Source organism: Enterobacter cloacae complex sp. Mu1197 (assembly GCF_040059225.1).
In the GTDB taxonomy this organism is placed as follows: domain Bacteria; phylum Pseudomonadota; class Gammaproteobacteria; order Enterobacterales; family Enterobacteriaceae; genus Enterobacter; species Enterobacter quasiroggenkampii.
On sequence record NZ_CP157375.1, the window covers coordinates 2,168,986 to 2,284,328 of the forward strand.

Annotated in this window: 99 protein-coding genes and 2 pseudogenes (2 of these 101 only partly in view); 55 read left to right on the forward strand and 46 right to left on the reverse strand. The window is 57.2% G+C overall.

Annotated features, from left to right (window positions below; translation table 11 throughout):
* On the forward strand, window positions 1-77 hold the 3' portion of the coding sequence (locus ABFV38_RS10320) for an aldehyde dehydrogenase family protein (RefSeq protein ID WP_048030651.1). The gene continues 1,423 nt to the left of window position 1, outside the view; only the last 77 of its 1,500 coding nucleotides appear in the window; its start codon lies beyond the left edge, outside the window; the stop codon is at window positions 75-77.
* Window positions 78-154: 77 nt separating this feature from the next.
* Here the strand turns inward: ABFV38_RS10320 and ABFV38_RS10325 are convergent, their stop codons facing one another.
* The 4 genes from ABFV38_RS10325 to paaZ form a co-directional block, all read right to left on the reverse strand.
* Window positions 155-1,261: a GGDEF domain-containing protein gene (locus tag ABFV38_RS10325; RefSeq protein WP_262805551.1), complete on the reverse strand. Its 1,107-nt coding sequence runs from the start codon at window positions 1,259-1,261 to the stop codon at window positions 155-157.
* A gap of 73 nt (window positions 1,262-1,334) precedes the next feature.
* A complete protein-coding gene (locus ABFV38_RS10330; RefSeq protein WP_348959322.1) occupies window positions 1,335-3,308 on the reverse strand; it encodes an alkyl sulfatase dimerization domain-containing protein in 1,974 nt (657 codons plus the stop codon).
* 168 nt (window positions 3,309-3,476) lie between these two features.
* On the reverse strand, window positions 3,477-5,753 hold the full coding sequence (gene tynA / locus ABFV38_RS10335) for a primary-amine oxidase (protein WP_348959323.1): 2,277 nt from the start codon (window positions 5,751-5,753) through the stop codon (window positions 3,477-3,479).
* A gap of 205 nt (window positions 5,754-5,958) precedes the next feature.
* Window positions 5,959-7,998, reverse strand: coding sequence for a phenylacetic acid degradation bifunctional protein PaaZ (gene paaZ, locus ABFV38_RS10340; protein WP_348959324.1), 2,040 nt, complete (start codon window positions 7,996-7,998; stop codon window positions 5,959-5,961).
* Between the two features lie 284 nt (window positions 7,999-8,282).
* Between paaZ and paaA the strand changes: the two genes are divergently transcribed.
* The 15 genes from paaA (at window position 8,283) to ABFV38_RS10415 (ending at window position 20,900) form a co-directional block, all read left to right on the forward strand.
* Entirely contained in the window at window positions 8,283-9,212 is a 930-nt protein-coding gene (paaA, locus tag ABFV38_RS10345; RefSeq protein WP_025911363.1) for a 1,2-phenylacetyl-CoA epoxidase subunit PaaA, read from the forward strand.
* 11 nt (window positions 9,213-9,223) lie between these two features.
* The gene (gene paaB, locus ABFV38_RS10350; RefSeq protein WP_008502380.1) at window positions 9,224-9,511 is read left to right on the forward strand and encodes a 1,2-phenylacetyl-CoA epoxidase subunit PaaB; all 288 of its coding nucleotides are present in this window, start codon (window positions 9,224-9,226) and stop codon (window positions 9,509-9,511) included.
* 8 nt (window positions 9,512-9,519) lie between these two features.
* Entirely contained in the window at window positions 9,520-10,266 is a 747-nt protein-coding gene (paaC, locus tag ABFV38_RS10355) for a 1,2-phenylacetyl-CoA epoxidase subunit PaaC (RefSeq protein WP_348959325.1), read from the forward strand.
* A gap of 11 nt (window positions 10,267-10,277) precedes the next feature.
* Entirely contained in the window at window positions 10,278-10,775 is a 498-nt protein-coding gene (paaD, locus tag ABFV38_RS10360; protein WP_348959326.1) for a 1,2-phenylacetyl-CoA epoxidase subunit PaaD, read from the forward strand.
* A gap of 7 nt (window positions 10,776-10,782) precedes the next feature.
* Window positions 10,783-11,853, forward strand: a complete 1,071-nt coding sequence (gene paaE / locus ABFV38_RS10365; protein WP_167213109.1) for a 1,2-phenylacetyl-CoA epoxidase subunit PaaE — start codon at window positions 10,783-10,785, stop codon at window positions 11,851-11,853.
* Window positions 11,850-12,617: a 2,3-dehydroadipyl-CoA hydratase PaaF gene (paaF, locus tag ABFV38_RS10370; protein WP_348959327.1), complete on the forward strand. Its 768-nt coding sequence runs from the start codon at window positions 11,850-11,852 to the stop codon at window positions 12,615-12,617. Before paaE ends, paaF begins: the two co-directional genes overlap by 4 nt.
* Complete coding sequence (gene paaG / locus ABFV38_RS10375) at window positions 12,617-13,405, forward strand: 2-(1,2-epoxy-1,2-dihydrophenyl)acetyl-CoA isomerase PaaG (RefSeq protein ID WP_348959413.1); 789 nt, start codon at window positions 12,617-12,619, stop codon at window positions 13,403-13,405. The genes paaF and paaG overlap by 1 nt, the downstream gene beginning before the upstream one ends.
* A 1-nt stretch (window position 13,406) precedes the next feature.
* Window positions 13,407-14,831: a 3-hydroxyacyl-CoA dehydrogenase PaaH gene (gene paaH / locus ABFV38_RS10380; protein WP_348959328.1), complete on the forward strand. Its 1,425-nt coding sequence runs from the start codon at window positions 13,407-13,409 to the stop codon at window positions 14,829-14,831.
* On the forward strand, window positions 14,821-15,243 hold the full coding sequence (paaI, locus tag ABFV38_RS10385; RefSeq protein WP_023327372.1) for a hydroxyphenylacetyl-CoA thioesterase PaaI: 423 nt from the start codon (window positions 14,821-14,823) through the stop codon (window positions 15,241-15,243). The genes paaH and paaI overlap by 11 nt, the downstream gene beginning before the upstream one ends.
* Window positions 15,243-16,448 (forward strand): 3-oxoadipyl-CoA thiolase, encoded by a 1,206-nt coding sequence (gene pcaF / locus ABFV38_RS10390; RefSeq protein ID WP_348959329.1) that lies wholly within the window; start codon window positions 15,243-15,245, stop codon window positions 16,446-16,448. Before paaI ends, pcaF begins: the two co-directional genes overlap by 1 nt.
* 27 nt (window positions 16,449-16,475) lie before the next feature.
* Complete coding sequence (gene paaK / locus ABFV38_RS10395; protein ID WP_048030638.1) at window positions 16,476-17,792, forward strand: phenylacetate--CoA ligase PaaK; 1,317 nt, start codon at window positions 16,476-16,478, stop codon at window positions 17,790-17,792.
* 185 nt (window positions 17,793-17,977) lie between these two features.
* On the forward strand, window positions 17,978-18,913 hold the full coding sequence (gene paaX, locus ABFV38_RS10400) for a phenylacetic acid degradation operon negative regulatory protein PaaX (RefSeq protein WP_028016008.1): 936 nt from the start codon (window positions 17,978-17,980) through the stop codon (window positions 18,911-18,913).
* Window positions 18,914-18,922: 9 nt separating this feature from the next.
* Window positions 18,923-19,519: a phenylacetic acid degradation protein PaaY gene (gene paaY, locus ABFV38_RS10405; RefSeq protein ID WP_039025627.1), complete on the forward strand. Its 597-nt coding sequence runs from the start codon at window positions 18,923-18,925 to the stop codon at window positions 19,517-19,519.
* Between the two features lie 102 nt (window positions 19,520-19,621).
* Complete coding sequence (locus ABFV38_RS10410; RefSeq protein WP_235403017.1) at window positions 19,622-20,365, forward strand: SDR family oxidoreductase; 744 nt, start codon at window positions 19,622-19,624, stop codon at window positions 20,363-20,365.
* Window positions 20,366-20,417: 52 nt separating this feature from the next.
* Window positions 20,418-20,900 carry a glutathione peroxidase gene (locus ABFV38_RS10415; RefSeq protein ID WP_235403019.1) on the forward strand — a complete coding sequence of 161 codons (483 nt, stop codon included), beginning with the start codon at window positions 20,418-20,420 and terminating at the stop codon, window positions 20,898-20,900.
* Window positions 20,901-20,989: 89 nt separating this feature from the next.
* Here the strand turns inward: ABFV38_RS10415 and ABFV38_RS10420 are convergent, their stop codons facing one another.
* The gene (locus ABFV38_RS10420) at window positions 20,990-21,889 is read right to left on the reverse strand and encodes a LysR family transcriptional regulator (RefSeq protein ID WP_235403029.1); all 900 of its coding nucleotides are present in this window, start codon (window positions 21,887-21,889) and stop codon (window positions 20,990-20,992) included.
* Between the two features lie 128 nt (window positions 21,890-22,017).
* Between ABFV38_RS10420 and ABFV38_RS10425 the strand changes: the two genes are divergently transcribed.
* Complete coding sequence (locus ABFV38_RS10425; protein WP_021241342.1) at window positions 22,018-22,590, forward strand: flavin reductase; 573 nt, start codon at window positions 22,018-22,020, stop codon at window positions 22,588-22,590.
* A gap of 240 nt (window positions 22,591-22,830) precedes the next feature.
* On the opposite strand, the gene ABFV38_RS10430 is transcribed toward ABFV38_RS10425, so the two are convergent.
* Together ABFV38_RS10430 and ABFV38_RS10435 are read right to left on the reverse strand one after the other, a co-directional pair.
* Window positions 22,831-23,292 (reverse strand): GNAT family N-acetyltransferase, encoded by a 462-nt coding sequence (locus tag ABFV38_RS10430; RefSeq protein WP_008502363.1) that lies wholly within the window; start codon window positions 23,290-23,292, stop codon window positions 22,831-22,833.
* Window positions 23,293-23,355: 63 nt separating this feature from the next.
* The gene (locus ABFV38_RS10435; protein WP_235403966.1) at window positions 23,356-23,958 is read right to left on the reverse strand and encodes an XRE family transcriptional regulator; all 603 of its coding nucleotides are present in this window, start codon (window positions 23,956-23,958) and stop codon (window positions 23,356-23,358) included.
* A gap of 43 nt (window positions 23,959-24,001) precedes the next feature.
* Between ABFV38_RS10435 and ABFV38_RS10440 the strand changes: the two genes are divergently transcribed.
* Window positions 24,002-24,697 carry a B3/4 domain-containing protein gene (locus tag ABFV38_RS10440; protein WP_348959330.1) on the forward strand — a complete coding sequence of 232 codons (696 nt, stop codon included), beginning with the start codon at window positions 24,002-24,004 and terminating at the stop codon, window positions 24,695-24,697.
* Window positions 24,698-24,718: 21 nt separating this feature from the next.
* Entirely contained in the window at window positions 24,719-25,612 is an 894-nt protein-coding gene (locus ABFV38_RS10445; RefSeq protein WP_235403962.1) for a dihydrodipicolinate synthase family protein, read from the forward strand.
* Between the two features lie 127 nt (window positions 25,613-25,739).
* On the opposite strand, the gene ABFV38_RS10450 is transcribed toward ABFV38_RS10445, so the two are convergent.
* The 3 genes and pseudogenes from ABFV38_RS10450 to ABFV38_RS10460 form a co-directional block, all read right to left on the reverse strand.
* The gene (locus ABFV38_RS10450) at window positions 25,740-26,105 is read right to left on the reverse strand and encodes a VOC family protein (protein ID WP_348959331.1); all 366 of its coding nucleotides are present in this window, start codon (window positions 26,103-26,105) and stop codon (window positions 25,740-25,742) included.
* 13 nt (window positions 26,106-26,118) lie between these two features.
* Window positions 26,119-26,556: pseudogene (locus ABFV38_RS10455) on the reverse strand (glyoxalase).
* A gap of 79 nt (window positions 26,557-26,635) precedes the next feature.
* Window positions 26,636-27,796, reverse strand: a complete 1,161-nt coding sequence (locus tag ABFV38_RS10460; protein WP_348959332.1) for an MFS transporter — start codon at window positions 27,794-27,796, stop codon at window positions 26,636-26,638.
* 130 nt (window positions 27,797-27,926) lie between these two features.
* Here ABFV38_RS10460 and ABFV38_RS10465 point away from each other — a divergent pair, with 130 nt between their 5' ends.
* On the forward strand, window positions 27,927-28,463 hold the full coding sequence (locus ABFV38_RS10465; protein WP_069719293.1) for a MarR family transcriptional regulator: 537 nt from the start codon (window positions 27,927-27,929) through the stop codon (window positions 28,461-28,463).
* Window positions 28,464-28,487: 24 nt separating this feature from the next.
* Entirely contained in the window at window positions 28,488-29,411 is a 924-nt protein-coding gene (locus ABFV38_RS10470) for a LysR substrate-binding domain-containing protein (RefSeq protein WP_348959333.1), read from the forward strand.
* Between the two features lie 47 nt (window positions 29,412-29,458).
* On the opposite strand, the gene ABFV38_RS10475 is transcribed toward ABFV38_RS10470, so the two are convergent.
* The gene (locus ABFV38_RS10475; RefSeq protein WP_348959334.1) at window positions 29,459-29,929 is read right to left on the reverse strand and encodes a hypothetical protein; all 471 of its coding nucleotides are present in this window, start codon (window positions 29,927-29,929) and stop codon (window positions 29,459-29,461) included.
* 250 nt (window positions 29,930-30,179) lie between these two features.
* On the opposite strand from ABFV38_RS10475, the gene ABFV38_RS10480 reads away from it, so the two are divergent.
* A complete protein-coding gene (locus ABFV38_RS10480; protein ID WP_059354829.1) occupies window positions 30,180-30,857 on the forward strand; it encodes a DUF1963 domain-containing protein in 678 nt (225 codons plus the stop codon).
* Window positions 30,858-30,997: 140 nt separating this feature from the next.
* Complete coding sequence (locus tag ABFV38_RS10485) at window positions 30,998-31,474, forward strand: WbuC family cupin fold metalloprotein (RefSeq protein ID WP_008502351.1); 477 nt, start codon at window positions 30,998-31,000, stop codon at window positions 31,472-31,474.
* A gap of 65 nt (window positions 31,475-31,539) precedes the next feature.
* On the opposite strand, the gene ABFV38_RS10490 is transcribed toward ABFV38_RS10485, so the two are convergent.
* The 8 genes from ABFV38_RS10490 to ABFV38_RS10525 all read right to left on the reverse strand — a co-directional run bounded on the left by ABFV38_RS10490 (window position 31,540) and on the right by ABFV38_RS10525 (window position 40,171).
* Window positions 31,540-32,082, reverse strand: a complete 543-nt coding sequence (locus tag ABFV38_RS10490) for a cysteine hydrolase family protein (RefSeq protein WP_348959335.1) — start codon at window positions 32,080-32,082, stop codon at window positions 31,540-31,542.
* A 284-nt stretch (window positions 32,083-32,366) separates the two neighbouring features.
* Entirely contained in the window at window positions 32,367-32,966 is a 600-nt protein-coding gene (locus tag ABFV38_RS10495) for an NAD(P)H-dependent oxidoreductase (RefSeq protein ID WP_348959336.1), read from the reverse strand.
* 74 nt (window positions 32,967-33,040) lie between these two features.
* Window positions 33,041-33,634 carry a TetR/AcrR family transcriptional regulator gene (locus ABFV38_RS10500; protein ID WP_348959337.1) on the reverse strand — a complete coding sequence of 198 codons (594 nt, stop codon included), beginning with the start codon at window positions 33,632-33,634 and terminating at the stop codon, window positions 33,041-33,043.
* Window positions 33,635-33,668: 34 nt separating this feature from the next.
* The gene (locus ABFV38_RS10505) at window positions 33,669-36,758 is read right to left on the reverse strand and encodes an efflux RND transporter permease subunit (RefSeq protein WP_348959338.1); all 3,090 of its coding nucleotides are present in this window, start codon (window positions 36,756-36,758) and stop codon (window positions 33,669-33,671) included.
* Window positions 36,755-37,864 (reverse strand): efflux RND transporter periplasmic adaptor subunit, encoded by a 1,110-nt coding sequence (locus ABFV38_RS10510; protein WP_235403105.1) that lies wholly within the window; start codon window positions 37,862-37,864, stop codon window positions 36,755-36,757. Before ABFV38_RS10510 ends, ABFV38_RS10505 begins: the two co-directional genes overlap by 4 nt.
* Window positions 37,865-37,938: 74 nt before the next feature.
* Complete coding sequence (locus ABFV38_RS10515; protein ID WP_045910456.1) at window positions 37,939-38,553, reverse strand: TetR/AcrR family transcriptional regulator; 615 nt, start codon at window positions 38,551-38,553, stop codon at window positions 37,939-37,941.
* 308 nt (window positions 38,554-38,861) lie between these two features.
* A complete protein-coding gene (locus ABFV38_RS10520; protein ID WP_045910457.1) occupies window positions 38,862-39,176 on the reverse strand; it encodes a PTS cellobiose transporter subunit IIB in 315 nt (104 codons plus the stop codon).
* Between the two features lie 83 nt (window positions 39,177-39,259).
* The gene (locus tag ABFV38_RS10525; RefSeq protein ID WP_348959339.1) at window positions 39,260-40,171 is read right to left on the reverse strand and encodes a LysR family transcriptional regulator; all 912 of its coding nucleotides are present in this window, start codon (window positions 40,169-40,171) and stop codon (window positions 39,260-39,262) included.
* 99 nt (window positions 40,172-40,270) lie between these two features.
* Between ABFV38_RS10525 and ABFV38_RS10530 the strand changes: the two genes are divergently transcribed.
* Window positions 40,271-40,837, forward strand: a complete 567-nt coding sequence (locus ABFV38_RS10530; RefSeq protein ID WP_348959340.1) for an ester cyclase — start codon at window positions 40,271-40,273, stop codon at window positions 40,835-40,837.
* Window positions 40,838-40,876: 39 nt separating this feature from the next.
* Here the strand turns inward: ABFV38_RS10530 and ABFV38_RS10535 are convergent, their stop codons facing one another.
* The gene (locus ABFV38_RS10535; RefSeq protein WP_021241363.1) at window positions 40,877-41,344 is read right to left on the reverse strand and encodes a nuclear transport factor 2 family protein; all 468 of its coding nucleotides are present in this window, start codon (window positions 41,342-41,344) and stop codon (window positions 40,877-40,879) included.
* 104 nt (window positions 41,345-41,448) lie between these two features.
* Between ABFV38_RS10535 and ABFV38_RS10540 the strand changes: the two genes are divergently transcribed.
* From ABFV38_RS10540 to ABFV38_RS10550, 3 genes are all read left to right on the forward strand, one after another.
* On the forward strand, window positions 41,449-42,033 hold the full coding sequence (locus tag ABFV38_RS10540) for a TetR/AcrR family transcriptional regulator (RefSeq protein WP_348959341.1): 585 nt from the start codon (window positions 41,449-41,451) through the stop codon (window positions 42,031-42,033).
* Between the two features lie 81 nt (window positions 42,034-42,114).
* Complete coding sequence (locus ABFV38_RS10545; RefSeq protein ID WP_348959342.1) at window positions 42,115-43,122, forward strand: AraC family transcriptional regulator ligand-binding domain-containing protein; 1,008 nt, start codon at window positions 42,115-42,117, stop codon at window positions 43,120-43,122.
* Between the two features lie 116 nt (window positions 43,123-43,238).
* A complete protein-coding gene (locus ABFV38_RS10550; protein WP_348959343.1) occupies window positions 43,239-44,069 on the forward strand; it encodes an oxidoreductase in 831 nt (276 codons plus the stop codon).
* A 45-nt stretch (window positions 44,070-44,114) separates the two neighbouring features.
* Here ABFV38_RS10550 and ABFV38_RS10555 read toward each other — a convergent pair whose 3' ends face one another.
* Window positions 44,115-44,672: a histidine phosphatase family protein gene (locus ABFV38_RS10555; protein WP_348959344.1), complete on the reverse strand. Its 558-nt coding sequence runs from the start codon at window positions 44,670-44,672 to the stop codon at window positions 44,115-44,117.
* Between the two features lie 193 nt (window positions 44,673-44,865).
* On the opposite strand from ABFV38_RS10555, the gene ABFV38_RS10560 reads away from it, so the two are divergent.
* The gene (locus ABFV38_RS10560) at window positions 44,866-45,270 is read left to right on the forward strand and encodes a VOC family protein (RefSeq protein WP_028015889.1); all 405 of its coding nucleotides are present in this window, start codon (window positions 44,866-44,868) and stop codon (window positions 45,268-45,270) included.
* Between the two features lie 18 nt (window positions 45,271-45,288).
* The gene (locus ABFV38_RS10565) at window positions 45,289-45,801 is read left to right on the forward strand and encodes a GNAT family N-acetyltransferase (RefSeq protein WP_348959345.1); all 513 of its coding nucleotides are present in this window, start codon (window positions 45,289-45,291) and stop codon (window positions 45,799-45,801) included.
* On the opposite strand, the gene ABFV38_RS10570 is transcribed toward ABFV38_RS10565, so the two are convergent.
* Together ABFV38_RS10570 and ABFV38_RS10575 are read right to left on the reverse strand one after the other, a co-directional pair.
* Window positions 45,782-46,570, reverse strand: coding sequence for a hypothetical protein (locus ABFV38_RS10570; RefSeq protein ID WP_045910465.1), 789 nt, complete (start codon window positions 46,568-46,570; stop codon window positions 45,782-45,784). The two genes, ABFV38_RS10565 and ABFV38_RS10570, sit on opposite strands and share 20 nt — an antisense overlap.
* Before the next feature lies 1 nt (window position 46,571).
* A complete protein-coding gene (locus ABFV38_RS10575) occupies window positions 46,572-46,769 on the reverse strand; it encodes a hypothetical protein (protein WP_008502331.1) in 198 nt (65 codons plus the stop codon).
* A gap of 261 nt (window positions 46,770-47,030) precedes the next feature.
* Between ABFV38_RS10575 and ABFV38_RS10580 the strand changes: the two genes are divergently transcribed.
* The 9 genes from ABFV38_RS10580 to ABFV38_RS10620 all read left to right on the forward strand — a co-directional run bounded on the left by ABFV38_RS10580 (window position 47,031) and on the right by ABFV38_RS10620 (window position 54,456).
* A complete protein-coding gene (locus ABFV38_RS10580) occupies window positions 47,031-47,465 on the forward strand; it encodes a nuclear transport factor 2 family protein (protein ID WP_235403071.1) in 435 nt (144 codons plus the stop codon).
* On the forward strand, window positions 47,462-48,181 hold the full coding sequence (locus ABFV38_RS10585) for an SDR family NAD(P)-dependent oxidoreductase (protein WP_348959346.1): 720 nt from the start codon (window positions 47,462-47,464) through the stop codon (window positions 48,179-48,181). The genes ABFV38_RS10580 and ABFV38_RS10585 overlap by 4 nt, the downstream gene beginning before the upstream one ends.
* Window positions 48,178-49,437, forward strand: a complete 1,260-nt coding sequence (locus tag ABFV38_RS10590) for an FAD-dependent oxidoreductase (protein WP_348959347.1) — start codon at window positions 48,178-48,180, stop codon at window positions 49,435-49,437. Before ABFV38_RS10585 ends, ABFV38_RS10590 begins: the two co-directional genes overlap by 4 nt.
* A 1-nt stretch (window position 49,438) precedes the next feature.
* Window positions 49,439-50,161, forward strand: coding sequence for a DUF1365 domain-containing protein (locus tag ABFV38_RS10595; protein WP_229225823.1), 723 nt, complete (start codon window positions 49,439-49,441; stop codon window positions 50,159-50,161).
* Complete coding sequence (locus ABFV38_RS10600; protein WP_348959348.1) at window positions 50,158-51,378, forward strand: cyclopropane-fatty-acyl-phospholipid synthase family protein; 1,221 nt, start codon at window positions 50,158-50,160, stop codon at window positions 51,376-51,378. The genes ABFV38_RS10595 and ABFV38_RS10600 overlap by 4 nt, the downstream gene beginning before the upstream one ends.
* The gene (locus ABFV38_RS10605; protein WP_069719274.1) at window positions 51,375-51,860 is read left to right on the forward strand and encodes a DUF2878 domain-containing protein; all 486 of its coding nucleotides are present in this window, start codon (window positions 51,375-51,377) and stop codon (window positions 51,858-51,860) included. Before ABFV38_RS10600 ends, ABFV38_RS10605 begins: the two co-directional genes overlap by 4 nt.
* Window positions 51,857-52,378, forward strand: coding sequence for a hypothetical protein (locus tag ABFV38_RS10610; RefSeq protein ID WP_048030580.1), 522 nt, complete (start codon window positions 51,857-51,859; stop codon window positions 52,376-52,378). Before ABFV38_RS10605 ends, ABFV38_RS10610 begins: the two co-directional genes overlap by 4 nt.
* Window positions 52,375-52,902, forward strand: coding sequence for a DUF3833 domain-containing protein (locus tag ABFV38_RS10615; RefSeq protein ID WP_045910473.1), 528 nt, complete (start codon window positions 52,375-52,377; stop codon window positions 52,900-52,902). Before ABFV38_RS10610 ends, ABFV38_RS10615 begins: the two co-directional genes overlap by 4 nt.
* A 199-nt stretch (window positions 52,903-53,101) precedes the next feature.
* Window positions 53,102-54,456 (forward strand): IS3 family transposase gene (locus tag ABFV38_RS10620; protein WP_348957715.1). Its coding sequence is split into 2 segments (ribosomal slippage): window positions 53,102-53,552 and window positions 53,552-54,456, totalling 1,356 coding nucleotides; the frame shifts between segments, so codons are not numbered across the junction.
* 311 nt (window positions 54,457-54,767) lie between these two features.
* On the opposite strand, the gene ABFV38_RS10625 is transcribed toward ABFV38_RS10620, so the two are convergent.
* Window positions 54,768-55,226: a DMT family transporter gene (locus ABFV38_RS10625; protein ID WP_348959349.1), complete on the reverse strand. Its 459-nt coding sequence runs from the start codon at window positions 55,224-55,226 to the stop codon at window positions 54,768-54,770.
* Window positions 55,227-55,229: 3 nt separating this feature from the next.
* On the reverse strand, window positions 55,230-55,664 hold the full coding sequence (locus ABFV38_RS10630) for a DMT family transporter (RefSeq protein ID WP_348959350.1): 435 nt from the start codon (window positions 55,662-55,664) through the stop codon (window positions 55,230-55,232).
* A gap of 95 nt (window positions 55,665-55,759) precedes the next feature.
* Between ABFV38_RS10630 and ABFV38_RS10635 the strand changes: the two are divergent.
* Window positions 55,760-56,610, forward strand: a pseudogene (locus ABFV38_RS10635) (LysR family transcriptional regulator).
* A 5-nt stretch (window positions 56,611-56,615) separates the two neighbouring features.
* Here ABFV38_RS10635 and ABFV38_RS10640 read toward each other — a convergent pair.
* Together ABFV38_RS10640 and ABFV38_RS10645 are read right to left on the reverse strand one after the other, a co-directional pair.
* A complete protein-coding gene (locus ABFV38_RS10640) occupies window positions 56,616-57,644 on the reverse strand; it encodes a methionine synthase (RefSeq protein ID WP_048030571.1) in 1,029 nt (342 codons plus the stop codon).
* Window positions 57,645-57,667: 23 nt separating this feature from the next.
* Window positions 57,668-58,642: a DUF1852 domain-containing protein gene (locus ABFV38_RS10645; RefSeq protein WP_348959351.1), complete on the reverse strand. Its 975-nt coding sequence runs from the start codon at window positions 58,640-58,642 to the stop codon at window positions 57,668-57,670.
* A 444-nt stretch (window positions 58,643-59,086) separates the two neighbouring features.
* Here ABFV38_RS10645 and ABFV38_RS10650 point away from each other — a divergent pair, with 444 nt between their 5' ends.
* From ABFV38_RS10650 to ABFV38_RS10665, 4 genes are all read left to right on the forward strand, one after another.
* Window positions 59,087-59,650 (forward strand): type IV secretion protein Rhs, encoded by a 564-nt coding sequence (locus tag ABFV38_RS10650; protein WP_348959414.1) that lies wholly within the window; start codon window positions 59,087-59,089, stop codon window positions 59,648-59,650.
* Between the two features lie 14 nt (window positions 59,651-59,664).
* Window positions 59,665-60,003 carry a lipoprotein gene (locus tag ABFV38_RS10655; protein ID WP_348959415.1) on the forward strand — a complete coding sequence of 113 codons (339 nt, stop codon included), beginning with the start codon at window positions 59,665-59,667 and terminating at the stop codon, window positions 60,001-60,003.
* Window position 60,004: 1 nt separating this feature from the next.
* Window positions 60,005-60,496, forward strand: coding sequence for a type VI secretion system tube protein Hcp (locus tag ABFV38_RS10660; RefSeq protein ID WP_348959352.1), 492 nt, complete (start codon window positions 60,005-60,007; stop codon window positions 60,494-60,496).
* A gap of 154 nt (window positions 60,497-60,650) precedes the next feature.
* Complete coding sequence (locus ABFV38_RS10665; protein ID WP_008502315.1) at window positions 60,651-61,190, forward strand: DUF2058 domain-containing protein; 540 nt, start codon at window positions 60,651-60,653, stop codon at window positions 61,188-61,190.
* 7 nt (window positions 61,191-61,197) lie between these two features.
* On the opposite strand, the gene ABFV38_RS10670 is transcribed toward ABFV38_RS10665, so the two are convergent.
* On the reverse strand, window positions 61,198-61,884 hold the full coding sequence (locus tag ABFV38_RS10670) for an RluA family pseudouridine synthase (RefSeq protein ID WP_348959353.1): 687 nt from the start codon (window positions 61,882-61,884) through the stop codon (window positions 61,198-61,200).
* A 90-nt stretch (window positions 61,885-61,974) separates the two neighbouring features.
* Entirely contained in the window at window positions 61,975-62,580 is a 606-nt protein-coding gene (gene azoR / locus ABFV38_RS10675) for an FMN-dependent NADH-azoreductase (RefSeq protein ID WP_008502313.1), read from the reverse strand.
* Window positions 62,581-62,785: 205 nt separating this feature from the next.
* On the opposite strand from azoR, the gene hrpA reads away from it, so the two are divergent.
* Entirely contained in the window at window positions 62,786-66,688 is a 3,903-nt protein-coding gene (gene hrpA / locus ABFV38_RS10680) for an ATP-dependent RNA helicase HrpA (protein ID WP_348959354.1), read from the forward strand.
* An 81-nt stretch (window positions 66,689-66,769) separates the two neighbouring features.
* Here the strand turns inward: hrpA and ABFV38_RS10685 are convergent, their stop codons facing one another.
* The 5 genes from ABFV38_RS10685 to ABFV38_RS10705 all read right to left on the reverse strand — a co-directional run bounded on the left by ABFV38_RS10685 (window position 66,770) and on the right by ABFV38_RS10705 (window position 73,142).
* The gene (locus ABFV38_RS10685; RefSeq protein ID WP_348959355.1) at window positions 66,770-67,429 is read right to left on the reverse strand and encodes an O-methyltransferase; all 660 of its coding nucleotides are present in this window, start codon (window positions 67,427-67,429) and stop codon (window positions 66,770-66,772) included.
* Between the two features lie 101 nt (window positions 67,430-67,530).
* Complete coding sequence (locus ABFV38_RS10690; protein WP_348959356.1) at window positions 67,531-68,910, reverse strand: efflux transporter outer membrane subunit; 1,380 nt, start codon at window positions 68,908-68,910, stop codon at window positions 67,531-67,533.
* Window positions 68,910-69,989 carry an HlyD family secretion protein gene (locus ABFV38_RS10695; RefSeq protein ID WP_348959357.1) on the reverse strand — a complete coding sequence of 360 codons (1,080 nt, stop codon included), beginning with the start codon at window positions 69,987-69,989 and terminating at the stop codon, window positions 68,910-68,912. Before ABFV38_RS10695 ends, ABFV38_RS10690 begins: the two co-directional genes overlap by 1 nt.
* Window positions 69,990-70,011: 22 nt before the next feature.
* Window positions 70,012-71,664, reverse strand: a complete 1,653-nt coding sequence (locus ABFV38_RS10700; RefSeq protein ID WP_235401455.1) for an MFS transporter — start codon at window positions 71,662-71,664, stop codon at window positions 70,012-70,014.
* Between the two features lie 158 nt (window positions 71,665-71,822).
* Window positions 71,823-73,142, reverse strand: coding sequence for an MFS transporter (locus tag ABFV38_RS10705; protein WP_235401452.1), 1,320 nt, complete (start codon window positions 73,140-73,142; stop codon window positions 71,823-71,825).
* A 327-nt stretch (window positions 73,143-73,469) separates the two neighbouring features.
* On the opposite strand from ABFV38_RS10705, the gene ABFV38_RS10710 reads away from it, so the two are divergent.
* Window positions 73,470-74,264 carry a YdcF family protein gene (locus ABFV38_RS10710; RefSeq protein ID WP_348959358.1) on the forward strand — a complete coding sequence of 265 codons (795 nt, stop codon included), beginning with the start codon at window positions 73,470-73,472 and terminating at the stop codon, window positions 74,262-74,264.
* Between the two features lie 62 nt (window positions 74,265-74,326).
* On the opposite strand, the gene gap is transcribed toward ABFV38_RS10710, so the two are convergent.
* A complete protein-coding gene (gap, locus tag ABFV38_RS10715; RefSeq protein WP_348959359.1) occupies window positions 74,327-75,328 on the reverse strand; it encodes a type I glyceraldehyde-3-phosphate dehydrogenase in 1,002 nt (333 codons plus the stop codon).
* Window positions 75,329-75,517: 189 nt separating this feature from the next.
* On the opposite strand from gap, the gene cybB reads away from it, so the two are divergent.
* Complete coding sequence (cybB, locus tag ABFV38_RS10720; RefSeq protein WP_045910487.1) at window positions 75,518-76,048, forward strand: cytochrome b561; 531 nt, start codon at window positions 75,518-75,520, stop codon at window positions 76,046-76,048.
* Between the two features lie 89 nt (window positions 76,049-76,137).
* Here cybB and ABFV38_RS10725 read toward each other — a convergent pair whose 3' ends face one another.
* Window positions 76,138-77,205 carry an oxidoreductase gene (locus ABFV38_RS10725; protein WP_048223117.1) on the reverse strand — a complete coding sequence of 356 codons (1,068 nt, stop codon included), beginning with the start codon at window positions 77,203-77,205 and terminating at the stop codon, window positions 76,138-76,140.
* Window positions 77,206-77,218: 13 nt separating this feature from the next.
* Window positions 77,219-77,962 (reverse strand): DeoR/GlpR family DNA-binding transcription regulator, encoded by a 744-nt coding sequence (locus ABFV38_RS10730; protein WP_348959360.1) that lies wholly within the window; start codon window positions 77,960-77,962, stop codon window positions 77,219-77,221.
* Between the two features lie 740 nt (window positions 77,963-78,702).
* On the opposite strand from ABFV38_RS10730, the gene ABFV38_RS10735 reads away from it, so the two are divergent.
* The 4 genes from ABFV38_RS10735 to ABFV38_RS10750 all read left to right on the forward strand — a co-directional run bounded on the left by ABFV38_RS10735 (window position 78,703) and on the right by ABFV38_RS10750 (window position 101,592).
* Window positions 78,703-80,040 carry a TolC family outer membrane protein gene (locus ABFV38_RS10735; RefSeq protein WP_045910489.1) on the forward strand — a complete coding sequence of 446 codons (1,338 nt, stop codon included), beginning with the start codon at window positions 78,703-78,705 and terminating at the stop codon, window positions 80,038-80,040.
* Between the two features lie 121 nt (window positions 80,041-80,161).
* Window positions 80,162-98,167 carry an Ig-like domain-containing protein gene (locus tag ABFV38_RS10740; RefSeq protein ID WP_348959361.1) on the forward strand — a complete coding sequence of 6,002 codons (18,006 nt, stop codon included), beginning with the start codon at window positions 80,162-80,164 and terminating at the stop codon, window positions 98,165-98,167.
* Window positions 98,168-98,239: 72 nt separating this feature from the next.
* Window positions 98,240-100,420 (forward strand): type I secretion system permease/ATPase, encoded by a 2,181-nt coding sequence (locus tag ABFV38_RS10745; RefSeq protein ID WP_348959362.1) that lies wholly within the window; start codon window positions 98,240-98,242, stop codon window positions 100,418-100,420.
* Entirely contained in the window at window positions 100,417-101,592 is a 1,176-nt protein-coding gene (locus ABFV38_RS10750; protein ID WP_348959363.1) for an HlyD family type I secretion periplasmic adaptor subunit, read from the forward strand. Before ABFV38_RS10745 ends, ABFV38_RS10750 begins: the two co-directional genes overlap by 4 nt.
* 35 nt (window positions 101,593-101,627) lie before the next feature.
* On the opposite strand, the gene ABFV38_RS10755 is transcribed toward ABFV38_RS10750, so the two are convergent.
* Window positions 101,628-102,512, reverse strand: coding sequence for a hypothetical protein (locus ABFV38_RS10755; RefSeq protein WP_048223123.1), 885 nt, complete (start codon window positions 102,510-102,512; stop codon window positions 101,628-101,630).
* 277 nt (window positions 102,513-102,789) lie between these two features.
* Between ABFV38_RS10755 and ABFV38_RS10760 the strand changes: the two genes are divergently transcribed.
* Complete coding sequence (locus tag ABFV38_RS10760; RefSeq protein WP_048030546.1) at window positions 102,790-104,253, forward strand: EAL domain-containing protein; 1,464 nt, start codon at window positions 102,790-102,792, stop codon at window positions 104,251-104,253.
* Window positions 104,254-104,284: 31 nt separating this feature from the next.
* Here ABFV38_RS10760 and ABFV38_RS10765 read toward each other — a convergent pair whose 3' ends face one another.
* From ABFV38_RS10765 to ABFV38_RS10775, 3 genes are all read right to left on the reverse strand, one after another.
* Entirely contained in the window at window positions 104,285-104,557 is a 273-nt protein-coding gene (locus ABFV38_RS10765; protein ID WP_045910495.1) for a CsbD family protein, read from the reverse strand.
* Between the two features lie 119 nt (window positions 104,558-104,676).
* A complete protein-coding gene (locus tag ABFV38_RS10770; protein ID WP_348959364.1) occupies window positions 104,677-105,345 on the reverse strand; it encodes an epoxyqueuosine reductase QueH in 669 nt (222 codons plus the stop codon).
* 123 nt (window positions 105,346-105,468) lie between these two features.
* Window positions 105,469-105,945, reverse strand: coding sequence for a GNAT family N-acetyltransferase (locus tag ABFV38_RS10775; protein WP_235404768.1), 477 nt, complete (start codon window positions 105,943-105,945; stop codon window positions 105,469-105,471).
* A gap of 90 nt (window positions 105,946-106,035) precedes the next feature.
* Here ABFV38_RS10775 and ABFV38_RS10780 point away from each other — a divergent pair, with 90 nt between their 5' ends.
* Window positions 106,036-106,965 carry a LysR family transcriptional regulator gene (locus ABFV38_RS10780; RefSeq protein ID WP_348959365.1) on the forward strand — a complete coding sequence of 310 codons (930 nt, stop codon included), beginning with the start codon at window positions 106,036-106,038 and terminating at the stop codon, window positions 106,963-106,965.
* Between the two features lie 51 nt (window positions 106,966-107,016).
* Here ABFV38_RS10780 and ABFV38_RS10785 read toward each other — a convergent pair whose 3' ends face one another.
* From ABFV38_RS10785 to ABFV38_RS10795, 3 genes are all read right to left on the reverse strand, one after another.
* Window positions 107,017-107,883: an AraC family transcriptional regulator gene (locus ABFV38_RS10785; protein WP_348959366.1), complete on the reverse strand. Its 867-nt coding sequence runs from the start codon at window positions 107,881-107,883 to the stop codon at window positions 107,017-107,019.
* Window positions 107,884-107,946: 63 nt separating this feature from the next.
* Window positions 107,947-108,450, reverse strand: a complete 504-nt coding sequence (locus tag ABFV38_RS10790; protein ID WP_032639342.1) for a YbjP/YqhG family protein — start codon at window positions 108,448-108,450, stop codon at window positions 107,947-107,949.
* Entirely contained in the window at window positions 108,450-108,818 is a 369-nt protein-coding gene (locus ABFV38_RS10795; RefSeq protein WP_196346307.1) for an NlpC/P60 family protein, read from the reverse strand. The genes ABFV38_RS10790 and ABFV38_RS10795 overlap by 1 nt, the downstream gene beginning before the upstream one ends.
* A gap of 230 nt (window positions 108,819-109,048) precedes the next feature.
* Between ABFV38_RS10795 and ABFV38_RS10800 the strand changes: the two genes are divergently transcribed.
* The 3 genes from ABFV38_RS10800 to ABFV38_RS10810 all read left to right on the forward strand — a co-directional run bounded on the left by ABFV38_RS10800 (window position 109,049) and on the right by ABFV38_RS10810 (window position 112,326).
* Window positions 109,049-109,324 carry a metal/formaldehyde-sensitive transcriptional repressor gene (locus tag ABFV38_RS10800; protein ID WP_008502288.1) on the forward strand — a complete coding sequence of 92 codons (276 nt, stop codon included), beginning with the start codon at window positions 109,049-109,051 and terminating at the stop codon, window positions 109,322-109,324.
* A gap of 31 nt (window positions 109,325-109,355) precedes the next feature.
* Entirely contained in the window at window positions 109,356-110,474 is a 1,119-nt protein-coding gene (locus ABFV38_RS10805) for an S-(hydroxymethyl)glutathione dehydrogenase/class III alcohol dehydrogenase (protein WP_021242543.1), read from the forward strand.
* A gap of 160 nt (window positions 110,475-110,634) precedes the next feature.
* Window positions 110,635-112,326: a methyl-accepting chemotaxis protein gene (locus tag ABFV38_RS10810; RefSeq protein ID WP_348959367.1), complete on the forward strand. Its 1,692-nt coding sequence runs from the start codon at window positions 110,635-110,637 to the stop codon at window positions 112,324-112,326.
* Window positions 112,327-112,415: 89 nt separating this feature from the next.
* On the opposite strand, the gene ABFV38_RS10815 is transcribed toward ABFV38_RS10810, so the two are convergent.
* Together ABFV38_RS10815 and ABFV38_RS10820 are read right to left on the reverse strand one after the other, a co-directional pair.
* On the reverse strand, window positions 112,416-114,797 hold the full coding sequence (locus ABFV38_RS10815; RefSeq protein ID WP_126533904.1) for a glucose/quinate/shikimate family membrane-bound PQQ-dependent dehydrogenase: 2,382 nt from the start codon (window positions 114,795-114,797) through the stop codon (window positions 112,416-112,418).
* A gap of 255 nt (window positions 114,798-115,052) precedes the next feature.
* Window positions 115,053-115,343, reverse strand: the end of a protein-coding gene (locus ABFV38_RS10820) for a LysR substrate-binding domain-containing protein (protein ID WP_045910501.1). The gene runs 633 nt beyond the window's last position; the window shows 291 of its 924 coding nt (coding positions 634-924); the start codon falls outside the window, past its right edge — the gene reads right to left on this strand; its stop codon occupies window positions 115,053-115,055.

The following is a 115,343-nucleotide window of genomic DNA, read 5'->3' on the forward strand; positions in this document are numbered from 1 at the left end:
CCGGGACAGGGCGCGACTTTGGTCCGGACTGGCTGGACGGCTGGTGTGAAACCAAGTCGGTTTGCGTGCGGTATTAAAAAGCAAGCCGGGTGGCGGCTACGCCTTACCCGGCCTACAACGACTCGAACCGTAGGCCGGGTCACCCGGCTTTTATTTAGAGCGACCACCGATCCCGCCCGGCCTCTTTCGCACGATAAAGCGCCGCATCGGCGCGAGCGATGATCTCGGTGCCGGCCAGCCCCTCTGCCATGCTCGCAATCCCCATGCTTACGGTGACATGGTTGCTGACCGTGGAGGCGTCGTGCGGTATGGCTTCCGTACGCAGGCCGTCCTGAATACGCAGGGCAACCTTTTCCGCGATGTTTGCCGGGCAATTGAAGAGGATGACCACGAACTCCTCACCCCCATAGCGTGACACCACATCATCAGGTGTGCGCACCGACTGCTTCAGCACGCGCGCCACGCGGGTCAGACAGTCGTCGCCTGCCTGGTGCCCGTAGGTATCGTTGTAGCGCTTGAAGTAGTCGATATCCAGCATGATCACCGAGAAGGTTTTTTTCTGCTCAACCGCGTTCTCCAGCACTACCTCCATTTTCCGGCGATTGGCGGTCTTGGTTAACGGGTCCTGGTGCGCCAGCGCGTCCAGCCGTGATATCAGCAGCTGATTTTGCTGGTTACGTCGCCAGGCTTCGTCAAACCAGCTCAGCAGAATGAAACGCCCGCAGACCAGGATCAGCGTAAACACGCTCCAGATGATGATGAAGTGCAGGTTTAGGCCATCATTGCGTACCCAGCTTGCGACCGGCAGGGTGATCCAGAGCGGGAGCACGAAGGCGAGCAGCCCCTCAGGGTAAAAATAGAGCGCCGTTAACCCGGCGAGTAACAGAATGACGCACAGCGGCCAGACGTGGGGCAGCAGCAATTGCGTGATGAACCAGAAACAGGAGACCGACCAGATGGCGCTACAGATAAACAACACCACGCTGATTCCGGCGATACGCCGCCAGGCCATCAGGATCAGCGCAGCAGAGAGAATAATAATGCCGAGCATGGAGGCATCGACCATTCTCGTCAGCTGCGGCGAGTGGGGATAAAGGGGATCGCTGGCCTTAAGCAGGATGTGTCGCAGCAGGATCATCACCGCGAAACTGACGTTGACGAAAGCGAGCCACGGCAGGTTCATCGCCAGCCCATGCATGACCATGGCATGGCGCGTGGACCAGGTTGCCCGTTCCAGCGTCGGTTGTTTTCTTTTTTCCATTGACGTTTTCCACCCTGTCCTGGCCACACGTGAAGCAGGAAAGGGCGGCTAAACCGCCCTTATGCACACACCGTTACGGTGTCACAATGTTAAACCAGAAATCAAACTTGTCCATATAGCTAAGCATGGCATCAAGTTTAGCGCTGTCACCACTGATTTTAATATTTCCGCTGTCCTGAGCCTGTTTTAGCGTCATCTCCTTGAGGATTATTTTATTCAGGGTGTCGCGGTTCAGCGTCAGCGTCGCGTCAGCATCTTTCGCTTCAGCGTTCGCCGTGTGGTTCAGCACGCCGTTTTCCAGCTCGAGTTTGTACTTCCCGCCATCGCTGCCCAAATCAATGTTAAACACTGATTTAGCCTCACCGGCTTTCTGACCATTAATATGGACAGCCAGATAGTCGAAGAACATCTCAGGCGTCATTGCCCGTACCGTGTCCGGGCTGGCGGTATTCGGGGTTGGACCTTTCACCACGCCGTTACGCAACTCCTGCGCACCGGTCAGGTAGAAGTTACGCCACGGGCCGGATTCAGCCTGATAGCCAAGCTGTTCCAGCGCATCCGCCTCCAGGTTACGTGCCGCCTGGTTGTTTGGATCGGCAAAGACCACTTTACTCACCACCTGCGCCACCCAGCGGTAATTCCCCTGGTCGAAGTCAGTTTTCGCCTTGCTCAGAATGGCATCCGCGCCGCCCATATACTCCACGAATTTCTTCGCGCCTTCTTCCGGCGGCAGCTCATCCAGCGTCGCCGGGTTGCCGTCAAACCAGCCCAGATACAGCACGTAGGTGGCTTTTACGTCATGGCTCACCGAGCCGTAATAGCCGCGGTTAGCCCAGGTATGGGCCAGTGAGTCCGGGAGCGAGAAGTTAGCGGCGATTTCGTCGCGCGTCAGCCCTTCGTTAGCCATACGCAGCGTCTGGTCGTTGATGTAACGATAGAGGTCACGCTGGCTTTTCAGCAGCTTGACCACGTTTTCGTTGCCCCAGGTCGGCCAGTGGTGCTGTGCCATGATGATTTCGGCCTTATCACCCCAGCGCACAATCGCCTGGTTGATGTATTTTGACCACGGTAGCGGTTCCCGAATTTTGGCCCCGCGCAGCGAGTAAGTGTTATGCAGGGTGTGGGTAACGTCCTCTGCGGATTCAATGACTTTTTTCTCTTCGATATACCAGAGCATTTCCGATGGCGCTTCGGAGCCAGGCGCAAGCATAAAGTCGTAGGTCAGGCCGTCGATAACCTCTTTCTGCCCATCTTTCTCGATAATATTGGTCGGGGCTATCAGCGTCACCGTCCCGGCGGAGGTGGTCGTACCCAGGCCCGCGCCCACCTGACCTTTGGCATCTGGCTTCAGCAGGTTGCCATACATATAGCTGGCGCGGCGGCTCATCACGTTACCCGCCATGATATTCTCGGCAACGGCCGCTTCCATAAATCCGGCGGGGGCATAGACCTTCACTTTACCGGACTTCACGTCGGCTTCATCCACCACGCCGCGCACGCCGCCATAGTGGTCAACGTGGCTGTGGGTATAAATGATGGCGACGACCGGTTTTTTGCCGCGATTTTTAAAATAGAGATCCATCCCGACCTTCGCCGTTTCTGCCGACACCAGCGGATCAACCACGGTAATACCTTCTTTCCCTTCGATGATGGTCATATTCGACAGGTCAAGATTTCGAATTTGATAAATACCGTCGGTCACTTCAAACAGACCGCTGATATTAATCAGCTGAGATTGACGCCATAAACTTGGATTAACGGAATCCGGGGCTTTATCGCCTTCTTTAATAAAGGAATACTGTTGCGGGTTCCAGATGATATTGCCTTGTTCCCCTTTGATAATGTCCTGAGGAATCGGCGCAATAAAGCCTTTATGGGCGTCTGTGAAATCGGTGTTATCGGAGAAGGGAAGCTGATTAAACAGGGCGTTATTGGCCTGTTGCGTTGCGGCGGTGGCGTCCTTTTGGGCTTCTGCGGCATACGCGGAACTGACGGAAATAACAAGTCCTGCCAGAGCAAGACTCCTGACGATCAAATTGAATTTCATCCTAAACCTCTCAGTGGTGTATTACGTCGCTTGTGGAAACTTCGTGTCCTGGCTGAAAGTGGTTCAAGAAATGCAATGGGAATAAACGAGGTAGAAATAACTATAAGCGGGGAGAGATATTCAGCAAGTAAATAGATGAAAAACCGGGCATTGCGCCCGGTACGTTATTTATTTCGTTTCGTCTTTTTTCTTCCCGAGCGTTGGCGTCTCGTCGAAGAAGTTCCACGGTTTAAGCAGGGTATGCACCCATTCCGTTGGCATGATCGGCCACTCTTCCGCACGTGCCACGTGGGTGGTGCCGGTGGTCATCCAGACCACGTCATCCTGATCGTTGAGCGACTCGTTATCCTTGCTGTACTGCCCCAGGCCGGTGTCGTGCACGGAGCGGTTAGGGAATTTTCCTTCCGGGTAGAGCTCATCAGGATGGTAGCGGGTCACCCACAGCTGTTTGTCCATAAAGCTCAGGCGATGGTAAATCCACTCGTCAGGCGCAAATTTCGCGCCGGTTGCCACCGGGTGCGTGCCGCCCGCGTAAGGGATGATCTGGTACGAAACCGGGTTGCCCATGCGGTTCTCTTTACGGGTGTTGCTCAGCAGGCGAATCGTGCCCGGGTCGAACTTCTGCGCTGCCTGCTGCTCGGTATCAATATCATACTGATTGATCTGCATGGTGCTGGTGCGCGGGCCACCAGCGGTATTCGGCTTCACTTCCGGATCCATGGCCACCAGCTTGTTGTTGATACCATCCACGTCCATATCAAGACGGAAGTTGTAGATGTGCTGGTGCGTGGTGCCCACGATGTTGTGGTCGATCAGCGTACCGTATTTTGTATCGTCTTTGGCGGTGGCATCGTGCATGGTTTTCGCCTGCACGCCTTTCACCGCTTCGATACCCGTCGCACCGGCGTCAATGCCGATGGTGCCATTTTCATGGAACACCCAGTCGAAGATGTAATCGTAATTGCCCACGGTACTCACCCAGCGCACCACCAGTTCGCGGCGCTCGGTGCTGACGTTAGGCTGGCCCATCTCCTGATGCTTATATTCCGGGCCTGCGTAGCGTTCGAAAATGGCGATTGCGCGCGGGATCTCCATCGGCGCACCGGTGTAGTCCGGGATGGTTTCATTGAGCATCACCGCGTTGGACGGCACGTCTTTACCGCGCACCAGCGGCGAGGTCAGGGTGCCCATGCCGTAGTCGCCGGAATCAAGATAGGCCTTAAAGTACCAGCCCACATCTGGATCGCCGTAGGGGACGATCATGCCGCCGAGCGACCCCTGATACATAATCTGGCGTTTTTTGCCGTTGTCATTATAGGTGACGGTTGAAATCATCGGGCCGACGCGGGAGTCCAGGCTCAGGTGGAAGTCCCAGTTCTGCCAGTGCACCATATCGCCGGTAATGGTGTAGTTCTTGCCTTCCGGCTCAATGATGTCGAGCGGTTTTTTCGGCGTCTCTATACGGTCGCGGCCATCGTAGGGGCGCGGCGTCATCGGAACCGGAACAACGGCACCTTCCTCAATCTTCTGGATTTTCTTCTGCTCAAGATCGACCACGGCCACCAGGTTTTCAATCGGGTGCGCCCAGTAGTTGCCGTCGCCGACATCCAGATAGCTCACCACTTTCAGCAGGCGATCTTCCTGCTTCAGGCCATCTTTACCGTCGAAATAGCCGACGGTCAGCGGCGTGGTAATCACTTTTTTCGGGTCGGTGATGCCGTGTTTTTTAAGCACCTCGGCAAACTCCGTGCTGTCGTTGATGATCTGCTGTACCGCGGTGAAATCATCCAGCAGCACCATGCCGTGCGCATCTTTCACAGGCTCCCAGCGCAGGATTTTTTTATCCTTCAGATCCACCAGGCTTTCGATAACGTGCTTCCCATCGAGCATCACAATCTTTGCCTGACGCGGGGCATCCACAGCCGTACCGTTAAGCACAAAGTCCCACACTTTGGCTTTCTCTGGCTCAGCAAGGGCAATCTGGGTAAAGCGGGTATTCGGTTTAAAATCCGCTGAGGCTTTGACAATCTCAACGGCTTGCTTAATTTCGTCTGCCGTCAGCGCGTTTAGCGGGTGAGGGCGTTTTTCAACCTGGAAAGTCTGGTCAAGACCGGACTGGAAAACATCGTTGATGAAGCTGTCAGAGATAAAGGCTTTTTTGCCTTTCATCACCACCGGCACCTCGAGCTTGAGGGTTTTCCCGTTGACGATGGCGGTTTTAGCGCCCGGTTTGACCTTCACAAAGGCGCCGTCTTTCGCAATGGTGAACATCTGTGCGTAATCATCCCACTGAACGTCGGCGCCAAAGTCCTGCAGCGTTTTGTCCATCGGGACCATATGCGCCTCACTGCCGTGGGCGAAAACAGGGGATTGCCAGGCGCAACACAGCGCAACGGCCATAGCCAGCGCCGTTCTACGGGCAGAAAAAGAAGAATTGCTTCCCATCGTAGACCTCATCTTGTTGTGTTTATTGTGTTGTGACAGCCTTATCCTGACAGGCACCTGAGAAAAGCGTTTGCCTGCATCTGCCAGATTATTTGTCAGTCTTGCCAGGTTAAAAAAAGAGCGGGGCGATGTCACACCCCGGCTGGTCGTCGTAGGCCGGGTAAGCATCGCGCCACCCGGCAGGAAAGGCGGTGAAGGGAAGGTGTCAGAAATCCCCCTGCTGGCGCGCCACCAGCGTCAGGATGGAGTAGAGCGCCACGGCCTGCTGGTGCTGGTTGAAGATCTCAACCGCCCATTCCACCACGCCGGTTGGTTTTTCCTCGCCGGTACGCTGTTTCTTCAGCGTTTTACGCTTGCAGGTCAGACGCACCTGAATGGTATCGCCCGGTTTAACCGGCTCGATAAAGCGCAGGTTTTCCATGCCGTAGTTGGCGATCACCGGCCCGACGCCCGCATCAACAAACAGCCCTGCTGCGGCGGAAATCAGGAAGTAGCCGTGCACTACGCGCTCGCCAAAGATCGACTCTGCCGCGCCGATCTTGTCCATATGGGCGTAGAAGTGGTCGCCGCTCAGGCAGGCAAAGTTCACGATGTCCGCTTCCGTCAGGGTGCGGCGCGGCGTCAGCAGGCTGTCGCCCGGCTGCAGCTCCTCAAAGTATTTGCGGAACGGATGCACGCGATCTTCCTGCACCGTTGCGCCACGCACCCACTGTTTGCCGATGGCGGCCAGCATCGTCGGACTGCCCTGAATGGCGGTGCGCTGCAGGTAGTGCTTCACCGCACGCAGGCCGCCCAGCTCTTCGCCGCCGCCCGCGCGGCCCGGGCCGCCGTGCACCAGCTGTGGCAGCGGGGAACCGTGGCCGGTGGACTCTTTCGAGGCTTCCTCGTTGAGGATCTGAATACGCCCGTGGGCGCGCGCCGCGCCGAGAATAAACTGGCGGGCAATGTCCGGGTCTGCGGTAACCAGCGTGCCCGCCAGGCTGCCGCCGCCCGCGCGGGCAAGCTGCATTGCGTGGCGCGCGTTGCGATACGGCATCAGCGTCGCGACCGGGCCAAAAGCTTCGGTTGAGTGCACTGCCGGAGTTTCATCCGGCTGCGGGCAGAACAGCAGGGTCGGCGGGTAGAACGCGCCCGCGGCCTGCAAATCCGCTTTGCCACCCAGGCGGACCTGGCAGCCTGCGGCGATCAGTTGCTCCACTTTCTCCTGCACGTCCGCACGCTGTTCGGCGTTGACCAGCGCGCCCATCTTTACCCCTTCCTGAGCCGGGTCGCCCACCACTACCTTTTCCAGCCGGGCAACCAGCGCCTGGCTCACGGCGTCAATCTGGCTCTGCGGGACGATAATGCGGCGAATGGCCGTACATTTCTGCCCGGCTTTGGCGGTCATCTCGCGCACCACTTCCCGAATGAACAGGGCAAATTCCGGCTGCTCCGGCGTGACGTCTTCCCCCAGCACGCAGCAGTTCAGGGAGTCGGCTTCCATCGTGAACGGAATGGCATTCGCCACAATATTCGGGTGCACGCGCAGGCTTTGCCCGGTGCTGGCGGAGCCGGTAAAGGTCACCACGTCCTGACTGTCGAGCTGGTCGAGCAGATCCCCCGCGCCGCCGCAGATCAGACTGATGGCGCCGTCCGGCACCAGCCCGCTGTCGACGATGGATTTCACCATCGCCTGCGTCACCTGTGCGGTGGCGGTGGCGGGTTTGATGATGGCGGGCATGCCGGCAAGCCAGGTCGGGGCCAGTTTTTCCAGCATTCCCCAGCAGGGGAAGTTAAAGGCGTTGATGTGCACCGCCACCCCGGATTTGGAGGTCAGGACGTGACGCGCGGCAAAGCCGCCTTCTTTTGACAGCGGGATCAGCTCGTCTTCCGGCCACACGGTGTCATCCGGCAGCTCGCGGCTGCCCAGGCTTGCGTAAGTGAAGAGGGTGCCGATCCCGCCTTCGATATCGACCCAGCTGTCTGATTTTGTCGCCCCGGTCTGGGCGGACAGGGCATAAAACGTCTCTTTCTCGCTAAGCAGGTGCTTTGCCACCGCCTTCAGCATGGCCGCGCGTTCGATAAAGGTCATCTCGTGAAGCGCTTCGCCGCCGCGCTCAATCGCATAGCGACGGGCGGCCGCCATGTCCAGCCCTTCGCTGGTCACGCTCCACAGTGCTTCGCCACTGATGGCGTGATGAATAGTGCGTTCGCGGCCCCGGCCAGACTGCCAGGTACCGGATAAGAAGCTGGCTAACTGCTGCATCGCTTATCTCCAAATGTTACGTAATTTACCCATTAATAGTTTGATCATGAATCATAAAAATCAAGCTGAGTTTTAATGAATTGTTAACATTGTGATCCGCTCTGATGAAACGCGGCGCGCCAGGACGCTCTTTAGCGGGCCTGTAGTAAAAGCCTTGCGAGCATCGTCACATAATCAGGAAACAATTCTTGGGGTTATATTTAACCTTTGTGTAACTTTTAAAAAACAAAGTGATTCAACATTACGCTTTAATTTGCAAACTAACGAATCATAAAGGTGATGACGTGACGCAAGAACAACGGTTTGAGCAGCGCATAGCGCAGGAGACGGCGATTGAGCCTCAGGACTGGATGCCTGACGCCTACCGTAAGACGTTGATCCGCCAGATTGGCCAGCATGCGCACTCCGAAATTGTCGGCATGCTGCCGGAAGGGAACTGGATCACCCGCGCCCCGACGCTGCGCCGAAAAGCGATCCTGCTGGCGAAGGTGCAGGACGAAGCCGGACACGGGCTTTACCTCTACAGCGCGGCGGAAACGCTGGGCTGCGCGCGGGAAGACATCTACCAGAAGATGCTCGACGGCAAGATGAAATACTCCTCCATCTTCAACTATCCGACCCTGAGCTGGGCCGATATCGGCGTAATCGGCTGGCTGGTGGACGGTGCGGCCATCGTCAACCAGGTGGCGCTGTGCCGAACCTCCTACGGTCCGTATGCCCGCGCGATGGTGAAAATCTGTAAAGAAGAGAGCTTCCATCAGCGTCAGGGCTTTGAAGCCTGCATGGCGCTGGCGCAGGGCAGTGAAGCCCAGCGCCAGATGCTGCAGGACGCCATCAACCGCTTCTGGTGGCCCGCGCTGATGATGTTCGGGCCGAACGACGACAATTCGCCGAACAGCGCCCGCAGCCTGGCGTGGAAAATCAAACGCTTCGGCAACGACGAGCTGCGCCAGCGCTTTGTCGACAACACGGTGCCGCAGGTGGAGATGCTGGGCATGACGGTGCCCGATCCCGATCTGCGTTTTGATGAAGAGAGCGGTCATTATCGCTTCGGCGAGATCGACTGGCACGAGTTTGACGAGGTCATTAACGGGCGCGGCATCTGCAACCACGAACGCCTGGCCGCCAAACGTAAAGCCTGGGAAGAGGGGGCGTGGGTGCGGGAAGCCGCACTGGCGCACGCCGAAAAACAACACGCCCGCAAAGTGGCTTAAGAGGAATCACGATGAGCAATGTCTACTGGCCGCTGTACGAAGTGTTCGTACGCAGCAAACAAGGGTTATCCCACCGTCACGTGGGCAGTCTGCATGCCGCCGACGATCGCATGGCGCTGGAAAATGCGCGTGATGCCTACACCCGCCGCAGCGAAGGCTGTTCTATCTGGGTGGTTAAGGCGAGCGAGATTGTCGCCTCCCAGCCGGAAGAGCGCGGCGAATTCTTCGACCCGGCGGAAAGCAAGGTTTACCGCCATCCGACGTTCTACACCATTCCTGACGGCATCGAGCATATGTGAGGCAAAGAATGAATTCAGTGACTGCCTATGCCCTGCGTCTGGGCGACAACGGTCTGGTGCTTTCTCAGCGTCTCGGCGCCTGGTGCGGCCACGCGCCGGAGCTGGAGATCGATCTCGCGCTCGCCAATATCGGTCTCGACCTGCTGGGACAGGCGCGCAATTTTCTGACCTATGCCGCGGAATTAGAAGGCCAGGGCGATGAAGACACGCTGGCGTTTGGCCGCGACGAGCGCCAGTTCCGTAATGTGCTGCTGGTGGAGCTGCCGAACGGCAGCTTCGCCGACACGATTGCCCGCCAGTACCTGATGGATGCCTGGAACGTGGCGCTGTATGAACGCCTGACCCAAAGCCGCGACGGCCAGCTTGCCGCCATTGCCGCCAAAGCGATTAAAGAGGCGCGCTACCACCTGCGCTTCAGCCGCGGCTGGCTGGTGCGTCTGGGCGACGGGACCGAAACGTCCGCGCAAAAAATGCAGCAGGCCATCGACAACCTGTGGCGTTTTACGGCCGAGCTGTTTGAAGCCGATGACGTCGAACGGGAGTTGATTGAGTCCGGCGTGGCGGTTGACCCGCGCCTTCTGCGCCAGCCGTGGGAAAGCGAAGTGTATGCCGGTCTGAATGAAGCCTGCCTGCAGGTGCCCGCCGAGGTGGCGTACCGCACCGGGGGCAAGCAGGGGCTGCATACCGAACATCTGGGCCCGATGCTGGCGGAAATGCAGTATCTCCAGCGCGCGTATCCCGGTCAGCAGTGGTAAAGGAGAACGCTATGCAACGCCTCGTCGACATCGCGCCCGCGCAAATCCCGCAGATCTGGGCGCTGCTCAGCCAGATCCCGGACCCGGAAGTGCCGGTGTTAACCATCACCGATTTAGGCATGGTGCGCAGCGTGAAGGCGCAGGGGGAAGGCTGGGTCATTGGCTTTACGCCGACCTACTCGGGTTGTCCGGCGACGGAACACCTGTTGGGGGCGATCCGCGAGGCGATGACCACGCACGGCTTTACTCCGGTGCACATTGTGCTCCAGCTTGAACCCGCTTGGACCACCGACTGGATGACCCCCGACGCGCGTGAGCGCCTGCGGGCGTACGGCATCAGTCCGCCGGTGGGGCATAGCTGTCACGCGCACACGCCGGTGGAGGTGAGCTGTCCGCGCTGCGCCAGCACCGACACCTCGCTTATCAGTGAATTTGGCTCGACGGCCTGCAAAGCGCTCTACCGCTGCAATTCCTGCCGTGAGCCCTTCGACTATTTCAAATGTATTTGAGGCTGCCATGACAACGTTTCATTCATTAACAGTGGCAAAAGTGGAACCCGAAACCCGCGACGCGGTGACCATTACCTTTGCGGTGCCGCAGGCGCTGCAGGAGGCTTACCGCTTTCGTCCCGGCCAGCACCTGACGTTAAAAACGACGCTTGGCGGAGACGAGCTGCGCCGCTGCTACTCCATCTGCCGGAGTACCGCTCCGGGCGAAATCAGCGTGGCAGTCAAAGCCATCGACGGCGGGCGCTTCTCCCGCTATGCCCGGGATGAGATCAAAGCGGGCATGGCGCTGGAGGTGATGGTTCCTCAGGGGCAGTTTGGCTACCAGCCACAGGCCGAACGCGAAGGCCACTACCTGGCGATTGCGGCAGGCTCCGGGATCACCCCGATGCTGGCGATTATCTCCGCGACGCTTGCGACCGAACCCAACAGCCATTTCACCCTGATCTACGGCAACCGCAGCAGCCAGAGCATGATGTTCCGCCAGGCGCTGGCGGACCTGAAAGACAAATACCCGCAGCGGCTGCAGCTGGTCTCCATCTTCAGCCAGGAGCGGCTGGACAGCGATCTGCTCTATGGCCGCATCGACGGGGAAAAACTGCAGGCACTGGCGAAAACCCTGATCAACTTTCGCCAGTATGACGAGGCCTTTATCTGCGGCCCGTCGGCGATGATGGATGACGCGGAAGCCACGCTGAAGGCGCTGGGGATGCCGGACAAATCCATTCACCTTGAGCGCTTTAACACCTCCGGAATCACCGTTAAGCGCGCGGCGCACGTGCAGGCGGGCGGACAGAAAGTGACCGTTCGCCAGGACGGGCGCGACCGTGAAATTACCCTGACGGCGGACGACGAAAGCATTCTTGATGCCGCCCTGCGTCAGGGGGCAGATCTGCCGTATGCCTGCAAGGGCGGCGTCTGCGCCACCTGCAAATGCAAAGTGCTGCGCGGGAAGGTGGACATGGCGACCAACTACAGCCTGGAGCCGGACGAGCTGGCCGCCGGGTATGTGCTGAGCTGCCAGTCATTACCGTTAACCGCCGACGTGATCGTCGACTTCGACGCGAAGGGGATGGCATGAGCGAGCTGACTGTTACCCGTCATGGCCGCGTGCTGCAGCTGACGCTAAACCGTCCGGCGGCGCGCAACGCCCTCAACAACGCGCTGTTGACCCAGCTTGCGGAACAGCTTGAGGCCGCCGCTGTGGATGCCGACATCACCGTCTGCGTGATTTACGGCAACGAGCGCTGTTTTGCCGCCGGGGCCGATCTCAATGAGATGGCGGAGAAAGACCTGCCTGCCACCCTGAACGATATTCGCCCGCAGCTGTGGGCGCGTATCAACGCTTTTCCTAAACCGCTGATCGCCGCCGTGAACGGCTTCGCGCTGGGCGCGGGCTGCGAGCTGGCGCTGCTGTGCGACGTGGTGATTGCCGGTGACAACGCCCGTTTCGGCCTGCCGGAAATCACGCTCGGCATCATGCCCGGCGCGGGCGGCACCCAGCGTCTCATCCGCTGCGTCGGGAAATCGCTCGCCAGCAAAATGGTGCTGACCGGCGAGAGCATTTCCGCCGAGCAGGCGCTGAACGCCGGGCTGGTGAGCGATGTTTTCCCGGCGGCGCTGACGCTGGAGTATGCCCTGAAGCAGGCGGCCCTGATGGCGCGCCACTCGCCGCTGGCGCTGCAGGCGGCCAAACAGGCGCTGAGGCAGTCACAGGAGGTGCCGCTCCAGGCCGGTCTGGCTCAGGAGCGCCAGCTGTTTACGCTGCTTTCCGCCACTGAAGACCGCCGGGAAGGCATCGACGCCTTCTTACAAAAACGCACCCCCGACTTTAAAGGACGCTAATTGTGGAATTTATTCTCAGTCATGTAGAACAGGGCGTGATGACCATTACGCTGAACCGTCCGGAGCGTCTGAACAGCTTTAACGACGTGATGCACCAGCAGCTGGCTGAGTGCCTGAAACAGGCCGAGCGCGATGACACTATCCGCTGCCTGCTGATCACCGGGGCTGGACGCGGCTTCTGTGCCGGTCAGGACCTGAATGACCGCAACGTCGACCCCAACGGCCCGGCGCCGGATCTGGGCATGTCCGTTGAAACCTTCTACAACCCGCTGGTGCGCCGCCTGGCAAAGCTGCCGAAGCCGGTCATCTGTGCCGTTAACGGCGTGGCGGCGGGCGCGGGCGCCACGCTGGCGCTCGGGTGCGACATGGTGATTGCGGCGCGCTCCGCCAGCTTTGTGATGGCCTTCAGCAAGCTCGGCCTGGTGCCGGACTGCGGTGGCACCTGGCTGCTGCCGCGCGTGGCCGGGCGCGCCCGCGCCATGGGGCTGGCGCTGCTCGGGGACAAACTCAGCGCCGAACAGGCGCAGGCGTGGGGCATGATCTGGCAGGTGGTCGATGACGAGCAGCTCTCCACCACGGCACAGCAGATGGCCCTGCATTTTGCGTCTCAGCCGACCTTCGGCCTGGGGCTGATCAAGCAGGCGATCAACGCTGCGGAAACCAATACTCTGGACGCTCAGCTCGATCTCGAGCGCGACTTTCAGCGCCTGGCCGGGCGCAGCGACGATTACCGCGAGGGCGTCAGCGCCTTCCTGGCGAAGCGCGCGCCGAACTTTACGGGGAAATAAGATGCTGAATATACGGACTGTCGCCGTGATCGGCAGCGGCACGATGGGCGCAGGGATTGCCGAAGTCGCCGCCAGCCACGGTCATCAGGTGCTGATCTACGACATCTCCAGCGATGCGATATCGCGCGCCATCGACGGGATCCGCCAGCGTCTGGCCTCCCGGGTAACGCGCGGGAAACTCTCCGCCGATGCCGGGAGCCAGATCCTGGCCCGGCTGGTTCCCGTCACGGATATCGACGCGCTCTGTGCGGCCGATCTGGTCATAGAAGCGGCCTCAGAGCGTCTGGAGGTGAAAAAGGCGCTGTTTGCTCAACTGGCTGAGATCTGCCCGCCGCAGACGGTGCTGACCAGCAATACCTCTTCCATCTCCGTCACGGCGATTGCGGCGGACGTCCACCACCCGGAACGCGTCGCAGGCCTGCATTTCTTTAACCCGGCGCCGGTCATGAAGCTGGTGGAGGTGGTCAGCGGGCTGGCGACCTCCCCGGAAGTGGCCGACGCGCTGTGCGAGCTGGCGCTGAACTGGGGCAAACAGCCCGTTCGCTGCCAGTCAACGCCGGGGTTCATCGTCAACCGCGTCGCGCGTCCGTTCTATTCCGAAGCCTGGCGCGCGCTGGAAGAACAGGTCGCTCCGCCGGAGGTGATTGACGCCGCCCTGCGTGAAGGCGGCGGCTTCCCGATGGGGCCGCTGGAGCTGACCGACATGATTGGTCAGGACGTCAACTTTGCGGTGACCTGCTCGGTATTTAACGCCTTCTGGCAGGAGCGTCGTTTTCTGCCTTCGCTGGTTCAGCAGGAACTGGTGCTGGCAGGAAGGCTGGGCAAAAAGAGTGGGAAGGGCGTGTACGACTGGCAGGGTGAAAAACCTGACGTGCAGTGGGTTGAGTCGGTGAACGACCGCTATAGCCCGATGCGCGTGGAAAAAAGACGTGACGGCGTCACGGAAATAGATGATGTCTATCTGGTTGAAACGCAGGGCGAGACCGCGCAGGCGCTGGCGCTGCGGCTCAACGGCCCGGTGGTGGTGGTTGACCGCATTGAGCGCGACGTGGCGGTCATTGCCGCTGCCGCCAGCAACCCGCATACCGCGACGCAAAAAGCCATCCGCTACCTGCAGCAGCAGGGGCATCGGGTGGTGCAAATTGCCGATTATCCCGGCCTGCTGATCTGGCGGACGCTGGCGATGATTGCCAACGAGGCGCTGGATGCCCTGCAAAAAGGGGTCGCCAGCGAGAAGGACATCGACACGGCCATGCGCCTAGGCGTGAACTACCCGAGCGGGCCGATCGCCTGGGGCGAGCGCCTGGGCTGGCAGCGCCTGCTGACGCTGCTGGAGAACCTGCAGCGTCATTACGGCGAAGAGCGCTATCGCCCCTGTTCACTGCTGCGCCAGCGCGCGCTTCTGGAGAGTAGCTATGAGTCATAACGCCTGGCATAACGCCCGCGCCATGTACGAACGGGACGCCTGCGCGCAGGCGATGGGAATGGACATTGTCGAGATGGACGAGGGCTACGCGGTGGTGACCATGACCATCACCCCGCAGATGCTGAACGGCCACAAAACCTGCCACGGCGGCCAGCTGTTTTCGCTGGCGGACACCGCCTTTGCCTACGCCTGCAACAGCCAGGGGCTGGCGGCGGTAGCCTCCGGCTGCTCGATTGACTTTCTGCGTCCGGGCTTCGCCGGGGACACACTCACTGCCACCGCGCGGGTGAAGCATCAGGGCAAGCTGACCGGCGTGTATGACATTGAAATCCAGAACCAACAACAGAAAACCGTCGCCCTTTTTCGCGGAAAATCTCACCGCATCGGCGGCAGCGTGACAGGAGAGGCCTGATGCGTGACGCATTTATTTGTGATGGCGTTCGAACCCCGGTGGGCCGTTACGGCGGCGCGCTTTCCGCTGTTCGAACTGACGATCTCGGTGCTGTGCCGCTGCGCGCGCTGCTGACCCGCTACCCGCAGCTCGACCTGGAGCGGATTGACGACGTGATTTTCGGCTGCGCCAACCAGGCGGGGGAAGATAACCGCAACGTGGCGCGCATGTCGTCGCTGCTGGCCGGTGTGCCGCAGACGGTCTCCGGCACGACGATCAACCGCCTGTGCGGTTCCGGGCTGGACGCGATTGGTTTTGCCGCGCGCACCATTAAGGCGGGCGACGGCGACCTGCTGATCGCGGGCGGCGTGGAGTCGATGTCCCGCGCGCCGTTTGTGATGGGCAAAGCCACCGCGGCGTTTCAGCGACAGGCGGAGATCTTCGATACCACCATCGGCTGGCGATTTGTGAATTCGCTCATGCATCAGCAATTCGGAACTGACAGTATGCCGGAAACGGCAGAGAATGTAGCTGAATTGTTAAATATCAGCCGTGCCGATCAGGACGCCTTCGCGCTGCGCAGCCAGCAGCGTACCGCGCAGGCGCAGCAGAACGGCGTTCTGGCGCAGGAGATCGTCCCGGTGCCGGTGCCGGGTAAAAAAGGGGCGATCACTGAGTTCAGCGTGGATGAACATCCGCGCGCGGACACCACGCTCGAACAGCTTGCCGGGCTGAAAACGCCGTTCCGTAAGAACGGGGTGGTCACGGCCGGAAATGCCTCCGGGGTTAACGACGGCGCGGCGGCGCTGATTGTCGCCAGCGAGAAGATGGCGCTGGCGCAGGGGTTAGTTCCTCGCACGCGGATCGTGGCGATGGCGACGGCGGGCGTGGAGCCACGTCTGATGGGGCTCGGCCCGGTGCCGGCCACCCGCAGGGTGCTGGAGCGCGCCGGACTCAGTATTCACGATATGGACGTCATTGAGCTTAACGAAGCCTTCGCCGCGCAGGCGTTGGGCGTGCTGCGTCAGCTGGGCCTGCCGGATGATGCCGCGCACGTCAACCCGAACGGTGGCGCGATTGCGCTGGGCCACCCGCTGGGCATGAGCGGCGCCAGGCTGGCGCTGGCCGCGAGTAACGAACTGCACCGACGCGGCGGGCGCTACGCGCTGTGTACGATGTGCATCGGTGTGGGTCAGGGCATTGCCATGATCCTTGAGCGTGTTTGAGCATAAAAACAATGTGAGTACCCTACAATGACAAATACAACAAAGCTTGATCCGATTGAAACGGCCTCCCTTGACGAGTTACAGGCGCTACAAACCGCGCGTCTGAAATGGACGCTGCATCATGCCTATAACAACGTGCCGATGTACAAACGCAAGTTTGATGCTGCGGGCGTTCATCCTGACGATTTCAAAGAGCTGGCGGATATCCGTAAGTTCCCGTGCACCACCAAGCAGGACCTGCGGGATAACTATCCGTTCGATACCTTCGCCGTGCCGATGGAGCAGGTGGTGCGCATTCACGCGTCATCCGGCACCACCGGCAAACCGACGGTTGTCGGCTACACCCAGAGCGACATCGACAACTGGGCCAACCTGGTGGCGCGCTCCCTTCGCGCCGCGGGCGGCAGCGCGAAGGACAAAATTCACGTGGCGTATGGCTATGGCCTGTTTACCGGCGGGCTGGGGGCGCACTACGGCGCCGAGCGTTTAGGCGCGACGGTGATCCCGATGTCCGGCGGCCAGACGGAGAAACAGGCGCAGCTGATCCGTGACTTCCAGCCGGACATGATCATGGTGACGCCGTCCTACTGCCTCAACCTGATTGAAGAGCTGGAGCGCCAGATGGGCGGCGATGCCAGCACCTGTTCCCTGCGAGTGGGCGTCTTCGGCGCCGAGCCGTGGACGCAGGCCATGCGCCGTGAAATTGAAAAACGCTTAGGGATTACGGCCCTGGACATCTATGGCCTCTCCGAAGTGATGGGGCCGGGCGTGGCGATGGAGTGTATCGAAACCGTCGACGGCCCGACCATCTGGGAAGATCACTTCTACCCGGAGATCGTCAACCCGAACGACGGCACGCCGCTGGATGACGGTCAGCAGGGCGAACTGCTGTTCACCACGCTGACCAAAGAGGCGCTGCCGGTGATCCGCTACCGCACCCGCGACCTGACGCGTCTGCTCCCGGCAACCGCGCGCAGCATGCGTCGTATGGATCGGATCAGCGGCCGCAGCGACGATATGCTGATCATTCGCGGCGTCAATGTCTTCCCGTCACAGCTGGAAGAGGAAATAGTGAAGTTCGAACACCTTTCTCCGCATTACCAGCTTGAGGTGAATCGTCGCGGACATCTTGATTCACTTTCCGTGAAGGTGGAGCTGAAAGAGAGCAGCCTGACGCTGACGCACGAGCAGCGTTGCCAGGTGTGCCACCAGCTGCGCCACCGTATTAAGTCGATGGTGGGGATTTCCACCGACGTGACGATCGTGAACTGCGGCAGCATCCCGCGCTCGGAGGGCAAAGCCTGCCGGGTATTTGACCTGCGTAAAGTTGCGGCCAACGGTTAAAACAACACCCCCCTCATCCTGGCCTTCTCCCCGAAGGGGAGAAGGGACGGTACGGTGCGGTCTTTTGCCTCCTCAGAAAGGGCGAAGGGACTGCTCGGTGTGGCATTTTCCCCTCTCCCCTCTGGGGATAGGGTCAGGGTGAGGGTCCTATGCTATGATTCATCCAGGACAAAAATAACAACAGAATGAATCACATGAATAAACTCGACGCCTTTATCCAGCACGCGGTCAGCTCCGTTCCCGTCAGCGGGACCTCGCTTATCTCCTCGTTATACGGTGACGCGCTTTCCCATCGCGGCGGTGAGATTTGGCTCGGCAGCCTGGCTGCCTTACTGGAAGGCATGGGGTTTGGCGAACGGTTCGTGCGTACCGCGCTGTTTCGCCTCAACAAAGAGGGCTGGCTGGACGTCTCGCGCATCGGGCGACGCAGCTTTTACCGCCTGAGCGATAAGGGGCTGCGTCTGACGCGTCGCGCGGAGAATAAGATCTACCGCGCGGAACTGCCCGCCTGGGACGGTAAATGGTTATTGCTGCTCTCCGAGGGGCTGGATAAAACCACCCTGGCCGACGTTAAAAAGCAGCTGATCTGGCAGGGGTTTGGCACGCTGGCGCCGAGCCTGATGGCCTCGCCGTCACAGCATCTGGCGGACGTGCAGTCCCTGCTTCACGATGCCGGCGTGGCGGAAAACGTGATTTTCTTTGAAGCCCACTCGCCGCTGGCGCTCTCCCGCGCCGCGCTGCGTTCGCGGGTGGAGGAGTGCTGGCAGTTAACCGAGCAAAACGCGATGTACGAGTCGTTTATCAGCTCGTTCCGGCCGCTGCTGCCGCTGCTGAAAGAGGCCGCGCCGGAGGAGCTGACGCCGGAACGCTGCTTCCAGATCCAGCTGCTGCTGATTCACTTTTATCGTCGCGTGGTGCTGAAAGACCCGCTGCTGCCGGAAGAGTTACTGCCTGCGCACTGGGCGGGACAAAGCGCCCGACAGCTCTGCATTAATATCTATCAGCGTGTCGCGCCGGGGGCGCTGGCGTTTGTCAGCGAGAAGGGCGAAACCTCTGTCGGCGAACTGCCCGTGCCCGGCACGCTCTACTATCAACGCTTTGGTGGTCTTACAAGCGCATAAGGAGGGAAGATGCCTGTTTATCAAATTGATGGCCTGACGCCGGTCGTGCCGGACGAGAGCTACGTTCATCCCACAGCGGTACTCATTGGCGACGTGATTCTGGGCAAAGGCGTGTATGTCGGTCCCAATGCCAGCCTGCGCGGTGATTTTGGCCGTATCGTGGTGAAAGACGGGGCGAACATTCAGGATAACTGCGTGATGCACGGTTTCCCGGAGCAGGACACGGTGGTGGAAGAGGACGGGCACATCGGCCACAGCGCCATTCTTCACGGCTGCGTGATCCGCCGCAATGCGCTGGTGGGCATGAACGCGGTGGTGATGGACGGGGCGGTCATTGGTGAAAACAGCATCGTCGGCGCGGCGGCGTTCGTGAAGGCCAAAGCGGAGATGCCCGCCAACCATTTGATCATCGGCAGCCCGGCCAGGGCGATCCGTGAGCTGAGCGAGCAGGAACTGGCCTGGAAGCAGCAGGGCACGCGGGAATATCAGGTACTGGTGGAGCGCTGCAAGCTGACGATGCATCAGGTAGAGCCACTGCGCGAGGTTGAGCCTGAACGCAAGCGGCTGACGTTTGATGAGAATTTACGGCCGAAGTCGGCGGTGTAGGACGGGAAGTTCGCGCCACGGCACTAACGGGAAGATGTAACCCTGCCTCACCATGCTATAAATCCTCCGACACAGACTCATCACGATAAAGGACGCAGAGTTATGCTGAGAGGAAAACGCGCTGTTATCACGGGTGGCGGCGGGGGATTTGGTCAGGCGCTGTGCGTCTGGCTGGCGCGAGAGGGCGTTGACGTGGATTTTAGTGCCCGTCGGGTCGAGGATATAGAAAAAACCTGCGCCCTCATCGCGGCTGAAGGGGGTGTGGCAAGAGGGTATCTCTGCGATTTAGCCCAGCCGGAATCCGTTTCTCAGTTCTCTTCGCAGGTCTTACATGCAGACAGGCCAATCGATATTTTACTACTGAATGCTGCTCAGTGGCTGTCAGGGACAATAGACGAACAATCGAGCGCAGAAATCGTCAATACCGTCAGTTCAGGCCTGACAGGTTCAATCCTGCTCACCCAGGCGTTGCTTTCAGGATTGCGACGTTCAGACGACGCAGACATCATTGCGATTATATCCGCATGCGGTATTCCGAACTTTACAGATTCCATTGCCCATCCCGCTTTTTTTGCCAGCAAACATGGAATGAGCGGCTTTATCACCAAACTGTCAAAACAATTGTCCCGGGAAAATATAAGGGTGACCGGCTTGTATCCACCCGATTTTGAACTTACCGGGTTAGACGCGCTTGTCGACGATCGCTCACGAATGGGGGAGCGTTTAATGAATGGACGATCTGTCTGGGAAACGGTGCGTTTTGTGCTCACTCAGCCCCGTAGCTGCCACATTGGTACCGTCTACTTTCAGGGCCCCACTCGCGAAGATCTGGAATGTCAGTCCTGAACCTCGTATTTTTGTATCCACCTCTCGATTTAGCAGAACAGGGACCACACAGATGACGCGCTTTTACGAGTTTACCGCTACCAGCCTTGATGGCCGACCGATCTCTATGGCCGACTATGCGGGTAGGGTGGTTCTGGTTGTTAATACGGCCAGCCAGTGCGGCTTTACGCCCCAGTATGCGGGTCTTGAAGCGCTGTACAAAAAATACGCCGATCAAGGGCTGGTGGTGCTTGGCTTCCCCTGCAACCAGTTCGGTAAGCAGGAGCCTGGCGGAGCCGACGACATCTCAAAGACCTGTTACATTAACTATGGCGTCAGCTTTCCCATGTTCGAGAAAGTCGAGGTCAACGGCGCCGCAGCACATCCGATTTTTCGTTATCTGAAAGACGAATTGCCCGGCGTGCTGGGTGGGCGGATCAAGTGGAACTTTACCAAGTTCCTGGTCGGAAGAGACGGTAAACCCCTCAAGCGCTTTGCACCGGTGACCACGCCCGAGAAAATGGAGGAGGCAATTGTTGCGGCACTGGGAAGGTGAGTGTTTTTGTCGCTAGAGCCATCTGTTTGTCGGGGATAGCCGATGTTCTGATGTCCGCTCTGTGCCAGATGCGGACGTGGAGGAGAATGTTATTTTGATGCGAAATATTTGCGTAATATTTTTTCTAATAGCGAGAAAACGACCGTCACCCTTTTTGGAGTAATCAGCTGGTAAGGCCGATATAAATAAAATTGCCATTTCTCCTGTCGCAGTTCTGGCAATGGGGGAACAAGTTGGCCGCTTGCTAAGTACTCCCTACAGATAAAGTCGCTGGACTGTACAACCGTTCTCCCGGCCAATGCAGCCTGAATTTCGGCATATGGATCTGTAGTATAAAACTCAATATGACGAGGGACAAAAGTATTTACTGCGTCACTCATAAATTCAAATGATTTTCCCGTCTCAGGATTAATTAAACCACTAAATGGATAACGCTGTCGAAGATCTTCTAAATCAGTAGGTGCTCCCAGGCGCTCAATAAGTTCAGGGGATGCAACCAAAATATGTTCAACTTGTCCGATATTTTTAATGATAAAGTTTGGGTTAGGTTCTCTCCCTACGCGTATACCTATATCGATACGATGCTCAATAGTATCAAGTTTCATCATATCTAAACGCCAGTCGATAAATAACTCAGGATAGGGACGTAGTGCAGTCAATAGTTCATACAAGATTTGTTCATGATTTGGAAATCGAAGTAATGTGATACGAACAATACCCTTCATTTCATTATCATCTTTCGCTGTCTGAAATAGTTTTTCAGAATCTTCAAGCAGTCGCTTCGCTTGGGGTAAAAATAGTTCGCCGAAACTAGTGAGAAAGATCGAACGCGTATTGCGTTTGAATAAAGGTTCACCAAGTTGTTTCTCCAGCTCAGCGACTGTTCGGGTTACTACTGATGGTGAAACCGACAGCTTGATGGCTGCTTCGCGGAAGTTCAAGGTCTCAGAGGCGATGATAAAAGATTTTAGAGCGTCAAGTTTGTCCATGATTATTGTGAAATTTGCAATAATGTATTTTGATAATAGCAATTAATTTGCAACTATTCCAGCCATATAATAGAACAATCAAATAAGTAACCTGTCTTACTTTTTATCAGAACTCAAAAGAGTAAACTATGTCAATTCAACCAGTAGAGTTAAACAAAGCCTATCGTTTATTACAGGTCGGGCCAACGACGATGATATCGGCTAAAAATGATGGCATTGAAAATGTCATGGCAGCTGCCTGGGTGGGATTAGTAGGCAATAACAAAGTGATGGCTTTTATAGGTCCACAGGCATTTACTCGCGGGCTTGTAGAAAAAAGCGGATATTACGTTGTACAGATCCCAGTAGTAAATCAGATGGAAATGGTTTTATATGCTGGAGGTCACAGTTATTCCGACACACCCGATAAAAATAGTAAAATCCCACTATTTTATCAGAAAGAGTTTGATCTGCCTTTAGTGGAAGGTTGCGCTGGCTGGTTAGTATGTAAGGTCATACCCAATGAAGAAAATGAAAAGCAGCACAACTTGTTCATGGGGGAAATTGTCGGAGCATGGAGTGATGACCGCGTTTTCAAAAATGGGCACTGGATTTTTGATGATGCACCAGATGAATTACGTACTGTCCATTACGTTGCTGGCGGACAGTTTTACGCCATTGGCAAAGGGACAAAATTTAATTATGGGCCGGGAAAAGACTAATCCTTACTTCTGCATAAATGTAGCCATATAACATGGCTACATAGAGGTAGTAGCATAAAAGAACAACCTACTTAAGATGTTTGCTTCTCACTCACAGCGGACCTTTAGCTCAGTTAGCATATCCGCTCAGTGCCAGAAGCGGATGTCGTAAGATTCGTTCGGCTAAAAGAGCAAATTCTTCTGCATCAGAGTGACAGGCCCTGCGGATTCACATTTATCATTACTCTCTGAAAAGTACTTTTATTTTTGCCCGGGGTTACGATAAATATCGGGTCGATTGATTTGCCAGACAAAATCTGGTCGGTTCAATGGGTTATACCCCAGCTTCTGGTATAACCATGGCGCGCTGTCGGTTACCAGCATTATCCGTCGCAGACGTGACAACAATGGATGGGCATGACAGCATTCAATCAGCCAACGTCCAAGACCACTTTTCTGATAATCGTTCAGCACGTAGACGTCACACAAATAACCAAAAGTGGCATAGTCTGTGACCAGACGGGCGAAGCCGATTTGTCTTGTTCCATCCAGGAGCGCGAAACAAAGGCTGTTCTGGATTGATATCCTGACCGTTTCAGCATCAATACCAGGAGCCCAGGACGATTGCGAGAGGTAATCGTGAATGGCTTCCAGCTGAAAAAAGCTGGGATCGGTTGTGACAATAAATTTGTCTTTGGTAAAACGCAGATGCTGATTATTCACCGAACTCCTCCTTTTGGGCTACTTGTGATGAGGCACAGGGCTGTCCTCTATGCCGGGGAATGCTCAGGATGCTTTTTCATGTACTGTCATGATAAATACCAGCGGGTTCTCCCCCTGGTTTTCATAGAAATGAGGAACGTCCGTTCTGGCGGTTGCCGAACAGCCAGTATTTACCCGATACACGTGTTCCTGTACGCCGAGTGTGAGCGTGCCCGACTGCACATAAAACAGTTCAAGCGTTCCTTCCGTGTGGCCGGGGGACGCAAACTTTTCCCCCGGCTGCATTTCCCACATCCAGAGCTCGGTCATATCAGGGCCACCTGACCCTGCGAGCAATCTTGCTCTCCCGCCTTTTTCACCTTCCCACAATTCAGGGATCTCATCTTCAGCGATGAGATGCACGGTCGGTTTTGAACTGACATCCACAAAATCAGCCACTGAAACCCCCATTGCGGCAGCCAGGCGGCATAGCAGGGCAATGCTGGGATTCGCCCGGCATCCCTCTATCTCAACCAGCGCTCCCTTGCTGACGCCTGCCCGACGCGAGAGTTCATCAAGGGAGATTTTCTTTTGCTTACGATACAGTTTTATTCGCTGCGATACGGCTTCATTCACGGAACTGGCGATCGAATTTGCATCGGTCATTAAATTGACTTTTCTGGTCATTGGTCATTATCATGGAATAAATTGGTCATTACAGGATTATCACGTGCTAACAGTATCGCCGTCAATTGCCCCTGAAATTTATCGTATTGCTCCCGGTTTTCGGGCACTCAGCATCTGCGTAAAAGCTGCGCCAGTGCTTAATCCCGACAATGGAGAAATGGCGCTGCGTGAAGCCTGTGAAGCCGTTCTGGCCGGTGAACCAGAGTGGGCGGACTCTCATCTGGCGGCATGGGCCGACGTTTTTCAAAAGTTTGGTGCTAAACCTAAACGCACTCCTTGCTCAGCGGATGCGTTACGCAAGCGCGTGTTACGTGACGGAACGATGCCAGCGCTCGATCCTATCGTTGATCTTTATAATGCCGTTAGTCTCCGCTATGCCGTTCCGGTTGGTGGAGAGAATCTCTCTGCCTATCAGGGGGCGCCGCGTCTGACTGTGGCAAAAGGAACAGAGCCTTTTGATACCGTCAAAGAGGGAGAGGCAGCCGTTGAGTATCCTTCACAAGGCGAGGTTATCTGGTGTGATGATATCGGCGTGACCTGCCGTCGCTGGAACTGGCGACAGGGGATCAGAACCCGCTTAGGCGTGGAAGCTCAGGAAATGTGGTTCATTCTGGAGAGTCTCCCGCAGATGCCGCTGGATAGACTTCACGAAGCCGGGAAGATGCTGACCGACGGCCTGGAAAAAATGATGCCCGGTCTGTGGTTTGAAGTTGCTCTCATCGAAGAACAACAGCAGTAATACCCTTCAGGAGAAACAGTTATGTTTACCGGTTTGTCGGCGTTTCCATTAACCCCAGTCACTGCCAGCGGCGTGGATGAAAAGGGTTTCAGCCATCTTCTTTCCCGTCTTACAGACGCTCAGGTTGATTCTATGGGCATCCTGGGGTCAACCGGAAGCTACGCCTATCTGACCCGGGAGCAGCGCAAGCGCGTAGCAACGCTGGCAAAACAGCATGCAGGGAACATCCCCGTTATGGTGTGTGTGGGAGCGGTCAGTACCGATGCCATTCTGCATCTGGCAGATGATGCACAGGCAGCTGGTGCGAATGCGCTGTTACTCCCGGCGGTCAGTTACCAGCCACTCCGTGACGAAGAAGTCTTCTCACTCTTTGAGACCGTTACCCGGCACGTTTCTGTACCGGTGTGTATCTATGATAATCCGGGCACTACGCATTTTACCTTTACGGATGAACTCCACGGTCGTCTCTCCTCACTTGAGGGGGTTCGCTCGGTCAAGATCCCTGGCGTCCCGGATAGCCCCGCTGCAGCGATTGAGCGGGTGAATGCGTTACGTCAACATTTGCGCCCTGGCGTAACAATCGGTATTAGTGGCGACGCTTATGCGGGGCTGGGATTAAACGCCGGTTGTGAAGTGTGGTATTCCGTGTGTGGCGGTCTGTTCCCTGAGATGGCGAAACAAATCACCGAAGCTGCGGCGGCAAACGATCATCAACGCGTTACAGCCCTGACAACCCGCCTCGAGCCGTTGTGGTCGCTCTTCCGGAAACATGGGGGAAGTATTCGCGTTATTGCCGCTGCTGCTGGTGTGCTTGGGCTTACCGACATGGATTGCCTGCCTCGACCTCTGCAACCATTGTCAGCTGGTGATATCGCGGATATTGCCCATGTGATAAGCATGCTGGAGCTGAAGTGATCTCTCCGCAGGAGACGGGGTGTCTACCGGTCCTTTTGAAACCTGGTGGGGGATCAATCGTCAGATGTTTGACACAAGTTCTTTAGGTCCGCTCTTCGCTAAAAGCGGACCATACTTTAAAACTTTATTAGTGACGTGACTCTTCCTCTCCTGAGAGCGTATCCGCATCAGGTGAATAATTCCGGTAAACGCATGCCAGTTTATGCCCGTCAGGATCGCGCAGATAGGCAACATAAAAATCGGGGCCGTAGGCGGTTCGTGTACCGGGCACGCCTTCATCCTTTCCTCCTGCACGGAGGCCCGCTGCATGGAAACGTCTGACAATTTCCGCGTTATCGGCTCTGAATGCGAACATTGTCCCGTTTCCCGCCGTCGCGGGTTGCTGGTCAAAAGGAGGACAAATGCAGAAGCTAAATTCGTCATCCGGATGATTTTCGTTTCCCCACATTGCCCAGCTATCAGTCCAGGCGGGCAGACGTGAATAGCCCAGCACCTTATAACATGCTCTATCCACGCAGCCACGGCGTAATCGTCAGACCGGTCAGCAAACCTTCCGGGCTGAGCAGGCGAGTGACGGTCTGCCCCCACGGTTCCGTGCGGTTGGCGACCAATAACCGATAGCCTTTTTCACTCAGAACACGGGTAGCGGAATCGAGATCCTGCACCTCGTATTCAATTCATCCCTGCGGTATCGGATGCTCCACGGGCCACTGCGCTTCACCAAAACAGGACGTTGCCGCCTGTGACAGCGGCCAGACGGCAAAATGCTTCACGCCCGGTAAGCGTCCCTCTTCAGTGAGCAGATAATCGGCATTGCCCTCCATCGGCTTCAGCGGCAGTGCAAGAGTCTGGATATAAAACGCGGTGCTGGACGCTGTATCCTGTGAAATGGGCCCGAACCCGGCGACGAACATGACATCAATTCCCGGTAACGTCTGCGACATATCCACTCCTTAATAGCCTGAAATGATGGAATTTAGCGTAGAGCCGTCTTAAATACGACTCTCAATTATGGTATCGCATTCACCGCGCCTGCACGTTCACGGTGGGTTTGAAAGTGAACGCGATAACGATCAACAGCACGACTCCTGCACTCATCACCAGCCAGGCGCTGGTCAGCGAGACCGAACTGTCGCGAACGATCCCGGCAACCAGCGGCATGAGCGCGGCGATCATATATCCTCCTCCCTGAACTTTAGACAGTAACTTCCCGGCCTGCGCGGGCGTTCGCGCATGATCGAACGTGACGATAAGCGACAGCGGGAAGAGGGCGCCGATACCGATGCCAAGCAGCAAGGTTGATAAGACCGGCGTGGTGCCCGGCGCAAAGACCAGACACAGTAATCCCGCAAGCAGCAGTAACAGTACTGTTATCAGCGGAACACGGCGGTCGGGGAATTTACCGATCAGCGCGGAGACGGCAAACCCGGCGGCCACCTCGGTTAAGGTCAGCCAGGCCAGCATATAGCCGCTGCTGCGTGCGGACCATCCTGCCTGAATATAGAGCGGGGGCAGCCAGGCTAAGACCAGCGTGTAGGCCCCCGTCCCCACGCCAAAAAAGAGCAGAAGGAGTCCAGTCCGGGAGGAAGAGAGCGTAACGGATTCATGTGCTGTTTGTTCCCCTTGAGGCTGTTTAACCAGGGGTAACCACAGCATCAGCGCCAGCAGCGCGAGCACGCCTGCCATAGCCAGCGCGGGCTTGAGCGAGAGCCATGAAAACAGCGGCTCGGCGCTGGCGGCGGCGACTGCTGCACCGGCCATAATGCCTGTGCTGAATAGCGACATGATCGTGCTGGCCGTTTGCGTATACGCCTTTTTTATCAGGGCAGGCATTAACGCCTGGATCGTGCCGATGCTGGCCCCGCCCAGTAACGCGGTGCCCATCAAACCCGTCAGCGAGGTGCTAAAACCACGTAATGAACAGGCTACCAGCAGGATGAACAGCCCGAGCATAATTCCCCTGACGGCACCGACCCTGGCTAAAAGCCAGGGGCCACACAGGGCAGCCAGTCCCATCATCGCCACCGGCAGGGTGGTCAGCAGGCTGAATTGCGTCGCGGTCAACCCCGCTTCGCGCTGCAGCACGGAGAAAAGGGGGCCAACCGAGGCCAGAATGGGGCGCAGGTTCAGCCCGACGATAAAAGCGATAACGGCGAAGAGTAACGGTGATGTGCGTTTCAACATGGCATCCTTTTCGGTTGTGAATGGCCCAGGCAAATTGCCGCGAGCATTTATCTTAACGTTAAGATAAAATCTGTTTTTGTGTAAGATGTACCGCACAACTCGATAAATTCCCACGCTATCCGGGGTGAAGATGAAAGACCATGTAGACTTCGTTGTCGGCCAGTGGAGCAGCGCCATGCCTGAGCTGGACGCCTCGTCGATGAAAATTTTTGGCCGAATGCTCAGGCTGATGAAGCACCTGGGAAAAGAACGCGCGCAGGCCATGGCACCGTTTGGCTTTCGCGAGGGCGAGTTTGACGTCCTCGCCACGCTGCGTCGCGCCGGGAAGCCGTACTGCCTTTCGCCCACGCAGCTGTATACATCCCTGTTGATCACTTCAGGGGCGATGACGAACCGGCTCAACCATCTTGAACAGCAAGGCCTTATCAGGCGGATTGCCGATCCTGATGACAAGCGCAGCTCGCTCGTAAGCCTGACGCCGCACGGGCAGGCTCGTATCGAACAGGCGCTGCTCGTGCACACGGAAACGCAAAATGCGCTGCTGAGAAACCTCTCTGAGGCGCAGCGCGCGCAGCTTGAGTCTCTGCTCAGGGGGCTGCTGCTGACGTTTCCGGCTGAGGAATGGGGGGAAACGTCACCGAGTGCCGATAATACAAAAACTGCATGATTACACCTGACAAAAAGGGAACGTATGTCTTTACCGCCACTGTATGCACTGCGCGCGTTCGAAGTTGCCGCACGGCTGAACTCCTTTAGCAAAGCGGCTGAAGTCCTGAATATCACGCCGGGGGCGGTCAGCAGGCATGTGCGGACGCTTGAGATGTGGTTTGACTGCGAGCTGTTTAAGCGGCAGGGTCCGAGAGTGGAGGTCAGCGACGCCGGGCGCATTCTGGCCGGGCAGCTTAGCGAAAGCTTCTCGACTATTGAGTGGGCCTGTCGCGCATTCAAAAGTGAAAACCACCTTCTGCGCCTCAAAGCCCCCAGCACCCTGACGATGCGATGGCTCCTCAATGTGCTTAAATCCTTTCGCGAGAACCACGCGAAGCCGAAAATCGAAATCGCCAGCGTCTGGATGGACTTCGACACCGTTGACTTCAGCCGCGAGCCCTACGATTGTGCGATCCTCCTCGGGAACGGCTATTTTGGCGAGTCAACGGAGAGTCGACTGCTGTTCAGCGAATGGCTTATTCCGGTTTGTACGCCGTCTTTACTGGAGCCTGCCCGGCATCAGCTTCCAGAATGCGATCTTATTCATCCGTCACCGGACAGACGGGACTGGAAGCGCTGGCTGAAAAGGACGAGCCTATTCCCCGGCCTCGACATGAGCGGTGGGATCGTATTCGACACCCTGGAGCAGGGAAGCCTTGCGGCCATGCACGGGCACGGCGTGGCGATGGCCGATCTCCGGCTCACGCTCGACGCGCTGAAAAGCGGCCTGCTCGCGCTGCCCTTCAGCGAGGCGATAGCAACAGGAGATGGTTATTACCTTGTCTGGCCCAAAAATTCGCTCAGAGGACAGAGTATTGAACGGTTGCTGGCCTGGCTTAACCTTAATGCGCCAGTGGTGCCCTCTTTGGATATTGTCTGTCTTGATTTCAATGAAAAGCGGATTTAATAAATAGCGGAATATTTATTATGGGATATTCCGCATAATGAACGTATTTATGCGTAGGGAATATTTGCCATCTTTTTATATCTTTCCGGCAGGGCGCTGTTCAGGTTGAGTAATTTATCCAGTATATAAAGCGCAGGCGTTCCCTTTGCGCGTTCAGCTTCGATCAGCGCAGAACGTAACAGATTGGTAGCCGATGTCATTTCACGGAAGTACTCCTCAGATTCAGGCGTCTGAACTTCACCTGACCCCACGTAACGCACCCGGGGCCAGTCCGCGAAGTCAAGAAGCGGAAGGAGCCCGTCGTCTTTGGGCAAATGCGCAGAGAGCAACTCTTCGGCATTACGCGGATTGCTCTGGGCAAAAGAGAGCAGGTGCAGGCGATGAATAAAGGGCGAAAGCACCTCACCGCTATCGTTTTCTGACGAAAGTAACGTTATTAACGCAGGTATATTTTCACCCGCGATGTTTTTTTCAGGTGAGATCATTTTCATTAGATGAAATAAAACATCGAGTGTCATACGTACTCCATAGACATGCAGGTGTATTTATTATTTGAGTTACGCTCTCTGTTCCAGATCAGGAAGAGATTGGGAATGTAGGGATGGTATTTCAATGCGATCAGGTTTGAAAAACGAGAAATAGTGGGAATCAATGTGAGTTTTACTCAACATAGGTTTTATTATTCAATGAGATTCTCCAGATGTGATGATTAACTTACAATGAACAGCAGAATATCTATCCGACAAGCGTCTACAGAGGCGAGCAAACATGAGATTAGAGAGTGCGTCAGTTTTAGAAGAACTCCGAACCAGGCTAAGACCCGCATCGGTCGCGCAGGTCGGTGGGTTTCGGCCGCCTGAAGATCCCATTACGTCATGGTTTCTGAAGGGCGTTTCTCGCGCAGATGAAGGATTACCCACCTGGAAGGGCAAACCAATGTTTCCACTTCTTCAGATCAGGGTCGACGAGCTTCCTGTTATTCCTGATCAGTTGAAGGGCATAGCCCTTCTGGTGTTGTTTCACAATTTGGAACAACACCCCTTTGACGAACCGCACGGTGAAGGATGGTTAATTCGCGAGTATGCCAGCCTTGAAGGGCTTCAGCCATTGCCTGAATTGGACACGCCGTATCGGCCGTTTCCAGTTCAATGGCTGAGTGTCATTGACGATGCTCCTGGATGGGAAGATGCCTGGGATATTATTGATCTCTCTTGCGTAAATGATGATGAGCAGGCCAGTGATAGTTTTTTTGAAGATTTCAATCGCTACAGGGGAACCAAGGTAGGGGGATTTCCGACTGAGATACAACACGGTGTGGGAATCGAAGAGTTTGTTTTTCAGGTTGGGTCAGAAGAAAAAGTAAACTGGATGTGGGCGGATAACGGTATCGGTTACTTTCATCGGTCATCAGAAGGGGAATGGCGGTTTTCATGTCAGTTCTACTGATGAGCTTCCTGTCGGGGGATTGACCACTCATCCGGCAGTGATTTGTTTCACAAATCCCATCGCTCCTCGACCGTTCAGGATGGTATAACGTCTTGCGGCAATCGGGTTGCCGTAGACAGCCCACATTCCTAAAGGTGTATATGAAACAGATTACTTTCAGTGACCTGCAGCAGCAAAGCGAGCAGGCCGCACATTCTCCTCGCTTACGCGCGCACCGTAATTTACACCCTGACCTGAGCGACCCGGTGCAGCGTCTGGCCATTGCAATGGAACCCGGTACCTATGTCCGCCCCCATCGCCATCCGCACACCTTTGAACTGCTGACGGCGCTGAGCGGCCGCTTTCTGGTGCTGAATTTTGACGACAGCGGCAACGTGACCCGGCGCGTGGTGTTAGGTGAAGAGTGTAAAGTGCTGGAGATGGATGCCGGAACCTGGCATGCCGTGCTGTCGCTGGATAAAGGTGGCGTCATTTTTGAGGTTAAACACGGGGGGTATCAGCCCGTGCCCGAGCATGATACCGCCCCATGGTCACCGGCCGAAAACGAGCCCGGCACCGAGAAGCTGATGCAATGGTACGCTCAGGCACAGGTGGGTGACGGTGGGTTTACCCTGTAATTATTCTCTTATGTGCCCGGCGCGCGGAAAGGCGAGCCGGGTAAAGAGATAAGCGATCACCTGAGTCAACTCACCGTACTAAAAAGCCAGTCACGAGCAGTCGACAGCGTCACAAACGGGCCTGCCAGCGTGCTGTTGTGATGGGCAATAATGTCGCTGGCGGATAAATAGTCATTATCCACTGTGGTATGCGCATCTGAAATTAATACCGTCCTGAAACCCAGCCCCGGTGCGGCCCGGCAGGTCGTATCGACGCAAAACTCTGTTTTCATCCCGGCAATGACCAGCTGTTTGATGCCTCTCTGATTAAGTTCACGCAGCAATTCGGTATCCCGAAAACAGCTGGGATAGCGCTTGGTGAAAACAACGTCCTGCTCCTTCACGTCCAGTTCAGGTATCAGCTGGGTTAACGGCCCCTTTTCTGAGAAGGGGGAGTCGTCAGGCCCAGTATGGCGGGCAAAAAAGACGGGCACCTGCGCGTCTCGGGCGTTGGCGATTAACAAGCGGATATTGGCCAGAACGGCATCGGCGGAGCGAGGGGAAACCGGGCCCCGAAAGAGGCCCTGCTGCATGTCGATAATCAAGAGAGCATTGTCAGATGAAACCATTTTCTTTCTCCATTCAGAGGGTGGTGAACGGAGAGAGATTTCCCCGTCCATGTCGGCGGGGATTGAGGTTCTGTTTGTCAGTCGTTCACTACAGATACGCTCTCACCGCCGAAGGATCCGGTGGTGGTGAGGGTGGTTGTTGGCTGAACTGACTGATACATGCAATGACCTTTGTTTATTTCGCTGTTAGCGCAACTATCGCGTTCAGTTATAGCGCTGGTGAGAGATTCTCTTCAATACACCAACATCAGTAGGTGCAACGTTAGTGTTGCGCCTGGCTGATATTATTTAATACGGCCGAGCCCTTGCAGGAAATCCTCAACCTGCTCGGGCGTCGCCGTGTCTGCCTGGTAAAGGATATCGAGCTTAACGTTCTTCAACCCGCAGAAACCAAATACCCCTTCGATTATCTGCGTCTGAATCGCCGTCGAATAGCCGTGTTTATCAAATCCGGTGAGATCGCTACCGCCAGTGGCAATCAGGCGAACGGGAACATCCCGTAAATTGCCCACGATCCGGCCGTCGTCAGCCACCTTATACGCCCAGTTCAGGGTCAATACGCGGTCGAACCAGCCTTTCAACAGCGCGGGAACCGACCACCAGTACACCGGGAAGATAAACACCAGCATATCCGCACGCTCGACGCGCTGCTGCTCGCGCAGAATATCGTCGGGGAGGGCGCTCGGATCCCCGTGATATAAGTCAAGATCGGCGCGAGCCATGGCCGGATTAAACCCTTCAGCATGCAGATCGGCGAACTCAACCTGCGTACCTTCCTCGCGTAATTTCCCGGCAATGCGGGCTGCCAGCGTATGGGATAACGAATTGTCGATCGGGTGTGCCGTCACAATCAGCGCGTTTTTAATGGCATTTGTAGCAGACATAGCAACCTCAAAATGGGGGAGAAGAGATGTCTATGTTACTATTGGTAACTTAAGTGTCAATCCACCCCCGGCGATCATTTTGTGCTATTCGCGTAGGTCGCAAGCACGCCGGTCATGGCGCCGCTGAGCGTATCTTCTGCCACATTTCGGGCGAGCACGCCGTTGCCCGCCGCGGTGCTGAGCGCCTCCGCCGCGCCAATGATGGCCGTCAGTACCGCTTCTCCCTGAACGCCTTTTAAGACGATAAAAGGCGAAAGCGCGGTGCGCAGGCAGTCGGCACATTCGGCCACGCATGCTTCCCGGAACGTCTGCAGCGCGCGAGAACCGGACAGCGCCGCGGCGATTGGCCCGGTTTCAGGCCCGGCGGCAATGGCACAGTCGATATAGGCCGCGCTGAAAAAGCGGATCGTCTTATCCAGCGTTTTGCTGTCAACCGCCAGCGTCTCGCGGAATTTCGCCAGTTGCCGATCGCTATAGTCCTGATACAGCGCCATCAGCAGCCCTTCGCGATCGCCAAAGTGGTCGTAGGGGATGGGCTTGGTCACGTTGGCCCGTTCTGCCAGATAGCCAAGGGTTAACGCCTCGGTGCCTTGCTGACGCACGATTCCACGCGCAACCTCCAGCAGCTGCACGCGGCGGTCCTCTTTTCTTAAGCGCTTAACAACCATGCTTTCCTCAGATTAGTTATCTACCAATGGTAGTTTACACGTTTTCCGTGCCGTGCTGAACGCGTTGTTCAACCGGGCGGATCCGGAACCAGATCGCATACATCGCGGGCAGGAAGACGAGGGTAATGATCGTCCCGCCCAGCGTACCGCCGATCAGCGTCCAGGCCAGCGTTCCCCAGAACACCGAATGCGTCAGGGGAATGAACGCCAGCACGGCCGCCATGGCGGTGAGTAAGACCGGTCGCGCTCGCTGGACCGTCGCCTCGACCACCGCCTGGAACGGATCGAGGCCGTCCTTCTGGTTATGATCGATCTGACCGATCAGAATCAGCGTATTACGCATCAGAATGCCGGAGAGGGCGATCAAACCGACCAGCGCGTTGATGCCAAACGGCTGATTAAATATCAGCAGGGTCGGCACGACGCCAATCAGCCCCAGCGGCGCGGTTAAGAACACCATGACCATTGCGGAGAGTGAGCGCACCTGCAAAATGATGATCAGCAGCGTCAGGGCAATCATGATCGGGAACAGCGGTAACATGGCCTGCGTGGCTTTACCCGATTCCTCAATCGAACCCGCCATGTCGATACGGTAGCCGGCCGGTAGCGCATCGGCGATCGGCTGGAGCTGCTTCATGATGGCGACCGACACGTCCGGCGGCTGAAGATTGTCGGCGATATCGCCCCGTACGGTAATCGTGGGGGTGCGATCGCGGCGGCGCAGGATGGGGTCTTCCATGCCAACCTCTATCCTGCCGATTTGAGACAGCGGCACGCGCTGTCCCGCATTGCCGACCAGGGTAAAGCCTTCGATTTTTGCCGGGTCAAGGCGGATATCACCCGCCGCGCGGGCAACGACGTCTACCGATCGAATATCTTCCCGCACGGAGGTGACAGGCACGCCTGATAACAGGAACTGAAGCTGCTCGGCAACGGCGCTGGAGGTTAAGCCGGTCGCCTGCAGGCGGTTCTGATCGAGAGTAAAATGCAATACCGGAACGCGTGACCCCCAGTCGGTGTTGACGGTTCGCATCATCGGGCTTGCCTGAAGCACGGCTTTCACCCGTTCGGCGATGTCCTGTACCTGTTTGACGTCCGGCCCCGACACGCGCCAGGCAACCGGGAAGGGCGAGTAGGGGCCAAACACCAGTTGTGTTACCCGCACGCGGGCTTCAGGTGCAAGACCGCTGGCGACGGCCTCCCTGAGCCTGAACTTAAGCGCCTCACGTGACGTCTCGCTGTCCGTCAGGATCACGATTTTCGCAAAAGAGGGATCGGGCAGCTCGGGAGCCATTGCCAGATAGAAACGGGGCGATCCCTGACCAATATAGGCCGTGACGATTTTGGCTTCCGGCTGCTGGCCCAGCCACGTTTCTATTTTTGCGGTTGCGGCGCTGGTTTGCGCAATCGAGGTGCCATAAGGCATCTGTACTTCAACCAGCACTTCCGGGCGATCGGAGGTCGGGAAGAACTGTTTTTTTACCAGCCCCATGCCAAGCACGGCCAGAATGAAAATGGCGACCACGGACCCGGCCACGCGCCATTTTCTGGCGATAACGCGGCCAAGCAGCTGGCGAAAACGGTTATAGCGAGGCGTGTTATAGATGGCGGCATGACCCCCTTCCACTTTGGGGATCGCCGGCAGGATCTTCACCCCAAGATACGGTGTGAACACCACCGCCACAAACCATGAGGCAATCAGGGCGAGGCCGACAATCCAGAACATATTGCTGGTGTATTCCCCGGCGGTCGACTGGGCAAAACCATTCGGCATAAAGCCAATGGCCGTCACCAGGGTACCGGCCAGCATCGGCGCGGCGGTGTGGCTCCAGGCGTAGGCCGAGGCTTTGATTCTGTCGTAACCTTCCTCCATCTTCACCACCATCATTTCGATGGCGATAATGGCATCGTCAACCAGCAGACCGAGGGCGAGGATCAGGGAGCCCAGCGTGACGCGGTCAAAGTTTATTCCCGCGGCTTCCATCACCACGAAAACGACCGCCAGCGTCAGCGGTACCGCCGCGGCAACCACCACCCCCACGCGCCAGCCCATGCTGACAAAACAGACCACCATGACCACAAGCAGGGCGACGAAGAATTTGATCATAAACTCATCGACAGACGAGCGGATATTCACGGACTGGTCGGTGACTTTGGTCAGGGTCATGCCAAGCGGCAGGCTATCGTTGATTTTCGCCGTTTCCGCATCCAGCGCTTTACCCAGCGCCAGGCCGTTCCAGCCCTCACGCATGACAATGCCCAGCAGCAGGGCGGGTTCATGCTGATTGCGTATCAGCATCGTCGGGGGATCTTCGTAGCCTCGTTCAACTGTTGCCACATCCGACAGCGTGAGCGTTTTGCCCTTGGCGACTAAAGGCGTATCACGAATTTTCTGCAGTTCATCGAACGCGCCATCCAGGCGGATAAAAATCTGTGCGCCCCGGGTCTCAATGGCGCCCGCCGCGGCCAGGGCGTTCTGGCTATTGAGGGCATTGAAAATATCCTGCGGTGAGAGGCCCAATGTGGCCAGACGGTCATGGGAGAAGGCGATATAAATCCGCTCGGCCTGTTCGCCGATAATGTTCACTTTTTTCACCCCGGGAACGTGCAGAAGCTGCTGTCGCAGGCCTTCGGCATCGCGTACCAGCTGCCGCTGCGGTTCGCCTTTTGCTTTCAGGGCAAAGAGGGCAAAGGTGACATCCGAGAATTCATCATTGATCATCGGGCCAATGACGCCCGCCGGAAGACGCAGGGATTCATCACCAAGCTTCTTACGCGCCTGATAGAACTCCTCCTGCACTTCAGAAGGCGGGGTTTTGTCCTGCAGTGACAAGGTGATATACGCCATGCCGGGGCGGGTGTAGGTTTCCGTACGGTCATACCACTTGAGTTCCTGCAGGCGCTTTTCCAGCGGTTCGGCCACCTGATCCTGGATCTCCTGCGCGGTTGCGCCCGGCCAGACGGCAATCGCCGTCATCTGCTTCACGGTGAAGGGCGGATCTTCCGCGCGTCCCAGTCCAAAAAATGCGTAAATACCGGCAATCGTCACCAGAACGATCAGAAACAGCGTGACGGAACGCTCGCGGACGGCCAGCGCTGACAGGTTGAAGCGACGTTGGCTCATGGCGCGTTCTCCGCCGGAGCGGCATGGCGTTGTTCTGCCAGCCTGACAACTTCACCTTCGTGCAGAAGATGGGCCCCTAACGCAACGATCTTCTCCCCGGGCTTCACGCCACCCGTGACCTGGACCGCATCTTCGCCCACGCTCAGCACCTTAACCGGCGTCCATGTGACCTTTGCTGGCTGGGCGGAAATGCGCCAGACGCCAGGCCCTTTACCCGCATCGTAGAGTGAGGCCAGCGGGACCTGCATCGCCTGACCTTCCGTTTTCACGTCTTCAATGCTGAGCGTGACGGTCGCCCCCAGCGGCGCGTTCGCCAGCTGACCATCCAGCACGTAGCGGGCTTCATACGTGCGGGTTGTGGCATCCGCAGAGTCAGACAGCAGGCGCAACGTCGCGGTGACCGGGTGTTGTTCACTGCCATAAAGCGTGGCCTGCGCTTCGCTGCCCACGGCAGGGCGCAGCGTCTCCGGAAGCTGGACAAGCGCTTCGCGCTGTCCCGCTCTGGCAAGGCGGATGACGACCTGCCCGGCACTAACGACCTGACCGGGTTCGGCGAGCGTCTCCATCACCACGCCATCTGAATCCGCCAGCAATACGGCATAGCCCGTGGCGTTTTGCGCCACGTTGGCCTGCGCGCGGGCAGCGCTGAGATCCGCCCGGGCCGTATCGGCCGCCGCTTTAATCTGATCATACTCCGCGGCGGACACCGCGCCGGACGCCACCAGGCCGCGATAACGCGACTCATCGCTGGTGGCTTTTCTCGCCCGCGCCTGGGCAGCATCCACCGCGCGCTGCTGCGCCTGGGCCTGTAATTTCAGGTCAACAGGATCGAGACGCAGCAAAGGCTGTCCCTGTCTGACGGTCTGCCCGGTATCCACCAGGCGTTCGAGGATTTTTCCCTGAACCCTGAAGCCCAGGTCGCTTTGCGTTCTTGCCACCACCACGCCCGTGAAGGCGCGTGCGGTAGGGTTCGCCATCTCGACAGAGGCGGATCTGACAAGCGGTGGCTTAGTGCGCGGATCGTCACTCGCGGAATTATCGCCGCACGCCACCAGGGCAAACGGCAGAAGACATACGGCAACGCGGGCTGAAGTGAGCCTGAGCATGGGAAACCTTATTGAAGTAACAGGACGGTATCCGCATTCTCTGACTAGTGACCAATAATGTCAATGGTCACAAATTAGGGGGCCAGGCTTCTTAATATCAGTGAGGAGAGAAGCACCGCGGCAGCAGGGGCCATTTCAAGGTTGTACTGCAGCTGAACGGGATTAATAAAAGGACACATCACCATGTGGATGGCCTGAGTGACCTCATCCAGCGGCGTTTTTCTTTCAAACTCTCCGGCCTGCCTACCTTCGATAATGATGCTCTCAATCAGCTTCATCAGGCTTTCAGCATACCGTTCAGTCGACGGCCACTGCTCGCGTGCGGCGACGGCGGCGATGTCGTAAAGCTTGCGATCGTGGAAAAACAGCTCGCTTCCTGCCTCGGTAAGCGCTTTGAAAAGCCGGCGTAATTTTTCGCTTGCTGACGGTGCACCTTCGAGAGCGGAAAGCACTGCCGCCATGATCAGCTCCAGGCGGTTAGCGCAGATCACCTCGCCGATAGCCTGCTTGGAATCGAAGAACTTATAAATGTAGGACTTAGAAAAACCGATCGATTTCGCCAGCTCGGCGACGGTGGTTTTTTCATAGCCGTAGTGACCGAAGTGCTCAAAGGCCGCTTCGACGATTTGCTCTCTGACAGAATGGTCAAGTGGACCACGTATTGATGGGGCGTTCATAGTTTTAGTCATTATGTAAGCTTAGCGTGACAGGCGACGATTAACAACGAGTGACCATTTTGTACTTTGGTTACCGTCATTCATCATGAGCCCTTCAGATGGGACGATCAACCCGGTGGGGTAAGTGTATCACTGTTTTTCACGCACGATGGCATCTATCTGCCGACGATACGCGAGGGTTTCAGCGCAGTTCCCTTGCGCTGAACAAAGACGTTTTTTGCTTAAGCCGAGAGTGGACGCAATATGAGCAGAATGTCCGAGGAAACCGTGTTTTGATCGGCGGCTGAGAGGAGGCCGCAGAACCGATGCGGCCTTATATTTCAGGCAGCCAGTTCAGGCATCTGTTCCTTTACGAAATCCAATACCTTCCTCGCGTCCAGAGAGGCATAAGGAAGACTCTCAACGATGGCGAGTGAACGCGTATTACCCACCGTTTCTTTTATCTCATCGAGTTTGTACTGAATGTGCGGTGCGATGAGAAACCCATCGAACGCGGGAGCGACGCTGGCGAAGTTATCCAGCCCAACAGCGCTAATCATCAGCGGATAGCCTTCGCGTTCTGCCAGAGACTGCATCTTTTTGGCGAGCGAATTTGCGGTATTACCAAACAAACAACATATCAGAAGCTTTTTCATGTTTTGTTCCTCCTGAAAACCGCTCTCAGGGTAGTCCTGAGGGTGTCACCGAAATGGGCGCTGTCTCTTATTTTGGCGACAAATTAATGTTCTTTTAGCCAGTCGAGAAAAAACTGACTGAACGCCGTAACCTGAAGCGGCTGCAGCTTGCGCTGCGGATAAACAAACTGCAGCCCGACATCTTTGCGATCGTAGCGGCTAAAGCCGGTGAAGCTGTCGGCAAACAGCACCGTGAGTCTTCCGGCCTCAACGTCGTCTTTGACGTCCCACCACGATTTCCCCGCGATGCCGGCCCCGCTGAGCGCCCACTGACGAAGCACTGCCCCGTCGTCGCACACCATGGCGGGCTCGACGCGCACAATGATTTCCTCTCCCTCTTTTTCAAAACGCCATTCGTTCATCACCACGCCCTGAGACTCCAGCGCCAGGCACCGGTGTCGGGCTAAATCTGCAAACGTGGCGGGGATGCCGTGGTCGTTAAGATACGCCCCGGAGGCAACCAGCACCCGATGGTTCGGGCGGATGTTTCTGACGACAAGGCTGCTGTCCGGCAGGTTACCGAAACGCACGCTCATATCAAGCCGGTTAGCAACCAGATCCTCAACGTGTTCTTTTAGCGAGATGTAAAATTTTACGGCAGGATGGCGTCGGGAAAATTCAATGACGGCAGGGCTGAGATACTGTCTGCCAAAGTCCGAGGGAGAGGAAAGGCGAATGTTGCCGCTGAGCACGCCTTCTTTTTGCGTCAGCAGCGACTCGGCGTGATGCACCTCTTCCAGCACGCGCAGCGCGGCGTGGTAAAACTCTTCGCCTGCGCGGGTCAGGGTGAGGGAGCGCGTGGAGCGATGAAACAGCCGCGTCTGGTAACGCTCCTCAATCGCCTTCAGCCTGGCCGTCATGGTGGCAGGGGAAAGCGACAGGCGTCGTCCGGCGGCGGAAAGACTTCCGGCCCTGGCGACTTCCACCAGTAAGGCCATGTCTTCGAGTTTACCCATTATTCATTTTTTCCGAAAAGTGCATCTATTTTTAGCGTAATTATCAAAATCAGATGCCGACTGTAAAGTGATTTCATCCAAACCATAAGGGATGAAAACATGCAACGTATCTCACTTTTGAACCGCAGGAAAATTTCTACGTATTTCAATTCCGCTGTAGCGATGGTTATTCTTGCCAGTCTGTCCGGCACCACATTTTCGGCGCCGCTGGAATGGCTTCAGCCGAAACAGCTTATTGGTGATAAGAGCTTGCCCCAGGCGCAATTAAGGGCGAATGAAGCCGTTGCCAGAGAATATGCAACGTTCTGGAATACGGGAGAAGAATCCCTGGCGCGTGATGCGCTGGCGGTGAATTTCATCGATAAAACGCCCCCGGAAGGTCGTAAGCAAGGGCCTGAAGGCGCTATTTTAGCCTCGCGTGCGTTTCGCACGGCCGTGCCCGATTTGCGCTGCGACGTTGAGCAGATGATTATTTCAGGCACTCGCGTGGTTTCGCATTTGCATTTTTACGGCACATTCACCGGGACATTTGGCAAGCTGAAAGGAAAAGGGCAGAAAATAGATTTCATCGCTACGGATATTTATGAAGTCCGCGACGGTAAAATTGCGGCAAACTGGCATATTGAGGACAACCTGACGCTGATGAAACAGCTGGGCGCACTCTAAACCCATCACTCCGGGGCGCCCCGGAGTGATGTAAAAATCCTATAAGCCCAGATCGCTCAGCGACGGGTGATCGTCCGGGCGTCTGCCCAGCGGCCAGTGGAACAGTCGCTCGGATTCTTTTATCGGCATATCGTTTACGCAGGCAAAACGACGCTTCATCAAGCCGTCCGGGTCGAATTCCCAGTTCTCGTTGCCGTACGAGCGGAACCAGTTGCCTGAATCATCATGCCATTCATAGGCATAGCGGACCGCGATGCGGTTATCCGTAAAGGCCCACAGCTCTTTAATCAGACGATAGTCCAGCTCTTTTTTCCATTTCCGCTCCAGAAACGCCCGGGCCTCTTCACGGTTGGTGGCGAACTCTGCACGGTTGCGCCATTGGGTATCCAGTGTATAGGCCAGCGCGACTTTCGCCGGGTCGCGACTGTTCCAGCCATCTTCTGCCAGCCTGACTTTTTCGATGGCGCTTTCACGGGTGAAGGGCGGTAAAGGAGGACGTGTGTTCATGGCGGTTACCTCAGTGTGATTTTATGTAGACAGGTCTGTCTACTTGGGGTAATCTATGCCTGAAAAATAACGCTGTCAACACCCTTTTTGAGACTGTCGAAAAAATGAAAACCGAACACGCAGGCAACGAAACAAAAATTAGCGTCCGGGATAAAATATTACTCACGGCGCACGATCTGTTTTATTCCACGGGCTTCAGGGCGACGGGGGTTGATACGCTGATTAAAGAGGCGAAAGTGACGAAGGTGACGTTTTATCGCCATTTTCCGAGCAAAAGTTTGCTTATTCTCGCCTATTTGCACTATCGGCATGCAATATGGATTAACTGGTTTGAATCCACGCTGCGCCGACATCTCGATGAAGGCAAAATACCTGCTGATGCGATTTCTGCAACGCTCTGTGAATGGTTTATTTCGCCGGAGTTCCACGGCTGCGCGTTTATTAATGCCAGCGCAGAGGCAAAATCGGAAGATATTGAAAGCGAAATAAAAGCGATATGCCGCGATCATAAAATCGAAACAAAGAATATTATTGCGTCGCTGACGACCATCGCGGATGAGCGCGTCGTCAATGAAATCATGCTGCTCATTGACGGTGCCATTATTCATGCGCAGATGGGCATGGAGACGGATGAGGTCATCACGTCGTTGAAGAGGGCACTAGAAGCAGCGTTTTTAGGGGGCAAATAATGTTTACACCTGAGACGACTGACAAACGCCAGCAACACAACAACACTAAGCGTTGAATAACCTTCACACCGGAATGAGCAAATGGCCTATAACCGTACTTTCGCTCTCGATATAAGCTGGAAAACGCTGCTGAAAGACGCGGGGCTTGAGCCAGAACGCATCCTCCGCAGGGCAGGATTACCTGACGATCTCTTTTTACAAAAAGCGCGGGGACTCGATACGAATGAATACATTCGCTTCTGGAATGCACTGGAGGCTGAAACGAACGATCCTGCCTTTCCTGTCCCGCTCATTGAGTTGATCTCTGCGGATGTGTTTGATCCGCCCCTTTTTGCCGCACTGTGTAGCAGCAATATGATGCAGGCTGTCCAGCGTCTGGCAAGATATAAACAGCTTATTGCTCCGATGGTTCTGGAGACAACGGTCGACCAAAGCGGCAACCTTACCGTCTCACCACGTTGGCTTTTTGCGACAACTATTCCGCCGTTTCTCCAGGTGGCAGAGCTGGGCTTCCTGCTCAAGCTTCTGCGGCTGGGAACGCGCGAACCGGTTAACCCCTTACGGATCTGCGTTTCTGCGCTACCGTCATCGGTTCAGAACAGCCACTTTTCGTGTTTCTTTGGTACTGACGTGCAATACGGAGAACAGCCCGCCATCAGCTTTTCCGCAGCCGATGCGCTTCGACCCTTTTTAACGGTCAATGAGGGGATGTGGCAGGTATTTGAACCGGAACTGCAGCGTCGTCTCGGTCAGTTAAATGAACGGGCTTCAACCGCCGAGCGCGTACGAGCGGTACTCCTGGAGCTAATTCCCGGTAACGAAGCGACTATTGAAAAAGCGGCTGAGCGTCTGGGAATGAGTAAACGCACGCTGCAGCGAAGGCTTGAGCAGGAAGGGGAAAACTTTCGCAACCTTGTCAACGCGTGTCGAGAACACCTGGCCCGTCATTATCTTCGCAATACGCGTCTTTCCGGGTATGAGATCGCGTTTTTGCTGGGTTTCGAAGATCCTAACTCATTCTATCGCGCATTTATGACCTGGACGGGCCAGACTCCTGAAGCGGCCAGGACAGCCATGCGTCTTGAGTAAACACGTGCGTATTTATCGCTCTGATGGCGCAGTTTGCGAGTCAAATGGCGCGATACGCTAGTTAACATGAGGTCAAAGGAGAGCAAACTAGCCACAGTCTACTCACCGAGGTATCTATGTTTACTCAGGACAAAAAAACTGCGCTGGTCACCGGTGCATCGTCAGGTATGGGCAAAGCCATCGCCCGTCGTCTTATTCAGGATGGCTATCAGGTTTACGCTGCTGCCCGTAGCGTTGAGAAAATGCACGATCTTGCCCAGCTTGGCGCGTACCCTCTGCGGATGGATATCTCACGTGATGAAGACATTGTGGTTGCCGTGAATACCATCATGTCGCAGACAGGTGGGGTTGACGTGCTGGTCAACAACGCGGGTTTTGGGCTCTATGGACCGGTAGAAGAGATCGGTATTGATGAAGCTCGCTATCAGTTTGAGGTTAACGTGTTTGGTGCGGCCCGCCTTACGCAACTGCTGATCCCGGCCATGCGCGCCAGACGCAGCGGTTACATTATTAATATCACCTCTATGGGGGGTAAGATTTACACCCTTCTTGGAGCCTGGTATCACGCCACGAAACATGCGCTTGAGGGATGGTCTGACTGTCTGCGTCTTGAAGTGGCTGAATTTGGCATTAAGGTTGTGATTGTTGAACCGGGTTTAATCGAGACAGGCTTTGGTGATGTGGTCAGCGGCAATATAGTTAAACGCTCAGCAAATGGCCCTTACGCTCGCCTCGTGGAGAAGGTGTCTAAATCGGTCAAAAATGCATACGGGAATGGCAGAGGCAGCGACCCGAAGGTGATTGCCGACGTGGTTGCCCGCGCCGTTAAAAGCCCTCATCCGCGTACACGTTATGCAGCCGGCAAGTATGCAAAGATGCTCATCCGCATGCGTCTCTGGTTGGGAGACCGTCTGTTCGATCGCGTTATCCTTGGCCAGACGCTATGACCCAAGCGCCGAGGATGAAAAAATCCTCGGTGTCAGTATGTGCCCTTACACAAGGCTGTAAACCCCCGCGCCCCAGTAACCGGTTACCGGGGAAGTCTGTTCTTTCCAGCCTGATGCGATCAGTTCCTTCGCAATAAACCGATTGATCATTCCGTGCCCCATGAGCAAGACGGGGCCGTCAGAGTCCTTCGCGACATTCACCAGGATTTCTGCCGCCTTAACGGCACGTTCTTTTGCGACGCTCACGCACTCTGACTCGCCAGACAGGCCGCAGAGCCAAAGAACGCGAAATAGCGCTGCCCAGTAAAAAGGCGATAGCCGTAACCCCGGAATACGGAACACCGGCAGCTCTGCTTCCCGAAAAACCTCATCAATTAAGCCCGGTTCACACCCCAGCGTTTTCAACGATGAAAGGGCTCGCGGGAGAGGGCTGCTGAGAAACGTCAGTGCGCGGTACGCGAGGATTTGAGCCATCTCCGAAGGTCTGTCGCGGCCCGTTGAAGAGCGGTTATAGCTGTCGATCCATCCCGCCATTTCCCTGTACGACACCTTTCCCGCGCCCCTGTATTCGGGTTCGCCGTGGCGCATCAAAATAATTTCCATATGTTTTTTATCACCTGTCATCCCTTCGTCAGGGGCAGATTAGCGCGATCGAAAGCGGTTTTTCACCCACCCGTTTTAGTGTGTCTGAGCCTGAAGCGTACGTAGCAGACTTCTCAGTCTGTAAAATATTTTCACGCGCGCGTATTCTGTGGAAAAGCGCTGAGCATAACCATTTAGAGTAAAGGTAACGGAAATGAGAACACAGAAACGATGCCTCGGCTGCGTGGCTATTGTGGTTGATGACTACGATCGCGCCATTGAATACTACACCGACAAGCTGGGGTTTACCCTTGTAGAGGATACGCCCCAACCGGGTAAACGCTGGGTAGTCGTCTCACCCAACCCGGAAAGCGACTGCAATATTTTGCTGGCTCGTGCGTCTAACGAGAGGCAGGAAGGTTTTATCGGTAATCAATGCGGTGGCCGAGTTTTCCTGTTCCTTCAGACGGATGATTTTTGGCGCGATTACCATGCCATGAAAGCAAAAGGCGTTCATTTTTGTGAAGAACCTCGTGAGGAAGAGTACGGTATGGTGGTGGTGTTTGAAGATATTTACGGCAACCGCTGGGACCTCTATCAACATGCCCAACGCGGGTAATGGCCAGGGATACCTTCCATGACTCTTCGAATTCGACAGGCCAGCGGGGCCGATTCTGCGCTCTTAAGTGAACTTGGATACCGCATATACCCCGCCCATTTTCAGCATCTGTGGGTATCCGACGCCGAGATGAAGGCCTTTCTGGACGGCGAGTATGCCGTTTCTGTACTTGAACAGAGCCTGAAAGAGCCGAATGTGACCTGGTATATTGCACAGACCGATCGGCCTGTGGGATTTATGAAAGTGACCTGGGACGCCATGCTTCCAGAAACGGACAAGAGGGGCGTTCTCCTCAACAAGCTCTACCTCGATCCTGCCGAGACCGGCAAGAACTATGGTCAGGACATGTTCAATAAAATTACCGACATGGCCCGGAGCAGGGGAAAGGACTATCTCTGGCTGGAAGTGCTTGAGCAGAACGCAGGAGCGTACCGGTTCTACCAGAAGCAGGGCATGCTCTGCATTAAGAACGTCCTTTTTGAAACAGCCTCACAGCAGAGCATACTCAGAATTATGGGGATGTCTCTTTAGGGCCTGGGCTCTCGTCCCGCTGTGCCAGCGACAGCGCGCTGGCGCTGGCGGGATCGAACAGCGAGATGCTCTCAATTTGATTGAGTAAAATCACCTTGCGGAATGACATGGCGCTGCGGGGTTCCGAGTCGAGCGTAATGTCATGCTCGGCGTACCACCGGCTGTAATTATTCTCGATGCGCAGGTTCATCGTCTTTTCGTCCCGGTACCCGCTCAACATCGGGATCAGCACGATATTGGCCGTTTTTTCATATTCCAGCGTCGCAGTGTGGATCATACCCACGTATATCCGCCTCGAGCGGAGCGTGACCTGCGCCAGCTCGCCTTGCTCCATACACTGATAGAGCAGTTGCTCGATCCCGCTCGCCTGCGCAAGCCGTTTGTAGAGCTTTTTCCGGCTCTCGCCGTCCAGTCTGGCGCTGCCTGCCCAGTTAGACCGGTAGAGACAAAACAGGATGGCAAACGCCAGCATTACCACCACCGGCGCCTGAATGCCTAAAAAACTCCAGTTCATAAAGTCGATTTGCCAGTCGGTGTATTTCGGTGAGGCAAAGTGAAAAGCGTTGTTGGCGGCGGAAAGGCTAAGCAGCAGCAGCCAGAGCAACCCCGTGGCAATCACCCCTTGCAGAACGAAAATACAGCCGTAAAGCGCAACGAGAAAATAGACATCCCAACCGAAGGAACGCTTGATTTTAAAGCGGGTCGACAGGTCGCGGCTGGTGTACCAGTACCCGCAGACCATCAGCACCATAAATATCGCCGTTCCCATATCAGGCCCTCTTTAGCGCGTTAACGTGACGCAGAAAGTCCTGCCGCACCTCGTTGCTCTTGTAGTTCACCGAGGCGTTCCCGTCCTGGTCGATGATGATACGGTCGCCATCTTCCACGGCTTCAATAATTTCCTGCTGACTCATCACCTGCAGTAAGGATTCCGGGCTTGAGAACAGGGAGAGAAAGAAACGTTTCATGTCAGGCATCCTTATGAATAAAAAGGATAAGCCTGGAAGATGACCGCTGAATTTGCCTTAAGGATAACCTGAAAGTGAGTGAAAGCCGGGTGGCGGCTATGCCTTACCCGGCCTACAAAACCTTCAAGCGAATGAATGTTCAAGTTATTGATATTTATGAGTAATAAAAAATAAGTCTGCACAAACTTGGACAAATAACGTTAATTGTGTAAGTTTTAATTATGCGATTACGCCACGTTGTTTACAGCCAGGATGTGACCCATGAGCACTTTGCCCTCTGTCGTGAGTCGGTTTGTCGAGTACTACGCCGCACTGGATAGCCAGCCACCGTCCGCGCTGGCGGGGCTTTATCATTCGAATGCCACACTTATCGATCCCTTCGGTGAGCACAACGGTATTTTTGCGCTTCAGCGCTATTTCACCCATCTGCTGGCCAACGTCGAGAACTGCCGTTTTTCTATCGATCCGCCGCTGTGCAGCGGGAACCGATTTGTTGTCACCTGGGTGATGCACTGGTCGCATCCGCGCATTGCCGGAGGCGAACCGCTTGATCTGCCGGGGTGCTCGGTGGTGGAGACGGAAAACGATCTCATCACGCACCAGCGGGACTACTACGATGCGGGAGAGATGATCTACGAACATCTTCCTCTGCTGGGCTGGGCGGTTCGCGGCGTGAAGCGGAGGGTGAAATCATGAAGACGGTGCTGATTACCGGCGCAAGCTCGGGGATTGGCGCCGGGCTGGCGAAATTCTTCTCTGCTGACGGCTACCATGTGATTGCCTGCGGGCGCGATCCGGCGCGACTGGAAGCGCTGCATCAGACCTGCCCCAATCTCACCGTGCGTCTGTTCGATATGACGGACAGGGACGCCTGTCGCCAGGCGCTGACCGGCAGCTACGCCGACCTGATTATTCTCTGCGCGGGTACCTGCGAATACCTGGACGGTGGCGTGGTGGATGCGGCGCTGGTGGAGCGGGTCATGAACACTAATTTCCTCGGGCCGGTGAACTGCCTTGAGGCGCTGCAACCGCAGCTGGTTGCCGGTAACCGTGTGGTGCTGGTGAGTTCGATGGCGCACTGGCTGCCTTTTCCCCGTGCAGAGGCCTACGGCGCGTCCAAAGCGGCGCTGAGCTGGTTTGCCGAGAGCCTGCGCCTGGACTGGGAGCCAAAAGGGATTGCCGTCACGGTTGTCTCTCCGGGCTTTGTCGATACGCCCCTGACGCAAAAAAACGATTTTGCCATGCCGGGCAGGGTGACCGTCGACGAGGCGGTCAAGGCGATCCGTATCGGACTGGCGGCCGGGAAAATGCACATCGCGTTTCCGTCCGGGTTTGGCTTCATTTTGCGGCTGCTCTCCGGGCTGCCTGCGTTTCTTCAGCGCACGCTGCTGCGCAGGATGGTGCGTTCATGAATATTGCGATTATCGGCAGCGGCATTGCCGGGCTGACCTGCGCCTGGCGGCTGGCCGGACACCATCAGGTGACCCTGTTTGAAGCGGGATCCACGCCGGGCGGCCATACCGCAACGGTTGACGTGACGACGCCACAGGGTACATACGCGATCGATACCGGGTTTATCGTCTACAACGACCGTACCTACCCGCGCTTTATGGGCCTGCTCAGCGAGCTGGGCATCAGCGGGCAAAAAACGCAGATGAGCTTTTCGGTGCACGACCCCGCGACGGGGTTTGAGTACAACGGCCACACGCTGACGTCGCTGTTTGCCCAGCGTAGAAACCTGGTGAATCCGGCATTCTGGCGGCTGCTGGGCGAGATCGTACGCTTTAACCGCCTGGCAAAACAGGCGCTGGACGGGGAAGTGGATCCGAACGCCACGCTGCAGACGTTTCTGGACCAGCACGGCTTTACGCCGTTTTTTGCGCGCCACTACATTCTGCCGATGGGGGCCGCCATCTGGTCATCGTCGCTGCAGGAGATGACGCGCTTCCCGCTGCCGCTCTTTTTACGCTTCTTCCAAAACCACGGTCTGCTTGATATCACTCATCGCCCGCAGTGGTACGTGGTGCCGGGCGGCTCGCGGGAGTATATCCGCGCGATGCGGGACAAACTGGGCGACCGGCTGACGCTGCATCTCAATACGCCGGTTCAGCGGGTGAGCCGCCACGAGCGCGGGGTCACCCTCCAGCTCGAAAACGGCAGCCATACCTTCGATCAGGTGATATTTGCCTGCCACTCCGCTCAGGCGCTGGCCATGCTTGACGACCCGACCACCGCAGAGCGCGAGGTGCTGGGCGATATCGGCTGGCAGCGCAACGAGGTTGTGTTGCACAGCGACCCGCGATGGCTGCCGGTGCGGCCGCGCGCCTGGGCCAGCTGGAACTACCGCCTGAGCGGGCAGGCGCAGGCCAGCGCCTGTGTCACCTACAACATGAATATCCTGCAGGGGCTGCCTGCGGGCAGCCCGCTGTTCTGCGTCACCCTGAACCCGGACGCGGCGGTTGATGAGCGCTTTGTTCTGCAACGCTTCGTTTATGAGCATCCGCTGTTTAACCCGCAAAGCTGGCGGGCGCAGGCGCGGCGCGGCGAGATCAACGGCCGCCGGCGGAGCTGGTTCTGCGGAGCCTACTGGTACAACGGTTTTCATGAGGACGGGGTGCGCAGCGCGCTGGACGTGGTCAATGCGATAGCGGCCGGGGAGGGGAACTGAGATGAACAGCTGCCTCTACCACGGCGTATTACGCCACCGCCGCCTGCAGCCGAAAACCCACGAATTTCGCTACAGCGTCTTTATGGCCTGGCTGGATCTCGATGAGCTGCCGCTGCTCGCGTCCGTCGGCGTGCGGCGCAATCGCTTTGCTGCCGCCTCTTTCCATGACGCGGACTATCCGCTCGGCACGCCGCTTAAAGAGAACGTGCTAAGCAGGCTGGAGAGCCTGACCGGGGAACGTCCGGACGGGCGGGTGATGCTCCTGACGCAGCTGCGCTATTTCGGGTTCCATTTTAATCCGGTCAACTTTTACTACTGCTATGACGGGAAGGGTACCCTGCGCTGGCTGCTGGCGGAGGTCCGCAACACGCCGTGGAACGAGCGTCATTATTACGCGGTCGACGGGCAACATGCCCAGCCTACGGAAAAAGCGTTTCACGTTTCTCCGTTCAATCCGATGGACATGATCTACCACTGGCGCTTCAACGACCCGGATAACACGCTGCATATGCACATTGAAAATCATCAGGAGGCGAAGGTGTTCGACGCCACGCTGGCGCTGCGCCGGGAGCCTTTGACGCGCCCCGCGCTGCGCTCGCTGCTCCTGCGCATCCCGCTTATGACCCTGAAAACCGTTTTCGCCATTTACTGGCAGGCGCTGCGCCTGTGGCTCAAGCGCGTGCCGCTGTATAACCATCCTGTCAGCAGGAGTGAACGCTCATGACCGATCCCGTCTTTGCGTTAGAACCCGATATCCCGCGCAACGTGCGCCTTGCGCGATGGCTGCTGTTTCGTCTGTTAAGCGGTATCCGCGGCGGCTCGCTCACGCTGCGTGAAGGGGCACAGACCTTTCATTTTGGCGAAGCATCCTCCGCGCTGCATGCCGACGTACAGATCCTGACGCCCGGCGTCTACTGGCGTGTCTTAACGGGCGGGAGCCTTGCCGCGGCAGAAGCCTGGATGGATGGCGAATGGGAAACTCCGCACCTTACGCCGCTACTGGAACTTCTGGCGCTCAACGGCGAGGTGCTTGGCCGTCTGGAAAACGGGTTCCGTCTGTTCGGCAGGCCGCTGGAGCGGCTACGCCACTGGACGCGGCGAAACTCCCGCGCGCAGGCGCGTGAAAATATTGCCGCCCATTACGATCTGGGTAACACCTTCTATGCCCATTTTCTGGATAAGGAGCTGCTCTATTCCAGCGCCTTGTTTACGGAGGACGAGCAGGATCTCACGGAGGCCCAGCAGGCCAAAATGGCGCGTCTGTGCAAACAGCTGGCGCTGAAGCCGGGCGATCATCTGCTGGAAATTGGCACTGGTTGGGGGGCGATGGCGGAATACGCGGCCCGTCATTATGGCTGTCGGGTGACCACCACCACGCTATCGCAGGAGCAATACGTCTGGGCGACCGAACGAATTGCCCGCGCTGGACTGCAGGATCGGGTCGAGGTGCTGCTCTGCGACTATCGCGACCTCACCGGGCAGTACGACAAGCTGGTCTCGATAGAGATGATTGAAGCCGTCGGGCAGCGCTATCTGCCCACGTTCTTCCGTACCTGCCAGGCGCGGCTGCGCCCGGGAGGACGCATGGCGATTCAGGCCATCACCATTCAGGACCAGCGCTATCGCGACTACAGCAAAAGCGTCGATTTTATCCAGCGCTACATTTTCCCCGGCGGCTTCCTGCCGAGCATCACCGCGATGAACGATCTGATGACGCGCCACACCGATTTCGTGGTGCGCAATCTGTTCGACATGGGGCCGGACTACGCCCGCACGCTGGCGCACTGGCGACAGCGCTTTGTCCACGCCTGGCAGGAGATTGAAAAGCTCGGCTTTGATGAGCGGTTTCGTCGCATGTGGCTGTACTACTTTGGCTACTGCGAAGCCGGGTTTAACGCCCGCACCATCAGCGTGGTGCAGCTGACCGCCGAGCGCGTATGAAACGATATCTTCAGGTCTTTCTGCTGGCCGTCGCGTTCGATCTTTACTGGGCGCTGGTGGTGCTCTTTCGCGAAAAGGGCCTGATTATCTGGCTCGCGCTGGCGATCCTGGCGTGCCTGCTCTTGCCGTCTGTATACCGTTTTTACGCCATCGGGCTGGCCGCGGCGGGCAGTTTGCTGGATACGCTCTGGGCGCTGACGGGACTGATAGCCTTCACGGGCGACTCCCTGATGCCGCTATGGATGGTGGCATTGTGGCTAATGTTCGCCACCGTCTGGACGCAGCTTACGCGCACCACCACGTTGCCCGGCTGGCTGCTGACCCTGCTGGCCGCCGTGGGAGGCCCGGTGGCGTACCTGATTGGCGAGCGGCTGGATGCCATCACATTTCTGGAGCCGACTTTTATCGTCGTCAGTTGGATGGCGCCGGGTTGGCTGGTGTTGATGCTGTTTTTCCACCTGCTGATGGGGAGACAAAAATGAGAGCTGCGATTTTGCTGCTTTGGCTGATCGCCATGCCTGCGGCCCAGGCCGCCGACTGGCTGGCGTGGCGTAAGGTGGGCGATGCCACGCTCACCTGGGGGCCGTTCACCGTCTATACCTCCCAGCTGCGTACGCCGGATGGGCGTTACGGTCGGGAGAACCAGGATCAGGCGCTGATAATTACCTATGCGCGCGACATCGATCGCGATGAGCTGGTCGAGGCGACCCGCGACCAGTGGCAGGCGCAGGGGATCCTGGCGCAGGAACCGCAAAGCGAAGCCTGGCTGCGGATGCTCCGGTCGCTGTGGCCGGATGTTCGACCTGGCTCACAGCTGGCGTTTGTCCTTGATGACCAGCAGGGGCAGTTCTGGTACCGCGATCCGACCCTTCAGAAAACCTTTATTCCTCTGGGACCACGCCAGTCAGAAGCGTTCAGTACCCGTTTTCTGGCCATCTGGCTGGCTCCCCGTACGCAATATCCTGAGCTGCGTCAGCAGTTAATCGGAGGCCAAAAATGAAACGTTTCCTGATGATGGTGCTGGCATTAACGATGCTGCTGGCGGGCTGTAGCACAGAGGTGACCGAATACCGCCACCAGCAGCCGCGGCTGGATATCTTCCACTTCTTCCAGGGCAAAACCGAAGCGTGGGGGATGGTGCAGGATCGCAGCGGCAAGCAGATCCGACGTTTTCACGTTGAGATTGCCGGGGACGTTATCGGCGATACGCTGACCCTGAACGAGCACTTCGTTTACGACGACGGCGAGAAGCAACAGCGAGTCTGGCATATCCGGCGCCTGGGGAACGATCGTTATGAGGGCACGGCGGGGGATATCGAAGGGGTGGCGACGGGGCAGGCCGCAGGCAACGCGTTCAACTGGCATTACAGCATGAACGTGAAGGCCAACGGCAGCACCTGGCTACTGAACTTTGACGACTGGATGTACCTGCAGGATGAGAACCATCTGTTTAATAAAACCGAGATGAAGAAACTGGGCGTCACCGTCGCCACGGTGACGTTGTTCTTTACCCGTAAAGAGTGATGATACGAGCAGTGAACAATCCCCTCGCCCCTATGGGGAGAGGGTTAGGGTGAGGGGAACATACGGCTAAGGTGGTATTTCCGTTCACTTTATGTTCCTTGCTACTCTGTAACGACATGACCGGTGAACGTGCCAGGGTGGCTCAGTCTGCACTGAACCCCATATCCAGGACACCAGATCATAGAATCTGGAGGTCCTTATGAGATATCCCTTCCACATCCGTCTTGAGGCTGTTCAGCATTACATGACTGGCCAGTCGAGCATTAAAGAAACAGCCCGTCTGTTCAGTGTTGGCCGAACACCTCTTACCCGCTGGATACGGTCTTACAGGCGTCAGGGGAAGGCCGGGCTGGAGGACCGTCCTGCACGGACCTATACTTCAGCTTTCAGGCTCCGCGTAATCCGTTATGTTGCTGAACACGGGTGCAGCTATGCGGAAGCTTCAGCGCGCTTTGCCATTCCAAATGAGTCGCTCATTCTCGACTGGACAAGACGTTACCGGAAAGGCGGCGCACAGGCGCTTAATACAGCCAAATCCGGGCCCGCTATGTCACAGAAAAAGTTTATACCTGACTCCAGACCGCTCAGTGAGATGACTCCCTCAGAACTTCTGAGAGAGCTGGAATATCTGCGGGCGGAAAACGCATATCTAAAAAAGCTCAAAGCCCTGAGGGAAGAAAAGACTCTCAGGGAACAGCAGAAAAAGCGCGAGTGATACAGAGTCTGCTTGCAGACCACCGACTTGTTTACCTGCTCTGTGCCGCAGGGCTGGCGCGCAGCACGTATTATTACCAGATATCCAGACCCGCAGGTGAGCCGGTTCGGTATGCGGCTGCTGTCAGTGCTATGTTCACGATCAGTCAGAGAAACGCCCAATGCTATGGTTACCGAAGAATGACGGCGGCACTGCGTAATGAGGCCTTCACGCTGAACCATAAAACGGTTCGTATATTGATGAAAAAGTATGATCTGACATGCCAGTTGCGCCGAAGAAAATACCGTTCCTGTATGGCCGGTGGTGGCCCGGCTTCCGATAATCTTCTTGCCCGCAACTTCAGAGCCGAACGCAGTGGGATAAAGTGGTGCACAGACGTGACGGAGTTCCGTGCCGGTGGTCAAAAACTGTTCCTTTCGGCCCTTCAGGATCTGTTCAATAATGAAATTGTGGCCTGGCAAACATCAACCAGTCAGTCGCAACCTCTGGTCTGCAGGATGCTAAAAAAAGCGCTTAATGCATGCAGAAACAAAGAAGGTGCGATGTTGCACAGTGATCAGGGCTGGGCTTACAGAACGCCTGTCTGGCGCAGAATGCTGGCTGATGCAGGCATAACACAAAGTATGTCGCGTAAGGGCAACTGTCTGGATAATGCAGTGATGGAAAACTTCTTCAGTCACCTGAAAGTAGAGATGTATTACAGGAAAAAGTACAGTTCAGTGAAAGAGCTTGAAAGCGATATTGGCAGGTATATTCGCTATTACAATACCGAACGAATCAGTTTAAAAACGGGCGGGATGAGTCCGGTTGAATACCGGACTCTGACAGAACAACAATGAAAGCATGGTGTCCAGGTTTAGGGGTTCAGTGCAGTCGCCACCACCCTGGCTACCCGGGCTCCCGGCGGTAAATCGCCGCTACGCGGTACCTTCGGCTTATTCCTTCAGGCTATCGGGTCGGGCATGAGCCTGCATCCCTGCAGGCCACGCCCTCTCGGCGCATCCCTGCGCCTCGCCCCGGCCTTACGGAAACGCTTCGGCGATTTACAGCCGGACCAGGGCATGGCTGCAAGTAATTGCTTCACTTTAAAAAAACTTAATCGCTTTCGGTAAAAATTTTCTGGGGAGCCCTCAGTCCGAAAGATGCGATCTCATGTCCTGTCGGTGCGGGTTTTACTACCCGAGTAAATAAAGACAAGCGCAATCCCCAGGCAGACTACCGCCCCCAGACGACTCGTTGAAAACGAAATGGCGGGGTTACCCAGCCAGCCAAAGTGATCAATCAACATGCTCATGGCGAGCTGGCCAAAGATGACCGCCACCGTGGCGACGGCGGTGCCGATGCGCTGCACCGCCACGACCATAATCACAATATAAGGCACGCCAAACATTGCCCCGAGAAGCTGCCATTTCGGTACATCCAGCAGGCTGACGGCCTGCTTAGGTTCAAAGAAGAAAATCAGCAGGGCGGTCACCAGCGCGCCGACGGAGAAGGTCAGAAACGCGCTTTTAAATACCCCCACGCTGCTGCCGAGCTTGCCGTTAATGGCGGCCTGAATGCTCAACGTTGCGCCGCCGCAGACGGCCAGAAGAATCATAATCAGTGTCATATGTTACCCCTGCGCGACCAGAACCAGTGCCGCAATAATGAACCCCAGTGCAATAATGCGCTTCGCGTTTATCTTCCTGTGCGGCGAACCCAGCAGACCATAGTGGTCAATGATCAGGCTTTTAAAGACCTGGCCGGCCAGAATGCCAATCATGGTCATGGCGATGCCGATGGTGGGTGTCGCCACGGTCAGGATGACCACGTACATCGGACCGAGCACGCCGCCGAGCAGCTGCCAGCCGGGCTGTGCGAAAAACGACGGGCTGTTGCGCGGGCTGAAAAACAGCATAAGCAGAAACGTTAGCGCGGCGCCGACGCCAAAAATGCTGAACGTCGCCCATAAATCCCCGACCTTTCCCCCCAGCGGTCCCAGCAGGCCCGCCTCGACGGAGAGGCCCATCCCGCCAGCAATAACCAGTAAAATCAAAACAAACTGCATTCTTCTTCCTCCGTTTTCAGGCGAAGAAGATTACGTGGGTTGTTCAATGAGAAAAATGCCATAATGCAGTAAACACCTTTGCGAGATATGCATTAATGGTTGACGCCAGCAACATCAACATCCGCGCTCTGCTGATCTTTATCGACGTGTATGAAGCGCAGAACTTCTCCGTCGTGGCGCGGCGGCAGGGGATATCGGCCTCGCAGATATCGCGTGTGATCCACCAGCTTGAGGATGCGCTCGGGCAGCAGCTTTTCTATCGCAATACGCGGGCCGTCATTCCCACGGAAAGCGGTCATCTGTTTATTCGCTACGCCCGGTCAATGGCGGAAAACCTGGAAGAGGCGCGCCGGGAGCTGGACGCGCGTGCGGTGGAACCGTCCGGTGCGATCCGCATTAACGGACCGGTGTTTTTCGGCCAGAAGCACATAGCCCCAGGACTTCCCGGCCTGTCGGAACGCTATCCTCGCCTGAGCGTAGAGCTGACGCTGACCGATGATTTTATCGATCCCCACCGGGATGCGGCAGACCTTATCTTCCGCATTGGTGTACTGACGGACTCCTCGTTTCGAGCGCGGGTGTTCGGGCAGCAGGTGTATCATCTGGCCGCGTCGCCAGATTACGTGCGTAGACACGGTGCGCCTGAAGGGCCGGACGATCTGAATCGCCATCACTGTCTTGTCTATCGCGGATCGTCAGGGCCTAACCGCTGGCTGCGGCGCGGGGCGGGATGGGGATTGTGCTGTTTCCGGACTGGCTGGTGAGCGAGCCGCTTCAGCGCGGTGAGCTGATTCCCCTCCTGCCCACGCTGGAGTGTGCCATCAATACGGAACAGCAGGCGATCGCGGCGATCTACCCTGATGCCCGACATCCGCCCCTGAACGTCAGGGCGGTCATTGATTATTACGTCGAGCATTTTGGTACGCCGCTTTACTGGCAAAGGTAAGGGGATTACGCGCCAAGCTCTTTGCGGATAATCTCTGCGCCAGCGCTGAGTGCTCTCAGCTTGCCGTTGGCCACCTGACGGGAGAGGGGAGCCATGCCGCAGTTGGTTGACGGATACAGCTTGTCGGCGTCGACAAACTGCAGCGCTTTACGCAGCGTATCGGCCACTTCCTCCGGCGTTTCAACCGTGTTGGTTGCTACGTCAATCGCGCCAACCATCACTTTTTTACCGCGGATCAGCTCAAGCAGATCCATCGGCACGCGGGAGTTGTGGCACTCCAGGGAGATGATGTCGATGTTAGAGGTCTGCAGCTTAGGGAAGGCCTCTTCGTACTGGCGCCACTCGGAACCGAGCGTCTTTTTCCAGTCGGTATTGGCCTTAATGCCGTAGCCGTAGCAGATATGGACCGCGGTCTCGCACTTCAGCCCTTCAATGGCGCGCTCCAGCGCGGCGATACCCCAGTCGTTGACCTCATCAAAAAAGACGTTAAACGCCGGTTCATCGAACTGGATAATGTCCACGCCTGCGGCCTCTAACTCTCGCGCTTCCTGGTTAAGGATTTTGGCGAATTCCCAGGCCAGCTTTTCGCGGCTTTTATAGTGCGCATCGTACAGGGTGTCGATCATGGTCATTGGCCCCGGCAGAGCCCATTTGATCGGCTTGTCTGTGAGCTGGCGCAGGTACTTTGCATCGTCGACGAAGACCGGTTTCTGGCGCGCGACGGCGGAGACCACGGTCGGCACGCTCGCGTCATAGCGGTTACGAATGCGCACCGTCTGGCGGTTCTCAAAATCGACGCCGCTCAGGTGTTCAATAAAGGTGGTGACGAAGTGCTGGCGGGTCTGTTCCCCGTCGCTGACGATATCGATTCCCGCGCGGATCTGCTCATCCAGAGACAGGCGCAGCGCATCCTGCTTGCCCGCCAGCAGTTCCTGATCCTGCAATTTCCAGGGCGACCACAGCGTTTCAGGTTGCGCAAGCCAGGTCGGCTTAGGCAGGCTGCCAGCCGTTGAAGTCGGGAGCAATGTTTTCATAATAAAAGACCTTTTTTGATGTATTAAAGCGTGTAGTTATCAGACCACTGCTCAAGAATGTGTTTGTAAGGCTTAATGAAGTACTCTTCGGTAAATCGACCCTGTTCAATCGCCAGACGGCTTCGCTCTTCCCGGTCATACACAATTTTGGTTAAGGAGTGATCCTGCTGGTTCAGATCCGGTCGGTAGCACAGTCCGGCCGCCGAGTTGGCGTTATAAATTTCCGGGCGATAGATCTTCTGGAACGTCTCCATCGTGCTGATGGTGGCGATCAGTTCCAGAACGGTGTAATCACTCAGCAAATCCCCGGTAAAGAAGAACGCGAACGGCGCCACGCTGTGTTCCGGCATGAAGTAGCGCACGCTCAGGCCCATCTTTGCGAAGTACTGCTCCGTAAGCGATTCGCCATCCGGCTGGTACTCAACGCCCAGTACGGGGTGCTGGTTACCGGTGCGGCGATAGGTATCTTTGCTGGAGACGCTCAGGCAAATCACCGGTCCTTTTGTGAAGTTCTCTTTGTATTCCGGTGAACTCACAAAATGGCGGAAGATATTGCCGTGCAGTTCGCCAAACTTTTCCGGAATGCTGAAGTGCTGCTGGTTCTTGTTGTGCTCCAGCAGCAGGACGCTGAAATCATAATCCCGCACGTAAGACGAGAAGTTATTCCCGACAATGCCAGGGATACGCTGGTTGTTTTTCTTGTCGACAATGGTGTTTTGCAGTATCTCAATGGCCGGGAACGGCTTTTCCGCGCCAATATTCAAATCGACAGAGATGATCTCAAGCTCAACCGCATAGCGATCGGCGTTTGGGTTATCCCAGCGCGCTAAAGCGTTAAAGCGGTTGTTGATCATCACCAGCGTATTGCGCAGGTTCTCCTGACGCTTTTCCCCGCGGGCCAGGTTGGCGAAGTTGGTGGTCGTACGCGTATTTTCTGACGGGTTGTAATTCTCATCGAAGCAACTGCGCTTAAGGGTATATGTGAAAGCTTTGCTCATTGTGGTTATGCATCCTAAGTTCATGTTGCTAAGAAGTTACCAATGCATAATTTATGCCTGAGCCCGTGGCGCAGGGGAAGTGACTTAATTTCAATGCAACATGAGGCATTTTCATGTTTAGATACAAAAAGAAGAGTAGCGCGGGTGGCGACTGTTTAAAAAGTTTTACGCATTGCTGTAAAGGCTAATACGGAAATTATGGTGTATTACACCGTAATTATGCATCTGAAAGAAAGCAATCTATTAACCCCCGCAGTTGCGATTAATTGATGTCGCTTATTTAATTTTATAGAAATATTTTTGGTGTGAATTTTATATGTATTGCCAGCAATGTTGGGTTATTTATGGTTTTATTTATTTTGCGATCTTAAACATGATTTTTTGCTATCTCATAATTATTTAAGCGTGTAGCATTTACCCGACGAGTAAAACTCTGAGGATACCATTGTGTACTATCCAAACTCCATCAGTTGGCCAGTGATTCGCGAAGGGGGACTTCGACGCCTTAGGCTTGGAGAAATAAATTTAGCGAGTTCGCTCTTTGGGTATAGTATTTACTATCATAAAGTATGGATTCACCTTGAAAGTTATCTGCCTTTTAATCTTCAAAACCCTGGACAGGCAATGAGTCCTGATGGAGAAATGTGGTTCAGGTCTGAAAAATATGAACATGATTTTTCTATGCCTGTTAGCCAGCCAGTAACTGTTGCCCAACATCTTTTTATGCATGAAATGATGCATGTCTGGCAGCATCAACGTGGTATGTGGGTGCGTATGCGTGGTGCTTTCTCCTGGGCTGCTGATTATGCGTACAGTCTTGATAAGACGAACTTACTGGAGTACGGCCTAGAGCAACAAGCTTCGATTGTCAGTGATTACTGGTTATTAAAAAGCTATGGTTTTTGGGGTAATAGTCATCTCTTTGATTATAGAAACTATGATCCTGCTGAACCAGTAACGATATTGATTAAAAAGTATGAACGTATTTTAGAGGGGTTTCCCGGTTGAGATATATATCACTGTTGCTGTCTGCCATTTTTCTGACGGGGTGTCCGGGTAAAGGAAAAGAAGGCGCTGCGTCTGGGGAAAGACAATCTATCTACGTTTATGATGGTCTGGTATGCTTTACAGTCGATAAAAAAGATATCCTTAGTCGCTATGTATTGGCATCAAACGGAAAAGTTTATTCTGAGTTATTAAAGGGAGACTTTTTAGCATTATCATATCCGAACACATGTTTTAACGTGAACTTAACTAAAGGTACTGTCTATGGAGCACATTATACGTTAAATAAAAAGAATTTTTATTATACTTTTATAATCGATAACCAAGGCAATATACTCGACTTAGGGAGAAAGTAGCATGTCATTACCCGCATACCTGTTTCTTTATGATGAAAACGGAATGCAGTTAAAAGGAGAATGTCTCGCGTTAGGTCGAGAGGGTGCGGTTGAAGTCATGAGCAGCAGCTACGGCATTAGCCAGCCAGTCGACCCTCATACCGGCAGAATGGGGGGTACCAGACAACACGAACCTTTTATCATACACAAACAGCTGGATAAACTTTCACCACTGTTTGCAGTGTATGTTTGCGACGGGAGACGTCTGCAAAAAGCGGTCATTCGCTACTATGAGACAAACGATGCAGGGATTGAACGTGAAGTTTATCGGATATCCATGGAGAGTGTTGTCATCATGTCAGTGAATGCCAATCACACATATATACCTGGTTCAAATCATCATAACATGGTCGAGACCGTGAAGTTACGCTTCAACAGTATTGAATGGCACTACCTGGATGGCATGATTAAGTATGGCGACGCGTGGTCAAAACCAGCATCACAAAAACCGTAATATCACGATTTTACTGCTAATCTTTATCAATCAGGATCCTGGGTGCGATATATGGCGCCCAGCCAGGATGTGTAACGCTTCATCTGCTAATGTCGCACTCTTTCCTCAATTCCCGCTATAATCCCCAAAATTTCCAACCGGTTTAGAAACAATCATGACAAAACTCACCTTACAAGAGCAGATGCTGAAAGCGGGCCTCGTCAGCAGCAAGAAAGCGGCGAAAGTGCAGCGTACGGCAAAGAAATCACGCGTTCAGGCGCGTGAGGCTCGGGAAGCGGTAGAAGAGAACAAGAAGGCGCAGATCGAGCGTGATAAGCTGCTGAGCGAGCAGCAGAAGCAGGCCGTGCTGGCGAAAGAGTTTAAGGCGCAGGTGAAGCAGCTGATTGAGATGAACCGCATCACCGTGGCGAAAGGCAACATCACCTTTAACTTTACCGACGGTACGCTGATTAAAAAGATTGAAGTCGATAAGCAAACGCAGACCCAGCTGATCAACGGCCGTCTGGCGATTGCTCGCCTGGTGCTCAATGCTAACGGTGACTGCGACTACGCGATTATCCCGGCAGTGGTGGCCGATAAAATTGCCCAGCGCGATGCCGACAGCATCGTGTTAAACAGCGCGCTCAGCCAGGAAGAGCAGGACGAAGACGATCCGTACGCGGACTTCAAAATCCCTGACGATTTGATGTGGTAAACCGCGTTCAGAACGGGGCGGCGTGACGGGCGTTAACCGGCTCGCCGCTCACGGGATGAATAAAATTCAGCTCGCAGGCATGCAGCATCAACCGGGGCGCTTCCTCAGCACCCGGCACGTCAAGACCGCCATACAGATCGCACCCCAGAATCGAGTGCCCCAGCTGCTGGCAGTGAATACGCAGCTGATGGGTTCGCCCGGTCTCCGGGATCAGTTTCACCCGCGTTAACGGTAATCCCGCTCCCTGATAAAACCGTTCCACAACCTGGTAGCGGGAGCGGGCGGGTTTACCGGTGATGGCGCAGATCGACATCAGCGGGAACAGCGCCGGGTCTTTGGCAATCGGCGCATCAATAACCCCTTCATCATTTTCCACGTGGCCGCAAAGCAAGGCGCTGTAGACTTTCTCCACGCTGCGCTGGCTAAACTGCTGGCACAGTGCCGCGTTGATGGCCTTATTACGCGCAACCACCATCAGCCCGGACGTACCAAAATCCAGACGGTGCACCAGCGTGCAGCCGGGGAACGTCTGAACCAGACGATAGTGGACGGAATCGAGGTTTTGCGGATTTTTGCCCGAGAGGCTGAGCAGGCCGGAAGGCTTGTCGATTAGCAGCAGATGTTCATCCTGCCAGAGGATCTGAATGTCATCGTGACACGGTGGGGCAATAAAAGAATCAATAATCGCAGACATCAGGCCGCCCGGCTGGAGAGTGGGTGCGGATGATAACGAAATGCGGGGGAAAAGAAAAACCCTCCCACCGGGCGGTGAGAGGGTGAAGTCTTACGCTGCAACCAGGCTGTCGATGGCGGCTTTCGCGTCGGTCTGCGCTTTGGTCGCCACTTCAGGACCGTAAGCGATACCTTCCGCGAACACGAAGTTCACGTCAGTGATGCCGATGAAGCCCAGGAACAGGCTCAGGTACGGCGCAACCAGGTCGGTTGGGGTGTCTTTATGGATACCACCACGGCTGGTCAGTACGATCGCACGCTTGCCTTTCACCAGACCTTCAGGGCCGTTCTCGGTGTAACGGAAAGTTACGCCAGCGCGCGCCACCAGGTCGAAGTAGTTCTTCAGCTGGGTTGGGATGTTGAAGTTGTACATTGGGGCGTTGATGACGATAACGTCATGTGCCTGCAGCTCAGCAATTAGCTCGTCGGACAGGGCCAGGGCTTCCTGCTGGCGTGGAGACAGCGGTGCATCGCTTGGGCGCAGCGCGCCAACCAGCTCGCCATCCAGCACAGGAATTGGGTTTGCAGCCAGGTCACGCACGGTGATTTCGTCAGCAGAATGCTGTTCACGCCACTGTTCAACGAAGTAATCAGACAGCTGACCAGACTGAGAGTACCCTGCCAGAATGCTGGATTTCAAAACTAATACTTTGCTCATGGGTGATTCCTGTTGTTGCATTTGATTGAAGGGGGTTGCCCCGTTGCTTGTTGACACTCTATTCACAATCCTGCCACAGAGATAGCGCAATATATCGAAGCCTATGTTCGAATTTTTTGAATAAGGCGCGAAAGGCGTCAGTGTGGTACTCTATAGCAATCATTAAAAAGAGAGTTTATCAGGGCGTGTACTGCCCTTTAACGCTATGACAGAACAACAAAAATTCACCTTCCCGATGCTCCTGCAACAGCTCGATTCTCTGACGCTGCGCGACAAACAGCGCTTCGCCCGCCGTCTGCACGGCGTCAAGAAGGTTAAAAATCCTGATGCACAACAGGCCATTTACCAGGAGTTGGCGAAAGAGATTGAACAGGCAGCAGGGAAGGTTGTGCTGCGCGAAGCTGCGCGCCCGGCGATTACCTACCCGGAAAACCTGCCCGTCAGCCAGAAGAAACAGGACATTCTTGAGGCCGTCCGCGACCACCAGGTGGTGATTGTGGCGGGTGAAACCGGTTCGGGGAAAACCACCCAGCTGCCGAAAATCTGTATGGAGCTGGGCCGCGGGATAAAAGGCCTGATTGGCCACACCCAGCCGCGTCGTCTGGCGGCGCGCACCGTTGCCAACCGTATTGCCGAAGAGCTGCAGACGGAGCCGGGCGGCTGCATCGGCTACAAGGTCCGTTTCAGCGATCACGTTAGCGACAACACCATGGTCAAACTGATGACCGACGGTATTCTGCTGGCGGAAATCCAGCAGGATCGCCTGCTGATGCAGTATGACACCATCATCATTGACGAAGCGCACGAGCGCAGCCTGAACATCGACTTCCTGCTCGGCTACCTGAAAGAACTGCTGCCGCGTCGTCCGGATCTGAAAGTGATCATCACCTCCGCGACTATCGACCCGGAGCGCTTCTCGAAGCACTTCAACAATGCGCCGATTATCGAGGTGTCAGGTCGCACGTATCCCGTGGAAGTGCGCTATCGCCCGATTGTGGAAGAGGCGGATGATACCGAGCGCGACCAGCTGCAGGCCATTTTTGATGCCGTTGACGAGCTGGGTAACGAAAGCGCGGGCGACATTCTGATCTTCATGAGCGGCGAACGCGAAATCCGCGATACCGCCGATGCGCTCAGCAAGCGCGACCTGCGTCACACCGAGATCCTGCCGCTGTATGCCCGCCTGTCTAACAGCGAACAGAACCGCGTCTTCCAGCCGCACAGCGGACGGCGCATCGTCCTGGCGACCAACGTGGCGGAAACCTCGCTCACCGTGCCGGGCATTAAATACGTGATCGATCCGGGTACGGCGCGCATCAGCCGCTACAGCTACCGTACCAAGGTTCAGCGGCTGCCGATTGAGCCCGTTTCGCAGGCGTCAGCTAACCAGCGTAAGGGCCGCTGTGGCCGCGTGTCGGAAGGGATCTGTATTCGTCTCTATTCCGAAGACGATTTCCTGTCGCGCCCGGAGTTTACCGACCCGGAAATTCTGCGCACCAACCTGGCGTCCGTTATCCTGCAGATGACCGCCCTGGGGCTGGGCGACATCGCGGCGTTCCCGTTCGTCGAAGCGCCGGACAAACGCAACATCCAGGACGGCGTGCGTCTGCTGGAAGAGCTCGGAGCGATCACCACCGACGAGCAGGCGACGGTCTACAAGCTGACGCCGCTGGGGCGCCAGCTCAGCCAGCTGCCGGTCGACCCGCGTCTGGCACGCATGGTGCTGGAAGCACAAAAGCACGGCTGCGTGCGCGAGGCGATGATCATTACCTCGGCGCTCTCCATTCAGGATCCGCGCGAGCGTCCGATGGACAAACAGCAGGCATCGGACGAAAAGCACCGCCGCTTCCACGATAAAGAGTCCGATTTCCTCGCCTTTGTGAACCTGTGGAACTACCTCGGCGAGCAGCAGAAAGCGCTCTCCTCGAATCAGTTCCGCCGTCAGTGCCGCGTAGATTTCCTCAACTACCTGCGCGTGCGCGAGTGGCAGGATATCTACATCCAGCTGCGCCAGATGGTGAAAGAGCTGGGCATTCCGGTCAACAGCGAACCGGCGGAGTACCGCGAAATCCATATCGCGCTGCTGACCGGCCTGCTGTCCCACATAGGGATGAAGGATGCCGAGAAGCAGGAGTATACCGGCGCGCGTAACGCCCGTTTCTCCATCTTCCCCGGTTCCGGCCTGTTCAAGAAGCCGCCAAAGTGGACCATGGTTGCGGAGCTGGTGGAAACCAGCCGCCTGTGGGGACGCATTGCCGCGCGTATCGATCCGGAATGGGTGGAGCCGGTGGCGCAGCATCTGCTTAAGCGCTCGTACAGTGAACCGCACTGGGAGCGCGCGCAGGGCGCGGTGATGGCGACCGAAAAAGTGACCGTTTACGGCCTGCCGGTGGTCGCCGCGCGTAAGGTCAACTACAGTCAGATCGATCCGGCCCTGTGCCGCGAGCTGTTTATCCGCCACGCGCTGGTGGAGGGCGACTGGCAGACGCGCCACGCCTTCTTCCGTGAAAACCTGAAGCTGCGTGCTGAAGTGGAAGAGCTGGAGCATAAATCGCGCCGCCGCGACATTCTGGTGGATGATGAAGCGCTGTTCGAGTTTTATGACCAGCGCATCAGCCACGACGTCATCTCCGCTCGCCATTTCGACAGCTGGTGGAAGAAGGCCAGCAAAGAGACGCCGGACCTGCTCAACTTTGAAAAGAGCATGCTGATTAAAGAGGGTGCGGAGTCGGTCAGCAAACTCGACTACCCGAACTTCTGGCATCAGGGCAACCTCAAGCTGCGTCTGACCTATCAGTTTGAGCCGGGGGCAGACGCGGACGGCGTGACCGTCCACATTCCGCTGCCGCTGTTAAACCAGGTGGATGAGAGCGGGTTCGAGTGGCAAATCCCCGGCCTGCGTCGCGAGCTGGTGATTGCGCTGATCAAATCCCTGCCGAAACCGGTTCGCCGCAACTTTGTGCCTGCGCCAAACTACGCGGAAGCGTTTTTGGGCCGCGTCACGCCGCTGGAGCTGCCGCTGCTGGACGCGCTGGAGCGTGAGTTCCGCCGCATGACCGGAACGACCATCGACCGCGACGACTGGAACTGGGATCAGGTGCCCGATCACCTGAAAATCAGCTTCCGCGTGGTGGACGATAAAAATAAAAAGCTGCTGGAAGGGCGTTCCCTGAGCGAGCTGAAAGAGGCGCTCAAAGGCAAAGTCCAGGAGACGCTCTCTGCGGTGGCCGACGACGGCATCGAGCAGAGCGGGCTGCACATCTGGAGCTTTGGCCAACTTCCGGAAAGCTACGAGCAGAAGCGCGGCAACTATAAGGTGAAAGCCTGGCCTGCGCTGGTGGACGAGCGCGACAGCGTGGCGATCAAACTGTTTGATAACCCGCAGGAACAGCAGCAGATGATGTGGCGCGGGCTGCGTCGCCTGCTGCTGCTCAACATCCCGTCGCCGATCAAGTATCTGCACGAGAAGCTGCCGAACAAGGCCAAGCTGGGGCTCTACTTTAACCCGTACGGCAAAGTGCTGGATCTGATTGACGACTGCATCTCCTGCGGCGTGGACAAACTGATCCACGAGGCGGGCGGTCCGGTCTGGACGGAAGAGGGCTTTGCTCAGCTGCATGAAAAGGTACGTGCGGAGCTGAACGACACCGTGGTGGAGATTGCCAAACAGGTCGAGCAGATCCTCACCACCGTGTTCAATATCAACAAGCGTCTGAAAGGGCGCGTGGATATGACCATGGCGCTGGGGCTGTCTGAAGTGAAGGCGCAGATGGCGGGGCTGGTTTACCGCGGCTTTGTCACCGGCAACGGCTTCAACCGTCTTGGCGATACGCTGCGCTATCTGCAGGCGATTGAAAAACGGCTGGAGAAAATGGCTATCGACCCGCACCGCGACCGCGCGCAGATGCTGAAAGTGGAGAGCGTGCAGCAGGCGTGGCAGCAGTGGCTGAACAAGCTGCCGCCAGCGCGCCGCGACGATGAAGACGTGCAGGCGATCCGCTGGATGATCGAGGAGCTGCGCGTCAGCTTCTTTGCCCAGCAGCTCGGTACGCCGTATCCGATTTCGGATAAGCGTATTCTGCAGGCGATGGAGCAGATTTCCGGTTAAACCCTTGCCCGGTGGCGCTGCGCTTACCGGGCCTACGGGAGAACGGGTAGGCCGGGTAAGGCGTAGCCGCCACCCGGCTGGTTATCGTTCTACAATCGCCAGCGTAAACCCATCCCAACCCTTAATCCCCACCGTTTGCAGCGCGGTGGCGGTTAAGCGCGGGTTATCCCCCATCATCTCAATAAAACGCCGCACGCCCAGCACGCGCGCGTCGTCGCTTTCCCCGTTGATTACCTCGCCGTCACGCACCACGTTATCGCCGATAATTACCGTGCCGGGGCGGGAGTAGTGCAGCGCCCATTCCAGATAGCCGGGATTGTTTGGCTTATCGGCATCAATAAAGATCAGGTCGAACGGCGGAACCTCACCGAAATTCTCCAGCGAGCTCAGGGCCGGGCCTTCAATTAATTCAATACGTTCGTCTAGCCCCGCGAGGTGAATATTCTGGCGGGCAACCCCGGCATGCGTCGGATCGGCCTCAAGCGTAATCAGCTTACCGTCCGGCGGCAGCGCGCGCGCCATCCAGATTGAGCTGTAGGCACCCAGCGTCCCAATCTCAAGAATGCGTCTTGCCTGCGTCATGCGCGCGAACAGCGCCAGCAGCTGCCCCTGATTGGCCGCGACATCGTGTTCGGGTAGCCCGGCGCGCTTGTTGTTTTCCAGTACCTGACTCAGTACGTCATCGTCAGGAATAAGCGACGAGATCATGAAATTATCAACTGCAGACCATTGTTGTTGCATAGATTGACTCCTTGGGAGGGATTGCCGGGTGACGGCTACGCCTTACCCGGCCTACGGGGCGAAATGTAGGCCCGGTAAGCAAAGCGCCACCGGGCAGGTTTTCAGACACTGACCCAGCCGCCGCCCAGCGCTTTATACAAATCAATCTGCGCCAGCAGCAGGTTATTTTTCACCTGCACGACGCTGGTCTGGACCGAGAACAGCGTGCGCTGCGCGTCCAGCACGTCAAGATAAGAGGAATAACCGTTGCGATAGCGATTCTGCGCAATGCGCAGCGTCTCCTGCGCCACATCCTGCTGGGCAAGCAGCTCCGTCAGCTGTTCCTGATAGCGACTTATCGCATCAAGGCTGTTGTTCACTTCGGCAAACGCGTTACGCACGGTTTTTTCATAGGCGTACAGCGCCTGGTTACGCTGGGACTGGGAAATGTCCACCTGCGCATTCAGCGCCTGGCGGTTCAGCAGCGGGGCGAGAATACTGCCCCCGACGCTCCAGAGCTGGAGCGGGTTGTCCAGCAGGCCGGATAGGGTGCGATCCTGAACCGATCCGCTGGCGGTCAGGTTGATCGACGGCAGCAGGCTGGCGCGCGACGCCGCGAGCGAGGCGTCAGCCGCCACCAGCTGGCGTTCGGCCTGGACGATATCCGGGCGGCGGTTCAGGAGCGCAGAAGGTAGCTGCGACGGCAGCGTCAGCGGCGTCAGTCCCGCAAAGCTTTCGCTGCGCGCCACGTCGCCCGGGTTGCTTCCCAGCAGCAGGCTCAGGGCATTCTCCTGCTGTGCAATCTGATGCTGCAGCACGGGCACCTGCGCCCGCGTTGAGCGCAGTTCGGAATCCGACTGCATCAGCTCCAGACGCGAGCTGTAGCCCGTCTCAAACTGACGTTTCGCGAGGTTAAATGCCTCCTCGCGCGATTTCAGCGTGGATTCGGTCACGCGCAACTGTTCGTCAAGCGAGAGCAGGGTGACATAGCCGGATGCAACGGAGGAGGCAACGGTCAAATTCGCGGCCGCGGCGGCGGCTTTTTGCGCCTCCAGCGAGGCTTCGGCAGCGCGCGAGGTGCTGCGGTTGACGCCCCAGATATCCACGTCATAGCTCGCCGTCAGGCTCCCTCTGTACAGCGTACCGTAAACCGGCAGCCCGGTCGCGGCGGATTGTGAACGGGCGCGCGTCCCCGTTACGCCTGCGTCGAGGGAGGGAAACAGGCTACCGTCGGCCGCATAGACCCGCGCCTGATACTCGTTTATCCGTTCGCGGGCGATCAGCACGTCGCTGTTATGCTGCAGCGCCTGATCCACATAGCGGTTCAGGTGGTTGTCATGGAAATTACGCCACCAGAGCTGCTCCGTCGGGCTGGCAGGGCCGGAGACGGTGCGCCACTGGGTGGGGATGTGCAGCGTCGGCTGCGCCGGTTTGACGTCAACGGACTGGCATCCGGCCAGCATGACCGCCGCCACCAGCGCGGCTATCGGGCGAAGGATCATTACTTCGCCTCCCGTGTATCAATGGTCACCTGTACCGACATACCCGGACGCAGCAGCGCGGAATCTTCTGGCTTACCTAGCACCTCAATGCGCACCGGAATACGCTGGGCTATTTTGACAAAGTTGCCGGTGGCGTTGTCCGGCGTGATGGCGCTGAACTCCACGCCGGTTGCCGGGGAGATGCTCTCCACGCGGCCCTGATACGCTTTGTTGTTCAGGGCATCAACGGTGAATTTCACCGACTGACCGACGCGCAGCTCCGCGAGCTGGGTCTCTTTAATGTTGGCGATGACCCAGTGCTGCGGCGGCACCAGGGTGGTGAGATGGGTTCCGGCGGTCACGTAGGCCCCGAGACGCACGGCGATCTGGCCGAGCTGACCGTCACGCGGTGCCACAATGCGAGTGTTTTGCAGGTCAATCTGCGCCAGCTCCAGCGCCGCTTTCGCGTTTTCAACATCCGCCTCCAGCGCACCGCGGTTCACAATCACCGTCTGCAGATCCTGACGCGACATCTCAAGCGCGGCTTTCGCCTGGTCGATGTCGGCGCTACCCTGAGCGGCACTGGCCAGCGCCGCGTCGCGCTCGCGAATGGAAAGCGAGCCGTCCGCCGTCAGCTCTTTCACCCGTTTTAAATCCGCCTGGCTTTTCAGGCTCTGGGCGCGGGCATTTTTCAGCGCAGCGTCATTTTTGGCGATCGTTGCTTCGGCGCTTTTACGCTGCTGCAGGTTGTTATTCAGGGCGGCAATTTTCATCGCCAGCTGCGCCTCGGCCTGGTGCACCCGCTGACGGTAGATACGGTCATCAATCTGCAGCAGCAGGTCGCCTTTTTTGACCTGCTCAAAGTCCTGAACCTTCACCTCGGTGATATAGCCGTTCACCTGCGGGCTGATAAACGTCGTCTGGCCGCGCACGTAGGCGTTGTCGGTAAACTGCGCGTGACGGGTAAACGGCGGCAGCTGCCACGCATAAAGGATTACCAGCACGCCGACGATACCGATGGCGGCGGCGGTGAAAACGGAAACAATGCGCACATTTTTGCGGGTGTTGGCCTGCTCTTTGGCGGCATCCTGCTGACTCATAAACTCTCCAGAACTCTTTATATTATTTGTTGCCGGTGGCGTTCTTCAGCGCCAGACGGGCAGTGATGCGCAGGCGCAGCAAGCGCCATAAAATCCAGACCAGCGTGGCGGCAGCGATGCTCGCCGTCAGCAGATAAGTATCGTTGTAGGCCAGAATATTCGCCTCCAGCGCGGTGACCGTTTGCAGCTGCGTTATCGCCTGGGTGCCCAGCAGCGCGCTGTCGCCAATCAGGCTTTTGTACATTTGGGTATAAAGCTGAATTCGCTCGTTGACCAGCGGGTTGAGCGTGGTGAGCTGGTCCGCCAGCAGGCTGGAGTGGTACTTCTCGCGCCAGGTCTGGAAGGTGCCGAGGATCGCGGAGCCCAGCAGGCCACCGAGGTTCTGGCTCATGCCAAACATCACCGAGAAGCTGACCAGGTTACGCGGGTCGGCGATCACCCCGCCAATGGCGGCCAGCATAGCGGGCGCCAGGAAGAAGGCGCTGCCGAAGCCCAGCAGGAACTGGCTTACCATCAACTGATCCGGACGGGTCAGGTTGTTGGACTGGCTGTCCAGCAGCGAGGCAACAATCATCAGCGCCAGAGACGTGATGATTGGCCACGCCAGTTTCGTCGGCTTGATGGTGAGACAGCTGGTGACAATCCCGCAGACGATCCCGGCGAAAATAGACCACGCCAGGCGCGTCATCTGCTCGTTCTGTAGGCCCACGTACTGCAGCCAGCCGATGACGCCGGTGTTTTGCTCGGCCAGCACGATTCGGATCAGCAGCATAATTAGCCCCAGGCGGACGATGCTGCCGCTCGACAGCCAGCGGGTGTTCAGCAGCGGGTTGCTGCGGTTATGTTCAAAGACGATGGCTGCGACAATCAGCACCAGCGATAGCGCCAGCGACCAGCCGATCCACGGCGCTTCGAACCACCAGTCCAGACGGCCTAAAGAGAGCACGGCGCAGAGGAGGGCCATCCCGGGGGCCATTAAAAAGAAGGTGATAAAGTCTTTTTTCTCGAAGACCTTGCGCCGGTCGCCCGGCGGCAGTTTTAAGGCGATTACGCAGGCCAGGGAGATCAGCGCCAGCCCCAGCTCGAAGAAATAGAGCCCGCGCCACTCGTCCAGCTGCAGCAGCTCGGTCGAAAACAGGCGGGCCAGCGGGATGGCGAGCGACGATCCGGTGATGCCGATGGTCAGCGCCTTCAGGCGGTGCTTCGCAGGCCAGGCCTGGATTTGATAGTAAATCCCCAGCGAGCTGAGCGCGGCGGCCACCATGCCGTGCGCGGCGCGAACCATCAGCGCCGAGCTGAGATCGTTTACGAAAAGATGGAAGAAGGTGACCAGCACGTACAGCACCAGAAAACCTTCCGTAAAGGCGCGCAAACCGTACTGCTGGCGGAATTTCACCAGCAGCAGGTTGATGGAGATGTTGGTCATCACATAGACCGCGGGCAGCCAGGCGATTTCGGTGGACCAGGCCCCGAAAGTCCCCTGTAAATTTTGCAGGTTGGCGGTCACCACCGCATTCCCCAGCGCCCCCGTCAGACAGACCAGCAGGCCCACGACGCCGTAGGCAATGCGTTTTGGCGTACTGTGTTCGGGCGTGGAGGGCGAACCCAGCAGGGCGGGTTTCTCATGTGGCTGCCACTCGCGAGGAGCATAAGGGTCGCGTTCGGGCAGGCGCATAACGTCGTTTACCTTAGAAATGATTGAATAATTAGCGGGCTAGCGATTCTACGACTCCCGCAAATGATAATTCAAGTGAATATGATTTACGCATGTTAATCAAATGGTGAAGGGAAATTTAAGGAAAAAGAGCGGCCCGCAGGACGGGCCGGGAAGGGTCAGAGACGTTCGGGCTGCGCCTGGATGAGAGTGGCGCGCTTAACGCGGCTGGCGCAGAAAATCGCGATTAAAGAAATGGTCACCGTGACGGCAAGATACCAGGCCACCGGCACCCAGTCGCCGTCGTAGTTTGCCAGCAGTCCGGTCGCAATCAGCGGCGCGGTACCGCCTGCCAGCGCGGCACCCAGCTGATAGCCTAGAGTAATGCCGGTGTAGCGCACGTTTGCACTAAAGATTTCAGAGCACAGCGTGCCCAGTACCGCGGTGACAGGGGCCCACAGCACGCCAAAGGCGATGATCGTCGCGAGCACGATACCCCATGTGGTGCCGGTATTGAGCAGCATAAACCACGGTACGATAAACAGGCCCAGCACGAAGACGCTGATCGCGTACATGCGCTGACGGCCTACCTTATCGGAGAGCAGCCCCATTAGCGGGATCATAATGGTCGCCACCAGCGCACCCAGCGTCACGGCTTCCAGCGCCTGCGATTTCTGATACGTCAGCGTGCTGGTGGCATAGCTCACCACGAAGGTCGAGAAGATGTAGAAGGGGGCGGTTTCAACCACCTTCAGACCGGCGGCAATCAACACTTCACGCCAGTGATGCTTCAGCGTATCGCGCAGCGGGGCCTTAGCCACCTGACCGGACGCTTTGACTCGCTTAAAATCGGGCGTTTCATCAATATCTTTGCGGATCCACAGGCCGAGCAACACCAGAACCGAGCTTAGCAGGAACGGGATGCGCCAGCCCCAGGAGAGGAAATCCGCCTCGCTGAACAGGGTCATCAGCGAAACGATAAAAGTTGCCATCAGCATACCGATGGTGACGCCCGCCTGCGGAATACTGCCGAAGAAGCCTTTACGTTTTTCGGGCGCGTATTCGTAGGCCAGCAGCAGCGCGCCGCCCCATTCACCACCGATGCCCATCCCCTGAATGATGCGCATCAGGATCAGCAGAGCGGGCGCCCACAGGCCAATCATCTCATACGTGGGCAGCAGGCCAATCATGACGGTTGCACCTCCCATCAAAGAGAGGGTCAACACGAGGGTTTTTTTACGTCCGATGCGGTCGCCAATGTGGGCGAAAAGTACCCCACCAATGGGGCGAATAAAGAAGGTTAAGGAGAAAGAGAGATAAGAGAGAATGAGTCCGATCACCGGATCGACCATCGGGAAAAAGATCTTATTGAAGACCAGCGCGGCCGCCGTACCGTAGAGAAAATAGTCAAACCATTCAATGGCGCTCCCGGTAAGGCTGGCGATTAACACCTTTTTATTTTTTCGTAATACCGTCGTCGTACTTTCATGTTCTGTCATGACCTGAAACCCCGCCACGTTGATGATGAGAGAGGTGTCACCTGGCGCGCTTCAGGTGCAACCTGTGATGATGAAAAAGGTTGTGAAATTGTTAAGCAACTTAGGGTTGGATGTTGCGTTTGGCAAGCGCAGGGGGGATAAAACTGGTCAGATCACGGTGAAATAAGCAGCGCTGGGTGCTTTTTCATGACGCCTGAACAATACAATGTTTTGTAGGGCTGGAAATCAAAAGCATAATAGGCAGGTGCAACCCGATGATTTTTGGATGTTTCTGGTTATTTCAGAAAAATGATAAATTCGGTGCTTCAACAACGTGAGGAGTTCACCATGGTTCAGCCCCATTTTCCCGTTCTGGCGAATTCCACGCTGGCGGCCATCAATACTGTCGGTGAATGGCTGGCGCAGGATGACCTGAGCGCGACGCGTCCGCTCCCGGAAGTCGATGCGGTGATTCTGGCAGGAAACGCGGTGATCCCGACCATTGACGCGGCCTGCCGGATGGCCTCTGAGCAAGACGTGCCGCTTCTGATTAGCGGCGGCATCGGGCATTCGACTAGCTTTTTATATACCGCGATTGGCAATCATCCGTGTTACCACACCGTACCGGTCACCGGGCGGCCTGAAGCGAGCATTCTTGCCGACATTGCGCGGGCGTTCTGGCAGATCCCCGAGGCGCAGCTGTGGGTTGAGGATCGCTCCACCAATTGCGGTGAAAATGCGCGCTTTAGCTGGAACTTGCTGAAACAGCATAATCGAACGACCGGGCGGGTGCTGGTGGTGCAGGATCCGACGATGCAGCGCCGCACCATGGCGACATTTGCCCGCGTTTGTCGGGATGAGCCCGTTTCACCGCAGTGGGTCAGCCATCCGGGGTTTACGCCGACACTGCAAAACGGTAACGAGGGCGTGGAATTCAGCGAGGGCAACACCGGCCTGTGGCCCGTTGACCGTTACCTTTCACTGGTTATGGGGGAGCTGCCGCGCCTGTATGATGACGCCAACGGCTATGGCCCGGCCGGGCGGGATTATATTGCTCACGTTGAATTCCCCGAGGCCGTCACCGCCGCATGGAAACAGCTGCAGCAGGATCCTGTCCTGACGGGTGCACGTAATATAATTTAGGCACGGAACAATCCCCTCGCCCCTTTGGGGAGAGGGTTAGGGTGAGGGGTAGGTGGGAAAAATCAGAGCGCCGCAAACTTATCCAGCGTCCGCACCAGCTGCGTCACAAACCCATACTCGTTGTCATACCAGGCAACGGCTTTCACCAGCTGAAGGTCTCCCGCTTCTGACACCTCCGTCTGCGTGGCGTCAAACACTGAACCATAATGTGAACCAATCACATCTGACGACACGATCTCTTCATCGGTATACCCGAAGGATTTATTGCCCTGCGTCGCCTTTTTTAGCGCGGCGTTGATCTCCTCAACGGTCACTTTCTTGCCCAGAATGGTCACCAGTTCGGTAACGGAGCCCGTTTTAACCGGCACGCGCTGCGCGTGGCCTTTCAGTTTGCCGCTGAGCGCAGGGATCACCAGACCAATGGCTTTGGCGGCGCCGGTGGTATGCGGAATGATATTCTCTGCCGCCGCCCGCGAGGCGCGAAGATCTTTCCCGCGCGGGCCATCCACCAGCGCCTGGGTACCGGTATAGGCGTGAATGGTGGTCATGGTGCCCACCTTAATTTCAAACGCGTCGTTCAGGGCTTTCGCCAGCGGGGCGAGGCAGTTGGTGGTGCAGGAGGCGACGGAGATGATGGTGTCACCGGCGTCAATGGTGTCGTCGTTCACGCTGTAGACGATGGTTTTCATGTCGCCCGCAGGCGCGGAGATCAGCACCTTCTTCGCGCCCGCGTCCAGGTGCGCCCGTGATTTTTCTTCAGACGTATAAAAACCGGTGCACTCCACGACGATATCCACACCGGCGGTTTTCCACGGAATATGCTTTGCCTCTTTTTCGGCATAGACCGCTATGGTTTTACCGTCAACGATCAGCGCATCCTCGGTGAAATCCACGCTCCACGGGAAGCCGCCGTAGTTGGAATCATGCCTGAGCAGGTAGGCCAGCACTTTCGGGGAGGTGAGGTCGTTGATGGCGACGACGGTATTACTGTCCTGGGTTTCAAGAAGGCGACGCAGAACAAGACGTCCAATGCGTCCAAAGCCGTTAATGCCAATTTTACTCATGGTGTTCTCCTGTAAACGTGTCGATGCGACAGTTTGAACTCATCCAGGCTTAGACCATCACGGGCAGGGCGGCAATTGAAGATGCTTCATGCGGGGGGAAGTATTTGAAAAACCATACAGAAAAGTTAATGAATTTTTAAGGAAAGGGGATTATGTTGGCGCGGTAACTGTTTTTAATCGAGAAATCACATGCGCACTAAATATACAAGCCTGCAAATCGGCATCCACTGGCTGGTGTTTCTGTTAATCATCGTCGCTTACTGCGCCATGGAGTTCAGAGGTTTCTTCCCGCGCACCGCGCGTCCGGCGATCAATATGATCCACGTCTCATGCGGGATCGGTATCCTGGTGCTGATGGTGACGCGTCTGCTGGTTCGCCTGAAGTTCCGCGCGCCGCCGATTCAGCCGAAGCCAAAAGCGATGGTGACGGGGATGTCTCATCTGGGGCATCTGGTGGTATATCTGCTGTTTATTGCGCTGCCGCTGATTGGCATTGTGATGATGTATAACCGGGGCAGTGACTGGTTTGCCTTTGGCCTGGCGATGCCGCATGCGGCGGAGTCCAATTTTGATCTGGTGGATACGCTGAAGGCGTGGCACGAGACGCTGGCAAACCTGGGGTATTTTGTGATTGGCCTGCACGCGGCGGCGGCACTGATGCATCACTATTTCTGGAAAGATAATACCCTTCTGCGCATGATGCCGAAAAAGCGTTCGTAGTCTTCTCGCCCGGCGGCGCTTCGCTTGCACGGGCCTACAAACGGCTCTGAATCGTAGGCCGGGATCGCTACGCGTCACCCGGCTTGTTTTTAACCCAGCAAAGCACGCTCTTCAACTGTTAATGCCAGCGCCTGGGTTGACCCCGTCTCAGACGACTTCACCGCCGCTTCCAGCACGGCCATGACTGCCAGTGCCTCAACCGGGTGGACCGGATTGGTGATTTTCCCAAGCAGCGCGTCACGCACATTGATGTAATACTGGCGCTGATCGCCTTTCGGGGTAGGGATCGTCTGCGATGCGCCGTCAGCGCCAAAGAACACCATACTGTCGCTGTCTTCGCCCCAGGCTTCACTCCCAGGGATAACCCCGGAGAGCAACTGTGCTTCCTGCTGATCGATTCTGGCCTTCACCACGCTGCCCTTGTCCCCGTGGACGGCAAAGCGCGCCGTACCGCCTGCCACCAGCATGCTGGCGTGCAGAATCACCTTATGCTCCGGGTAGTTTAAGACCACGTGCGCCCAGTCGTTGATTTCTGCGCCGTCGCGCAGCGTCGCGATATTCCCCTGAACCGACTGCGGCAGACCAAAGAGCTGTAGCGTCTGGTCGATAAGATGAGGCCCCAGGTCAAACCACAGGCCGCTCCCGGGGACATTCTGCTCGCGCCAGCGCACGCGCACTTCCGGGCGGAAGCGGTCGATATGCGACTCCAGGTGCTTAACCTTGCCGAGCGTGCCTTGCTCAATGACCTGCTTAATGCCGAGGAAGTCGCTGTCCCAGCGGCGATTGTGGAAGACAGAAAGCAGTCGCTGCTTTTCATCCGCCAGCGCAATCAGGTCGCGGGCTTCCTGCATGTCGAGAGTGAAAGGCTTATCCACGACCACGTGTTTACCTGCGTTCAGGGCCAGCGTCGCCAGCGGGGCGTGCGTGGCGTTGGGGGAGGCAATCACCACCAGGTCAACATCAGGATGCTGAATAGCCTCTTCAGGGGTGGCGACCACCTCTACGTCCGGCAGATCGCGTTTCACCTTCTCTTCATCACGAGAAGAGACCACTGCCAGCTTAAGCCCGTCCACAGACTGGATTAACGGGGCATGGAAAGTTTTGCCCACAAATCCATACCCGATCAGCGCAATGTTAATTGTTCGAACTGTACTCATGAACTTCTCCACGTTAATTCGCGCACACCGTGACCTGCAATGCGCCAGGGTCCCCAAGCTCTGGCCAGGGACGATCTAAAAAGAGTTGTTGAATGTTGGATAACCCAGAAACCAGATACGGTTCGCAGCGGTTGACTTTCAGGTGGTCGGCAACAATCCAGTGCGCATGGCTTGCGTCAAGCATCGCGCGTTTAACCTCGGCATCCGCTTCTTTACCGGCGCTCAAACCGAGTTCAGCATGAATGGCGCACGCCCCGAGGATGGCGATATCTGCCCGATAGCGGGACAGCAACGACAAGGTGGCGCTTCCGGCAAACAGGCGCTGCTTATGGTCCCATTTCCCGCCGAGCAGGATCAGTTCAACGTCTTCCCGGTCGCTAAAATGCTGGGCGATATCCAGCGACGTGGTAATGACGGTGAGCGGCCCGCGAAGAAAGGAGGCGACAGCCATCACCGTGCTGCCCGCATCCAGAAACAGGGTAGAACCCGCAGGAACCTGCTGTGCGACCTGTTTTCCCAGGCGCTGTTTGGTTTCCGGCAGCAGCGTATTGCGGCTCTGGCGATTCATGGCAGAAAGATTCAGCGCGATGGCCCCGCCGTGGTTTTTCTGCGCCAGCCCCTGGTTTTCCAGGTCGGTCAGATCCCGACGGATGGTATCGGCTGAAACCTGCAGCTTTTCTGCCAGCTCGGTGATGCTGGCCTGGCCTTGCTCGCTCAGGATATCCAGAACGTGGCGTTGTCGTGCGGTTTTGTGCATCGGTGTGCGTTCCTGCAAAATGTCGCAATAGTTTGCATAATACAGCATTTTAACGCAGAGAAAAGGGCAACGTGGTTTTGATGTCGGGGAGTGAGGTGATGATTCAGATGCGTGATTATTAAAATTTTATTAAACAGGTATAAGCAAGCCGTTTTGAATGTTAACCACAATGTTATTGTTATGTTTTATTTAACGATTTGGGTTATGTAACCACTGCATTCCTATTGTCTGGATTTTTATTCTGTTGAATATTTTTGGTGTGGTTTTTGATTGCTTTAATTAGTTTTTTAATAGCATTAAATTCTAATTTAGCTGGTTTGGCTACTTAAATTGACACTTCTTTGAAAATCTTTGTGTCTGACCCGCGCGGAAATTAACGCAAAAATGTGCAGGGAGCAAATTAAGAATTTTCCTTAAATAACAGTCGGTTTATATGTTTCATCTGAAAGGTCATTTTAAGCGTTTTGTCCAGAAACCCCATCTTTTTTCTTAATTGTAACACCACATTAACATTGGGGGTGTAGTGGCTTATAACGCATTTTGTTATGCTGCCAACCACTTTAGGAAATAAGTAAATTCTTAATTTAAATAAGACGCAGGCAGATCTCATCTCCAGAGGAAATGGGTATGGGGAGTTTTACCTAAAATTCGGCAAGGATGCGAAATAAGATATTTGTCTAATTATCTATACCTCTTTTTGGGTAATTGCTTCAGTGTCACTCAGAGTCAGGGAGATAAAAATGACGATATTGCGAAAGCCTATGTTACGTCGATTTACAGCAGCACTGGCATTCATTTCATTAGCCATAAATACGGCGTACGCCAATAGTAGTCAGGTGGGTATTGCCCCGGTTGCCACGACAACCTTAAAAGAAAGTATTCTTTTTGCTATCGATCGCGATCCGTCGATTAGTCAGCAGGCCGCGCAACTCGGTATTGGTCAGGCGCAAATAGATGAAGCGCGCAGCGGCTGGATGCCGCAAATATCGCTGAACGGCAGCACGGGCCATAGCCAGACCACCGATTCCAGCGGGTCGCTGAAGAATTCAGCCGCGTGGGGGCTGAGCCTGACGCAGCTGATATATGACTTTGGCAAGACCAATAACAGCATCAGCCAGTCTTCCGCCCAGCGCGATAGCTATCGCTACCAGCTGATGAGCACACTCTCTGACGTGGCGGAAAAAACGGCGCTGAGCTATGTCGAGGTCAAACGCTATGCCGATCTGCTGCAGGCGGCAAAGGAGAACGTTCAGGCGCTAAAAAATGTTGAGCAACTGGCAAAGCTGCGCGCCGACGCGGGCGTGAGCTCGACCTCCGATGAGCTCCAGACCCGCACGCGTATTGCCGGCATGCAGGCGACGGTCGCGCAGTATCACGCCGCCTTAAACAGCGCCCGCGCAAGGCTCGCGGTATTAACCGGAATGCAGGCCGATAACTTTTCGCCTGTACCCGCAAATCTCGCGGTTGAGCCTGATTCGCTCAACCGCATTGATTATTCGCTGATACCGGCGGTTATGGCCGCGCAAAACATGGAGCGCTCTGCCCAATATGGCGTGGAAACGGCGAAGTCCCAGCACTGGCCGACCCTAAGCCTGAAGGGCGGACGTACCCGTTACGAGTCGGACAACCGTTCGTACTGGGACGACCAGATCCAGCTCAATATTGACGCACCGCTTTATCAGGGCGGCGCGGTCTCTGCACGCGTGCGGCAGGCTGAAGGGGCACGGGCGATGGCCTCCTCTCAGGTCGATCAGGCGCGTTTCGACGTCCTGCAAAAAGCCTCCGTCGCGCAGGCGGACTGGACCGGTGCACGGGGAAGAATGGAGGCCGGGAAACAGCAGCTGGAAAATGCCCTGCGCGCCCGTGATGTCTATAAAAATGAGTACACCCTGAGCAAGCGGAGCATTAACGATCTGCTCAGCGTTGAGCAGGATGTCTGGCAGGCCACCTCGGCGAAAATAATCGCTGAGTATGATGGCTGGAGTTCGGCAATTAATTATGCTTCCGCGGTTGATAATTTAATGCCGCTTATTGGAATAGAGAAAAACGCTGCCGCAAAACTACCCGATTTGAGTTAAAAAAAGACGCGTATTGTCGCGCAAAATAAGTCTGAAAATAATGGGTGTTTTTTCCCAGGGATAGCTACATCCGTCTGGTGGACATATCCACAGGAATCCGTACACCTGCAAGGAGAGAAATATGAGTAACATAAAGGTTGTTGATGTCATCATTCGCAAAACGGCGGAGAAAACGAAATTAACCGGCGAAGGGAATTTGTCGGTCTCTATTTCATCCCCGAGCGTGATTGAAATCCAGGGTTCTGCTCAGGATGTGGCGCGTTATGTCCGCCAGGGGAAAGACCTCCTCATTTATATGAAAGATGGCAGCGTGATTCGCTGCAATAACTATTTTGTTGAAGATCCTGAAACGCATACTCAGTCAGAGCTGGTATTCAACGATCGTCAGGAACTGACGCATATTTCTTTTGCCGATGCCGGGGAAGCATCAGGCGTGGCGGTGACCGAGTTAACCGCGCAGGCCACACCGATTAGCAGCATTCAACCTTTCCTGGAGCAGGAAAGCGTATTAAGCGACGCACCGTGGGGCTGGATTGCGGGAGCTGCATTAGGCGGCGGTGCCATCGGGGCGCTGCTGGCAAACGGCGGCGACGGCGATACTAAAACAAAAGTTATTGATAATACGAAAGAGGTGGAAAGCGCCACGCCAACCTTCCTGCTGTCGGATAAAGCGGGCGACAAGCAGGGCGTGCTGACAGCAAACGCGATCACGGACGACAACACGCCAACCTTTAGCGGTACCGGTCAGCCGGGCGCGACGATCCAGATCAAAGACAGCAGCGGCAGCACCATCGCCAGCGCCATGGTGAGTAAAGAGGGCACCTGGACGGTAAAATTACCGACCCAGACGGACGGAGAACACACCTGGTCGGTGGTGCAGATCGATGGCAGTAAGACTACCGATGCAGGCAATATCACCGTAACGGTCTCGACCGCCGAGGCCGCCATTACGCTGGCCACCACGGCGGGCGATAACGTGCTTAACGCCAGCGAGCAATCCGCAGGCTTTACGCTCTCCGGCGCCAGCAAGAATCTGGCGCAGGGCACCGAACTTACCGTGACGCTGAACGGTAAAACCTACGCGGCCGAGGTGGGCGCTGACGGGACGTGGAGTGTTAACGTGCCCGCGGCCGACGCGCAGGCGCTGGGCGATGGCACCTGGACGGTCAACGTCAGCGGCAAAGACGCGGCGGGTAACACCGTGAGCGGCAGCCAGACAATCGGCGTGGATACCGTCGCGCCAACCCTCTCTGTCGATACCCTCGCGCAGGACAACATCATTAATGCCGCCGAGCATAGCCAGCCGCTGACGCTGACCGGCAAAACGAATGCGGAAGCCGGTCAGATCGTCACGGTCACGCTGAACGGTAAAAACTACAACGCCACGGTGGGCAGCGACGGCACCTGGTCCGTCACGCTTGCCGCGAACGATGTGCAGGCGCTCAGCGAGGGCAATCACACCCTGACGGTGAACGTCAGCGACAAAGCGGGCAACGGCTCGTCTGTCACCGCCGATTTTGCAGTGGATACCACCGCGCCGGTCGTCACCATCGATACCGTGGCGGGCGACGATATTCTCAATACCAGCGAGCAGGGGCAGGCGCAGATTATCTCCGGGCAGGCAAACGGCGCCGCCGCGGGGGATGTGGTCACCGTGAGCGTTGGCGGCCAGTCCTTCACCGGCGTGGTGCTGGCGGACGGCAGCTGGAGCGTAGGCGTTCCGGCGTCCGTGCTGGGCGCGCTGGGGGAAGGTAACCATACGATTTCAGTTTCCGTGACCGACGCGGCAGGCAACACCGGCAGCGCCACACACGGCATTACGCTGAGCGGCAACCCGCCAGAATTTACGATTGACGCCATTAGCCAGGACAACGTGCTGAATGCTCAGGAGGCAATGCAGCCGCTGAGCCTGACCGGCACCAGCAACCTGCCTGACGGCAGCGCCATCACCGTGACGCTGAACAACGTCAGCTATCAGGGAACCGTTGAAAACGGCATCTGGGCGGTCCAGGTGCCGGTTTCCGACGTCCTGAATCTGGCGAACACCCTTTACACCGTCAGCGTCAGCGGCACTGACAGCGTGGGTAACAGCGGCTCTGCCGCGGCGACGCTGCTGGTGGATACCGTGCTGCCGCAGGTGATCATCAACACCTTTGCGGGGGACAACCTGGTCAATAACGCCGAAGCGGGTGTGGATCAAACGCTCAGCGGTCGCGTCACCGGCGCGGCGGCGGGCGATACCGTTTCTGTCACCGTGGGCGGCAAGAGCTACACCGCCACGGTGGGCAGCGATCTGACCTGGAGCGTAAAAATCCCGTCAGCGGATCTTCAGGCGTTCGGCGACGGCGATTTAACCTTCACCGCGTCGGTGACCAATTCGCACGGCAATACCGGCACCGGCGAGCGCGATATCAACATCAACGCGCAGCTGCCGGGTCTGCGCGTGAACACCATTTCCGGCGATGACGTGGTCAACGCCATTGAGCAGCAGCAGGATCTGACCGTCACCGGCTCCAGCACCCATCTGGCTGCCGGCACGCAGATTACCGTCACCATCAATAACGTTGAGTACGTTACCGCGGTGAACGCCAGCGGCCACTGGCAGATCGGCGTCCCGGCCGCGGACCTGCAGGCCTGGACGGCGGGAGAGGTGACGGTAAGCGTCAGCGCTGAAGATGCCTGGGGCAATACCGTTGCGGCTGAACACCCGATTGAACTCGATCTGAACGCCGTGGCGGTCACCATTGATACCGTCTCCGGCGACGACCTGCTGAATGCGGCAGAAAAAGGCGCCGATTTAACCCTTTCCGGCCAGACGCAGGGCGTGGAGGCGGGGCAGACCGTGGTGGTGAAATTCGCCGACCAGACCTTTACCGCACAGGTGCAGCAGGACGGCTCCTGGAGCCTGACCGTGCCTGCCAGCGCCATGGAAACCCTGATCGACGGGCGCGCGCAGGTGAGCGTCAGCGTCACGAACGTCAACGGCAACAGTGCCGACGCGTCGCGCGTGGTCACGGTGGATACGCTGCCGCCAGCGATTACGCTCGATAATCTGACCGCCGACAACATCATCAACGCGGCTGAGGCACAGCAGGATTTAGCCTTGAGTGGCACCAGCAGTGCGGAAGCCGGCCAGACGGTCACCGTGACGCTGAACGGCAAAACGTATCAGACCACGGTCCAGACGGACGGTACCTGGCAGCTGATCGTACCGGCGGCTGATGTCGGCGCCCTCAACGATGGCATCGTGACCGTGACGGCCACCGTGAGCGACGTGGCGGGCAACAGCAGCAGCGCCGACCGCGTTGGGCTGGTGGATGCGACCGTGCCGCAGGTGACCATTAACGACTTTGTCACCGACACTAACACCGTTAACCAGCTCGCCCATTCACAGGCGCAGATCCTGAGCGGCTCCGTCACCGGTGCGGCAGCGGGCGACCTTGTGACCATTACCATTAACAGCGTCGATTACACCACCGTGGTGGATGCGGCGGGCAACTGGAGCCTTGGCCTCCCGGCGTCTGTCGTACAGGGGCTGACGGACGGCACCTGGACCATCGACGTCTCCGTGACCGACAGGTCCGGTAATACCGGTAGCACTTCGCTGGATGTGGTGGTGAATACCGTGACGCCTGTCATCGGTATCAACACGCTGGCGGCAGACGACGTGATTAACGCGGCTGAGAAAGGCGAAGCTCTGCAGATTTCCGGCACCAGCAACCAGCCGGAAGGCACGACCATTACGGTGACCCTGAACGGCATTCACTATACGGCCACCGCTGACGCCAGCGGCAACTGGAGCCTGACCGTTCCGGCGGCAAACGTCTCGGCGCTGGGCGAAGCGAATTACACCGTGACGGCGAACGTCACCGATAGCGTAGGCAACAGCGCCTCAACCTCGCACGATGTGCTGGTGGACAGCTCGTTGCCGGTGGTAACGATCAACACGCTGGCCGGCGACAATATCGTTAACGCGGCGGAAGTGGCGGCAGGGCAAACCCTGTCCGGTAAGGTGACGAACGCGGCGGCAGGTGACACTGTCACGATTATCCTCGGCGGTCAGACATACACGGCTACCGTGCAGGACGATCTCACGTGGAGCCTGCCGTTAACGGAGAGCCAGTTCACCGCGCTCGGCAATGGCGATCTCACCGTATCGGCCAGCGTGACCAACGGCCACGGCAATACCGGTTCTTCTTCTCTCGACTTCACCATCGACGCTGAGCTTCCGGGGCTGCGTATTGATACGGTCGCAGGCGACGACGTGATTAACGTGATTGAACACGCGCAGAACCTGATTGTGTCCGGCACCAGCACCGATCTGGCGGCGGGCAGCGCCGTGACCGTGACCATCAACGGCAAAGCGTATTCCGCAACGGTGCTGGCGGACGGTACCTGGCAGGCGGCGGTACCGGCGGCGGACGTGTCCCAGTGGGCAGATGGCTCGCTGGATATCAAGGCAAGCGCGCAGGATGCCTCCGGCAACCCGGTAACCATCGGGACCGTCGTGAACGTCGATCTCGCGCCGGTCGCCATCACCATCAGCAGCGTGACCGACGACAACGTGCTTAACGCGGCGGAAAAAGGCCTGGATCTGGTGCTGTCCGGTACGACATCCAACGTTGAAGCGGGCCAGACCGTCACCATCACCTTCGCAGGGAAAACGTATACCACGACGGTGGATGGCAACGGCGACTGGACCTGGACCGTTCCGGCTGCCGATCTGAGCGGCCTGAAAGAGGGTGACGCCAGCGTGCAGGTCAGCGTCACCAACGTGAACGGCAACGCGGCCTCTTCGGCGCAGGCATTCAGCGTCGACACCACCGCGCCGACGGTGACCATTAACACCATCAGCGGCGATAACATGCTGAATGCGGCTGAGGCGGCGCAGGATCTGACCCTGAGCGGGACGTCTACCGCCGAAGCAGGCCAGATGGTCACCGTGACCTTCAACGGCAATCAGTACAGCGCGCAGGTGCAGGCGGACGGCAGCTGGACGCTCGACGTGCCTGCGGCGGATCTGGCAGGCATTACCGACGGCAACGCGGCGGTCACGGCGACCGTGTCCGATAAAGCAGGTAACCCGGCCAGCGCGGGATCCTCGGTGCTGGTGGACACCACCGTGCCGCAGATCACCTTCAACATCGTTGCCAGCGACGACATCGTGAATATTGCCGAGCACGGTCAGGCGCTGATCGTCTCTGGTAAGGTGACGGGCGCGCAGGCGGGCGACGTGATTACCGTGACCCTGAACGGTAAAGACTACACCGCCATGCTGGACGCGTCCGGCAGCTGGAGCGTGGGCGTTCCGGCGGCGGACGTGGGCGCGCTGGCTAATGGTGACCAGACGATCTCCGCGACCCTCACCGACAAAGCCGGTAACAGCGCCACTGCGACACACGAATTTGACGTCTCCCTGACCGCGCCGGTCATTGCCCTCAATACCCTGGCGGTTGACGACGTGATCAACGCGACCGAGAAAGGCCAGGATCTGCAGGTATCCGGCACCAGTAACCAGCCGGACGGAACAACCATTACGGTGACCCTGAACGGAATCAGCTATACGGCCACCACCGACGCGAGCGGGAACTGGAGCGTGACCGTTCCGGCGGCAAACGTCTCGGCGCTGGGCGAAGCGAGCTACGTCGTGACGGCGAGCGTGACTGACGCCGCGGGCAACAGCGCGAGCACCGGCCACAGCGTGCTGGTCGACAGCGCGCTGCCGCAGGTCACCATCAACCCGGTCGCCACGGACGATGTCATTAACGCGGCGGAAGTGGCTGCCGGACAAACACTGAGCGGGAAAGTGAGCGGTGCGGCGAGCGGTGACACTGTCACCATTTCCATCGGCGGCAATATCTATACGGCGACGGTTCAGGACGATCTGAGCTGGTCGGTTAACGTGCCGTCCTCAGTCTTAACCGCCATCGGTAACGGCGATCTTACGGTGTCAGCCAGCGTCACCAACGGCCACGGCAACACCGGCACCGGCGAGCGCGACATCAGCATCGACGCAAACCTGCCGGGCCTGCGCGTCGATACCGTGGCAGGCGACGATGTGATCAATAGCATCGAACACGCTCAAAACCTGATTATCACCGGCTCCAGCGACGGTCTGGCAACGGGCGCGGCGCTGACGGTCACCGTCAACGGCAAAACCTACGCGGCCACCGTACTGGCGGACGGCACCTGGACGGCGGCCATTCCGGCGGCAGACGTCAGCGCGCTGGCTGCGGGCACGGTCACCGTGACCGTGGAGGGGCAAAGCACCGCGGGGAATCCGGTGACCATCAGCCATGACGTGAAGGTAGATCTGGCGGCAGTCGCCATCAGCATTAACCCGATTGCCTCTGACGACGTGATTAACGCGGCAGAGAAAGGCGCGGACCTGGTGCTGTCCGGCTCCACCACCAACGTAGAAGAAAACCAGAGCGTTACCATCACCTTCGGCGGCAAGTCGTACACCGCGACGGTCGATGCCGACGGCAACTGGACGGCTACCGTACCGTCTGCCGACGTGGGCAGCCTGAAGGACGGCGACGCCAGCGTGCAGGTGAGCGTGACCAACGTGAACGGCAACAGCGCGTCGGCGGGCCGCGAGTACAGCGTGGACGCGACCGCGCCGACGGTGTCTATTGAAATCATCAGCGACAACAACATCATCAATGCGGCCGAAGCGCAGCAGGATCTGGTGATTAACGGCGTCACCAACGCCGAAGCGGGCCAGACCGTCACCGTGACCCTGAACGGTGTGGACTATACCACCACCGTGCAGGCCAACGGCAGCTGGAGCGTGACCGTGCCGTTCGCGGATCTGAACGGTATTACCGACGGGAACTACACCGTCAGCGCCGCCGTATCGGACAAAGCGGGCAACCCGGCCTCCGCGGGTCGCGACGTGCTGGTGGATACCACCGTTCCACAGTTGACCATTCACACCGTGTCCGACGACGACGTGATCAACAGCGCCGAGCACGTGCAGGCATTGATTGTCACCGGTTCCGTGACGGGCGCGGCCGCGGGCGACGTGGTCACGGTCACCCTCAACGGCAAATCGTACACCGCCACCCTGGACGCCTCCGGCAACTGGAGCGTGGGCGTGCCTGCGGCGGACGTCACCGCGCTGGCCGCCGGGGATTACACCATTACCGCAGCGCTGACCGATAAAGCGGGCAACAGCAACAGTGCCACGCACGGCGTGGCGGTGAACCTGACCGCGCCGGGGCTGACCATTGACACCGTTTCCGGTGACGATGTGATCAACAACACCGAGAAAACCCAGGATCTAACCCTCTCCGGTACGGCTTCCGGCCTGGCGGCAGGCGCGGTGGTGACCGTGATGCTGAACGGCAAAGCGTACAGTGCGCAGGTGGACGATAACGGAAAATGGACCACCACCGTTCCGGCGAGCGAAGTCGGTCAGCTGGGCGAGGCGCTTTACACCGTCACCGCCTCGGCGACGGACAGCGTCGGTAACAGCACCAGCGCGTCGCACACCGTAAACGTGGAGTCCGTTCTGCCGGGCGTGATTATCAACACCATTGCGGGCGACGACGTGATTAACGCCGCCGAGCTGGCAGCCGGCCAGACCATCAGCGGTAAGGTGGTGAATGCCGAAGCGGGCAATACCGTGACCGTGACGATTGGCGGTAATATCTACACCGCAACGGTGCAGAGCGATCTTACCTGGTCCGTCGATGTGCCTGAATCTGTGCTGACGGCGCTGGGCAACGGCGATTTGACGGTGTCGGCCAGCGTGACCAACGGCGTCGGCAACAGCGGATCCGCTGAGCGCGATATCACGATCGACGCTAACCTGCCGGGCCTGCGCGTGGATACCGTGGCGGGTGACGACGTGATCAACAGCATCGAACACGGGCAGAACCTGATTATCACCGGCACCAGCGACGGGCTGGCGGCGGGCGCGGCGCTGACCGTGACCGTCAACGGCAAAACCTATCCGGCGACCGTGCTGGCTGACGGCACCTGGCGCGCGGCGATCCCGGCTGCGGACGTGGGTGCGCTGAATGCAGGCACGGTCACCGTGACCGTGGCAGGCCAGAGCAGCGCCGGTAATCCGGTCTCCATCAGCCATGATGTGACGGTAGACCTGGCGACCGTTGCCATCAGCATCGATGCGATTGCCGCCGACGACGTGATTAACGCCGCCGAGAAGGGCGCGGATCTGGTGCTCTCCGGGGCGACCTCGAACGTCGAGGAAAACCAGACCGTTACCATCACCTTCGGCGGCAAGAGCTACACCGCGACCGTAGGCGCCGACGGCAAATGGACCGCCACGGTGCCAGCGGCCGATCTGGCGGGCCTGAAGGACGGCGACGCCAGCGTGCAGGTGAGCGTCATCAACGTCAACGGCAACAGCGCCTCGGCGGGCCGCGAGTACAGCGTGGATGCGACCGCGCCGAGCGTGACCATCAACACCCTGGCGACGGACGACATCCTTAATGCCGCCGAAGCGAAGAGCGATCTGACCGTGTCCGGTACCAGTACCGCCGAAGCGGGCCAGACGGTCACCGTATCGCTGAACGGCAAAGACTACACCACCACCGTCAGCGCGGACGGCAGCTGGACGCTGAACGTTCCGGCGGCCGATGTTGCGGCCCTGACGGACGGCAGTGTGACCGTGACCGCAAGCGTCAGCGACAAGGCGGGTAACCCGGCGTCCGTGGACCACAACCTGACGGTGGATGTGACCGTTCCTGCGGTCACTATCAACACCATCGCGGGTGACGATGTGATTAACGTGGCTGAACACAGTCAGGCACACGTTATCAGCGGCACCGCCACCGGCGCGGCAGCGGGCGATAAGGTGACCGTCACCATCGGCGGCCAGACGTACACCACCGTGCTGGACGCGGCGGGTAACTGGAGCGTGGGCGTACCGGCAAGCGTGATTTCCGGCCTCAGCGACGGCACCGTGACCGTCACGGCGTCGGTCACCGACGCGGCGGGCAACACCGGCACCGGCAGCCATAACGTGACCGTCGATACCGGTCTGCCATCGGTCAACTTCAACGCCATCAGCGACGATAACGTGCTGAACGCGGTGGATAAAGGTCAGGATCTGAGTGTCAGCGGCACCAGCGCCAACCTGGCGGAAGGCACCGTGGTGACCGTGACCCTGAACGGCAAAAACTACACGGCGACGACCGCGGCAGACGGCACCTGGAGCCTGACGGTTCCGGCGGCGGATCTGGCCGGTCTGGGTCAGGCCAACTACACCCTGAATGCGACCGCCATCAACGGCGTGGGCAACAGCATCAGCAACACCGCGAACCTGCTGGTGGACACCGCGCTGCCGACGGTCACCATTAACACCGTGGCGGGCGATAACGTCATTAATGCGGCGGAAGTGGCCGCAGGCCAGACCCTGAGCGGCACCGTGGCGAATGCCGAAGCGGGCAATACCGTGACCGTGACCATTGGTGGCAACAGCTACACCGCAACGGTGCAGAACGACCTGACCTGGTCCGTCAACGTGCCGTCTGACGTGCTGACCGCGCTGGGCAACGGCAGCCTGAGCGTGACGGCGACCGTTACCAACGGCCACGGCAACACCGGCACCAGCGAGCGCGAGATCGCGATCGACGCTAACCTGCCGGGGCTGCGCGTCGATACCGTCGCGGGTGATGACGTGATCAACACCATCGAGCACGCGCAGAACCTGATCGTCAGCGGATCCAGCGACGGGCTGGCACCGGGCACGGCGCTGACCGTCACCATCAACGGCAAAGACTATGCGGCCACGGTGCTGGCGGACGGCACCTGGAGCGCGGCGATCCCGGCTGCGGACGTGAGCGCGTGGCCGGAAGGCAGCGTCAAAATCAGCGTCACTGGCAACAGCGCTGCGGGCAATCCGATTACCATCAGCCACGATGTGACGGTAGACCTGGCGACCGTTGCCATCAGCATCAATGCGATTGCCACCGACGACGTGATTAACGCGGCGGAGAAGGGCGCGGATCTGGTGCTGTCCGGTGCGGTCATCAACGTGGAAGCCGGGCAGACCGTGACCATCAGCCTGAACGGCAAAATCTATAGTGCGACAGTGGACGACAGCGGCAACTGGACCTGGACCGTACCGTCTGCGGATCTGGCTGGCCTGAAGGACGGCGATGCCAGCGTGCAGGTGAGCGTCACCAACGTGAACGGTAACAGCGCCTCGGCGGGCCGCGAGTACAGCGTGGATGCGACCGCGCCGAGCGTGACCATCAACACCCTGGCGACGGACGACATTCTTAATGCCGCCGAAGCGAAAAGCGATCTGACCGTGTCCGGCAGCAGCTCTGCCGAAGCGGGCCAGACGGTGACCGTGTCGCTGAACGGCAAAGACTACACCACCACCGTCAGCGCGGACGGCAGCTGGACGCTGAACGTTCCGGCGGCCGATGTTGCGGCCCTGACGGACGGCAGTGTGACCGTGACCGCAAGCGTCAGCGACAAGGCGGGTAACCCGGCGTCCGTTGATCACAACCTGACGGTGGACGTCACCGTTCCGGCGGTGACCATCAACACCGTGGCGGGTGACGATGTGATTAACCTTGTTGAGCATGGCCAGGCGCACATCATCAGCGGCACCGCCACTGGCGCAGCCGCGGGTGATAAGGTGACCGTGACCATCGGCGGCCAGACATACACCACCGTGCTGGATGCGGCGAGGAACTGGAGCGTGGGCGTTCCGGCGAGCGTGATTTCCGGCCTCAGCGACGGCACCGTGACCGTGACTGCGTCCGTCACCGACGCGGCGGGCAACACCGGCACCGGTACGCATAACGTGGCCGTCGATACCGGCCTGCCGACCGTGGCCTTCAACGCCATCAGCGGTGACAACGTGCTGAATGCGGTGGAGAAAGGTCAGGATCTGAGCGTGAGCGGCACCAGCGCCAACCTGGCGGAAGGCACCGTGGTGACCGTGACCCTGAACGGCAAAAACTACACGGCGACGACCGCGGCAGACGGAAGCTGGAGCCTGACGGTCCCGGTGGCGGATCTGGCGAGCCTGGGCGAAGCCAACTACACCCTGAGCGCGGCCGCGACCAACGGCGTGGGCAACAGCGTGAGCAACACCGCGAATCTGCAGGTGGATACCGCGCTGCCGGGGGTCACCATCAACACCATCGCGGGCGATAACGTCATCAACGCGGCGGAAGTGGCCGCGGGCCAGACCCTCAGCGGCAAGGTAACGAACGCGGAAGCGGGCAATACCGTCACCGTGACCATTGGCGGCAACACCTACACCGCGACGGTGCAGAGCGATCTGACCTGGTCCGTGAACGTGCCAGAGTCCGTCCTGACGGCGCTGGGCAATGGCGATTTGACCGTGTCAGCAACCGTCACCAACGGCCATGGTAATACCGGGACCGGCGAGCGCGAGATCGCGATCGACGCTAACCTGCCGGGCCTGCGTGTTGATACCGTGGCGGGCGACGATGTGATCAACAGCATCGAACATACTCAAAACCTGATCGTCTCCGGCACCAGCGACGGGCTGGCGGCAGGCACAACGCTCACCGTGACCGTCAATGGCAAAACCTATGCGGCCTCCGTGCTGGCAGACGGTTCCTGGAGCGCGGCGATCCCGGCGGCAGACGTCGCGGCCTTCGCAGCAGGTACGGTCACCGTGACCGTTGCAGGCCAGAGCGCGGCGGGTAACCCGGTGACCATCAGCCATGACGTGACCGTCGATCTGGCGGCGGTGGCTATCAGCATCGATGCGATTGCCACCGACGACGTGATTAACGCGGCGGAGAAAGGTGCGGATCTGGTGCTCTCCGGCAGCACCTCGAACGTGGAGGAAAACCAGACCGTTACGGTTACCTTCGGCGGCAAGACGTACACCGTAAAGGTGGATGCTAACGGTAACTGGACGGCCACCGTGCCGTCCGCGGATCTCGCGGGCCTGAAAGACGGTGACGCCAGCGTGCAGGTGAGCGTCACCAACGCGCACGGCAACAGCGCCACGGCGGGCCGGGAGTACAGCGTGGACGCGACGGCGCCAACCGTGACCATTGATACGGTCGCAGGCGATAACGTGATTAACGGCAGCGAAGCGGCTGCGGGCGTTGCTATCTCCGGCACCACCACGGCGGAAGCCGGGCAGACGGTCACCGTGACGCTGGGCGGTAAGAGCTATACCGCGCAGGTGCAGCAGGGCGGCGTCTGGAGCGTGAACGTTCCGGGCAGCGATCTGACCGCACTGGCGGATAGCGGCTACACCGTGCAGGTGAGCGTGAGCGACGCGGCGGGTAACCCGGGCAGCGCGGGTAAGACGATTACGCTTGATACCACGCCGCCGACCGTCAGCTTTAACGTGGTGGCGGGCGATGACGTGATTAATAGCGTGGAGCACGGCCAGGCGCAGATCGTCAGCGGGTCGGCAACCGGCGCGAACGTCGGTGATAAAGTGGTTATCACCCTCGGTTCGCACCAGTACACCACCACCGTTGACGCCAGCGGCAACTGGAGCGTGGGCGTTCCGGCCAGCGTGATTTCCGCCCTGACCGACGGCACCGTGACCCTCAGCGCGACCATTACCGACAGCGCGGGTAACAGCAGCACCCAGACCCATGACGTGGTGGTCAACACCGCCTCCGTGGCGCTGACGGTAAACACCGTTAGCGGTGACGACGTCATCAACGCGGATGAAGCCGGTTCGTCACTGGTGATTAACGGCTCCAGCGCGCAGTTCGCCAGCGGGACTCAGGTCACCGTGACTCTGAACGGCAAGACCTATACCGCCACGATTCAGAACGACGGCACCTGGACGACCACCGTACCGGCCGCCGACGTGGGCGCCCTGGCCGATGGCGCACGCTATCAGGTGTCCGTGTCGGCACAGGACAGCGCGGGCAACAGCGCGTCGGCAACGCACGGCATCAGCGTGGATACTACTGCGCCGGTGGTGAGCATTGGGACGCTGTCGGTTGACGACATGCTGAACGCCGCGGAAGCGCAGCAGCCGCTGACCGTGCACGGTTCTTCCAGCGCGGAGGCGGGTCAGACCGTTACCGTGACGCTGGGCGGAAAAACCTACACTGCGCTTGTCGGCAGCGACGGCACCTGGACGCTCGACGTGCCGGCAGCCGACCTGGCCGCCCTGAGCCAGGGCGCGCTGACGGTCACTGCCTCGGTCAACGATAAAGCGGGTAATAACGGCCAGACCACGCACACCTTAACAGTGGATACCGTTGCGCCAACCGTAACCATCAGCACCGTGGCCGATGACGATATCGTCAACAACGCGGAGCAGCTGGCGGGCCAGACTATCCGCGGCACCACCACGGCGGAACAGGGCCAGACGGTGACCGTCTCCTTCAACGGGCACAGCTATCAGGCGACCGTCGGGGCAGACGGATCGTGGTCGGTCTTCGTGCCGGGCCGTGATTTCCTCGGCCTGAGCGACGGGGAGTACACCATCACCGCTTCGGTGAGCGACAAGGCGGGCAACCCGGGCAGCGCAACGCACGACGTGACGCTGAACGGCGATGTTCCAACCATCACCATTAACACCTTTGCGCAGGACGACATCGTCAACGCCGCCGAGCACGGCACGCCGCTGGTCATCAGCGGCACCACCGATGCGCCGGCAGGCCAGACGGTGACCATCACGCTAAACGGTAAAACCTATGCGGCTACCGTCCAGAATGACGGTACCTGGAGCTACACGGTGGGAAGCGCTGACGTGACCGCGCTGGCAGACGGCGGCTCGTACGTGATTAACGCGCAGGTCAGCAATACCATCGGCAACAGCGCCAGCGATAACCATACCGTCACGGTCGATCTGACTGCGCCGTCGATGGGGATCGCTATTGATTCGCTGCAAAACGACACCGGCCTGAGCGCAACGGATTTCATCACCAACGACAGCCAGGTCGTCGTCAACGGCTCGCTGACCGCGCAGCTCGGTAATAACGAGAAGGCGCAGATCAGCCTCGACGGCGGCGTCACCTGGATTGACCTGACCGTGACCGGCACCACCTGGCGCTACGCCGATGGCCGCACCCTGACGGACGGTACGTATCAGTACCAGGTCCGCGTGATTGATAACGCGGGCAACGTGGGGGCCACGGACAGCCAGGACGTGGTGATTGACCTGACGAAGCCTGCGGCAACCACCATTACCGTGGATTCCATTACGCAGGATACCGGCCTGTCCGGCAGCGACTTTATCACCAGCGACAACCAGATCAGCCTGAAAGGGACGCTGGGCGCGGCGCTGGGCAGCGGCGACCACGCGCAGATCAGCCTTGACGGCGGCGTCACCTGGACCGACGTCAGCGTCAGCGGCCTGAGCTGGACGTATGTCGATGGCCGTACGCTGGCCGACGGGGATTACAACTACCAGCTGCGCGTGATTGACGATGCGGGCAACATCAGCGCCACAGCCTCTCAGGTGGTGACCATTGATACCGTTGCGCCGGACGCCAGCAAAACGATCGCCATCGACAGCATCAGCGACGATACCGGTCTGAGCAGCAGCGACTTTATCACTCGCGACACGTCCCTGACGTTGCACGGCTCGCTCGGCGCGACGCTGGCCGACGGCGAATACGCCCAGATCAGCATTGACGGCGGCGTCACCTGGCAGACCGTGATCGTCACTGGCAACAGCTGGTACTACGTCGATAGCCGCACGCTGGGTAACCAGACCTATGACTACTACGTCCGCGTGGTGGATGCCGCCGGTAACGTGGGGGCCAGCGCCCATCAGCAGGTGACTGTCGATACGGTCGCCCCGGATGCGGCGATTACGGTGACCGTGGATAACATCACCGTCGATACAGGCTTCGACAATAACGACTTCCTGACCAGTTCGACCTCGTACACGCTGCACGGAACGCTCGGCGCAGAACTCGGCGCGGGTGAATTCGTGCAGGTGAGCATGGACGGCGGCACGACCTGGGTATACGCCACCGTAAGCGGGACGCAGTGGAGCTACAGCGACACGCGTACCCTGACCGACGGCAGCCATAACTACCAGGTGCGGGTCGTTGACCTGGCGGGGAACGTTGGGGCCACCACCTCGCAGGCGGTGACGGTGGATACGCAGGCGCCGCAGTACGGCGTCACCATCGACAGCATCAGCGAAGATACCGGCCAGTCCGGCAGTGATTTCATCACCATGGACACCACGCTGACCATCAACGGTTCGCTGGGCAGCGCGCTGGCAAGCGACGAGCGCGTACAGATAAGCCTGGACGGCGGAAATACCTGGCTCGATACCACGGTCACCAACCAGCGCTGGAGCTACACCGATACCCGCGATCTGCCTGACGGAGACTACACCTACCAGGTGCGGATTATCGACCAGGCGGGCAACGTGGGTTCCACCGCGTCTCAGGTCGTCACGGTAGACACCACGCCGCCGACCACGGTTGGCACGGTCGTGAGCTACACCGACGGTGAAGGTGAGCGTCAGGGCACCTTTGGCAGCGCGGTGGCAACGGACGATAACTCGCCGCTGATCAACGGGACGCTTAACCGTGCCCCGGACGACGGTGAGATCGTGCAGCTTTACCGTGACGGGGTTCTGCTCGGCCAGGTGACCATGAACGGCAGCGCAAGCTGGTCCTTCCAGGACAACGGCCTGAGCGACGGGAATCACACCTACATCGTACGCGTCACCGACAGGGCCGGAAACTACACGGAATCCGACGGCTTTGTGCTGAACGTCGATACCAGCATCCCGACCACCACGGCGGCGATCACCGCGCAGACCACGTCGGATACCACGCCGATCGTCACCGGTACCGTCTCCGCTGACCTGGTGAACGGTGAATACCTGGTGGTGACGGTGAACGGCAAAACCTACACCTCCCAGACGGGCGGTGCGGTGGTGGTCGACCCGGATCACAACACCTGGTATCTGCAGATCCCGGACGGCGATGTGCTGGGCGTGGCGAGCTACAGCGTGACCGCGCAGGTGAAGAGCAGCGCGGGTAACGGCAACACCACGGGTACGGCGACCGGTAGCATGGTGATTGATACCACCTCGGTGAACACCGACTGGGCAACCACGGCGGGGAACAGCAACAACTCCACCATGACCCTCGGCATGAACAGCAGCGGTCTGTGGAATATCATCGCTAACGGCCAGTCTTACTCCAGCAGCGATAGCTCGACCTATGCCGGCAATACGCTGACCAACACCCGTAACTACTACGTGGTGAGCCAGACCGCCGCCGACTTTGACCGTAACGGCACGCAGGACATTTTCGCGACGGAAAATACCTACGCCGGGTCAACGCAGGTGATGTGGACCTACGATGGCAGCACCTATAACGCCAGTCAGCTGGCAATGGGGACCACCATCTGGTACGGCGGCGTGATTGCGTACGATAAAACCGGGGATGGTTATCTGGATCTGGCTTACGGCGATGCCGGTATGGACTCCCTGACCTATCTGGTGAACAACAAGGGTGTCCTGTCGCCGGACGGCACCGGTGGGGAAGGCGGTTTCTACGGCCAGTTTGATTCCGGGCGCGAAATCTCCGGCGTTGACCTGAACAACGATGGTACGGTGGATATTGTTCAGCACACCAACCGCAGCGGCGCGTACTCGTTAACCGTGATCAACAACAACGGCAACGGGACGTTATCCATCGGTCAGAACCTGACGAACGTGTTTGTGGCCAACGCCTCGAATACCACCACGGCGGCGTCCATGACGTGGGCAGACTTCAACGGCGATGGCTACATGGATCTGTACCTGGGCAGCAGCTACAACAACAACGGCGGGGTGATCTACTACAACGACGGTACCGGGAAGCTCTCGGCCACCAAGAGCGCGGTCGAGGCCTCTAACGCAGCGGCGGGCTATCTGTCGGTGGCGGTGGACTGGAACGGTGACGGGCAGATGGACATCATCAAGCTCAGCACCTACGGCGGCTCGCAGACGGCGACCCTGTTCACCAACAACGGCTACGGCTCTACCTGGACCTCAAGCCAGCTGGCGTCCGGCATTGCTTACGCCACCGGCGTGGCGGCAGTGGACTACAACTGGGACGGCGCGCAGGATCTGCTGGTCTCTCAGCAGAACGGCAAGGTGGTGCTGGTGCAAAACAGCAAAACCATTGCTGACGGCACCGCGATGCATCTGCACATTGTCGACAGCGAGGGCATCAACGCCTACTACGGCAATACGGTCAACCTGTACAACGCCGCGGGCGTGCTGGTGGCCTCGCAGATCATTAACGCCCAGTCCGGTATCGGGTCGAACGATACGTCCGCGCTGGTGAGCTTCTACGGGCTGGATCCGAATGAAACCTATTCGGCCGAGATCCTGAAGATCACCAACGGCGTGTCGGATAACGTCACCTGGAGCGGTCTGGAAGCGGGCAACGGCAAAGAGGGCTACGTCCTGACGGCCGAAGCGGCCACCGGCGGCCACAGCGGAACCATTACCGGGACCGGGTATAACGACACCTTTATCGCAGAGCAGGGTACCTATACCTACAACGGTTCCGGCGGCTGGACTACCCATTCCGACCATGACACCTGGAGCAACACCGGTGGGATGGACGTGGTGGATTACCGCAACGCGACCTCTGGCGTGACCGTGGATCTGCGCCTCTCAACCGCGCAGAACACCGGGTTCGGCACCACGCGTCTGCTGAACATTGAAGGGATTAACGGCTCGGATTACGACGACGTCATCACCGGCAACAGCGGTGATAACCGGTTCGAAGGCCGCGGCGGAAATGACACCTTCAACATCGGCAGCGGCGGTCACGATACGCTGCTCTACAAGCTGATCAACGCCTCGGATGCCACGGGCGGTAACGGTCACGACGTGGTGAACGGCTTTACGGTCGGCACCTGGGAAGGAACGGCGGACACGGATCGTATTGACCTGCGCGATCTGCTTTCCGGCAGCGGCTATACCGGCACGGGCTTGGCGAGCTACGTGAACGGCGTGGCCACGCTGGACAGCAGCGCGGGCAATATCAGCGATTACATCCGCGTGGTGCAGAACGGCAGCAATACCGAGATTCAGGTTGACCTGGACGGTACCGGCGGTCAGTTCTCGCCAACCACCCTGGTGACGCTGAACGGCGTGCAGACGGATCTGGCGACGCTGCTGGCGAACCATCAACTGTTAATTGCGTAAAACAACGCCGCGGGGAGCGATCCCCGCGGCCTTTTGGCGTTTCTTTACACGAATGGCGTTAACCCGGAGATTATGAAGACACATCCACAGTACGAACCCTGGCTGCAGGGCATGCTCATCATCGCGAAGCACTACCGGCTGGACTTTTCGGTGGAGCACGTTCGGGTCACGATTAACCATGAAAGCCAGTCGCCTCGCCAGCTGGTGCTGGAGGAGATGGCGCGCCAGCTTGGGCTGGGGATGCGTGTGGTGGCGGCGGAAGCGGTCTCCCTCGATCCGTGGCGTCTGCCGCTGCTGGCGGAATTCACCGGCGGGCAGATTGCGGTGATCAACCGAATGGACAACGAAGGCAACGTCAGCCTGCAGTTCAGCGGCGACGGCGGCCTGGAGACGACGCTGACGCGCGAGGCGCTCGGGTCGCGGTTAAAGGGCCTGATGGTGCTGCGCCCGCTCGAGTCTACGCCGGATGCCCGCGTGGATGACTACATCAAACCGTATGAGAAAAACTGGTTCTGGCAGCTGGCGCTGAAGGACTGGCGACGCTACAGCGACATTATGCTGGTGGCGCTGGTCGCCAACGTGCTGGCGCTTTCCGGCATGGTCTTCTCCATGCAGGTCTACGACAGGGTGGTACCGTCGCAGTCAGAAGCCACGCTGTGGGTGCTGTTTGGCGGCGTGATGATTGCCATCGTGTTCGAATTCATCATGCGCATGCTGCGTGTACACATTTCTGACGTGGTGGGGAAGCGCGCCGATCTGCGCATCTCTGAACGCGTCTTTGCCCACGCGCTGCGGATTAAAAACGGTGCGCGCTCGAAATCAACCGGATCGTTTATCGCGCAGATCCGCGAGCTGGAGTCGGTGCGCGAGCTGATCACCTCGACGACCATTGCGGCCCTCTCCGATCTGCCGTTCTTCCTGCTGTTCGTCTTCATTCTGTGGATGATTGGTGGTCCGCTGGTGCTGGTGGTCCTGCTCGCCGTGCCGCTGCTGCTTATTCCGGGCCTGCTGGTGCAGCGCCCGCTGGGGAAACTCTCCAGCGAAGGGATGCGTGAATCCGCCATTCGTAACGCCACGCTGGTGGAAGCGGTGCAGGGCATTGAAGACATCAAGCTGATGCGCGCCGAGCAGCGTTTCCAGAATCAGTGGAATAACACCAACGACGTTGCCGCCAGCGTCGGCATGAAGCAGCGCTGGCTGACGGGCCTGCTGCTTACCTGGACCCAGGAGGTGCAGTCCATTGTTTACGCGGTAGTGCTGCTGGTGGGCTGCTATCTGGTCATCAGCGGTGACATGACCACCGGTGCGCTGGTGGGTACCTCGATTCTGGCGTCGCGGACCATTGCGCCGCTGTCGCAGATCTCAGGCGTGCTCTCGCGCTGGCAGTCGGCAAAAGTGGCCCGTAAGGGGCTGGACGACCTGATGCAGCGGCCGATTGACGATCCGCAGCACGGCAAGAAGGTGCACAAAGCCCACCTGCGCGGCGACTATGCCCTTGAGGAGGTCGGGTTTTACTACGACGAGGAAGAGAAACTCACCGTGCTCAACATCAGCAAGCTGCAGATCCGCGCCGGAGAACGCGTGGCGGTGCTCGGGCGCAATGGCTCCGGCAAAAGCACGCTGTTACAGCTTCTGGCGGGCATGCAGGAGCCACAGCAGGGCACCATTCTGCTGGACGATATTGCCCTCAATCACCTTGATCCGGCCGACGTGCGTCGCGACATGCAGCTGCTGAGCCAGCAGGCCCGTCTGTTCTTTGGCTCCGTGCGGGACAACATCCTGATGGGTAACCCGCTGGCGACCGACGATGAGATTCACCAGGCGCTGGTCAACAGTGGCGCGCTGGAGTTTGTGCGCAAACAGAAAATGGGGCTGAACACTATCATCAACGAGGGCGGAACGGGACTCTCGGGCGGACAGCGTCAGGCGCTGCTGCTGGCGCGCGCCCTGATCACCTCGCCGCCTATTCTGCTGCTGGACGAGCCTACCGCCTGGCTGGACGAAATGAGCGAGAAGCAGTTTATTCAGCATCTTCACACATGGCTGGGTAAGCGCCGCACGCTGGTGGTGGCGACGCATCGCCTGCCGATTCTGGACCTGGTCGACCGCATCATCGTGCTGGAAAACGGCAAGGTGGTGATGGACGGCCCGCGCGACGCCATCCTGCACCAGCATGGTATGGCGCCGCAAAAGACAGCACAGCGCACCGTGACCATGAAACCGGCGGCGGTTGCAGAGGAGGGCGCGGCATGAATGATTTCTCCCGTTTTAATAGCCGACTGAAGGAGCATCGCCTTCCGCGCTCTACCCTGGTGGCATGGTCCCTGTTCGCCCTGCTGGTGGTGTTTATCGCCTGGGCGAGCCTGTTCCATCTTGATGAGGTGACGACAGGCAGCGGCAAGGTGATACCGTCTTCGCATGAGCAGGTCATCCAGTCCCTGGAAGGCGGCATTATCCACAGCCTGATGGTGCGCGAAGGCGACATCGTCGAGCGCGGCCAGCAGCTCGCGCAGCTTGACCGGACAAAAACCGAGTCGAGCGTGCTGGAGAGCGAGTCGCGTCTGAATGCGGCGCTGGCCACGGCGGCACGCCTGAAGGCTGAAGTTAACGACACGGAGCTGACGTTTCCCGAGGAGCTGGATGACGACGTTGAGCTGGTTAAGCAGGAAACGGCGCTCTATCAGTCCCGTCGCGAGAGCCTTGAAAAAGGGCTGGCGGGTTTACGTCAGGGTGCCGAACTGGTGCAGCGCGAGCTGTCGTTGACCCGTCCGCTGGTGACCCAGGGGGCGGCCAGCAAGGTGGAGGTGCTGCGTCTTGAGCGTCAAAAAAATGAGCTTGAGAATAAAATCACCGAGATGAAAAACCAGTATTACGTCCGCGCCCGCGAAGAGCTGGCGAAAGCCAATGCGGAGATTGAAGCCCAGCGTTCGGTGATGAAGGGTCGGGAAGACTCCCTGACCCGACTGACCTTCAATGCGCCGGTTCGCGGGATCGTGAAGGATATTGACGTCACGACCGTGGGCGGCGTCATCCCGCCGAACGGCAAGCTGATGAGTCTGGTTCCGCTTGACGATCAGATGGTGGTAGAAGCGAAAATTTCGCCGCGCGATGTGGCGTTTATCCATCCCGGCCAGAAGGCGCTGGTGAAAGTGACGGCCTATGACTACTCCATTTACGGTGGGCTGGAAGGGGAAGTGACCATGATTTCGCCGGACACCCTGCAGGATGAGGTGAAAAGAGATGTTTATTACTATCGCGTCTATATTCGTACCGACAGTAACCATCTGACCAATAAGCAAGGTCAGGAGTTTCCGGTCTTTCCGGGCATGATTGCCACCGTTGATATTAAAACCGGCAGCAAAACCATTCTGGATTATCTGTTGAAACCGCTGAACAAGGCAAAAGAGGCGCTGCGGGAAAGATAAGTGAACGGCGTTCGGAACTCCGAACGCCTGGTGGATTATACGGTTGACGTCACGTTGTGAACGTGGCGTCGCTCTTTAGGAACAACGTTGATGTAATGCGTAACATACGCAAAATATAACCCGGCATAATTTTCGACGAGTTCGATAAACGCCGGATAGACCGATAGCCGACCATCACCCCGATCTTTCAGATAGCCTGCCTCCTGAGCCGATTTGATAATCCGGTTGACGTGGATACGCGATACAAAAAATTCTTTTGCGAGCGTGCTGGCTGAATAGTCGATGACGGCACCATGGGCAGATTTATTTTTCATAGCCTGCAGGTAAAGATAAAGCATAATCATACGTCCGCCATCTTTATCGATAAATAATCCCACTTCAGGCAACACCTTTCTGAACGTTAATCCCCGAAAAAGATATTCTGCCGCACGGCGGAAGAAGTTATTTCTCAAAATATCATTATCCAGCAGGTTCACGTTAATATTGAATGTTGGGTAAAGAATGCTGACGGGCAAAAAAGCGCCGGACATATATCGCTTAAGTTCATTCAGGCCTTTTTCGGTTGGTGCGATTCTCGTTTTGCGTCTGTCTTCCGTACAGCGCCAGGTCCTGATGCGCCCGGTGGTTCTGAGTATCGTGATGATCGCAATAACGCTGTTGGGGCTGGCTATCTTATAGCGAGAACATAACTCTTTAATTTCTGAGACTGACTCGGCCTGATTTCCAAAAATAAAACAACACATGGAGAGGATAATGTTGAACCGGGATTCCTGTAGCATTGTCTTGTAGAACAAAGGTTGTTTTTTGTAGATGGTGTCATTAATTGTGTAGTGCTCTAATATTGCCTCACCGAATCGTGGATTGCTCTTTATGACATCCCTTCGATGTAGCAAGGCCCTGGATGAGATATGATTATCCATAGCATTTTTTCTCGTATTTGAATGAGCCGATAGATGAAGTATCCAGTCTTCTTTTTCGGAATTTTCATTATACCCTGAGAATAAAACATTTGCCGTGGTTATTTGAAAAGAAAAGTATATTTAAACGCGGGTGATTAACGCAAAGATGTTCCGGTGAATTAGGCTGATAACAGTTTCTTAACCCTGGGTGCTACTGTAAAATTATACTTCGCAACAGATGCAATAAATTTTACGCATACTCAAATGGAAATGGCGCTTTGGTGCCCAGGAGCAGGTTATGACCCACAAAATTTCTCTCAGAAATGGGGCGTGCGATGAACATAAGTTTGTCATCTCAGCCTGCGGTTTCACATTCCAGGGATATTGTTCGATCCTTAATAAATACGGAATCCATGCTTCCCGGATCCACTTTAACGGAGATGAGGCATCACAACAGGATATTGAAAATATCCTTAAAAATCAGGATGCGCATATCGTGGTGTTTCTCGGGAAAGGCGTGGTCAACCTCCTGGAAAGCCTGAAGCGACTGGCCTCGGTACTCAATGCACTGCCCGTCATTCGGCACGTCACCCTGTATGGTGATATTCCCGATGGCTGGCTGTACCGCACGCTGGGCAGTCTTTTAAATAACCGCTATCAACTATCATTGATTCGCGTAGCCAGCGTTTCTGATGTAATAGCCTGCTTTCATACCCATTACAAAAGTTTTAAGGATCGCTCTCGCGCATTACGCGAACGCTACATGGATATTTCCTCGCAAGAAAATCTCAAGTGGTTAACACGAAGAGAAATTGACGTATTATTAAGTTTTTACCGCGGCATGTCCGTAAAAGAAATGTGCGATAGAATGGGGTTGTCGAATAAAACGGTGTATACCCACCGTAAGGAAGGTGTGCTTAAATTACACTTAATTAAGCGTTGGCTACACGATCCGCATAATTTTAAAGCGGAAATGCCTGCTAAACACCCACGTCAAAAAACGGGGCTCACGGAGAAGGAAACCGACATTTTTAATGCCCTACGAAATCGCGAAATATTCCCGGCATATCAGATCATTACCGATCGCGATAAAAAAGGGGTTGGGTTTGAAATTCTGATTCGCTGGAATAAAAACGGTAAAATTGTCAAGCCTGCCAGTTTTTTAACGGATATTACCAATCATGAGATATGGCTGCAAATAACGGCGTTGGTCATCCATGCTGCCGTTTCAGGTATTAATAAGTATAACGGGAAATATTATTTTTCTGTGAATATCCCGCCTCGTCTGGCTTCCGGAAATGCCTTGCCTGATATGGCACGAAAGGCCATCGATATGCTGCTTAAACCGCAGTGGGCGGAAAAGCTGGTCTTTGAATTTGCAGAGGATATCGACGTGACGAAGGATAAAAGGATCCCTGAAACCATGCGGCATTTACGCAAAACGGGGTGTCGTTTATTTCTGGATGACTGCTTTTCTAACCATCAAACCATGTTCCCGGTGCGCCAGGTCCATTTCGATGGACTCAAGCTGGATCGGGACATCGTCGATCACTTTGTGGCAAATGACAATGACTACAATTTGATAAAAGCGATTCAGATTTATAGCGACATGACCGGCACTGACTGTATTGCAGAAGGGGTTGATAGCGAAGAAAAGTTCGAGAAACTCGTCGCGCTGGGCGTTAAAAACTTTCAGGGATATTATCTTTCACGTGCCGTGAAAGAGGATGAGTTAGACCGCATGGTACGGTTATTTAGCTGATGACAAAAATAAAGCCCCGAAGGGCTCTGATTTATTTTCGACCCAGCAACAGGCCGAGAACAATACCGACAGCACCCGCGGCGATGAGGCCGGTGAGGGGATTATTTCTGACCGCTTCTGTGACGTCGGAAACGGCATCGCTGGCCTGAGCGGCGTATTTTTTCGCGGCACCTTTTACCTGATGTTTTGGTGAATCGACGAATTCACCAAACTGCTGCTGCGCTGAACCTGCAAGTTCATCAAATTTATTTTTTGCTTTGTCTTCAGCAAACTGGGTGTTTTTATCAGTACCGATATCAGACATTTTTGCCTCCTTTTGTTGATAATTAAAGGATAGCCTCTCTTTGCGGATGTGTGAGACGCAAGGCTAAATTCGGCACCTGACAGGGCGGTTTTCGGATATATCTCTATACCGGGAACCCGTTATTTCTCATTGTCATCCTGACCGTAATACAGCTTCCCGATGCGGATCAGCGGGCGACCCTGAGACTTACGGTGCAGGTTACTGTCCCTGAGCGAATAAACGCACCCGCAATATTCCTGCTGGTAAAACTGTTCCCGCTTGCTGATCTCAATCATGCGTGAGGAGCCGCCCTGTTTGCGCCAGTTATAGTCCCAGTACACCATACCCGGATAGCGCGCGGCCGCACGCTGGCCGCAGTCGTTTATTTGCTGCATGTTCTTCCAGCGGGAGATCCCCAGCGAGCTGCTGATGACGCTGAATCCATTTTCTGCCGCATAGAGCGCCGTGCGCTCGAAACGCATATCGAAGCACATGGTGCAGCGGACGCCGCGCTCGGGTTCCCATTCCATGCCTTTCGCGCGCTCAAACCAGTTATCGGTGTCGTAATCGGCATCAACAAACGGCACGCCGTGCTTTTTCGCAAACCGAATATTCTCCTCCTTACGAATGAGGTATTCCTTTTGCGGATGGATATTGGGGTTATAGAAGAAAATGGTGTACTCAATGCCCGACGCCTGAATAGCCTCCATCACTTCACCCGAGCAGGGGGCGCAGCAGGAGTGCAGCAGCAGTTTGTCAGCGCCGATGGGCAGGGTGAGTTGAGGGCGGATAAAAGGGGCTGTCGTCATGGCGTTCTGCACTATGTTGATGAAATTTATGGAAGGGTAGCATAAATTCAGAAACTGTTGAGACGGGAGGGATGCAGGAAAGCGCGATCCCGCGGGGCGGGATCTTCTCGGGTAGGCGTGCCGCTATTCGGCAAAGTTCAGCAGCGCTTCACCATCCAGACGATAACGTACCCACTCGGGCTGCGGCAGCGCGCCAATGCTCAGGTAAAAGTCGATGGCGGGCTGGTTCCAGTCCAGCACGCTCCATTCAAGACGACCGCACTGTCGTTTTACCGCCAACTGCGCGATATGTTTCAGCAGTGCTCTGCCTGCACCTTTCCCGCGATACGCCGGAGAAACGTACAGGTCTTCCATATAAATACCGTTGCGTCCGAGCCAGGTCGAATAGCTGGTGAAGAACACGGCATAGCCCGCGATCTTGCCTTCACACTCCGCGATCAATGCCTCGGTTTTAGTACCTGCGCCAAAGAGCGTTTCCCGGATCTCCTCCGGCGTGGTAATCACTTCTTCCGGGGCTTTTTCATACACCGCCAGCTCGTAAATCATGGCGTAAATGGCCGCCGCATCTTCGGGACGGGCCTGACGAAGGGTGATGCTCATTGTTTTTCCTGCTTTTTAGCGTGTGTCCTGATTGATGGCATTAAGCATACGGCGTATTGTCTGAAGAATTAAGTGCAATGAAATCAACAAATGATGAATATTATGCATCCGGCCCTGAGACGGCTTGATTTAAACCTGCTGCCAGTTTTCGACGCGATTTACCGCCACCGCTCCGTTCGGCTGGCCGCTGACGAGCTGGCGATGAGCACATCCGCGCTCAGCCATGCGCTGTCGCGCCTGCGCGCCACCCTGAATGACCCTCTGTTTTTTCGTGAAGGGCACCGCATGTCCCCCAGCGTGTATGCCTCTCAGCTTGCGCCTTCGATTGCTTCCGCACTGTCGTTCCTGAATCATGAGCTGACCCCGCAGCCGGAGTTTGATGCAGCCAGCAGTACGGAGAGCCTGCAGATTGCGATAACGGACTTTACCGCGCTTTGCATCTTTCCGGCTCTGATGCACAGGCTGCAGCTTACAGCCCCGGGTTTACGCTTTGAATTGCGCTATCTGCCGCACAGCCCGGCTTTGACGGAACTGCTGGCGGGCGAGGTGGATCTGGCGCTTGGCTTCAGCACGCCGGAGGATATCCGTCATCCGGAACTGGAAGAGATCGGCTGGTTTGAAGATGAGTATGTGGTCATCAGCAACGCAAGCCGGACCCGGCTGACGCTGGAGGATTATCTCGCGGCCCGGCACCTGGTGGTGACGCCGTGGAATGAGAAGCAGGGCGTTCTGGACGTGCGGCTTGAGCAACTGGGCTATACCCGACAAATCGCGATCAAAACGCCGTCGATGCTCAGCGCACCGTTTATCGTAGCGGAAAGTGACCTGCTGATGGCGATCCCCCGCTATGCCGCGGAGAAGCTGATTAGGACAGCGGATCTCAGGATTTTTGCGTTACCGTTTCCGATACGCACGTTTGAAGTGAAAATTTACTCGCATAAACGCAGCGGCCAGCGGGGCGCGACCCGCTGGCTGAAGGAGGAACTGCAAACGCTGGCGCAGGCTGTCAGGGGACGGTAGGCCGGGTAAGCGCAGTGCCACCCGGCAGAAAGGACGGTCTGTAACGGATCGTCAATTTAACGGCAGGTAGATATCCGTTTGCAGCGCGTGTTCCGGCACCTCGTGAATAAAGTTGAGGTAGTGGAAAAATACCGGGGCATCGCGCAGCGTTTCGCCGCTGGCCGGTAGCCAGTCGCGAAACATCGACCACACCGTGGCGGAAATGGTATCCAGCGAACCGGTGTGGCGCCCGACGGCGTAGCGTCCGCCGTCAATTTCACCACTGGAAACGCCAAATTCATTCTCTGGTATCGGTTCCGGGATACTGCCGCAGATATCGAAACGAAAGGCGTCTGCTGGCGTAGTTGCCGGGTCATCCCAGGCAATGCCAAACGTGCTGCTTTCGTGTACTGGCGATAAGCCCGTGGTTTTACGCCAGGCAATAAACTTCGCCGCGCTGTCATTAACCCGATCCGGACTGCCACGGTGCTGCAGCATTGCCACTTGGGTCTGTGGGAAATCGACAATCTTAATTTCCATCGTTTTTTGCTCCTGAAAGGTCATTTTCGGTACGCGCTGATGCCAGTTCAGCCAGTCCGGCTGTTGCCGAAACTGACGGGGGCTTTTTCCAAACGCGTTTCTGAAGGCGCGACTGAACGATTCCGGGCTCTGGAAACCGGCATCGAGCGCAATATCAATCACCTTATCCTCAGGATTAAACGCCAGTCGCCAGGAAGCATGACGCAGGCGTAGCCACTGGATATAGCGATACAGAGGCTGACCGCTAAATGCCAGAAACTGCCGGTGAAAATGATAAGGCGAACAGCAGGCTATCGCGCTGAGCTTCTCCAGCGTGAGTGGCTCATCGAGATGGTGGGCAATATAGTCGCACACCATCGTGAAGCGCTCGAGGTAGGTCGTTTTGATTGCATCGTTCATTGCATCCTCCTGATGACCCACTTTGCCTCATTGAATGGTCATAATCCTGACCGATCTTGCTAATTATGGTGAAGTTATACTGGCCGCATATCGTTGTGCCGCAGCAATCGCCCTCTCGTCAAAAATATACTGTTCGAAATGATGGCTCGCATCGGTGACGCGATATATTTTCCATTTACCGTCTTCATTGCGCAGATACACGTTTAACCGCAGTTTTTGCCCATTACCTGCACCCAGTTCGACGTTAACAACTTTTCCGGACACCGAGTTTATCGCGTTGCTTACGCTTAGGTCAGGGATCCACTCCGCCGCATAGTCTTGCGTATAGGTAAAATAATCAGAACCGATAATTTCTTGTTCATAGAGAGAGGAAATTTTTTGCAGTCGGGAGAGCGTGTCTTGCGCAATATAGTCACGCATTTTTGGTGAATCGAGATTATCTTCTTTGCTGTCTGTAACGAAAGCAGTGAGGTAAAACGTGTAAAAGTCATGAGTACGTTTTTCCGGCGCATCCATTTGCGTTGAACATCCCGTTAGTAACAGGCACATCAAGAGAACGTAACGCATCAGCTTTTCCTGTAAATTTTGTAAGCAGGGCGTGAGGAGCGATATCCCGGGCCACCCCACATATCTCTTTGTCTGAAGTCAGAGTACCAGGTAGTGCCGTCATAAATTGCCATGTGACCCGCAGGATTACCTCCAGCATAAGGCTGAATAACAACCACATCGCCTTCCTGTAATGTTTCACCTTGCCCTAAAACTCGAAAACCTGCCCGTTCAAGGTTACTGCCATAGTCTTTTGCGTTAGGTGCATTGCCAATATCCACGCCACCTGCACGTATTGCCTTTCGCGTATATTCTCCACAGCGTTTTTGCGATGAAGTCCCTGCATTTTGGCGTGCATGCAGGGCCGCTGCGTGTTTGTTCCATGCCATGTGTTAACTCCTGTTGTATATGAAATCGTCACTAAACAACGGAAGCTACAATCGGGTTAGGCAAATAATGTCATTAAAAAATTATATATTTCAGAGCATTATCTCTTTTTGAAGTTTAATTCGCTTGGTTGATGATATGCGGTAGATACGCTGATGTTGCAACGGAAACAGAAGGTTTACATCGACATAAAAGTTAAATACCATACCCCCCTATAGTATCAGGAGGGCGTATGCCGCATTCACCCGAAGATAAAAAACGTATTCTTACCCGCGTCCGTCGCATTCGGGGTCAGGTTGATGCCCTTGAACGCGCGCTGGAGTCGGGCGACCCCTGCCTGGCCATCCTGCAGCAAATTGCCGCCGTACGCGGGGCTGCCAATGGCCTGATGGGCGAAATGGTTGAAATTCACCTCAAAGATGAGCTGGTTGCGGGGGACACCACGCCGGATCAGCGAGCCGTACGCATGGCGGAAGTCGGCCATTTACTGCGCTCTTATCTAAAATAAATCCACATACCTGACAAAAAAGGGAAGGCATATGAAATCTCGCGCTGCAGTTGCATTTGGCCCCGGCCAGCCGCTCAAAATCGTTGAAATTGACGTGGCACCGCCGAAGAAAGGCGAAGTGCTGATCAAAATCACCCATACCGGCGTGTGCCATACCGATGCGTTTACGCTCTCGGGCGATGACCCGGAGGGCGTCTTCCCGGCGGTGCTCGGTCATGAAGGCGGCGGGATTGTGGTGGAAGTGGGCGAAGGCGTGACCAGCCTGAAGCCGGGCGATCACGTGATCCCGCTGTACACCGCGGAATGCGGCGAATGCAAGTTCTGTAAATCCGGCAAAACTAACCTCTGCCAGGCGGTTCGAGCCACCCAGGGGAAAGGGCTGATGCCGGACGGGACGACCCGTTTCTCTTACAACGGCGAGCCGGTTTATCACTACATGGGCACCAGCACCTTCAGCGAATACACCGTTTGCGCGGAGATCTCGCTGGCGAAGGTGAACCCGCAGGCGCCGCTGGACAAAGTCTGCCTGCTGGGCTGCGGCGTGACCACCGGTATTGGCGCGGTGCATAACACGGCAAAAGTCAAAGAGGGCGATACCGTGGCGGTGTTCGGTCTCGGCGGCATTGGTCTGGCGGTGATTCAGGGCGCGGTGCAGGCGAAGGCCGGTCGTATCATCGCGGTGGACACTAACCCGGAGAAATTCAGGCTGGCGGGTGAAATGGGTGCGACTGATTTCGTGAACCCGAAAGATCACGAGAAGCCGATTCAGGACGTTATTGTTGAGATGACCGACGGCGGCGTGGACTTCAGCTTTGAGTGTATCGGCAACGTGAACGTGATGCGTTCCGCACTGGAGTGCTGCCACAAGGGCTGGGGCGAGAGCATCATCATTGGCGTGGCCGGTGCGGGTCAGGAGATTAAAACCCGTCCATTCCAGCTGGTCACCGGGCGCGTATGGCGCGGTTCCGCGTTTGGCGGCGTGAAGGGGCGTACCCAGCTTCCGGGTATGGTTGAAGATGCGATGGTCGGCAAGATTCAGCTCGATCCGTTCATTACCCATCGCTTACCACTGGAGCAGATCAACGAGGCGTTTGATCTGATGCACGAAGGAAAATCCATCCGTACCGTTATCCATTTCGGCGACAAGTAACTCTTCTGCCAGCGGTTTTTCGCCGCTGGCGTTTCTTTAATAATCTTCTCTAAAGTGTGACCAGTGCGGCGTTTTTAGCCGTAATCTTAATCTGTGCCGTGCCGATGACTATTTAACAGGCGTGTTTTTACGCATCTTACCTACAAGAGAGTCGACGGTCATGGACAACACTACTTCGATGCTGGCGCAGCGCAAGCTGAGCTTCTTGCATCACATCAGGCTGGTTCCGCTGTTTTCCTCCATTCTCGGTGGCATTATTCTTCTGTTTGCCTTGAGCTCGGGTCTTGCGGGTTATTTCCTGCTGCAGGCCGATAACGATCAGCAGGATGTCACAGCTGAAATTCAGGTGCGTATGGGGCTGTCGAACAGCTCAAACCATCTGCGAACCGCGCGTATCAATCTGATCCACGCCGGTGCGGCAAGCCGTATCGCGGAGATGGACGCCATGAAGCAGAACATCAGCGAGGCGGAAACACGCATTAAGCAGTCCCAGGAGAGCTTTACCGCCTACATGAATCGTGCCGTGCGCACCGCCGAGGGCGCAGCGCTGGACGCGGATCTCAAAGCGCGTTACGAGGCCTATATCGCTGGCATGCAGCCGATGGTGAAATTCGCCAAAAACGGCATGTTCGAAGCGATCATCAACCACGAAAACGAAACGGCGCGTCCGCTGGATGACGCTTATAACGCCGTACTGCTGAAGGCGATTAAGATCCGTACCGACCGTGCCAATGCGCTGACGGCGCAGGCGCACAGCCGCACGCAGCTGGGCCTGATGTTTATGGTGGGCGCGTTTGCGCTGGCGCTGGTGCTGACGGCGATGACCTTTGTCGTGCTGCGCCGCACGGTAATCAATCCGCTGCAGCGGGCAGCGAAACGTATCGAGAATATCGCTAAGGGCGACCTGACGATGCCGGACGACGTGGCGGGGCGCAGCGAAATTGGTCGCCTGACGCGCGATCTGCAAACCATGCAGCACTCGCTTGAAAACACCGTGGGCACCGTACGTCAGGGGGCAGAGGAAATCTACCGTGGCACCAGCGAAATTTCAGCCGGTAACACCGATCTCTCGTCCCGCACCGAGCAGCAGGCTGCCGCCATCGAGCAAACCGCCGCAAGCATGGAACAGCTGACCGCGACGGTGAAGCAGAACGCCGATAACGCCCATCATGCCAGCAAGCTGGCGGAAGATGCTTCCGGCAAAGCCACCCGCGGCGGCCAGATGGTCTCCGGCGTGGTGAAAACCATGGGCAATATCTCCAGCAGCTCGAAGAAGATCTCTGAAATTACCGCCGTGATTAACAGCATTGCCTTCCAGACCAATATCCTGGCGCTTAACGCGGCGGTAGAAGCGGCCCGTGCAGGTGAACAAGGGCGCGGATTTGCCGTGGTGGCAAGTGAAGTGCGCACCCTGGCAAGCCGCAGTGCGAATGCCGCAAAAGAGATCGAAAGCCTGATCAACGAATCGGTATCGCTGATCGACCAAGGCTCCGGCGAGGTTGTGGCCGCCGGTAACACCATGAATGAGATTGTCGACGCGGTGAAACGCGTTACCGACATCATGCTGGAGATCGCCGCGGCGTCCGATGAGCAGAGCCGCGGTATTGTGCAGGTGAGCCAGGCGATTTCTGAGATGGATAAAGTGACCCAGCAGAACGCCTCGCTGGTGGAAGAAGCCTCCGCGGCGGCGGCGTCTCTGGAAGAACAGGGCGCGCGTCTGACCGAGGCGGTTGGCGCGTTTCGGTTGAATAGCGCAAAGCAGGGCCGCGTGGTGACGGCTGCACCGGTGGCGCAGAACGTACCGTTACGCCCGGCGGCGACGGTTTCCGGGGATAACTGGGAGACGTTCTGAGTGGCGTGTTGCGTCGGGTGGCGCTTCGCTTACCCGACCTACAAAAACTGACCTACAAAAAAGGGACCTTTCGGTCCCTTTTTCACATCTTATTTCTTATCGGGTAACGCGTACGCAATAACGTAATCACCGCGGTCCGGCGACTGGCGGGCGCCACCGGCGTTAATGATGATGTACTGCTTACCGGTTTTCGGGGACACGTAGGTCATCGGGCCGGACTGGCTGCCAACCGGCAGGCGGTCTTTCCAGATCTCTTTCCCGGTGGCGGTATCAAACGCGCGCAGGTAGAAATCCTGGGTACCGGCAAAGAACAGCAGACCGGACTGGGTAGAGAGCGACGCGCCCAGGGTCGGCATACCGATTGGGATTGGCATGTGCATGCGAATGCCCAGCGGGCCGGTATCTTCCACCGTGCCGACAGGAACCTGCCACACCAGCTTGCCGGTTTTCAGGTCGACGGCTGACATGGTGCCAAACGGCGGCTTCTGGCACGGAATGCCCAGCGGTGACAGGAAGCGTTCACGCATCGCGCCGAACGGCGTGCCGTCCATTGGAACTATCCCCATCTCGATGCCGCTGGCATTTTTCGCCACGTTCGCGCGCGGCACCATATAGTTCGCCAGACCCAGGCGCATATCGTTGACGAACATCAGGCTGTTGTTCGGGTCAACGGAGACGCTGCCCCAGTTCATCCCGCCGAGTGAGCCAGGGAACTGCAGGGAACGATCGAGACCAGGCGGGGTAAAGACGCCCTGATGACGCATCTCTTTAAACTGAATGCGGCACAGCAGCAGGTCGACTGGCGTCGCGCCCCACATGTCGGACTCGGTCAGCGTCTGGTTGCCAATCATCGGCATGCCAACGGAGTACGGCTGGGTTGGGGAGTAGCGTTCACCTTCAACGTTACCCGCCGGGACAGGGCGTTCCTCTACCTTCGCCACCGGCTTGCCGGTTTCGCGGTTAAGCATGAAGATCATGCCCTGCTTGCTGGTCTGCACCAGCACCGGCGTGGTGCCGCCCTTACCGTCAGGCAGATCGTACAGCAGCGGCTGGGAAGGCAGGTCGAAGTCCCACAGGTCGTGGTGGGTGGTCTGGAAATGCCAGCGGACCTGACCGGTGGCCGCGTCGACGGCGACGATGGAGGAACTGTACTTATCGTCCAGCGCGGTACGCTCGCCCGCCCAGAAGTCTGGCGTGGCGTTGCCGGTTGGCAGGTAGATCAGGTTCAGTTTGGCGTCGTAAGACATCGCAGACCAGACGTTCGGCGTACCGCGGGTGTAGGTCTGGCCTTCCGGCGGCAGGCCGGTCAGGTTCGGATTACCCGGATCCCACGCCCAGGCCAGTTTACCGGTGTGAACGTCGTAGGCGCGCACCACGCCCGGCGGTTCACCGGTCGAGTAGTTATCCGCGACGCGACCGCCGACGACGACAACGTTCCCGGCAACCAGCGGCGTGGAGGTTTGCTGATAATATCCGGGCTTGATCTCGCCCATGCCGACGCTCAGATCCACGATGCCATGGTCGCCAAAGTCGTCGCAGACCTTGCCATTATCCGCGTTGATGGCAATCAGACGGGCATCGGTGGTGGGCAGGAACAGGCGGCGAGGGCATGCCGCTGGCGATGTTCCGGTCTGTGACGCCGTCACATTCGCATGATCTTCAAAGTAGCCCAGACCGCGGCAGCGCTGCCAGTTCGGCGCGGTCGCTTTCGAATCATAACGCCATTTTTCTTTACCGGAATCCACGTCCAGCGCCAGCACTTTACTGTACGGCGTACAGACATACAGCGTGTCGCCAATCTGCAGAGGCGTGTTCTGATCTTCCGCACCCGAGCCGTTGCTTTGCGGAATATCGCCAGTGTGCGCAACCCACGCGACTTTCAGCGAGTTGACGTTTTGCTTGTTAATCTGGTCCAGCGCGGCGAAACGGTCGCCGTGGGTGGTGTTGCCCCAGTGTTCCCAGTTCTTTTGCTGCTCGCCGGGTGCAACGGGTTTCACCGGCACGGGCTCGTTCGCTGCCACGAGGGTTTGCGGCTTAAACATCCAGCCCAGGCTGACCAGCATGGCCACCGCTAGTAGCGCCGCGACGCCAAAGGCGGGGGCTTTGTTCGGCGCAGTGTGGTTTGCTGCGCGCAGGAAGGGCCAGACGATGGCGCACAGGAACGCCAGCACGGCAAAGGTAAACAGGCGGGAGAAGAGCGGCCAGAAATCCCAGCCTGCATCGCTTACCGCCCAGAACAGCGAGGCAATAAACGCGATGCCGTAAAGCAGGATCCCGCTGGTGCGGTTGAGGAAAATCAGGATCGCGGCAATCACCATTACCACGCCCATTATCAGGAAGTAACTACTTCCGCCTACGGTGGCGAGCTTTAAGCCCAACCCGCCGACGGCCAGACCGATGAGCATCATCAGTCCGGCAAGAAGCCACTGCAGAATACGAGGTATCCCGCGCGGCGCGCTGCCAAATGCCATTTCTGTCTCCTTAGATCCCCCGCCGTGTCGGGTATGTACCAGTTGGGTAATAAATGCGGTGGGATTGATGGTTAATGCCGGTGAATTCGTTTCTGTCAAATAATTAGCGAACCATTTGGTGAATTCGCCGCTATGATAAAACTGTTAAATTGTTTTACGCAATTGTTAATGATTTATTCCGCATTATTTGATTAACGCACAGGACAGCCCCCTCGCCCCTGAGGGGAGAGGGTTAGGGGGAGGGTCGAAAAGGTTTTAAACCGGCATTGATTTGCGGATGGCGCTCAGCAGCGTCTGCGCACCCGTGGAAAGCGGAGTATCTACCCGGGTCAAAATACCAATAGGTTCACCAGCGCCGGGGGCCGTTACCGGGAGAGCGGTCAGCGTGCCCTGGCGCAAATCATCTTTTACCGCCCCGGAGGGAACGAACCAGACGTAGTCATAGTCGAGCGTGAGCTGGCGTGAAAGCGAGGCCGACAGCGTTTCGATGCACCCTGATGGCAGCGTACACCCCTGCATTTGCAGCAAGGTTTCGGCGGTCTGACG

Bases quoted from the DNA above. Each gene is read 5' to 3' on its own strand.
- ABFV38_RS10490 (WP_348959335.1), bottom strand. From the start codon at position 32,082: ATGGTTTCATCTGACAATGCTCTCTTGATTATCGACATGCAGCAGGGC.
- ABFV38_RS10570 (WP_045910465.1), bottom strand. From the start codon at position 46,570: ATGGGAACGGCGATATTTATGGTGCTGATGGTCTGCGGGTACTGGTAC.
- ABFV38_RS10755 (WP_048223123.1), bottom strand. From the start codon at position 102,512: ATGGATAATCATATCTCATCCAGGGCCTTGCTACATCGAAGGGATGTC.
- ABFV38_RS10740 (WP_348959361.1), top strand. From the start codon at position 80,162: ATGAGTAACATAAAGGTTGTTGATGTCATCATTCGCAAAACGGCGGAG.
- ABFV38_RS10725 (WP_048223117.1), bottom strand. From the start codon at position 77,205: ATGAGTACAGTTCGAACAATTAACATTGCGCTGATCGGGTATGGATTT.
- ABFV38_RS10505 (WP_348959338.1), bottom strand. From the start codon at position 36,758: ATGAGCCAACGTCGCTTCAACCTGTCAGCGCTGGCCGTCCGCGAGCGT.
- ABFV38_RS10600 (WP_348959348.1), top strand. From the start codon at position 50,158: ATGACCGATCCCGTCTTTGCGTTAGAACCCGATATCCCGCGCAACGTG.
- ABFV38_RS10415 (WP_235403019.1), top strand. From the start codon at position 20,418: ATGACGCGCTTTTACGAGTTTACCGCTACCAGCCTTGATGGCCGACCG.
- ABFV38_RS10645 (WP_348959351.1), bottom strand. From the start codon at position 58,642: ATGAGCAAAGCTTTCACATATACCCTTAAGCGCAGTTGCTTCGATGAG.
- ABFV38_RS10575 (WP_008502331.1), bottom strand. From the start codon at position 46,769: ATGAAACGTTTCTTTCTCTCCCTGTTCTCAAGCCCGGAATCCTTACTG.
- paaE (WP_167213109.1), top strand. From the start codon at position 10,783: ATGACAACGTTTCATTCATTAACAGTGGCAAAAGTGGAACCCGAAACC.
- ABFV38_RS10585 (WP_348959346.1), top strand. From the start codon at position 47,462: ATGAAGACGGTGCTGATTACCGGCGCAAGCTCGGGGATTGGCGCCGGG.
- ABFV38_RS10500 (WP_348959337.1), bottom strand. From the start codon at position 33,634: ATGGTTGTTAAGCGCTTAAGAAAAGAGGACCGCCGCGTGCAGCTGCTG.
- ABFV38_RS10545 (WP_348959342.1), top strand. From the start codon at position 42,115: ATGGCCTATAACCGTACTTTCGCTCTCGATATAAGCTGGAAAACGCTG.
- paaI (WP_023327372.1), top strand. From the start codon at position 14,821: ATGAGTCATAACGCCTGGCATAACGCCCGCGCCATGTACGAACGGGAC.
- ABFV38_RS10805 (WP_021242543.1), top strand. From the start codon at position 109,356: ATGAAATCTCGCGCTGCAGTTGCATTTGGCCCCGGCCAGCCGCTCAAA.
- ABFV38_RS10770 (WP_348959364.1), bottom strand. From the start codon at position 105,345: ATGACGACAGCCCCTTTTATCCGCCCTCAACTCACCCTGCCCATCGGC.
- ABFV38_RS10660 (WP_348959352.1), top strand. From the start codon at position 60,005: ATGTCATTACCCGCATACCTGTTTCTTTATGATGAAAACGGAATGCAG.
- ABFV38_RS10475 (WP_348959334.1), bottom strand. From the start codon at position 29,929: ATGACACTCGATGTTTTATTTCATCTAATGAAAATGATCTCACCTGAA.
- ABFV38_RS10495 (WP_348959336.1), bottom strand. From the start codon at position 32,966: ATGTCTGCTACAAATGCCATTAAAAACGCGCTGATTGTGACGGCACAC.
- ABFV38_RS10460 (WP_348959332.1), bottom strand. From the start codon at position 27,796: ATGTTGAAACGCACATCACCGTTACTCTTCGCCGTTATCGCTTTTATC.
- ABFV38_RS10750 (WP_348959363.1), top strand. From the start codon at position 100,417: ATGAATGATTTCTCCCGTTTTAATAGCCGACTGAAGGAGCATCGCCTT.
- ABFV38_RS10810 (WP_348959367.1), top strand. From the start codon at position 110,635: ATGGACAACACTACTTCGATGCTGGCGCAGCGCAAGCTGAGCTTCTTG.
- ABFV38_RS10700 (WP_235401455.1), bottom strand. From the start codon at position 71,664: ATGCGCCTGCCCGAACGCGACCCTTATGCTCCTCGCGAGTGGCAGCCA.
- ABFV38_RS10410 (WP_235403017.1), top strand. From the start codon at position 19,622: ATGCTGAGAGGAAAACGCGCTGTTATCACGGGTGGCGGCGGGGGATTT.
- ABFV38_RS10425 (WP_021241342.1), top strand. From the start codon at position 22,018: ATGTCAATTCAACCAGTAGAGTTAAACAAAGCCTATCGTTTATTACAG.
- ABFV38_RS10485 (WP_008502351.1), top strand. From the start codon at position 30,998: ATGAAACAGATTACTTTCAGTGACCTGCAGCAGCAAAGCGAGCAGGCC.
- paaH (WP_348959328.1), top strand. From the start codon at position 13,407: ATGCTGAATATACGGACTGTCGCCGTGATCGGCAGCGGCACGATGGGC.
- ABFV38_RS10610 (WP_048030580.1), top strand. From the start codon at position 51,857: ATGAGAGCTGCGATTTTGCTGCTTTGGCTGATCGCCATGCCTGCGGCC.
- ABFV38_RS10330 (WP_348959322.1), bottom strand. From the start codon at position 3,308: ATGAAATTCAATTTGATCGTCAGGAGTCTTGCTCTGGCAGGACTTGTT.
- ABFV38_RS10525 (WP_348959339.1), bottom strand. From the start codon at position 40,171: ATGGGTAAACTCGAAGACATGGCCTTACTGGTGGAAGTCGCCAGGGCC.
- ABFV38_RS10710 (WP_348959358.1), top strand. From the start codon at position 73,470: ATGGTTCAGCCCCATTTTCCCGTTCTGGCGAATTCCACGCTGGCGGCC.
- hrpA (WP_348959354.1), top strand. From the start codon at position 62,786: ATGACAGAACAACAAAAATTCACCTTCCCGATGCTCCTGCAACAGCTC.
- pcaF (WP_348959329.1), top strand. From the start codon at position 15,243: ATGCGTGACGCATTTATTTGTGATGGCGTTCGAACCCCGGTGGGCCGT.
- ABFV38_RS10730 (WP_348959360.1), bottom strand. From the start codon at position 77,962: ATGCACAAAACCGCACGACAACGCCACGTTCTGGATATCCTGAGCGAG.
- ABFV38_RS10670 (WP_348959353.1), bottom strand. From the start codon at position 61,884: ATGTCTGCGATTATTGATTCTTTTATTGCCCCACCGTGTCACGATGAC.
- ABFV38_RS10565 (WP_348959345.1), top strand. From the start codon at position 45,289: ATGACTCTTCGAATTCGACAGGCCAGCGGGGCCGATTCTGCGCTCTTA.
- ABFV38_RS10480 (WP_059354829.1), top strand. From the start codon at position 30,180: ATGAGATTAGAGAGTGCGTCAGTTTTAGAAGAACTCCGAACCAGGCTA.
- ABFV38_RS10590 (WP_348959347.1), top strand. From the start codon at position 48,178: ATGAATATTGCGATTATCGGCAGCGGCATTGCCGGGCTGACCTGCGCC.
- tynA (WP_348959323.1), bottom strand. From the start codon at position 5,753: ATGGGAAGCAATTCTTCTTTTTCTGCCCGTAGAACGGCGCTGGCTATG.
- ABFV38_RS10580 (WP_235403071.1), top strand. From the start codon at position 47,031: ATGAGCACTTTGCCCTCTGTCGTGAGTCGGTTTGTCGAGTACTACGCC.
- ABFV38_RS10665 (WP_008502315.1), top strand. From the start codon at position 60,651: ATGACAAAACTCACCTTACAAGAGCAGATGCTGAAAGCGGGCCTCGTC.
- ABFV38_RS10800 (WP_008502288.1), top strand. From the start codon at position 109,049: ATGCCGCATTCACCCGAAGATAAAAAACGTATTCTTACCCGCGTCCGT.
- ABFV38_RS10705 (WP_235401452.1), bottom strand. From the start codon at position 73,142: ATGACAGAACATGAAAGTACGACGACGGTATTACGAAAAAATAAAAAG.
- ABFV38_RS10765 (WP_045910495.1), bottom strand. From the start codon at position 104,557: ATGTCTGATATCGGTACTGATAAAAACACCCAGTTTGCTGAAGACAAA.
- ABFV38_RS10435 (WP_235403966.1), bottom strand. From the start codon at position 23,958: ATGACCAGAAAAGTCAATTTAATGACCGATGCAAATTCGATCGCCAGT.
- ABFV38_RS10420 (WP_235403029.1), bottom strand. From the start codon at position 21,889: ATGGACAAACTTGACGCTCTAAAATCTTTTATCATCGCCTCTGAGACC.
- ABFV38_RS10555 (WP_348959344.1), bottom strand. From the start codon at position 44,672: ATGGAAATTATTTTGATGCGCCACGGCGAACCCGAATACAGGGGCGCG.
- ABFV38_RS10510 (WP_235403105.1), bottom strand. From the start codon at position 37,864: ATGCTCAGGCTCACTTCAGCCCGCGTTGCCGTATGTCTTCTGCCGTTT.
- ABFV38_RS10735 (WP_045910489.1), top strand. From the start codon at position 78,703: ATGACGATATTGCGAAAGCCTATGTTACGTCGATTTACAGCAGCACTG.
- paaY (WP_039025627.1), top strand. From the start codon at position 18,923: ATGCCTGTTTATCAAATTGATGGCCTGACGCCGGTCGTGCCGGACGAG.
- ABFV38_RS10795 (WP_196346307.1), bottom strand. From the start codon at position 108,818: ATGGCATGGAACAAACACGCAGCGGCCCTGCATGCACGCCAAAATGCA.
- ABFV38_RS10690 (WP_348959356.1), bottom strand. From the start codon at position 68,910: ATGATCCTTCGCCCGATAGCCGCGCTGGTGGCGGCGGTCATGCTGGCC.
- paaX (WP_028016008.1), top strand. From the start codon at position 17,978: ATGAATCACATGAATAAACTCGACGCCTTTATCCAGCACGCGGTCAGC.
- ABFV38_RS10520 (WP_045910457.1), bottom strand. From the start codon at position 39,176: ATGAAAAAGCTTCTGATATGTTGTTTGTTTGGTAATACCGCAAATTCG.
- ABFV38_RS10695 (WP_348959357.1), bottom strand. From the start codon at position 69,989: ATGAGTCAGCAGGATGCCGCCAAAGAGCAGGCCAACACCCGCAAAAAT.
- paaK (WP_048030638.1), top strand. From the start codon at position 16,476: ATGACAAATACAACAAAGCTTGATCCGATTGAAACGGCCTCCCTTGAC.
- azoR (WP_008502313.1), bottom strand. From the start codon at position 62,580: ATGAGCAAAGTATTAGTTTTGAAATCCAGCATTCTGGCAGGGTACTCT.
- ABFV38_RS10470 (WP_348959333.1), top strand. From the start codon at position 28,488: ATGTCTTTACCGCCACTGTATGCACTGCGCGCGTTCGAAGTTGCCGCA.
- ABFV38_RS10640 (WP_048030571.1), bottom strand. From the start codon at position 57,644: ATGAAAACATTGCTCCCGACTTCAACGGCTGGCAGCCTGCCTAAGCCG.
- ABFV38_RS10785 (WP_348959366.1), bottom strand. From the start codon at position 107,883: ATGAACGATGCAATCAAAACGACCTACCTCGAGCGCTTCACGATGGTG.
- ABFV38_RS10515 (WP_045910456.1), bottom strand. From the start codon at position 38,553: ATGACTAAAACTATGAACGCCCCATCAATACGTGGTCCACTTGACCAT.
- paaD (WP_348959326.1), top strand. From the start codon at position 10,278: ATGCAACGCCTCGTCGACATCGCGCCCGCGCAAATCCCGCAGATCTGG.
- ABFV38_RS10465 (WP_069719293.1), top strand. From the start codon at position 27,927: ATGAAAGACCATGTAGACTTCGTTGTCGGCCAGTGGAGCAGCGCCATG.
- ABFV38_RS10535 (WP_021241363.1), bottom strand. From the start codon at position 41,344: ATGAACACACGTCCTCCTTTACCGCCCTTCACCCGTGAAAGCGCCATC.
- paaF (WP_348959327.1), top strand. From the start codon at position 11,850: ATGAGCGAGCTGACTGTTACCCGTCATGGCCGCGTGCTGCAGCTGACG.
- ABFV38_RS10745 (WP_348959362.1), top strand. From the start codon at position 98,240: ATGAAGACACATCCACAGTACGAACCCTGGCTGCAGGGCATGCTCATC.
- cybB (WP_045910487.1), top strand. From the start codon at position 75,518: ATGCGCACTAAATATACAAGCCTGCAAATCGGCATCCACTGGCTGGTG.
- ABFV38_RS10775 (WP_235404768.1), bottom strand. From the start codon at position 105,945: ATGAGCATCACCCTTCGTCAGGCCCGTCCCGAAGATGCGGCGGCCATT.
- ABFV38_RS10790 (WP_032639342.1), bottom strand. From the start codon at position 108,450: ATGCGTTACGTTCTCTTGATGTGCCTGTTACTAACGGGATGTTCAACG.
- ABFV38_RS10815 (WP_126533904.1), bottom strand. From the start codon at position 114,797: ATGGCATTTGGCAGCGCGCCGCGCGGGATACCTCGTATTCTGCAGTGG.
- ABFV38_RS10550 (WP_348959343.1), top strand. From the start codon at position 43,239: ATGTTTACTCAGGACAAAAAAACTGCGCTGGTCACCGGTGCATCGTCA.
- ABFV38_RS10625 (WP_348959349.1), bottom strand. From the start codon at position 55,226: ATGACACTGATTATGATTCTTCTGGCCGTCTGCGGCGGCGCAACGTTG.
- paaZ (WP_348959324.1), bottom strand. From the start codon at position 7,998: ATGCAGCAGTTAGCCAGCTTCTTATCCGGTACCTGGCAGTCTGGCCGG.
- ABFV38_RS10605 (WP_069719274.1), top strand. From the start codon at position 51,375: ATGAAACGATATCTTCAGGTCTTTCTGCTGGCCGTCGCGTTCGATCTT.
- ABFV38_RS10530 (WP_348959340.1), top strand. From the start codon at position 40,271: ATGCAACGTATCTCACTTTTGAACCGCAGGAAAATTTCTACGTATTTC.
- ABFV38_RS10685 (WP_348959355.1), bottom strand. From the start codon at position 67,429: ATGCAACAACAATGGTCTGCAGTTGATAATTTCATGATCTCGTCGCTT.
- ABFV38_RS10780 (WP_348959365.1), top strand. From the start codon at position 106,036: ATGATGAATATTATGCATCCGGCCCTGAGACGGCTTGATTTAAACCTG.
- ABFV38_RS10560 (WP_028015889.1), top strand. From the start codon at position 44,866: ATGAGAACACAGAAACGATGCCTCGGCTGCGTGGCTATTGTGGTTGAT.
- paaC (WP_348959325.1), top strand. From the start codon at position 9,520: ATGAATTCAGTGACTGCCTATGCCCTGCGTCTGGGCGACAACGGTCTG.
- ABFV38_RS10615 (WP_045910473.1), top strand. From the start codon at position 52,375: ATGAAACGTTTCCTGATGATGGTGCTGGCATTAACGATGCTGCTGGCG.
- ABFV38_RS10445 (WP_235403962.1), top strand. From the start codon at position 24,719: ATGTTTACCGGTTTGTCGGCGTTTCCATTAACCCCAGTCACTGCCAGC.
- ABFV38_RS10595 (WP_229225823.1), top strand. From the start codon at position 49,439: ATGAACAGCTGCCTCTACCACGGCGTATTACGCCACCGCCGCCTGCAG.
- gap (WP_348959359.1), bottom strand. From the start codon at position 75,328: ATGAGTAAAATTGGCATTAACGGCTTTGGACGCATTGGACGTCTTGTT.
- ABFV38_RS10630 (WP_348959350.1), bottom strand. From the start codon at position 55,664: ATGCAGTTTGTTTTGATTTTACTGGTTATTGCTGGCGGGATGGGCCTC.
- ABFV38_RS10760 (WP_048030546.1), top strand. From the start codon at position 102,790: ATGACCCACAAAATTTCTCTCAGAAATGGGGCGTGCGATGAACATAAG.
- paaB (WP_008502380.1), top strand. From the start codon at position 9,224: ATGAGCAATGTCTACTGGCCGCTGTACGAAGTGTTCGTACGCAGCAAA.
- ABFV38_RS10325 (WP_262805551.1), bottom strand. From the start codon at position 1,261: ATGGAAAAAAGAAAACAACCGACGCTGGAACGGGCAACCTGGTCCACG.
- ABFV38_RS10540 (WP_348959341.1), top strand. From the start codon at position 41,449: ATGAAAACCGAACACGCAGGCAACGAAACAAAAATTAGCGTCCGGGAT.